Consider the following 102,215-nt stretch of genomic DNA (forward strand, 5'->3'; position numbering starts at 1 on the left):
CACGCCCCCACCGACGCCACCCTCCTCCTCCTCGGCGGCGAACCCTTCCCCGAAAAACTCGTCATGTGGTGGAACTTCATCGGCCGCACCCACGAAGAGATCCTCCAGGCACGAAACGACTGGGAAACCGGCACCCGCTTCGGCGAGGTCCACGGCTACGACGGCCCCCGCCTCCACGCCCCCGAACTCCCCGCACTCCCCCTGAAGGCCCGCGGCCGCGAGCGCTGACCTGGGTCAGTACCTTGCGGGCAGCCGCCATGTCCGCCGCAATCGACAGGGCTGTGGGGGTATCTGGGGGTTCCTGATGAGCGGGTTCCAGGTGTGGTGCCTGTCGCAGGGTTTGCCCGTACATATGCTGACCCATTGCTGACTTTTCTGACTTGACATCTTTGGCTCGGCGATTTCAGAGAGGTGGGTTGCACGTAGCGGTCGGCTCCGTCCGGACGAGCCCAAGGGGACTGCTCCGGGCTCGGGGTCTGATGCGGGCGGTCAGAAGTGCTGGATGAGCCCGATTCCCAGAGCGATGAGTGCCGCTGCGATCAGAACGGCGCCGGCTCGGGTGAGGTCACCGATCCGGCCTCCCCGAGGGCTCCGGGCCGGCCGCGTCGTGGCTGGGTCGTGCGCAGGAGGGGTGTCCGCACTACTGGGATGGGATGACGGGGCCGCCCCGCGCGGCCCGGCGGCGAATCCGGTTGCCGGGGACAGGGCATGGTGGTGGGCGTGCCGTGCGCTGGAGCGGTCGCGCGAAAGGGATCGCTATGACGCGGGTAGGCGGGGCCGGAGAGCCGGTGCGGCGGATGTGGGCGGTGAACCGGCCGCTGGCCGCCACCGCGGCCCTGATGGTTCTGGTACTGGCCGCCGCTCTGGTGGGTCTGGCCGTGGACCGGCAGTCGATCACCGGACAGCCGGCCTGGGCGAAGCCGGCCCGGTTCGCACTGTCGATCTGTCTCTACTCCCTCACCCTGATGTGGCTGCTGACCTTCGTCCACGGCCGGGAGCGCCTCGTGCGCACCGTCTCCCGGGTGACCGCCGTGGCGCTGGGCCTGGAGATGGCCCTGATCGCCGGCGTGGCCGCGGCCGGGACCACCAGTCACTTCAACTTCAGCACCGCGACCTCGACGGGCGTGTGGATCACGATGGCCGTGTTCATCGTGGCCGCCTGGGTGATGAACCTGGCGACCGTCCTCCTGCTGCTGTCCCAGCGGGTGGAACCACCCGTGTTCGCGTGGGGGCTGCGCCTGGGGACGGCGGTGTGCTGTCTGGGCATGGCCGTCGCGTTCCTGATGACCCTGCCCACCCGCCTGCAGCGCGAGGCCGCCGCCGCGGGCCGCGGCATGCCCCTCATCGGTGCGCACACCGTCGGGCTCGCCGACGGCGGGCCGGGACTGCCGGTCACGGACTGGAGCACGGTCGGCGGCGATCTGCGGATTCCGCACTTCGCCGGTCTGCACGCGCTCCAGGTACTGCCGCTGATCGGCCTCCTCCTCGCCCGGCGACCGCGCGGGGCGACTCCCGGCCGACGGACGGCGCTGATGTGGATCGCCGCGCTGTCCTACCTGGGCCTGGTGCTCGTCCTGACCTGGCAGGCGCGCCGTGCCCAGCCGGTCACCGCTCCCGACGTGCTGACCGGATTCGCGCTCCTCGCGCTGGTCGCCGGCGCCGTCACGGCCGCGCTCCTGGTCCTGCGTCACCCCCGTTTCACGGAAGGCTGATCCGGCGGGCCGGACACCCTGCCCGTCACGGCAGCACGCAGCGGCGGTCGGCGTGTCATGCGCTGTGGGTGGCGCGCGCGGGGCGTCGCGGGGCGCGGACGAGGGTGGCGGCGGCTGCGGCGATGTAGAGGATCTGGAGGAGGGTGCGCGGGCCGAGGGGGTCTCCTTGGGCGGTGTGCCTGCGGGCGGCGGAGACGTTGGCGGGGAACACGGCGATCATGAGGGCGATGAGTCCGCCGGCGGCCCAGCGTGCGGTGGCGGGGAGCAGCAGGCCGATCGCGCCGGCGGCTTCGAGCAGGCCGGTGATCGTGACGAGCAGGCCGGCGCGGGGCATCCACGGCGGGACCATGTCGACGAGGTCGGGCCGCAGGGCGGGTGCGAAGTGCGCGATCGAGGTGAGCAGGAACATGGCCACCAGTCCGGCCCGCAGGGCGGGCTGCCAGCCGGCGAGGGCGTCCGCTCCGAGGAGCCCGGCGAGACGGGCCGCGGTGAACCCGACCACCAGCGCGATCAACGGCTCCACCGGCGTGCTCCTTCCCGTGAGTGCTCTTTGGACGCGCGCCCACCCGCCTCGTCCGCCTTTCCAGTGCACCACCGGGTCCGCCTGCCCGCCACCGCGAGGGTGCCCGGCGGGCGGGCGGGGCCGTCGCGGGCCTGCGCTACTGCAGGAGGAAGGCGTGGACGGCTTCGCGTCCGGCGGGGTTCTCGGCCCGGTTCTGCACCGAGTGGGCGGCTCCGGGGACGATCACTCTTCGCGGGTGGTGGGCGAACTCGGTGTACTCGTCCATGAGTTCGTAGGGCGTGGCGAGGTCGCGGTCGCCGCCGAGCAGCAGGACCGGCACGTCAGGGAGCCTGCGGTGGTCCGGTGGCGTCGGGGGGACCGGTTGGCGCGGCCAGTCGAGGCAGACCAGGAGGCTGCCGAGGCCGGTGGCGGTCCTCGGGTCGTAGGGCCAGGTCTGTTCGGGGGTGAGGTGCCGGCGGGTGCGTTCCAGTGCGGCGGCGCGGCCTTCGAGGGGAGTGTCGGTGGTGCCCCAGGGGAAGTGCGAGTCGGCGCAGACGGTGGCGGAGTGCAGGCCCTGGCTGAGTTCCCCGGCCGTGGCCGTGTCGACCTCGCGGTGGACGAGGTCGAAGAGGTCCTGGAGCTTCGCGGGGGTTCCGGCGGCGGCCTCGTGCAGGATCTCCGGGATGCCGCCGTAGTCGGGGTCGATGAACTCGTAGCCGGTGAGCGTGCTGAGGATCTGTGCGCCGTTGCCGTAGCGGCGGACGGTGGCGGCGAGGTCGGCGGCCGGGTCGGTGGTGCAGCCGGTGGCGCGGCAGGCGTCCCGCAGGATCCGGGCGGTGGCGGGCAGTGCGGCCAGGTCGAGGGGGTCCATGCCGCGTCGGGGTGTCACCGAGTCGAGGACCAGGCGGGCCACGCGGGTGGGGTGGGCGAGTGCGTAGCGCTGGGCGGTGAAGGTGCCGTAGGAGACGCCGTCCAGGGTCAGGCGGCGGGCGCCGAGGGCGCGGCGGAGCAGGTCGATGTCGGCGACGGTGTCGGCGGTGCTGTAGTGGCGGGCGTCGGGGCCGAGGGCGGCGGCGCAGTCGGTGACGGACCGCCGACGGGGGACGGCGAGGTCGGAGGAGCCCATGTCCTCCTGGAGGCCGGGGCATTGGAGCGCGCCCAGGCCGGTGCCGCGCTGGTCGAACATCACCAGGCGGTAGTCCTTGAGAACGGGCTCCAGGCTGCCTGCCGTCCGCCTCATCGCCGGGATGCCGGGCTGGCCGGGGCCGCCGGTGAGGAAGAGCAGGTCGCCCCTGGGTGCCGGGGTGGTGCGCGTGACGGCGACCCGCAGGCGGAGGGTGCCGGGGGTGGCGCCACTGTGGTCGAGCGGGACGGCGAGGGTGCCGCAGAGGAACTCGGGTGCCTCGGGGCAGGGCGCCTGCCCGGTGATCCCACCGCCGGCCCCGGCTGCTTCGGCCCCTGCGGTCGGGGCGGCGAGGGTGGTGGCGGCGATCACCGCAGCGGCACCGGCCAGAGCGGCGGCGTGGCCGCGCGTGCGTGTCATGTTCGTCCTCCCGGTCGCGCCGCGCCCCTGCCGGCGCGGCCACGCGAGCAGCGTCACCCCCGGACACGTCGGTGACGCGCGTACACGACGGGACCCGCCCGGGAACCACCCGACGGAATGCGGGCGGTCCCGTGGGGCGGGCCAGGGCCGCCCTGCCCGTGACGTCTGTCGCGGCCCGATGCCCTTGACCGGGTCGAACCCTTGCCCGCGCCGGCGCGTGGAGACACCGTGGTGACGGCGCCCGAGTGTTCGGCCGCCTCCGAGCCCCGGTGGGAGAGCGCCGTTTCAGGGGGCTGACGAGTCGTCGCGGGCCGCCGGTCCGGCCCGGAGTCACCTGCGCGGCCCTGGCGACACATCCGTCACGGACCGTAGCATGATTGTCACGTTCATGGTGCTCGGACCGCATGACGAGGGTGGTACGACAGTGACTGACGCGATCGAAACGCTTCGACCGGTCGCCGAGGCGGCGGCCCCGAGCGCGCTGCTCCTGCTCGCACACGGCAGCCTCGCCCCCGAGGCGCAGGAGTCCACCCGGGCGCTCGCCCGCGCGGTCGGGTCCTCCCTGGGAAGTCGGGTGGAGGTCGCGTTCCTCCGGCACTCCGGCCCCACGGCCCGTCAAGCGCTCGGCACCCTCGCCGGGGCGGGACACGAGCGGGTGGTCGTGGTGCCCCTGCTGCTGACCTCAGCCTTTCACGCTCGGGTGGACCTTCCCAAGGCGCTGTCCGACCCGCCGGCCCGGGCGCCGATCGTGGCACCGGTGGTGGGCGGTCCCACCGGCGTGCCCGACGGGCGGTTGGTCGGGGCGCTGCAGCGCCGCCTCGCCGAGTTGGACGTCGCGTTCGACGCGGTGGTGCTGGCGGCGGCGGGCAGTGTCGATGTCGCCGCGTGTTCGGCGGTGACCGCCATGGCGTCGGCGTTGGGCACGGCCCTCGGCCTGCCGTGCCGGGCCGCCTTCGCGTCGGCCACCGCACCGACCCCCGGGGAGGCGGTGGAAGCACTGCGCCGTGCCGGGGCCCGCCGGATCGCGGTCGCGTCCTACTGCTTCGCCGCCGGACTACTGTTCCGAGTGACCGTCGAGGCGGCGACCGCGGCCGGCGTGGTCGGCGTCTCCCATCCGTTGGGCGACGCGCCCGAACTGGTCGAGCTCGTCCTGGAACGCTTCCAGCAGGCAGGTGACACGAAAGCCTGACCGGCGACGCGTTCCGTCCCGCCGGTCGGACCGGCGGGACGGGTGCGGGTTCACCGGGACGCCGGGCGCGAGGGCGCCGGGGCGTCTGCGCGTTGAGGGCCGAGGGAGTGAACGGCCTCGTCGGGGTGGGGAGGCAGGAGGTCCCCGTGATGCTGTTGGAGGAGGCGTTCGTGCTCGGGGCTGAAGTGCGTGCGCCAGACGCCGACGGGGAGTTCGTCGCTCCCGGCCCCGGGCAGTGCGGCGAGGGCTGCGGCCGGGTCGGGGAGGCCGACGGCGGCGAACAGCCGGTGCAGGGCACGCTCTCGACCTTCGGCGGTGCCGCCGTGGGTGGCGCCGGCGAGTTCCTCGTGGGTGAGCACGAGGACGGCGGGATGGCGCAGCAGCCACTGGCAGCGGCGGGCTTCGCGCATGCCGGGGAAGCCGGGGTCGGTGAGGGCGAGAGTGATCCTGGCGTCCATGGTGGGCAGGGCGCTGACGATGTCGCGGTAGACGAGGTGGTCGGGCAGGGAGCCGACGCGGCCGGCGGGCTGGGAGAGCAGGCGGATCTGCTCGATGATCCGGTCGCGTACGTCGCGGTGGTGGTAGACGATCGGCGGTCGTGCGGCGGCGTGCCAGGCGCGCAGGAAGCCGGCGTCGGCTCGCTCCAGGTCCAGGCTGTTGACGTACCAGCAGCCGCGGCCCGGCAGGAGGCGGGGCAGTTCGCTGTCGGGGATGCGGGACAGGCGGTCTTCGAGGACGGGGTCGACGGGCGAGGCGGCGGTGACCGGTTGGCCCAGGCGGGTCCACCACACCCGCCACAGCGCGGTCACGGCCAGCCGGAAGGCGGACTCCAGCTCGGTCCGGTCCTCGTGCTGCCGCAGCAGTAGTCGTCCCGCCTGCTCCTGGCCGTAGGCGGCCCGGAGCAGGCGGGAGGTCTCGCCGGGGCCGGGCCGGTCACCACCGTCGTGCTGGACGCCGCTCATCGTGCCGTACGGGGTGTAGCCGAGTGCGCTGGTGGTGCGGGCCAGCAGTGGTGTGCCGCTGCCGCGCGGCGACACGACGATCAGCTGGGGCACGGCCATGGGAGGTCTCCCGGAGAAGTGGAGGGGACGAGCGGAGCGTTCGCGGGCGTGAGGAGGAGATCCTCGTAGGTGTGGTGGCGTCGGGTGGTGACGCGCTCGTGCAGCAGGGCGGCGGCGCGCGCGGGTTCGCCGGTGTCGATCAGCGCGCGGGCCAGGGTGTCCTGGACGATCTCGCGTTCCACCCGTACGCCGCCGATCCGTTCCACCTGTTCGCCGAGGCGGGCCAGCAGGTCGACGGCCGCCTGTGGGCGGCCCGCGGTGACGTGGGCGAGGGCCAGGACGACCGGGGCGAGGGCGTCGCTGTAGTCGGGGCGCTCGTCCGCAGCCGCCCGTCGGGCGAGGGCCCCGAGGTCGTCGGTGGCCGACTCGACGGCCAGGGCCAGGGCCAGGTTGAACGTGTGGAAGACCTCTGCCATCCCGCCCGGTCCGGCCAGCAGGCCCCGTACGTGGTCGAGGTCGCAGCGGCCGGCGGGCTCCTGCCCGGCGAGCAACAGGCGCCAGTTCGCCGCCGACCGCATCCCCACGTCCGCGCGGCCCAGCACCTCGTCCGCCCGCCGGCGCGCGTCCGCGAAGTCCCCGCAGGCCAGCGACTGCAGGGCGGCGTGCCAGTTCAGGTGTTTGTACTGCACCGCCTGCGGATCAACCGCCAGCCACCGGTCGAGGAACACCGTGGAAGCCGGGCCGGCTCCCAGGTCGTGCTCGGCGTGGGCGCGGGCGTGCACGGCGAGCCCGGCGCGCGGGTAGCGGGCCAGGGCCTGCCCGGCCAGTTCGAGCGCCTCCTCCGCACGGCCCTGCTCCGCCCGCGCCCACGCCAGCCTGCCCGCCCACGGCCAACTGTCCGGACCGGCGAGGGTGTACTGCCGTTCTGCCAGTGCGTCGCCGTGCGCGCGGTAGTCGGCGTCCCCGCAGGCGTGGAAGGCGTCCAGCATGAGGGAGGCCGCCTCGTCCCCTGGCCACCGCGCGAAATGCGCGACCAAGTGGTCGGCCGTCAGCCGGAACTGCCGGTGGGTGTGGAGGAAGACCCCGTACACCAGACTCGCCGACCGCGCACCGGCCGTCCGAGCGTCCCGGTACGCGACCACCAACTCCTCCCGCAGGGCCTCGTCGCTCAGTCCCTCGGCGGTCGCCAGTACCAGCAACGCCCGCGCCACGCCCAGCCGCGGCCGCTCGGCCACCAGGTCCCGCAGCAATGGCACGCCGCGCCCGCTCAGAGCCGCCAACTCCCTTACGACGGCGTCCTCCAGCGACACGGCCGCCACCCCGGCTCCGGCCACGCCACCACCCGCCTCGCACACCGTCGCGCCCGCCGGATTCAGACGCTGGACATGAACACGGCCGTACAGACGATCCCGCTGCTCCCGCAATGGTTGCGGGGCAGGTGCAGCGGCAGGCCAAGCTGGTTGCCGCTCGCCGTCCCGCTGTCGGCGACGGTGCCCCCGGTGGCCTGTGCGCCGCCGTGGTTCACACAGGAGTTGCCGAACACGGCGTTGCCCACGCCGACGATGTTGGCGTGGGCGGCGCCGGCCGGGACCAACGCGGCCCCGACGGCCGTACCCAGCACCGCCATCCGCCTGCCCACCGTGTGCGCACCGGCGCTCACGGCCTGGCGCCCCTCATCCGTCGGCATGCTCATCGCGCTCCCTTCCTCGCACAGCTCCCGTCGAAAGCCGGTGCCCGCGCGGACCACGCCCCGGGCAGCCGCCCGGGGTCACGGCCTGGTCAACGACGGAACCGCGCTCCGGACACGCACCATCGAGGCGGCAGCGCGCCGGTTCGGGGACCATCGGGCCGCCGAGCAGCCCGGCGTGCTGAGGAGATCACGGTCCCCGCTACGGGTCGGCCGGGACATCCGTGGCGGCGGCGCGAGCGAGGAGTCGGCACGGCACCGCCCTGACGGGAAACCGGCGCGCCGCCGAGGGGAGGAATGCGGGGCCGCTCCCGTCCGGTCCGGTCTCATGGACGGACGCTGTGGCCGACGCGTGCCGCGCGGTGGCCACGGCCCTCCGCCGCCGAGCCGGGAGCCGCGTTGAGTACCGCACAGACCCTTCGTCGCCGTACCAGGCGTTTCGGTGCCGCTGTTCTCTGCGCGGTACTCCCGTTCCTCGCGGCGGCGTGTCCGGTGGACGGGGCCGCGGCGGTGTCCGGCGGGAGGGGACTGTCGGCGGTCATCCGGTACACGGAGTACGGGATCCCGCACATCGTGGCCCGTGACTTCGCCGGGCTGGGCTTCGGCAGCGGTTGGGCGCAGGCCCGGGACAGCGTCTGTGACCTGGCCGACGCGTTCCTGACCGTACGGGGCGAGCGTTCGCGCTGGTTCGGGCCGGAGCCCGCACCCGATCCGCAGGGCTCGTTCGCCACCAGCAACCTGGCCAGCGACCTGTACTTCCGCGGCGTGCGGGACGCGGGCACCGTCGAGCGGCTGCGCGCCACCCCCGCTCCGGCCGGCCCCAGCCGTGCTGTCGCCGAGTCGGTTCGCGGCTGGGCGGCGGGGTACAACGCGTGGATCGCCCGCAACCGGGTCACCGATCCCGCCTGTGCCGGTGCGGACTGGGTGCGGCCGGTGACCGACGTCGACGTCTCGGCACTCGACTACTCCCTGGCGGTCCTCCTCGGCGAGGGCCGCGGGATCGACGGCATCACCGCCGCCGAACCACCCGCCCCCGGTACCACGCCGGCCGCCGACGGGCCCGGACCCGCCCGCGTCCTCCCGCCCGCGCGCCCCGCGAGCGGGGAGCCGGCCCACGAGTCACCGGCCGGCCGGTCGGCGCGCCCGGGCTCCAACGCCGTGGCCTTCCACGGTTCGACCACCGGCAACGGCCACGGGCTGCTGCTCGGCAACCCCCACTTCCCCTGGCACGGCGCGCACCGCTTCTGGCAGTCGCAGCAGACCGTCCCGGGCGAACTGGACGTCATGGGCGCCTCTCTGCTCGGTGCCGTGACCGTGTCGATCGGGCACAACGCCCACGTCGCCTGGAGCCACACCGTCGCCACCGGTGTCCCGATGAACCTCTACGAACTGACGCTGGACCCCGCCGACCCCACCGTCTACCTCGTGGACGGCCGGCCCGAGCGGATGACCCGGCGCGACGTCACCGTCTCCGTCAAGGACGGCGCACCCGTCTCCCGCACGCAGTGGTGGACCCGCTACGGCCCCGTCCTCACCACCCTGGACACCACCGGCCCGCTGCCCTGGACCGGCACCACCGCCTACGCCCTCACCGATCCCAACGCCGCCAACCTCCGCGGCTCCGACACCGCACTCGCGCTCTCCCGGGCCCGCAGCACCGACGAGGTCCTGAGCGGACTGAACCGCACCCAGGGCCTCCCCTGGGCCAACACCGTCGCGGCCGACGCGGCCGGGCACACGCTCTTCACCCAGTCGCAGGTCCTCCCGCGCATCACCGACGACCTCGCGCGGCGCTGCTCCACCCCGCTGGGAGCGGCCACCTACCCCGCCACCGGACTCGCCGTCCTCGACGGCTCACGCTCGCACTGCGCCCTCGGTACCGACCCGGACGCGCTCCAGCCCGGCGTCTTCGGCCCCGGCGCCCTGCCCACGCTCAGGGACACCCCCTACGTCGAGAACTCCAACGACAGCGCCTGGCTCACCAACGCCGACCACCCGCTCACCGGGTACGAGCGCGTCTTCGGCAGTGTCGGCACACCGCTCTCACTGCGCACCCGCGGTGCGCTCCACGACGTCTCCGCCCTGGCCGCCCGGGGCCGTCTCGGTGTCGCGGACCTCCAGCACCACCAGTTCGCCGACCGTTCGTTCGCGGGCGACCTCGCTGCCGACGGGCTGCGGGGGGCGTGCGCCACGCCGGTACGGGGTGCGGACGGCGAGGGCGGGGAGACGGAGGCCGACATCGCCGAGGCATGCCGCGTACTCGCGCGGTGGGACCGGACCACGAATACCGACAGCCGCGGCGCGCCGCTCTTCGACCGCTTCTGGCGCAGGCTGACCACCGCCACCACGCCGGACGACCTCTGGCGGGTGCCCTTCTCGCCCACCGACCCGCTGCACACCCCGCGAGACCTGGCCGCCGCGCCCTCCGCCCTCCGGAGTGCGCTGGGGCACGCCGTCGCCGAACTGCGCGCCGCCGGCCTGTCGGCGGACGCCCGTTGGAGCGAGGCCCAGTTCGTCGTCCGCGACGGCACCCGGATCCCGCTCCCGGGCGGCGCGTCGGAACTCGGACTCTGGAACGTCATCGACGCGCTGTGGAACCCGGAGGCCGGCGGCTACAGCGACGTCGAGTCCGGCACCAGCTACCTCCAGGCCGTCGGCTGGGACGGTACCGGCTGCCCCGTCGCGAAGACCCTGCTCGCCTACTCCCAGTCCTCCGACTCCACGTCCCCGCACCATGCCGACCAGACGTCGCTCTTCTCCGCCGGTCGATGGGTGACCTCGCGCTTCTGCGAGGAGGACATCCTCGCCTCGCCCGCACTGAGGGTGGTGCCGGTCGCCGAACGCGACTGACCTCCCTGAGGAGGTCAGGACGGGAAACCGGACCGGTGTCGGTCCACCGTCCCGGACGTGGCGGCCACCCCGACCGGCGCCACCAAATGATGACGTCGCCTTGAACCGGGTGGCCGGGGAGTCAAGGAGCTGTCGTGCGCCGTGCCGTCAACTGGGCCGTCCGGGGCTTCGGATTTCACTCTTTCGAACGGCCCGGGTGGCGGGTTCACCCACGACGACTGCCCGACAGGCAGGATCGTGCACCGACCACAGCAGTTCCACCTGACAAGGAGCACGCCATGGGATTCCTCGCCATCAACAGCGCGGGCGAAGACGAGAACAGCGACGACGAGGGTTCCGCGGCCACGGGGGAGGAGACGCGGAACCTGGTCCGCGAGGTCGCTCAGCGGGACGACGTTCCCCAGGATCTGAGGCAGCGCGCCCAGGCGCTCACGGGGCAGTAGGGGCCGGTAGGACCCGCGCTCTCTCCACCGTTGTCGTTGCGGTCCTGGCGCTCCACTGCTCCAGGACCGCGTCCTCTCCCGGGCCGTGCCCTCCCGGCGATCGGTGCCGTCCGGTGTGTGGCGCCTCCCTGCGGGGGCCGTGCCCGCACGCGGACGCCCTGGCTGTTCCCCCTTCATCCGTCAGCTCCGTGCGTTCTGTCCTGCGGGACTGCCCGGGTCGCTGTCGGATCCAGCTCTTGTGCGACGGAGTGCGTATGCGTGCGAATGCCCGCAGGGTAGCGGCAGTTCTCCTGTTGATCGTGCCGTTGATCGGCAGCGCCGGTGGCGCGACTGCCACGGCCGGGTCGAGCAGGCCTCCGGTCGCGGTGACGGAGTCCGTGGCGGCGGTGCCGGGTGAGTACGTCGTCAGGGTGAAGCCCGCGTTCTCGCCGGAGGCGGTCCTCCGCGATCTCGGCGTCCGGCCCCTGTTCACCTACGGTACGGCGCTGCGCGGCTTCGCCGCCCCGCTCACCCCGTTCCAGCTGCGCATGGCGCGCAGTCTGCCCGCGGTGGAGGCGATCGAGGAGAACGCCCGGACGGGCGTCGGTGCGCGTCCCCCGCGGCCCCGGGCGGAGCAGGAGACCGGGAGCGGCTCCGAGCGGAAGGGGCAGGTGGGGAGCACCGGGAACGCGGCCGCGTCGAGGGTGACTGTCGAGGCGGCGAGCTGGGGCCTGGACCGGATCGATCAGCGCAAACTTCCGCTCGACGGGCTCTTCGCGGTCAACGGGACCGGCGAGGGTGTCACGGCGTACATCGTCGACACCGGCATCGAGACCGGGAACGAGGAGTTCGAGGGGCGGGCCGTCGTGGGGTTCGACGCCGTGGACGACGGCCACGAAGGCCAGGACTGCCACTCCCACGGCACCCACGTGGCCGGCACCGTCGGCGGCAGGACCTACGGGGTGGCCCGCTCCGTGTCCCTGGTCGCCGTCCGGGTGCTCGACTGTCAGGGAGAGGGCTCCACCGCGACCTCTCTCGCAGGCCTGGACTGGGTCGCCGCGCACGCCCAGGAGCCGGCGGTGCTGAACGCCTCTCTCGGGGGCCCGGCCTCCGAGGCGCTCGACGCGGCCGTGAACACGGTGGCCGACAGGGGCGTACTGCCCGTCATCTCGGCCGGGAACGACGCCCGGAACGCCTGCGAGGTCTCTCCCGCCCGCGCGGACAAGGCCCTCACCGTCGGCGCGGTCAACAAGCAGGACCGGCAGGCCAGTTTCAGCAACTACGGCCCCTGCCTGTCGCTGTACGCGCCCGGCGTCGGCATCGTCTCCGCCGAACTCGGCGGCGGATCCAGCACGCTCAACGGCACGTCCATGGCCGCGCCCCACGTCGCCGGAGCCGCTGCCCTCGTCAAACAGCGGGATCCCCTGGCCACGTCCCAGGACCTCCGTGCCAGGCTCGTCGCCAACTCCACGAAGGACACCCTCACCCGCCTCGGCCCCGGCTCGCCCGACCGCCTCCTCTTCACAGGCGGCCTGTGACCGGACCGGTCCGTCCAGCAGGTCCGTCGCCGACTCGGCGGGCCCGACCTCTTCGACCGCCTCAACCGGGGCGGTCACGGCACTCACCAGGTGCTACCGGGTACCACCGCACAGCCGCCGCGGGATGGCCGCGGCGGCTGTGCGACGGGACGGCGCTCGCACGACCGGAGGCGCCGCGTCCCGCCGCGGCGGATGGCGGCCTGCTACAGTCGGCGTAGTTGCAGTAGTGGTTCCCATGAACTTTGTGTGCGCCTGCTCATCCGTTGCAGGCGCATTTTTTGTTTCCCGGCTCTTTCCCCGGTGGGCGCTCCATGCGGTGACTCGAAGCCCGCGCTGTGCGTGCTTCGGACAGTCCCATGAAGGAGATTTTGATGGCTAATGGCACCGTGAAGTGGTTCAACTCGGAGAAGGGCTTCGGCTTCATCGAGCAGGAGGGTGGCGGCCCGGACGTCTTCGCCCACTTCTCGAACATCAACGCCAACGGCTTCCGTGAGCTGCTTGAGGGCCAGAAGGTCGAGTTCGACGTCACGCAGGGCCAGAAGGGCCCGCAGGCCGAGAACATTCGCCCGCTGTAGTTCTTCTGCCACGGCACCCGCCCCGGCAGCGAGGGGCCCGCACCGCGCACATGCCCGGTGCGGGCCCCTCGGCCATTGCGCCACGGCGTACCCCCCGGCCGTTCAGGCCCCCGCCCCGGTCACCGGCGACCGTCCCCACGCGTGACGCGCAGCACCGCGTCCCGGTTCGGTGCCCGCCGTGACAGCCCGCGGTTCCAGATCCTCCGCTCCCGCCCTCCGCGGTGAGCGCCGACGCAGGCGACGTGTCGCATCGGTTCCGCCGTCCGCACCCCGCCCGTCACCGTTCCGGCCCGTTCCTTTGCGGTCTCCGCCCGGCGTCCCGCGCCGCGGGGCCTTCCTCGTGACGTGCCGACCCGAGGAAGGTCCTCCTTATGGCCCGCTCCAATCGCTCCCCGCACCACGACGCCGACGTCCGTTCCGGCGGCGGCCGGCCCGCCGGAGGCCGCCGGTCCTCCGGCCGGAGCGCTCCTCGGGGGTCCTCCGCGCAGGGGGAGTTCGCGATGCCGGTGAGCACCACCCCGGCACTGCCGGCCGTCGGGTCCTTCGACGAGCTGGACCTGCCGAAGCCGTTGCTGTCGGTGCTGACGCTCCAGGGCGTCACCGCGCCGTTCCCCATCCAGGCCGCGACGCTGCCGAACTCGCTGGCCGGCCGCGACCTCCTCGGCCGGGGCCGGACCGGCTCCGGCAAGACCATCGCGTTCGGCCTCGCCGTGCTGGCGCGCACGGCCGGGCAGCGGGCCGAGCCGCGCCACCCGCTGGCCGTGGTGCTGGTCCCCACCCGCGAGCTCGCGCAGCAGGTCACCGAGGCGCTCACCCCCTACGCCCGCGCCGTGCGCCTGCGGATGGTCTCCGTGATGGGCGGGACGTCGATCAGCCGCCAGGCATGGATGCTGAACCGCGGGGCGGAGGTCGTGGTGGCCACTCCGGGCCGGCTCAGGGACCTGGTCCGGCGCGGCGACTGCCGACTGGACCGGGTCGGCATCACGGTGCTCGACGAGGCCGACCAGATGACCGACATGGGCTTCCTGCCGCAGGTCACCGAACTCCTCGGCCAGGTCGCCGAAGGCGGCCAGACGATGCTGTTCTCCGCCACCCTGGACCGCAACGTCGACCGCCTGGTGCGGCGCTTCCTCAAGGACCCGGTCACGCACTCGGTGGACCCGTCCGCAGGAGCGGTCAGCACCATGGAGCACCACGTGCTGCACGTACAGAACTCCGACAAGAGCGCCACGATCGCCCACATCGCGTCCCGCGACGGCAGGGTGATCATGTTCACCGACACCAAGCACGGTGCGGATCGCCTGGTGGAGGACCTGCTCGCGAACGGAGTGAAGGCCGCGGCCCTGCACGGCGAGAAGTCCCAACAGCAGCGCACCCGCACCCTGGAGCAGTTCCGCACCGGCGAGGTGACCGCGCTGATCGCGACCAACGTCGCCGCCCGCGGCATCCACGTCGACGGGCTCGACCTCGTCGTCAACGTGGACCCGCCGGTTGACCACAAGGACTACCTCCACCGGGGCGGACGCACCGCCCGGGCCGGGGAGTCCGGGACCGTCGTGACGCTGGTGCTGTCCAGTCAGCGCCGCACGACGGCCCGCATGATGACCACGGCCGGCGTCACTCCCGTCAACACGAGGGTCAGCGCGGGCGGCGAGGACCTGGCCCGCATCACCGGGGCCCGCGTGCCCACCGGCGTTCCCACCGTGATCCCCAATCCCGTCGTCGAACGGCCGCGCCGCCACGGGTCCACGAGCCGCCTCGGCCGTTCCGCCCGCACCGCCGCCGACAGCCGGGCCGCCTCCGGCCGCGGCGACCAGGGCTCCTCCGGCCGGCGCCGGCCGCCCGGGCGCGCCGCACCCGCCGCGTAGCGGACGTACGGCCGTGGGGTGGGTGCTGCTTCCGGGTGACCTGGTCGCCCTCCGGCGGACGAGCCACCGCCCGAGTGCGCGATGTGGAAGGGGTGGCGTCGGACTGTGCCGCGGGGTGCTCTCCCTTCCGGCGGTGCGTCGGCCCGGACGCCGGAGCCGGGCGAGGTGGCCGGTGGGCCACCCCGTTCGGGGCACCCGTCCGGCCGGCGTCGCGGACACCTGCCCGGGCGGAGCCGTTCAGGGGCCCTGTCCGACCGCGGCCCGGGGTGGTGGGCCCACGGCCGGGAAGAGGGTGTCGGCCCGGTCGAGGACTTCGGCGGCGGCCCGGTTGCGCCGTAAGGTCCGGAGGACGGACCGCACCCGGGTGAGCTCGCGGTCGGCGTAGGCGGACGCGGTGCTCCCGTAGTGGGTGAGGAAGGCCTTGCAGTGGAGCGCCGCCTGGTCCGGATCGCCCAAGGACACGGCGGAGCGGGCGACGGCGGCGTACGTCATCGCCAGGCCCATGTGGTCGTTGTCGGCCCACCGCCGGAGGGACTCCTCGAAAGCCCTGGTGGCGGGTCGGGCCGCCCGGCAGGCCGACAGCACCACGCCCCGCCAGTAGTCGAACTCGGCGCGGGGGCACTCCAGGAAGGGGTCGTCGCCGTCGGGCGGGATGCCGTAGCAGCGTTCGGCGGCCAGGAGGTCGGCGACGGCTTCGGACCGTTCGGCGGTGGCGGCCCGGCAGAGGGCGCGCTGGCCGAGGAGGAGGGCACGGAGCGGGCTGTCGGGCATCCGTACGGCGGTGGCCTGTTCGGCGAGCTGGAAGGCCCGGGCGGTGTAGCCGAGCGACAGCGCCTGGAAGCTCAGGAGGCGCAGAGCGAGGGCGTAGGTGGCCCGGTCGCCGCACCGCGCGGCGAGGTCGAGGGCGCAGAGGAGGTACTGCTGGGCGAGGTGGTGGTGTCCGGCGTCGACGGTCATCGCGCCCATCCGGTAGGTGAGCCGGGCCTGGTCGGCCTGCTGTTCCCGGACGGCCGAGCCGTTCGTCCGGTCCGCGTGCGCCAGGTAGGCGGCGAGCATCGGGCGGATGTTGGTGCCGCCGTACCTGACGTGCAGTTCCCTGAACAGGGCCACCAGGTCGCCGGCCGCACCGTGGCTGGCGAGGGGCGGCCGGTCGTCCGGGCGCCCGGTGGACCGGGCCGGAAGCCGGGCGGAGTCGTAGATCCGCTCCCGTGCCCGGGGTCCGTCCTCGGGGTGCAGGTCGGTGCGCGCGAGTTCCATGACGCGGGGCGGGTCGCCCGGTCCGGTGGCCGAGGGTTCGCCGTCCTGCGCGGCCTCCGGCTGCCCGAACCCGGTGTCGGCTGTGCTGACGGGTCTTCGGAGGCGCCGGCTGAAGGCCTCGGCGATGAGCTTGGGTGCCGGTTCCCTGGGTCTGGTGCCGGTGAGCCAGTGGGCGGGCGCGGTCCGGTGGTACGACAGTTCGAGGCCCTGCGCGCGGGCGAGTTCGGTGACGGCCCGTAACAGCTCTCCGGTGCTCCACCGGGCTTCGGACAGCAGCGCGGCCAGGGACGGGTTCGGCCGGTGATCCTTCATGGGTCCCTCCTGGCCCGGCGCCGACAGCCGGTGGGCGGGCCGGCGACGGCCGTTCGACGGTTTCGCGGACCGGGACCGTCAGTCGCGGTTCAGCAGGGTCATCGGCAGTCGGTCGGGGCGCGGAACCAGTGCCGCGACGGGGCGGACCCGGTGACCCGGCACGGGCCGCAGCCGCCAGTGCGCGGCGATGTGGGCGACCGTCAGGGCCATCTCGGTCCTCGCGAAGAACTCGCCGATGCAGCGGTGGTAGCCGGCGGCGAAGGGGATGAAGGCTCCCCGGGGGAGCTCTCGGCTGCGCTCCGGCAACCACCGGTCGGGGTCGAAGCGGTCGGGTTCCGCGTACACCCGCGGGTCGCGGTGCAGCGCGTACAGGCTGAATCCCACCTCGGTGTCCGACGGGACCCGCACGCCGTCGATCTCCAGCGCGGTGAGGGCCCTCCGGGTCCCCAGCGGCGGGGAGTACATCCGCTGCACTTCCTGGATGACGCGGCCGGTGTACTCCAGGTCCGGGATGTCGGCGTACGTGGCCGTCCGTCCGCCGAGGACCTCGGCGAGCTCCGCACGGATCCTGCGTTCGACCTCGGGGTGCCGGGCCAGTTCGTGGAACACCCAGGCCATGGTGTGCGAGGTCGTCACGCTTCCGGCACCCAGGATCGTGGTGATCTCGTCGCGGACCCGGACGTCGCTCATGCGCCCGCCGCCCGTGCTGTCGTGCGCGGTCAGCAGCCACGACAGCAGATCGTCGTGGGCGTCGGTGCAGTGGTGTTCGGCGATCAGGCGGTCGGTGGTGCGCCGCATGCGGTCCGCCGCGGAGTCGAACCGCCGGTTCATCGGGATCGGGACGTTGTCGAGCCACCTCGGCATCAGGGCGCGGGTGACGATGGTCCTGTCGAGCACGGGCATGCAGTGCCGTATCTCCGCGGCCGCCTCGGGCCCGAGGTCGCAGGAGACCATCGCGTCGGCGATGATCCCGATGGCCATGTTCATCATCTCCTCCTCGACCCGCACCTCCAGGCCGGGCCTCCAGGAGTCCGTGAGGGCTTGTAGGTGCCGCGTCATGACCGAGGCGTAGAAAGGCATCCGGCTCTGGTGGAAGAGCGGTTGCATCAGCCGCCGCTGGTGGTGGTGGTTCTCCCCGTCGGAGGTTGCGAGGCCGTCCCCGAGGAGACGGCGGGTCCGGGCGAAGAACCGGCCTCGGGTGAACGAGTGGGCGTCCTTCACCAGCACCTGGTGGAAGAGACCGGGGGTGGTGACGAAGTAGACCGGAAGCGGTCCGATGTCCACGCGGACGAGGTCCCCGGCCGCGTGCACGGAGCGCAGGAAGGGCAGGGTCTCCCGCGCCAGGGGCAGCGCGTGTCCGAGGACCGGGAGCCGGTGGGGTGCGATCCGCACGGTGTCCGTCGGTCTGGTGATCACGGTGTCCTCACTCTCCGTCGGAGGGGTTCATGGCCTCCGACGTGAACCCGGGGTCGAGCTCCGTTCCGGCGGAGTTCAGGAGGTAGGCGAACATCCGGTAGTGGCCGGCCAGCATGGTGATCTCGATCATCCCGGCGTGGTCGTACCGGGCGGCGAGGGCCTGCCAGGTGTGCTCGGACAGGCGGGCGCCGTGGTGGAGTTCGTCCGCGGCCCGGAGCAGGTGGCGGTCCTCGTCCGACCACACCGGGTCCCCGGGGCCCCGCGGGATGCGCCGGATCTCCTCGTTCCGCAGGCCGGCGCTCCTGGCGAGCGGGACGTGACGGCTCCATTCGTACCGGGCCCCCGCGAGGAAGACGGTGGACAGGATCAGCAGTTCCCGTTCGCGTTGCGGGAGACGCCCGCGCGTCAGCAGGAAGAGCGAGAACGGCGCGAGGGCCTCCAGCAGGTCGGGGTGGTGCAGGAGCGTGCCGACGACGTTGGGCACGCCGGGGCCGAGGACCCCGGGAACGCGAGCGGCGAGGGCGCGGTCCCGCTCGTCCCAGCGGTCCGCGGGCAGGGGGGCCAACCGTTGTACGGGTGTGTCGTCCTGGGACATCGGTCGTGCGCTCCTTCACAGGGAGTCCAGCCAGGCCTGCACGGCGGCGGCCGACGGCCGGGCGTGCCGGCCGAGGACGGAGAAGTGATCGCCGGGCACGTCGACGGCGTGGTGGGGGAGGGGCCATGCGAGGCCCATGGAGCTGTTCCGGGGGCGGAGGAACAGCGTCGGGGCCACGGCGGAGGCCGGGGACCAGTTCGCGATCAGGTCGCGGTAGGCGATCCCGGCCGTCAGGGCCGAGGCGGTGGGGAAGCCGGCGGTCGCGTGGTCGGCGACGCGGAACGCGGCCTCCTCGATGAGGGGGTGGGACCGGGTGCCCGGCGGGAGCGTGTCGAGGAGGACCAGGGCCGCGGCGGGTGCGTCACGGCCGCGGAGCCGCTCGGCCAGGGCGTGGGCGAACCAGCCGCCGGAGGAGTGACCGAGGAGGACGACGCGGTCGGCGGTCGGCGGGGCGGTCAACTCCTCGGCCCAGAGGTCCAGCAGCAGATCGAGGGAGGCGGGCAGGAGTTCGCCGTCCCGGTAGCCCGGGGCCGCCAGGGCCCGGACCGTGCGCCGTCCGGTGAATCCGCGGGCCAGCCGGGCGAAGGGGGAGGCGTCCGGCGGGGACCCGATGCTGGGCACGCACACCACCGCCGGGAGGTCCGGTCCGCCGGTGAGCAGGAGGGGGGCGCGCTCCGGAGCCTCGGCGGCGGTGCGGAAGACCGGGCGTCGCCCGGCACGCAGCTCCACCGGCCGGACCGCCCGCTCGTACTGGCGGGCCCGGCAGGCCTTGAGGAAGGAGGTGACCAGGTCCCCGTTGTCCCCGTCCGGCAGGGCCCGCCGTCCGTCGGAGGGCGTGGACGGGGATGTGGACACGGACGTGGACGAGGCTGCAGGCGTGGGCCCGGAGGCGGAACCGGCCTCGGTGAGCACCCGGTCCAGGTGGCCGGCCAGCGCGGCGGGGGTGGGGTGGTCGAACACGGCCGTCGCCGTCAGCCGGGCGCCCAGGGCGGTGCCGAGCCGGTTGCGGAGTTCGGTGGACGCCAGGGAGTCGAGTCCGGCGTCGCGGAACGGCGTCCCGGCGTCGATCGCCTCGGGGCCGGGGTGCCCCAGCACGGTCGCCGTGTGCGCACGGACGAGGTCGACGAGTCGTTGGGCACGCTGGCCGGGCTCCAGCCCCAGGAGCCGGGCGGTCTCCTCCGGGGCGCCTTCCGTCGCGGCGCCCCCGTCGGGGGCCGCGGCCCGTGCGGCTGCGCGCTGCGGGGTGTGCGCCGACAGGTCGGCGAAGAGGTCGGGGAGCGGATCCCCCGCGGCGGCGGACGGCGCGGGCACCACGGCCAGCTGCGGTTCGTCCAGTTCCAACGCCAGGTCGAAGCCGGCCAGGGCCCGCGCCGTCGGCAGGGGCGACAGGCCGTAGCGCTCGACCCGGCGCAGATCGGTGTGCGTCAGATGGCCGGTCATGCCGCTGGCCCGCTCCCACAGGCCCCAGTCGACGGAGCTGGCGGTCAGCCCCAGGTCACGCCGGTGGTGGGCCAGCGCGTCGAGGAAGGCGTTGGCGGCCGCGTAGTTGGCCTGGCCCGGGTAGCCCAGCAGGCCGCTCATGGAGGAGTAGAGCACGAAGGCCCGCAGGCGGCCGCCGAGGGTCAGTTCGTGCAGGTTGAGGGCGGCCTCGACCTTGGCGCGCAGTACGGTCCGCAGCCGTTCCGGCGTCAGGTCGGCGACCAGACAGTCGTCGAGGACGCCCGCCGCGTGGACGACGGCGCTCAGCGGGTGCTCCGCCGGGACCGCCGCGAGCACCTCGGCCAGCGCCGAGCGGTCGGCCGCGTCGCAGGCCGGCAGTTCGACGGCGGCTCCGAGCGCGGACAGTTCCTCGGCGAGCCGGCGGGCGTCGGGGGCGGCGGCACCACGGCGGCCGACGAGGACCAGCCGACGCACCCCGTGGGCGGTGACGAGGTGCCGTGCCAGTTCCGCGCCGAGTGTCCCGGTCCCTCCGGTGATCAGGACGGTGCCGTCCGGGCCCAGCCGTCCGGGCCCCTGGGTGAGGACCAGCTTGCCCGTGGAACGGCCCTGGCTGAGGTGGCGCAGGGCCGGGCGCGCGTGGCGGACGTTCCAGGACCGGGTGGGCAGCGGTCGCAGTGCCCCGGCGGCGAACAGGTCGCTCAGCCTCCCGACGATCGCCCCCAGCCGGTCGGGTGGCGTGCTGAGCAGGTCGACGACGTGGTAGGCGATCCCCGGGTACCGCGCTCGGACGGCCCCGGCCTCCCGGACGTCGGTCTTGCCCAGCTCCACGTAGCGGCCACCCGGACGCAGCAGCCGCAGGGAGGCGTCCACGAAGTCGCCCGCGAGGCTGCCGACGACCACGTCGAAGCCCGTGCCGCCGGTGGCCGAGCGCAGCCGCTCCTCGAAGTCCAGGCTCCGCGAGTCGGCGATCCGGTGCGGGGGAACGCCGAGGGACTCCACCACGGACCACTTGGGCCGGCCGGCGGTGGCGTGGATCTCGGCGCCCAGACGGGAGGCCAGCTGGACGGCCGCCATGCCGAATCCGCCGGCCGCGGCGTGGATGAGCACCTTCTCGCCCCGGCGCACCGCGGCCCGCTCGACCAGCGCCTCGTACGCGGTGACGAAGACACCGGTGACCCCGGCGGCCTGCTGGTCGCTCCAGTGGGTGGGCACCGGCAGCACCGAGCGGCGGTCGACCACCGCCAGGGAGGCGTGCAGGCCGTCCCGGCCGCCGATGCCGGCGAAGGCCGCGACCCTGTCGCCGATCCGTACGCCGGACACCCGCGCTCCGACGGCCACCACCTCCCCGGCGACCTCGCAGCCGATGGACGTGCCGTCCACCTTGGCGAGCGCGGTCATCGGATCGCGGAAGTTCAGCCCACTGGCGTGGACCCGGATGCGGAGCTGGTCGGGTTCCAGCGGCGCGAGGACGTCCGGGGCCAGAACGGCCGCCACACCGTCGAGTGTGCCGCTGGGCGAGGGGGCCAGCCGCCAGGGCCTGCCGTCGGCGGGCAGGGAGACCAGGTCGCCGTCGTCGGGGAGGACCAGGCGGGGCACGTAGGCGGTGCCTCCGCGCAGTGCCACGGTCGGGTGACCGCCGGCGATTCCCGCGGCCAGCGCGGGGATCGGCACCGGGCCGTCGTCGAGGTCGATCAGCTGGCACCGGCCCGGGTACTCCCGTTGCGCCGTACGGATCAGCCCCGCGCAGGCGGCGGCCGACAGATCGGTCACGGAGTCCCCGAACCGGACACTGTGGGCACCCCGGACCAGGACCACCAGCCGTGTCCCGTGCAGCCGCCGGTCCGTCAGATGCCGCCGCAGGTCGGCCAGCAGCGCACAGAGGCGGCGGTGGACCTCGTCGGCCCGCACGGTGGCGCCGGGGCCGTCCGGGGCGACGCGTCGGTCGAGCAGGACGGCGTCGGGCGGGTCCGCTCCGGCTGCCAGCGCCTCCACCAGACCGGCGGGATCGGGGAAGTGCGCCGCTCCCGGAAGGTCCCGGCCGGGCCCGACGACGGCCCACCGGGAGCCGTCCTCCGACGAGGCGGGCCCGGCTTGCGGCCGCCAGACGACCCGGAAGACGCAGGGCTCGGCGGCGGCGAGCGCCGCGCGCAGGGCGCCGGCCGTGGTGGGCCGTACCCGGAGGTCGCTGACGACGGCCACGGTCCGTCCCGTGAGGTCGGTGACGCGGACGTCGAAGCCGCCGCCCGCCGTGGCGGTCACGGTGGAACGCAGGGCGCGGGCCCCGCGGGCGTACAGCCGCACCGAGCCGATGGAGTACGGGAGGAGCGTCCGGTACTCGCCGTCCGTTCCCTGTGCCTCCCGCACCTCCTGTGCCTCCTGTGCCTCCCGCGCCTCCGTCTGCCGAAGGGCGAGGAGGACCGGGTGCAGCGCCGCGTCCATGAGTGCCGGGTGGAGTTCGAACGGGGCCGCGTCGGCGCCGTCATGACCGCTCGGCGCGATCTCGCCGTGGAACCCGGTGCCGTCGCGCCACAGGCCGTGGAGGCGGAACTCCGGTCCGTAGACGTAACCACGTGCGCGAAGGTCCTGGTAGAGCCCTTCCACCGGAACCTCTTCCGCCGAAGCGGGCGGCCAGGTCGTCATGCGTCCTCACATCCTCGGTCCGTCAGCCTTGTTCCGTCCCGACGGCCCCCGCGGCCGTGGCCCGGGCGTGGCACGTCCACCGTCCCAGGGCCGTACGGGAGTGCAGGGCCAGGGCGTGTCGGTCGGCCGCCCGCCGGGCGCAGCTCACCCGGACGTCGACCGCGCCGCTGGAGGGCAGTGCGAGGGGTGCCTGGAGGACGACGTCCTCCAGGCGCTCGCAGCCGAGCCGGTCAGCCGCCCGGAGCAGCAGTTCCAGCATGCCTGTGGCCGGCAGCAGGACCGTGCCGTGCACGACGTGGCCGCCGAGCCAGGGGTGTTCGGACAGCGACAGGCTCCCCGTGAACACGGTGCCGCCGTCCGGCAGGTCGATCGCCGCGGCGACCCAGGGGTGGCCGAGGGGGTCCAGACCCGCTTCCCGCAGGCCGGTTCCGGCCGGTTCGGCGGGCAGCCAGTGGCGGCGGTGCCGGAAGGCGTGGACGGGCAGGTCGACGGTGCGCGCCCCGGGGTACAGGGCGCCCCAGTCCAACCGCGCACCGAACGCGTTGGCACGGGCGAGCGCGGTGGCGAAGGCCGTCGCGTCCGCCCGGTCCCGGTGAAGGGTGGGCACCACCGCGCCCTCGACGCCCGCGTCGGCCAGGATGTCGGCGACGGCCGCAGCCAGGACGGGATGCGGGGAGACCTCGACGAACTGCCGGTGCCCGGCGGCCGCCGCCGCCCGCACGGCCGCGTCGAAACGCACCGTCTCCCGTAGGTTGCGGTACCAGTACCCGGCCTCCAGCTCGGTGTGGTCGACGAGGCGCCCCAGGGTCGCGGAGAACACGGGGGTGTGGCCGGGCCCGCAGGCCACCTCCTCCAGCAGTGCGAGAACCTCCTCACGGACGGCGTCCATGTGCGGGCTGTGGGAGGCGTAGTCGACGGGCAGCCGTCGGGCGCGGACCCCCTCGCGGGCGCAGCACTCCAGTACCTGCGCGAGGGCGTCGGTGTCCCCGGCCACCACGGTCGCCGCCGGGCCGTTCTCCACGGCCACCTCCACCCGGCCCGCCCAGGGGGCGATCAGGAGCGCGGTCGTTGCTGCGGGGGCGGCGAGGGAGGCCATCCCTCCCCGGGAGGTGACGTGCCGCAGGGCCCGGCTGCGCAGCGCGACCACGCGGGCCGCCTCCTCCAGGGACAGCACCCCGGCGACGTGCGCGGCGGCGATCTCGCCCTGGCTGTGCCCGATCACCGCCGCGGGCCGGACACCGTGCGCCCGCCACAGCTCGGCGAGCGCCACGTACACGGCGAACAGGGCGGGTTGGACGTACTCGGCACGCTCCAGGGGCGGCGCGCCGGGCGACCCGCACGCGACGTCCTCGACGTCGACGTCGAGCCACGGCCGCAGGGCCTTGCCGCAGGCGTGCAGGGCGGACGCGAAGACGGGAGAGGCCTCCATCAGCGCCGCGGCCATGCCGGGCCACTGGGCGCCCTGCCCGGGGAAGACGAAGACGGGGGCCGTTCCGGGCAGCGCCCTTCCGCTCACCACCGTGGTGGACGCCTCTCCCCGTGCGAGGGCGTCGAGCCCGCCCAGCAGCTCGTCGGCACCGTCGCCGACCACGGTGGCGCGGTACGGGAGCGCGCTGCGTGTCGTGGCCAGGGACCAGGCCACGTCCGCGGGGTCGACCGTCGGCGTCGCGCGGACCTGCCGGGCCAAGCGTGCGGCCTGGGCCCGCAGGCCCTCCTCGCCGGCTCCGGAGAGCGGCCACAGCCGGACCCCGGTGCCGTCCTTCCAGGCCCTGCCGCCTCCGGCTCCGCCCTCCTCGGCCGGGTGTCCGGTGCCGGCGGACCGCAGGTCGGCCGGCGCCTCCTCCAGCACCGCGTGCGCGTTGGTGCCGCTGATGCCGTACGCCAGGACCCCGGCCCAGCGCGGGCGCGGTCCGCGCGGCCAGGGCCGCGGCTCGTGCAGCAGCCGCACCGTACCTTCGCTCCAGTCGACGGCCGGTGTGGGGTTCTCCGCGTGCAGGGTCGCGGGCAGGTGCTCGTGCTGGAGGGCCAGCACCATCTTCACCACACCGGCCAGGCCCGCGACGGCGGTGGTGTGCCCGATGTTCGTCTTCACGGAACCGATCCACAGCGGATCCGCGGGGGTCCGGTGACGGCCGTAGCAGGCCTGGAGCGAAGCCGCCTCCACCGGGTCTCCCGCGCGGGTCCCCGGGCCGTGCGCCTCGACCACCCCGACGTCCGCCGGTTCCAGAGCGGCGTCGTGCAGCGCGGCACGGATGACGGCTTGCTGCGCCGGCCCGCTCGGGGTCGTCAGCCGGTCGCTGGCGCCGTCCTGGTTGATCGCGCTGCCACGCACGAGGGCGAGCACCGGGTACCCGGCGGCCCGGGCCGGCTCCAGTGGCATCAGCACCACCGCGGCGACGCCCTCGGCGGGGGCGAACCCGTCCGCCTCGGCGGCGAAGGCCTTGCACCGCCCGTCCGCGGCGTACACCCTCAGCCGGGAGAACCACTTCAGTTGCTCGGGCGAGGCGATCACGGTGGCGCCGGCGGCGATCGCCAGGTCGCACTCGCCGGCCCTCAGCGCCCGTACGGCGAGGTGCAGGGCCACCAGGGAGGACGAGCACGCGGTGTCCACCGTGAGGGCCGGACCGTTCAGCCCCAGGGCGTAGGCGATCCGGCCCGAGGCCACACTGGCCTGCGTACCCGTGAGGACGTAACTCTCCAGCCCGGAGAGGGCGTTGCCGGTCAGCCGGCTGTAGCCGCTGTCGTTCATCCCCACGTAGACGCCGGTGCGGCTGCCGTCCAGGCTCCGCGGGGCGATGCGTGCCCGCTCCAGCGCGTGCCAGGTGCTCTCCAGCAGCAGTCGCTGCTGAGGATCCATCGCGGACGCCTCGCGCGGGCCGATCCCGAACACCTCGGCGTCGAAGCCCGCCACGTCGTCGAGGAAGCCTGCCGCCCGCACGTACGTGGTGCCCTCGACGGTGTGGTCCGGGTCGTAGAGTCCGTCCGTCTTCCAGCCGCGGTCCCGCGGCAGCCCCGTGGCCGAGTGCTCGCCGGCCGCCAGCATCCGCCAGAGCCCCTCCGGGGACGTCGCCGGCCCGGTGAACCGGCAGTCCATCCCCAGGACGGCTATCGGGGCCCCAGGCCGTTCTCCCGGCGCCGTGGTCGTGGCCGATTCGGTTGACATCAGGACCGCTCCTTTCGCAGAGGCGGCGGTGGCGGGTGCGACGGGACCCCGGCCGTCGAGGTGCTGGAAGGTCCGGCGCCCGCGTCTCGACGACGTGCCCGGACAGTGGCGGGACACCGGATCCACTGCCGGACGACCGGCGATCACCCTTGCCCGTCCGGGCCGGGACCGCTTCGGAAGTGAAGCCACCGATACGGGAAACGATGCACGATTCCGCCGGGGCGGCCTAGACTCCCGCGCTGGTCGATGTGTGAAAGCGTTGAAACCCCGGCGGGCTCCGGACGGGCGTCGGCCCGGACGGGTTTCCGGTGGCCCGGCCCCTCCGGGGCGGGCCCGTCGAGGACGGCCCGCGGCCCCGGTCCGGCGCCGGGCAGACGGCCGCCCGGCACGGTCCTGCCCGTCCGGCGGGCCCGGACGGGCAGGACCGCGGGGCGGTTGCCGGTCAGTCAGGTGATCTGTCGGACGAGGGTTGCGAGGTTCCAGTAGGCGACCTCGGTGCGGAAGCGTCCGTCGGGCGAGAAGGTGAAGACGCTCAGCCCGTGCTTCGTGAAGCGGCGGCCCATGACGGCGTTCTCGGTCAGGCCGGGGAAGTGTCCGGCCACGGTGGCGGAGAGCGTCCAGCGGGTGCCGATCTCACCGTGCTCCCCCACGAGGTAGCCGTCGAGGGTGAGACGGTGGTCGTGGAACGCGGTGAACCAGACTTCTCCGGCCCCGCGGAGCCCGGGCTTGTCCTCCACCACCATCTCCACGGCGAGGTCCTCCACGCGCAGGTCGTCGGCGTAGCACGACAGGTACGCTTCGAGGTCGTCGGTGGAGATGGCGTGCGCCCAGGTGCGGAAGTGTTCGTCCCGCTCTGCCGGGATGTTCATCGTTCCTCCGTTGTCTGGCAGCGGCGGCAGAAGCGCTCATTCGGCGATCGTCGTGTGATAGGCCCATCGATAGGTCGGTTCGGACTCGGTGTCGGTGCTGCGCTCCTCGCGTTCGTAGTGCTCGTAACCGTTGCGCCAGCGGTACGTCAGCCGGTCGGCGTCCTCGCGGACGGGCGGCGGTGGTGTCCGCAGGAGATCCTGCGGACCCCCGACGAGGTGGGGCTCGGTGAATCTGTCCATCGTTCGTTCACTCCCTCGGGTGGGGGCTCGGGCAGGGGGAGGCCGGAATCGCGTTGGGATCGTCTGCCCGGTGCCCACACGGCTGACTGCCTGTCGCACACCCGGTCGGGGGCGGGCGGCAGTGCATCGGGGGAGCCGGTGCGGAGCGGAGTCCGCAGCGGCTCCGGAAGGATCGGCATCCCCCGGGCGCCGCATCCGGCCCCGTCGGAGCAACCGGCTCCCACCACGGCGCTTCGCACACCGGAGGATCGGTGCCCATGGGACCCCACTTGTACGGCATCCATGATCGGCGCAACGCCGTGCCACCGGCGCGAGGCCCGAAGCCCGAGAGCCGAAACCCGGACCCAGGGCTTTGCGCGGGGAGAGTGCTGACGCTGCGACGTCACATCCTGCGGACGATAAGTCGACATGTACGGAAATAACCATTCCGTTCAGATTTGGCCGTGTCAAGGGGATGACGGATGGTGGCACCGGCGAGAGCCGGCCGGCCCCGCCCCGTCCGACGCCGTCCCGCGGTCGGGTGAGCGCCGCACCGACACCCGCCCGCCTCTCCCGAACAGCGGGCACCCCGGCCCTCGCCGGCTCCGGCCCGTTCGTCGGCGACCGGGCGCCGCTGTTCGGGGCCCGGCATCCGGTGGTTGGCTTCGGGTGGAACCGGTCGGGCGGGTGGTGGGCGGGGGCGCGGCCGGGGCGGCCTTCGGCGTCCGCGGCTTCCGGGCCTGGGACGAACCGGCCTGACCTGGTGCGCCGCGGCCGATCGTCCGCGCACGGGTGACCGCCCGCGGGGCCGACCGGGGCGAGGACCCGGCGGCCCGCGTCGGTGAGTTCCTGCGCCGGCGCCTCGACGTCCTTCTCGTCGGTGCCGGCGCCGGCACCGGCCGGGACTGCCTCGGCCGGGCACCCGCGCACCACCCGGCACTAGTGTCTCCGTACCTTGGTTCACGGCCCTTTGACGGAACCTCAGGAGCCCGGTCATTCACACGGAGGACACCATGACGGCAAGCGCACCCACCTGGAGTTCGGACGCCGTGCTGCGGCGGCTGCGGGGCAGGGGCGAGAGGATGATCGGCTCGGCCGGTCCCGACGCGGCCGCCGACCGCGCGATGGGACGGGCCCTGATCGGCTTCCTGGACCGGATCGCCGGGCGTGGCTCGGGGCCGGCCGTGGACGGCATCGTCGGGCTGCCGTTCCTGGTGCACGGGACGCGTTCCGCCGACCCGGCGCCGGCCGAGCCCGCGGCCGTTGCGCACGTGCTGTGGTGGGTTGCGGCACGTCACCTGGACGACCTGTCCGACGCCGGGCCGCGGCCGTCCGCCGTGGCCGACACGGGCAGTGCGGACCAGGATCTGCTCGCCGTGATCGGGATCGCCTGTCACCTCGCCGCCGAGGTGCTCGACGAGGGGTGCCGCGACGACCCGGAGCTGGCGCTGCGGTTGCGCCAGGAGCTGTCGCGCGGCTGGCACCGGGCGATAGCCGGGCAGCTCGTGGACCTCACGGCGTCCGCGGTGACGGCGACCGCCGACGAGGTCATGGCCGGTTATCTGGGAAAGACCGGCGCCCCTTACGCCATGGCCGCCGCGATGGGCGCGGCGCTGGCCGGGTGCGACGAGGCGAGCGTGGACGCGTGGCGCGACTTCGGCGCGCGTCTCGGCGTGCTGCGGCAGTTGGTCAACGACCAGCGGGACATCGTCTCGGGACGCTACGAGGACCTTCGCAACGGGACCGCCACCCTCATGGTGGTGCAGTACCTGAATTCGCTGTCCGAGCCGGAGCGCGCGGTGGCGGAGAAGCTGCTCGTGGGCTGCGCGGACTCCGCCGCCGCCCGGGAGGAGTTCGCGGCGCGGCTGACCGAGCCGAGCCGGCTGCGCGCATTCGCCGCGGGTGCCGGGCCGTTGATCGACGGGCTGCACGCGAGCATCGACGAGGCCGGCGGGGTGGGCGACTACGTCGCGGGGCTGCACGAGCTGGTCGATCGGACGGTGAACCTGTACCCGGAGTTCCTGCTGGGCGCCCGGGGCTGAGAGCCGGGTCCGGGGCGGACCCGTCGGCCCCGAGTACCCCGGAGGGAACCTCCGGCCCTCGAAGCCGCTCCACGCCCGGTCGCGGGCGTGGAGCGGCGGACTCAGTGCGGGTGGGGCCGGTCGGGCGGCCGCTCGCCCGGATCCGCGGCGCTCAACCGGGCGACCAGCTCCCGTTTGAGCACCTTGCCGCTGGGACCGAGGGGGAAGGCCTCCACGAACTCCACCCGGCGCGGGTACTTGTACGGTGCCATCCGCTCCCTGCTCCAGGCGATGATCGCGGCACCGAGGGCCGGGCCCGGTGCGGTGCCGGGGCGGGCCCTGACCACCGCGCACACCTCCTCGCCGTGGACGGGATGGGGGAGTCCGACGACGGCCGCCTGGGCGATCGCGGGGTGGTGGGCCAGGACGTCCTCCACCTCGCGCGGATAGACGTTGTACCCGCCGCGCAGCACCACGTCCTTCTTGCGGTCGACGACGGACAGGTAGCCCTCGTCGTCCTTGACGCCGAGGTCCCCCGAGCGGAACCAGCCGTCGACGACGGCCTCGGCGGTCGCCTCCGGCCGGTTCAGGTAGCCGGCCATCACGTTGTGCCCCCGCACGACGATCTCCCCGGTCTCGCCGGCGGGCAGCAGCTCGATCCTGTCCTCCAGCTCCGGCCTGGCGATCTCCACCTCGACGCCCCAGATCGGCCGCCCCACCGTGCCCGGTCGGAGCGGCCACGCCTTCTGGTTGTAGGCCACCACCGGAGACGTCTCGGTCAGCCCGTACCCTTCGAGGACGGGGCAGCCGAACGTCTCCCGGAACGCGTCCAGGACCGCCACCGGCAGCGCGGCGCCGCCGGAGAACGCGCGGTCGAGCGCGGGTCCGCGCGGGGCGGCGCGGGCCGCGTCGAGGAGTGCCGTGTACATCGTCGGGACCCCCATGAACACGGTGCAGCCCTCCCGCACCATGAGGTCCAGTGCGCCCGGTCCGTCGAACCGCGGCATCAGCACCAGGGTCGCCCCCGCCCGGAAGCAGGTGTTCATGCCGCAGATCTGACCGAAGGTGTGGAACAGGGGCAGGCAGCCGAGCAGGACGTCGTCCGGGGTGAAGTCGAACGGCGACAGCATGGTCGTGTCGACGTTCATCACCACGTTGAGGTGGGTGAGCAGGGCGCCCTTGGGCCGGCCGGTGGTGCCGGAGGTGTAGAGGACCAGCGCGATGTCGCCTGGCTCGCGCGGTACCTGACGTTCGATCGGGGTGCTCCGGGCCGCGATCGCGTCCAGCCGCGGCGCGCGGGCTCCGTCCTCCGTCCCCTCCTCCTCCATGACGGTGAGCACGGGCGTGCCGGTCGTCTCCGCGGCCCTGCCGCCCTCGGCCAGGAGCGGGGCGGCGCAGATCAGCGCCACCGCCCCGGAGTCCTTCAGGACGTACGCGATCTCGTCGGCCCGGAGCAGGGTGTGGACCGGGACCACGACCGCGCCGAGCGCGAGCGCACCGAAGTAGGCCAGCGGGAAGTGCGGCGTGTTCGGCAGCAGCAGCGCCACCTTGTCGTCGGGCCCGACGCCCTGCGCGCGCAGCGCCGCCGCGTACCTGCGCGCCCCGTCCCACAGTTCGCGGTAGGTGGTCCGCCGCCCGTCGGACACGATCGCCGGGTGCTCCGGTCGCCGCAGCGCGGACTCGGCGAGTACGGCCGCCACGGAGAGCGTCATCGGGGCCTCACCCGCTCGCTTCCGCGGCCAGCCGGGCCTTGTCCGGCTTGCCGACGCCCGTGAGGGGCAGATCGGAGCGGACGCGGATCCGCGCGGGGACGTGCTTGGGCGAGATGCGGGCCCGGACGTGTTCCGCCAGCTCGTCGGGACCGGCCGTGCCGGCCTCGCGCAGCGTCACGGCGGCGTGCAGGTGTTCGATCCGATCCTGGTCCCGTACGCAGAAGACGGCGGCCTGCGCCACGTCGGGATGGGCCAGGAGGGCGTTCTCCACCGTCACCGGATGGATCTTGATGCCGTTGGTCTTGATCACCTCGCCGATCCGGCCGCGGAGGTGGAGGTAGCCGTCGCCGTCGACGAAGCCGAGGTCACCGGTGTGCACCCAGCCGTCCCGTACGGTCCGGGCGGTGAGTTCGGGCTCGGCCACGTACTCGCTCATGGTGAAGGGCGACCGCACGCAGACCTCGCCGATCTCGCCGGGCCGCAGGTCGTGACGGTCGTCCGGGTCGGTGATCCGGACCCAGTCGGGGATCGGGCGGCCGACCGTGCCGCGCAGCCGGGCGTCGAGGTGCTCGGCGGGCGAGAGCATGCTGACGAAGCCCGCCTCGCTGGTCGCGTACACCTGGATCAGCACGTCGCCGAAGACCTTGACCGCCTCGGCGAGCCGCTCGGGAGACGCGGGGGAGCCCACGTACGTGACCATCCGGAGACTCGACAGGTCGGTCCGGCCCAGCTCCGGACGGTCCATCAGCTGGTAGAGCTGGGGAGGGGAGAGCAGCATCCGGGTGATCCGGTGCCGTTCGACGGCGCGCAGCGCTTCGCCCGGGTCGAAGGCGTCCAGCAGGACCACCGAGCCGCCGGACGCGAGGGAGTCGTCGGCCGTGGCGCCGCTGGAGTGGCTGAGCGGGAGGCAGCCGAGGTAGACGGACCGCCAGCCCATCCGGAGTCCGGCGGAGATGAAGCCGTTGCGGGCCCGGAAGTCGAACGCGATGCCCTTCGGCTCGCCGGTCGTGCCGCTCGTGTAGGTCACCACCGCGGGCCGGTCGGGTCCGATCTCGATGCCGGCCGGATCCAGCGCGTCCGGGTCCCCGGCCGTCAGGTCCAGGACGTCGGGGCCCAGATCGCCGAGGGCGGCCAGGGTGAGCGGAGCGCCCAGCCGCTCACGGAGCTCACGGGCGGTGGCGAGGTTCTCCGCGTCGACGGCCAGGTACGTCGCACCGGTGTCCCGGAGGATCTTGACCTTGGCGTCCGCGGCCAGGCGGTCCGCCGGGTCGACCGCGTTGGTGGTGTGCAGATGGACCACCGTGGCCCCCACCAGGTTCGCGGCGTACCGCAGGACCAGGGTCGGGGCGGTGTTGGTGACGGTCAGGACGGCGACCACGGCCCCGCCGCCGCTCCCGCCGGCGTGCTGGTGCAGGGCCTGCGCGGCCGATCGGACCAGGGCGGTCAGCTCCGCCGCGGTCAGTGTCCTGTCCCGCCAGGACAGGACCACCTTCTCCGGTTCCGCGGAGATTACCTCAAGGATCTGGCTGACATACGTTTCGTCCGACGGCATAGGAAACTCCAGTGGTGCCGTTTCGAGGAATTTCCGCACAGCCTACAACGCGCGCCGCCGGTCTACCAGGGGTTCGATTTCGAGAATTGCGCCAACGGGAGGTCCCGAATTGTCGCACGCCGCGCCATTGAAGTGATATTCCGCTCTGAGACAATTGCCTCTACCGGTCCGGGCCCCGCGCCGGCGCAATTCCTCGGAGAAAAGGGTGGTCATGAACCATTACCTGGAGCTCTTCTCGCAACATATGAGGGAAGGCGGATCCCCGGAGGCGAAACGGGAGTTTCTTGAGATCGGCCGGCGCGCCGGGAAGTTTCCGGCGGCCCGGAGCCTGCGGGGCGGGATCACCTCCGAGATCAGCGTGTGGTGCAGCAACGACTACCTGGGAATGGGCCAGCACCCGCTGGTCCTGGCAGCGACCCGGGAAGCCCTCGGCGAGTACGGCGCGGGCGCGGGCGGCTCCCGGAACATCGGCGGGACCAACCACTACCACGTGCTGCTGGAGAACGAACTCGCGGATCTGCACGGGAAGGAGGACGCCCTTCTCTTCACCTCCGGGTACACCGCCAACGACGGAGCCCTCACCGTCCTCGCCGGCCGGCTGGGGAACTGCGCCGTATTCTCCGACGAGATGAACCACGCCTCGATCATCGACGGACTCCGGCACAGCGGCGCCGAGAAGCACATCTTCCGCCACAACGACACGGCGCACCTGGAAGAGCTGATATCCGCGACCGATCCCGACCGGCCGAAGATGATCGTCGTGGAGTCGGTCTACTCGATGGCGGGGGACGTCGCCCCGCTCGCCGAGATCGCCCGCATCGCGCGCGAGCACGGCGCGATGACCTTCCTCGACGAGGTCCACGCGGTCGGGATGTACGGGCCGGAGGGAGCCGGCATCGCGGCGGGCCTGGGTCTCGCGGACGAGTTCACCGTCATCATGGGAACGCTCGCCAAGGGGTTCGGCACCACCGGCGGATACATCGCCGGCCCGGCCGGTCTGGTCGACGCGGTGCGCGGCCTGTCCCGCTCCTTCATCTTCACCACCGCCCTGCCCCCGGCGGTCGTGGCGGGCGCGCTCGCCGCGGTCCGGCACCTGCGCACCTCGGACGAGGAGCGCGACCGGCTCCGCGCGAACGCGCGACTGACGCACCGGCTGCTCACGGAACACGCGATCCCCTTCGTCTCCGACGAGTCCCACATCGTCTCGATCTTCGTCGGGGACGACGCACTCGCCCGGCGGATCTCGGCCCTGCTCCTGGAACGCCACGGCATCTACGTACAGGCGATCAACGCGCCGAGCGTGCGCGCGGGCCAGGAGATCCTCAGGAGCGCGCCCGGCGCCGTCCACGAGCCCGCGGCGGTGGAGGAGTTCGTCGCGGCACTGGACGGGATCTGGCGGGAGCTGGGGGTGACCCGGGCCCCGGGCCCGCAGCGGTCCGCCGCGACCTGACCCGCTCCACGGGGCGCGCGGATCCGCCGCGGCCCCGTGACCCGCCCGTTCCCCCCCCGTCCGCACCGTGTCGCGGCCTGCGCTATCGGGCCGCTATGCGACTTGGGCAAGATCGACGTCGCACGTCCGGTGGCGGCACCCGCCGGGCATGACGCAAGCGTTCCGATCGGCGCGCGACCCGCGGAAGCGGGCGCCCCGCCACGGTCCGGCGACTGATGGTCCTGCTCGCCGTGAAGGAGCCCGAACAGACGATGGCGCACCCCGACGGTACGGAAGCACCGCTGCTGTGGACACTGGCCGGCAGCGGCAAGGAGTCGCTGGCGGCCGGCGCGCGAGGCCTGCACGGGTACCTGGCCGGCCGTGACGACTGGAGCCCCCAGGACATCGCGTCAACCCTCGCGCGCACCGCTGCCGGGGGGAACCGGCGGGCGGCGCTGGTGGCGGAGGGCCGCGAAGGACTCCTGCAGCGGCTGGACGCGCTCGCCGACGGCAGGAGCATGCCCGGCCTGGTGGAGGGCACCGCGGGAGCGGACCGCCGGGTCGCCTTCGTGTTCCCCGGCCAGGGCGCGCAGTGGCCCCGGATGGCGGTCGACCTGCTGGACACCTCCGCGGTGTTCCGCGACCGGATGGACGCCTGTGCGCAGGCCCTCGAACCGTTCGTCGACTGGTCGCCGATCGACGTGCTCCGCGACCCGGACGCCCCGGGCGCCCCCGCCGCGGACCGGGCGGACGTGGTGCAGCCCCTGCTGTTCGCCGTGACGGTGTCCCTCGCCGGACTGTGGCGGTCCCACGGGGTGGAACCGGCCGCCGTGCTCGGGCACAGCGTCGGCGAGGTCACCGCCGCCGCGGTGTCCGGCGCGCTGTCCCTGGACGACTCCGCGCGGGTGGTGGCCCTGTGGAGCCAGGCCCAGGCGACCCTGGCCGGGCAGGGCGACATGGTCTCCGTCATGGCCTCGGCCGGAGAGGTCGAGCCGAGGCTGCGCCGTTGGGAGGGCCGGCTCGTCGTCGCCGCGCACAACGGCCCGCGGTCGGTGATCGTCTCCGGCGACCGCGACGCCGCGGCCGAACTCCTCGCCGACCTGGCCTCGGACGGGGTCCACGCCCGGCGGATCGCGGTGGGCCTGGCCGCCCACTCCCCGCACATCGACGCGATCGTCCCCCGCATGCGTGCCGACCTCGCACCGATCCGGCCCCGAACGCCGAATCTGCCCTACTACTCCGGACTGACGGGGGGGCGGCTGGACGCCCCGGTGCTGGACGCCGACTACTGGTGCCGCAACCTCCGCACCACGGTGAGGTTCCACCAGGCGGCCGGGGCCCTGCTGCGGGACGGCCACGGCGTCCTGCTGGAGGTCAGCCCGCACACCGTGCTGACCTCCGCCCTCACGGACTGCGCGGAGGAACACGGTGCGCGGGCCGCCGTCCTCGGGACGCTGCGCCGGGACCAGGGCGGTCGGGCCCGGTTCCTGACCTCGCTCGGCGACCTGTACGTGCGCGGTGCCACCCCGGCACGGGACGTGCTGTTCGCCGGGCACGACGGCGCGGTGCGGGACCTTCCGGCGGCCGTCCTGGCGGCGTTCGCGGAGACCGGCCGGGAGGGCCCGAGCGGGCCGGGCGGCGAGGGCGGCGCGGACGGTGACCGGGACGGCGGCGCGTTCCGCGGCCTGGACGCACCGGAGCGGCGTGCCGCGCTGGCACGGCTGGTGGGCGAGGAGATCGCCGCGCTGACCGGGCGGTCCGATCCGGTCCCCGCCGACCTGGCCTTCCTCGACCTGGGATTCGACTCCGTCACCGCGGTGGAACTGCGCAACCGGCTGAGCGCGGCGACGGGGCTGCGCATCCCGGCGACGGTCGTCTTCGACTGCCCGACACCGGCGGCCCTGACCGCGTACCTCGACGCCGCGATCGGCGGCGACCGGCCCGACGGTGACACCGGCGCGGACGAGCCGGTGCGGCGGGCCGCGGACGACGACCCCGTGGTGATCGTCGGCATGGGCTGCCGCTACCCCGGTGGCGTCGGCAGCCCCGAGGAACTCTGGGAGCTGGTGGCGGCGGGTGCCGACGCCGTCTCCGCGCTGCCCGACGACCGCGGCTGGGACACCGCAGGACGGTACGACCCCGCACCGGGGACGCCGGGCCACTACTACCAGCGCGAGGCGGGTTCGCTCGCCGGTGCGGCCGAGTTCGACGCGGAGTTCTTCGGCATCTCGCCGCGCGAGGCCCTGGCGATGGACCCGCAGCAGCGGCTGCTGCTGGAGACCACCTGGGAGGTGCTGGAGCGGGCCGGGATCGACCCGGCCACCCTGCGGCGGACCCCGACGGGCGTCTACGTCGGGGCGATGACGATGGACTACGGGCCCCCGCTCGAACAGGGCGCCGACGAGGGCGGCCACCTGCTGACGGGCAGCACCGGGAGCGTCGCGTCGGGCCGCCTCGCCTACACCCTCGGTCTGGAGGGGGCGGCGGTCACCGTGGACACGGCGTGCTCGTCCTCGCTGGTGGCCCTGCACCTGGCGGTGCGGGCGCTGCGGTCGGGCGAGTGCTCGCTGGCGCTGGCCGGCGGCGTGACCGTGATGTCCACGGTCGGCATGCTCGTGGAGTTCAGCCGGCAGGGCGGTCTGGCCCCGGACGGCCGCTGCAAGGCCTTCGCGGCGGCGGCCGACGGCTTCGGCCTGGCCGAGGGTGCGGGCATGGTGCTGCTGGAGCGGTTGTCGGACGCGCGGCGCAACGGGCATCCGGTGCTGGCGGTGGTGCGTGGTTCGGCGGTGAACCAGGACGGTGCGAGCAACGGCCTGACGGCGCCGAACGGTCCGTCGCAGCAGCGGGTGATCCGGGCGGCGCTGGCGGACGCGGGGCTGTCGGCGTCCGAGGTGGACGTGGTGGAGGCGCACGGTACGGGGACGCGGCTGGGTGATCCGATCGAGGCGCAGGCGCTGCTGGCGACGTACGGGCAGGACCGGCCGGCGGACCGTCCGGTGTGGATCGGCTCGCTGAAGTCCAACATCGGGCACAGCCAGGCCGCGGCGGGTGTGGGCGGGGTCATCAAGGCGGTGCTGGCGATGCGGCACGGGGTGATGCCCAGGACGCTGCACGTGGACGGCCCGACGCCCGAGGTGGACTGGTCGGCGGGGGCCGGGCGGCTGCTGACGGAGGCGCGCGCCTGGGACGACACGGGACGCCCGCGCCGGGCCGGGGTGTCCTCGTTCGGAATCAGCGGGACCAATGCGCACGTGATCCTGGAGTCCGCCCCGGCCGGGGCGGCGGAGGGCGCCCGGCATCCCGGGCCGGTGATGTGGCCGGTGTCGGCGCGCAGCGCGGAGGCGCTGCGGGCGCAGGCGGGGGCGCTGTACGAGCGGGTGGCGGCGGATCCCGGGCTCGATGCGGTGGACGTGGGCCATTCGCTGGCGGTGGGGCGCGCGTCCTTCGAGCACCGCGCGGCGGTGGTGGGCGGGGACCGGGACGAGCTGCTCGCCGGTGTGAAGGCGCTGGCGGAGGGACGCCTGGTACCGGGGGCGGCGGTCGGCGGAGCCGGCGTGTCGTCGGGTCGTGTGGTGTTGGTGTTCCCGGGTCAGGGTTCGCAGTGGGTGGGTATGGCTGCGGGCCTGTTGGCCGGGTCGGGGGTGTTCGCGGGGCGGATGGCGGAGTGCGGGCGGGCTCTGGCGCCCTTCACCGATTGGTCGTTGACGGAGGCGCTGGGTTCGGAGGCGCTGTTGGCGCGGGTGGATGTGGTGCAGCCGGTGCTGTGGGCGGTGATGGTGTCGCTGGCGGAGGTGTGGCGTTCGTTCGGTGTGGTGCCGGACGCGGTGGTGGGTCACTCCCAGGGTGAGATCGCGGCGGCGTGTGTGGCGGGTGGTCTGAGTCTGGAGGACGGGGCGCGGGTGGTGGCGCTGCGTTCGCGGGCGATCAGGGTGCTGGCGGGTCGTGGCGGGATGGCGTCGCTGCCGTTGCCGGTGGGGGTGGCCCGGGAGCGGATCGCCCCGTGGTCCGGCCGGCTGTCGGTGGCGGCGGTGAACGGTCCGTCGTCGACGGTGGTGTCGGGTGATGCGGACGCGGTGGCGGAGCTGGTCGGTGTCCTGGTCGCGGAGGGGGTGCGGGCGCGGGTGATCGATGTGGACTACGCGTCGCACTCCGCGCACGTGGAGGAGATCCGCGAGCAGCTGGTCTCCGACCTGGGAGGCATCGCACCGCTCGCCGGTTCCGTGCCGTTCTATTCGAGCGTGACCGGCGGCCTGCTGGACACCGAGGCCCTGGACGCGGAGTACTGGTTCCGCAACCTGCGGGAGACCGTGGAGTTCGAGCGGGCGACCCGCGCGCTCCTCGCGGCCGGGCACCGCGTCCTCGTCGAGTCCAGCCCGCACCCGGTGCTGGCGGTGGCGGTGGGGGAGTCGGTGGAGGCCGCGGGTGCGGATGCCGCGGTGCTGGGGACGTTGCGCCGGGGTGAGGGCGGCCCGGAGCAGGTGCTGCGCGCGGTGGGCCGTGCGTGGGAGTGCGGACTGGGGGTCGACTGGTCGGGGGCGTTCCCGGGGGCGCGTCGCGTCGAGCTGCCGACGTACGCCTTCCAGCGCAGCCGCTACTGGCTGACGGCCCCCGCAGCCGTCCCGGCCGCCCCCGCCGAGGACCGCTGGGAGGATCTGGAACGCGAGGATCCCGCCGAGCTCGCCGAAGCCCTCGGGGTCGGCCGTGCAGCCCTGGACGAGGTCCTGCCCGCCCTGGCGACCTGGCGCTCCGCCAGGAAGCGTGAACGGAGGGCGGAATCCTGGCGCTACCGCGTCGCCTGGGCACCCCTGTCGGTCCCGCCGGCGGACGGCCTCCCCGGTCGCTGGCTCGCACTGCGTCCCGAGGGCGAGGACGCGGCGGCCGTCCTGGACACCCTCGGCGCGGCCGGAGCCGACCTCCTTCCGTGCGTCGTCGCCGATCCGGGCGCGACCCGCGATGACCTGGCCCGGCTGCTCACGGGCGCCGCGGGGGAGCAGCCGATCGCCGGTGTGCTGTCCCTGCTGTCCTGGGAGGAGCGCCACCACCCCGAACACCTCGATCTGCCCGGTGGTCCTGCACTGACCCTCGCCCTGGCCCAGGCACTGGAGGACACGGGCATCCGGGCCCGGCTCTGGATCCTGACGAAGGGCACGGCGGTCCTGGGAGGTGCGGAGCGGCCCGGGGACGTCGGTCAGGCCGCGTCCGCAGCCCTGGGCCGGACGCTGGCACTGGAGCACCCGCACCGCCGCGGCGGTCTGATCGACCTGCCCCAGGTGCTGGACCTGCGGGCCGCCCGCCGCCTGTGCGCGGTGCTCGCCGGAGCCGCGGCCGACGAGGAACAGGTGGCGGTGCGCTCCACCGGGGTCCACGGACGCCGCCTCCGGCCCGCGCCGTCCGTACCGGCGAAGGCGCGCGAGGGCGGCGCGGCCGTCCGGGGGCGGAGGCGACCGCGATGGCAGGGCACGGTCCTCGTCACCGGCGGCACCGGTGGCGTCGGCTCGCACACCGCGCGCTGGCTCGCGGGCCAGGGCGCGGAGCGGCTGCTGCTGGTCAGCCGTCGCGGTGCCGACGCACCCGGTACGGACGCGTTGCGGGCGGAACTGACGGCGCTGGGCGCCGACGTGACCTTCGCGGCCTGCGACGTCGCCGACCCGGCCGCACTGGCGGCGCTGGTAGCCGGCATCCCGGAGCGGTACCCGCTCTCCGCCGTCGTCCATGCGGCCGGAGTCCTCGACGACGGTGTGCTCGACGCGCTGGACCCGGCGCGGCTCGCGGTGGTGCTGCGCGCCAAGCTGACCGCCGCACGGAACCTGCACGAGGTCACCGCGGGCCTCGACCTGTCCGCCTTCGTGGTGTTCTCGTCGGTGATGGGGGTCGTGGGCAACGCCGGGCAGGGCAACTACGCGGCCGCCAACGCGGCCGTCGACGCACTCGTCGCCGCCCGCCGGGCCGCCGGGCTGCCCGGGACGTCCGTGGCCTGGGGTGCCTGGGACGGGCCGGGCATGCTGGCGGACGGCGTCGCCGCGCGGCTCCGGGACTTCGGCATGCCGGTGATGGAGCCCGGAACGGCCGTCACCGCGATCGGCCGTGCACTCGCGGAGGACGACGCGCTGGTCGTGGTCGCCGATGTCGACTGGAGGCGCTTCACCACGGCCACGGGCCTGCGCACCGCCGCTCTGCTCGACGGGATGCCGGACCCGGCCGCCGCGAGGCCCGCCCCGGAGACCACCGCACCGGCGGCGGCCCGGGAGGGCGGCGCGGCCGGCGACCTGCGGCAGCGGATCGCCGTACTGCCGCGCCACGAGGACCGGGTCGGCACCCTCACCGAACTGGTCCGCACCCACGCGGCGACCGTCCTGCGCCACCCCGGCGTCGACACCGTCCAGCCCGGAAAGGCCTTCTCCGCGCTGGGCTTCGACTCGCTGACGGCCGTGGAGATGCGCAACCGGCTCGCCGCCGACACCGGGCTGGCCCTGCCCGCCACCGTCCTGTTCGACCATCCCACACCGTCGGCACTGGCCGGCCGGCTGCTCGCGGACCTGGACCTGGACCTGCCGGACGCGCAGAGCGGCGCCGAGGACTCCGCCGCTCCCCTCAGTCCCGGGGCGAGCCGGGTGGCGGAACCCGGTGGCGACGAGCCGATCGCGATCGTCGGCATGGGCTGCCGCTTCCCCGGCGGGGTCACCCGGCCCGAGGAGTTCTGGCACCTGATCTCGAAGGGCACCGACGCCGTCGGCGACTGGCCGTCCGACCGGGGCTGGGACACCGAGGGGCTGTACGACCCGGACCCCGACCGGGCCGGCACCACGTACTGCAGGCAGGGCGGCTTCCTGCACGAAGCGGCCGAGTTCGACGCGGAGTTCTTCGGGATCTCGCCGCGCGAGGCCCTGGCCATGGACCCCCAGCAGCGGCTGCTCCTGGAGACCGCCTGGGAGGCGGTCGAGAGCGCCGGGCAGGATCCGACCGTGCTGAAGGGCCGGCAGGTCGGTGTCTACATCGGTACCAACGGCCAGGACTACTCCGCGCTGCTGGAGGGCGCGGAGGGCGTGTCCGAGGGCCATCTGCTGACCGGGAACACGGCCAGCGTGCTCTCGGGGCGGCTGTCCTACGTGCTCGGCCTCCAAGGACCCTCGCTCACCGTCGACACCGCGTGCTCCTCGTCGCTGGTGGCGCTGCACCTGGCCGTGCAGGCACTGCGGCGCGGCGACTGCGAGCAGGCCCTCGCGGGCGGGGTGACGGTGATGAGCACTCCGCGGCTGTTCGTGGAGTTCAGCCGTCAGCGGGGGCTCGCCGCCGACGGACGGTGCAAGGCGTTCTCGGCGGAGGCGGACGGCACGGGCTGGGGCGAGGGCGCCGGAGTGCTCCTGCTGGAGCGCCACAGCGACGCCCTGCGTCACGGGCACCCCGTCCTCGCGGTGGTCAGCGGCACCGCCGTGAACCAGGACGGTGCCAGCAACGGGCTCACCGCCCCCAACGGCCCGTCCCAGCAGCAGGTCATCCGCGCCGCCCTCGCCGACGCCGCGCTGCGTGCCGACCAGATCGACGCGATCGAGGCCCACGGCACCGGCACGAGGCTCGGCGACCCGATCGAAGCGCAGGCGCTCCAGGCCGTCCACGGACCTGAGCGCCCGGCGGACCGTCCGCTGTGGCTCGGCTCGGTGAAGTCCAACATCGGGCACACCCAGGCGGCGGCCGGGGTGGCCGGGGTGATGAAGATGGTGCTGGCCATCCGCCACGGCGAACTGCCCGGCACCCTGCACGCCGGGACGCCGAACCCGCACGTCGACTGGTCCGGCGGTGGCGTCCGCCTGCTCACCGCGCGCACCCCGTGGCCGGAGACCGGGGGCCCGCGACGGGCGGGTGTGTCGTCGTTCGGCATCAGCGGCACCAACGCGCACGCGATCATCGAGCAGGCACCCGCCGCCGCGGCCGTGCCCGCGCCGGGCGGCACCGGCGCCCCGGCCGTGCCGGCCGCGGACACCGCCGCCGCGCCGGCCGGTACGGCGGCCGTCCCCCGCCGTACCGGCCCGCCCGTGCCGCTGCTGCTCTCGGCCAGGACGCCGGAGGCCCTGCGGGCGCAGGCCGGCCGGCTGGTGAGCCGGCTCGACGCCGACCCGGACGCCGAACTGGCGGACATCGCCTACTCGCTGGCCACGGGACGGGCCCGGCTCGAACACCGGGCCGCCGTCCTGGGGCGGGACCGGGCGTCCGTCCGGCGCTCGCTCGCCGCACTCGCGCGCGGCACGGCGACGGGCCGGCTGCTCACGGGCGGTGCCGTACGCACCGGCCGGACCGCCTTCCTCTTCCCGGGACAGGGCAGCCAGCGGCCCGGCGCCGGCGCGGAGCTCTACCGCGACGACCCGGTGTTCGCCGACGCCCTCGACGAGGTGCTGACCTGCCTGGACCCGCACCTCGACCTGGACCTGCGCGACGTCCTGTTCGCCGCGCCCGGAACCCCGGGGGCGGATCTGCTCGACCGGACCCGGTACACCCAGCCCGCGCTGTTCGCCCTGGAGACCGCGCTGTTCCGGCTCGTACGGCACTGGGGCGTGCGGCCCGACCTGCTGATGGGGCACTCCGTCGGCGAACTCGCCGCCGCCCACGCGGCGGGCGTGCTGGACCTGCCCGACGCCTGCGCGCTCGTCGCGGCCCGGGGCCGGCTGATGGACGAACTGCCCGGGGGCGGGGCGATGGTGGCGGTGGAGGCCGGTGAGGAGGAGGTGCGCCGGGCCCTCCTGGACGACCTCTCCGGGCACCCCGTCCCGGAGAGGGGGACGGACCGGGCCGCGGTGGACATCGCCGCCGTCAACGGGCCCGCCTCCGTGGTCCTGTCCGGTGACGCGGACGCGGTGCTCCGTCTGGCCGGGGCGTTCCGCTCCCAGGGGCGGCGCACCCGGCGCCTGAGGGTGAGCCACGCGTTCCATTCGGCCCGAATGGACGGGATGCTCGACGCGTTCCGCGAGGTGGCCGAGTCGCTGACCTACCACGCGCCCGGCACCGAGATCGTCTCCAACCTGACCGGGCGTACGGCCACGGCCGAGGAACTCCGCTCCCCCGAGCACTGGGTACGCCACGTCCGGGGCACCGTGCGCTTCCTGGACGGGGCGCGTCGGCTGCGGGCCGGGGGTGCGGCGACCTACCTGGAACTCGGACCCGGCGGCGTGCTGTCCGGCATGCTCCACGCGTGCCTCCCCGACTCCGCCGCCGACGACCCGACCGCCGACGCCGACCCGACCGCCGACGCCGACCCGACCGCCGCCGCCGACCCGGCCGCTCCCGCCGACCCCGGCGCTCCGGCCGGCCCCGGGACGGTGCCGCTGCTGCGCGACGGCCGCGGCGAGGCGGACGCCGTCCGCACCGCGCTCGCCTCGCTCCACCTGCGCGGTGTGGCGGTGGACTGGTCGGCGGGCTGGACCGGCACCGACGTGCGGCGGGTCGACCTGCCCACCTACGCGTTCCGGCGCAGGCGCTTCTGGCCGGAGGCCGCGCCGGACCGGGCCCCCGCCACCCGGCGCTCCCGCCCGGGGACCGCGGCCCCCGGCGGCCCCCGGCACTACCGCATCGCGTGGGAGCCGCTCACCGTACCGGCGGAGCCCCGCCTCTCCGGTCGCTGGCTGCTCGTCACCCCGGACGGACCGGGTACCGCGGACACCGCACTGGCCTGCGAGCAGGCCCTCGCCGACCACGGGGCCGACGTGGTCGTGATCCGGGTCGGGGCCGCGGAGCCGGCCCCGTGGATCCCGGAGTCCGGCGCACTGGAGGGCGTCCTGTCCCTGCTGGCCCTGGCCGAGGGACCCCACGCCGGCCTGCCGACGCTCGACGCCTGCCTGAGCGGCACCCTGCTGCTGCTCCAGGCACTGGGCGAAGGCGGCATCGACGCACCCCTGTGGTGCGCCACCCGTGGCGCGGTGGCGGCGCACGGCACCGAGGAGGTCCGCCCCGAACAGGCCCAGGTGTGGGGCCTGGGCCGGGTGGCGGCACTGGAGCACCCGCTGCGCTGGGGCGGCCTGGTCGACCTGCCGGAGCAGCTGGACGGGCCGGCGCTGGACGGGCTGTGCGCGGTGCTGGCCGGACTGGACGGCGAGGACCAGGTCGCCGTCCGCACACCGGCTCCGCTGGGGCGCCGGCTCGTCCCCGCACCGGAGCCCACGACACCCGCGCCCGCGCCGTGGACGGTGCGCGGCACGGTCCTCGTCACCGGCGGGACCGGAGGCCTCGGCGCCCAGGTGGCGCGCTGGCTCGCGGAGCGCGGCGCAGAACACCTCGTCCTCCTCGGCCGGCGCGGCCCCGAGGCCCCCGGAGCCGGGGCGCTGGTCGACGACCTGGCGGCGCTCGGCGCCCGGAGCACCCTGCTGGCCTGCGACGTCACCGACCGCACCGCGCTGGAACGGGTCCTGGAGCGGCTGAGCGACGAGGGCGACACCGTCCGCGCCGTGGTGCACGCCGCGGGACTCACCTCGGACACCGCGCTGACGGACTGCACGCCGGAGGAACTGGCCCGGCGGACGGCGGCCAAGACGCGTGGCGCGGCCCATCTCGACACCCTGTTCGAGGGCCGTCCGCTGGACGCCTTCGTGCTGTTCTCCTCGATCTCGGGCACCTGGGGCAGCGGTGGCCAGGGCGCGTACGCGGCAGCCAACGCCTACCTGGACGGCCTCGCCGCGGCGAGGCGCGGCCGGGGTCTGGCGGCGACCTCGGTGGCCTGGGGCCCCTGGGCCGGCGCGGGCATGGCCGACGGCGGGGTCGGCGACGGCCTGCGCCGCCACGGGCTGGTGCCGATGGCCCCCGCGGAGGCGCTCTCCGCGCTCGGCCGGGTGCTGGCCCTGGACGAGGGCGAACCGGTCGTCGCCGAGCTGGACTGGAGCCGTTTCGCGCCCACGTTCGGTTCGGTGCGGGAGAGCGCGCTGCTGCGCGGCCTGCCGGCCGCCGCGGAGTACCGGGCGGTGGACGGCGGGCCGACGGACGCGGACGCCTCCGCCGGATCCGGGCCGGGTACCGGCGGCGGCCCGTCGTGGCTGCACCGGCTGCGTCTGCTGCCCGAGCAGGAGGGCCGCAAGCTGCTGACGGAGCTGGTCCGCGGCGAGGCCGCCGCCGTGCTGGGCCACGACTCGGCCGCAGGGTTCGCGGCCGACCGCCCGTTCCGCGAGGTGGGCTTCGACTCGCTCACCGCCGTGGAACTCCGCAACCGGCTGGTCGGGGCCACCGCGCTGCCGCTCGCGCTCACCTCCGTCTTCGACCACCCGACGGCCACCGCCCTCGCCGCACACCTCTTCGCCGGGCTGAACGGCACGGAACCGGACGCCGGCGGTACGACCGGCACGGCCGTGCCGGACCCCGCACGCGCGGTGGGCGGCGCGGCCGGGCCCGCGGCGGCCGACGAACCCCTGGCGATCGTCTCGATGGCCTGCCGGTTCCCAGGTGGCGTCCGCTCGCCCGAGGACCTGTGGCAACTGGTGGCCGACGGGGTCGACGCGGTCGCGGCGCTGCCGACCGACCGCGGCTGGCCGCTGGACACCCTCTACGACCCGGATCCCCTGCACCCGGGCACCTTCTACACCACCGGCGGCGGATTCCTGGACGGTGCGGCCGAGTTCGACGCGGAGTTCTTCGGGATCTCGCCGCGCGAGGCCCTGGCCATGGACCCGCAGCAGCGACTGCTGCTCGAAACCAGCTGGGAGGCACTGGAGCGGGCCGGACTCGATCCCGCGTCGGTGCGCGGCAGCGAGGGCGGTGTCTACGTCGGCGTCGCCGCCCAGGGCTACGGCACCGGCCCGCAGGACCCGGCCGACGAGGTCGAGGGGCACCTCCTCAGCGGCACGGTCACCAGCGTCGCCTCCGGCCGCGTCGCCTACACCCTCGGCCTCGGCGGCCCCGCCGTGACCGTGGAGACGGCGTGCTCCTCCTCGCTGGTGGCACTGCACCTGGCGGGCCAGGCGCTGCGTGCCGGCGACTGCTCGTTCGCCCTGGTCGGCGGCGCCGCCGTGATGGCGAGCCCGGACGTCTTCGTCGAGTTCAGCCGTCAGCAGGGCCTGTCACCCGACGGCCGCTGCCGCTCCTTCGCCGAAGGGGCGAACGGTACGGGCTGGGGCGAAGGGGTGGGCGTCCTGCTCGTGGAACGCCTCTCCGACGCGCGCCGCCTCGGGCATCCGGTGCTCGCCCTCGTACGGGGCACCGCGGTGAACCAGGACGGTGCCAGCAACGGCCTCACCGCCCCGAGCGGCCCGGCGCAGCAGCGGGTGATCAGGAGCGCGCTGGCCACGGCGGGACTGTCCGGCGCCGAGGTCGACCTGGTCGAGGCGCACGGCACCGGCACCGTGCTCGGCGACCCCATCGAGGCGCAGGCCCTCCTGGCCACCTACGGTCAGGACCGGCCCGCCGACCGCCCGCTGTGGCTGGGCTCGCTGAAGTCGAACATCGGCCACACCCAGGCCGCCGCCGGGGTCGCCGGGGTCATCAAGACGGTCCTCGCACTGCGGCACGGCGTGCTCCCCGGCACTCTGCACGCCCAGGAGGCGTCCAGCCGGGTGGACTGGTTGGCCGGCGCGGTCCGGCTGCTCACGACCGCGCGCCCCTGGGACGCCCCGGACGGGGACCGGCCGCGCCGGGCCGGCGTCTCCGCGTTCGGCATGAGCGGCACCAACGCCCACGCCGTCCTGGAGGAGGCACCCGCCGCCGACGCCCCGCCGCCCGGGGACGGCGAAGGCGAACCGGCCGGGGACAGCGGGACCGCGGTGCCGTGGCTGCTCTCCGCCATGACCCCCGCGGCCCTGCGCCGGCAGGCGCGCCGACTGGGCGAGCACCTGCGGGCCGACCCCGACGGGGACGCCGCCGGAGCGGCCCGCGCGCTCGCCACCACCCGCCCCGCCCTGCCCTTCAGGGCGGCCGCCACCGGCCGCGACCGCGCCGCGCTCCTCGGCTGGCTGGATGCCCTCGCGGCGGGAGAACCCGCGCCCGGCGCGGTGCAGGACCGGGCGCGCGGCGGCCGTACGGCCTTCGTCTTCCCCGGCCAGGGCTCGCAGTGGAGCGGCATGGCCGTGGCGGCGCTCGACACCTCCGGGGCCTTCGCCGACGCCGTCGCCGCCTGCGAACGGGCGCTCGCCCCGCACACCGACTGGTCCCTGACCGAGGTGCTGCGCGGTGCGCCCGGCGCACCGTCGCTCGACCGCGTCGACGTCGTCCAGCCGGTGCTCTTCGCCGTCATGGTCGCGCTGGCCGCGCACTGGCGCAGCACCGGGGTCACCCCGGACGCCGTCGTCGGGCACAGCCAGGGCGAGATCGCCGCGGCCTGCGTCGCCGGAGCGCTGTCGCTCGACGACGCGGCCCTCGTGGTGGCGCTGCGCAGCCGGGCGCTGCTGAGGCTGGCGGGACGCGGCGGCATGGTGTCGGTCGCCGCCTCCGCCGAGCGGACCGCGGGCCTGCTGCCCGTCGGCGGACACGCGTGTGTGGCCGCGGTGAACGGCCCCGAGGCCGTGGTCGTCGCCGGGGAGCCCCAGGAGCTGACCGCCCTGCTCGCGGCCTGCGAGCGGGAAGGCGTGCGGGCCAGGACGATCCCGGTGGACTACGCGGCCCACTCCGCCCAGGTCGCCGAGGTCGAGGACGAACTGCGCGAAGCCCTCGGCGGGATACGCCCCCGCGCCTCGGCCGTCCCGCTCTACTCGACGGTCACCGGCGGGCCCGTCGCCGGTGAGTCGCTCGACGCCGACTACTGGTACCGCAACCTGCGCGAGCCGGTCGACTTCGTCGGAGCGGTCCACGCCCTGCTGGAGGCGGGGCACACCCTGGTCGTCGAGGTCGGCCCGCATCCGGTGCTGCTCGCCGGGATCGAGGCGGTGGCCGCGGAGGCCGGGCGGGAGGTGTCGGCGGTCGGCACGCTGCGGCGCGGCGACGGCGGCCGGGACCGGCTGCTGGCCTCGCTGACCGAGGCGTGGGCGGCCGGCGGCGGTCCGGTGGACTGGTCGCCCTGGACCGGCGCCCCCGGGCCGGGCGGCCCGGCACCCGTCGCGCTGCCGACGTACCCCTTCCAGCGCGACCGGTACTGGCTGCCCGCACCGGGCCGGACGGCCACCGCGGCGGTGGCCGCGGTGCCGGCCGGGGACCCTGTGGAGGCCGCGGGAGACGACGACGGCACGCCCGCCGTACGACTGGCCGCCCGGCTGGCCCCGCTGGACCGGAAGGCACGGCGTCAAGCGGTGCTCGACCTGGTCGTCCGGCACGCGGCCGCGGTCCTCGGTCATCCCGGCGCCGGTCCGGTGCGCCCGGAGCGCTCCTTCTCCGAGGTCGGCTTCGACTCGTTGCTCGCGGTGCGGTTCAGGAACGCGCTGTGCGAGGCCACCGGGCTGACCGTCCCGCCGACGCTGGTCTTCGACCACCCGACGCCCGAGGCCCTCGCCGCCCATCTGGACGCGGAACTGTCCGCCGCGCCCGAACCCCCCTCGCCGCTGCTGGCCGAGCTGGACCGGCTGGCCGTGCTCCTCGCGGCCGTCCCGCCCGGCACGGCCGGCACCGACGGGGTCGGCGAACGACTGGACGAACTGCTGCGCGGCTGGGGCCGGGGCGGCGGGGCCCCGGGGGGCGGGGCGGCACCGCCCGGACCGGTGGGCGACACCGCGACGGTCACGGAAACGGCGACGGCGGACGAGCTGTTCGCCCTGCTCGACAACGACTTCGGCAACGCCTGAGAGAGAGCTGGCCCTGATGTCCGACGACAAGAAGCTGCTCGACTACCTCAGGCGCGCCACCGCCGACCTCGGTGACGCCCGGAGGCAGCTGCGCGAGGCCGAGCAGGCCCGCCACGAACCGATCGCCATCGTCTCGATGGCCTGCCGCTATCCCGGCGGCGCCGACACGCCCGAGCTGCTGTGGGACCTGGTCTCCCGGGGCACCGACGCGATCTCCGCCTGGCCGGTCAACCGCGGCTGGGACCTGGAGGGCCTCTACGACCCGGACCCCGAGCGGCCCGGCACCTCCTACACCCGGCACGGCGGCTTCCTGCACGACGCGGCCGAGTTCGACGCGGAGTTCTTCGGCATCTCGCCGCGCGAGGCCCTGGCGACGGACCCCCAGCAGCGGCTGGTGCTGGAGACCGCCTGGGAGGCGGTCGAGCGGGCCGCGATCGACCCCCGCACGCTGCGGCGCACCGGCACGGGTGTCTTCCTCGGCGCGATCGGCAACGGCTACGGCGCCGGCTCGCGCCACCTCCCCGATGTCCAGGGCCTGCTGGACACGGGGACGGCGAGCAGCGTGGTCTCCGGCCGGATCGCCTACACCCTGGGCCTGGAGGGCCCGGCGGTGACCGTGGACACGGCCTGCTCCTCCTCGCTGGTGGCCCTGCACCTGGCGATCCGGGCCCTGCGGGCGGGCGACTGCACGCTGGCCCTGGCCGGAGGGGTGTCGGTGATGGCGACCCCCGACGCCTTCGTGGCGTTCAGCCGCCAGCGCGCGCTGTCGGCCGACGGCCGCTGCAAGGCGTTCGGGGCCGACGCCGACGGAACCGGCTGGTCCGAGGGCGTCGGCGTCCTGCTGCTGGAGCGGCTGTCGGACGCCCGGCGCAACGGGCACCCGGTGCTGGCCGTCGTCCGCGGTTCGGCGACGAACCAGGACGGCGCGAGCAACGGCCTGACGGCGCCCAGCGGACCCGCCCAGCAGCGGGTGATCCGGGCGGCGCTGGCGGACGCGGGGCTGTCGGCGTCCGAGGTGGACGTGGTGGAGGCGCACGGCACCGGCACCACGCTGGGCGACCCGATCGAGGCGCAGGCGCTGCTGGCGACGTACGGTCAGGACCGGCCCGCCGACCGCCCGCTCTGGCTGGGATCGCTGAAGTCGAACATCGGCCACACCTCGGCGGCGGCCGGTGTGGGCGGCGTCATCAAGATGGTGCTGGCGATGCGGCACGGCGAACTGCCCAGGACCCTGCACGCGGACCGGCCGTCGCCCATGGTGGACTGGTCGTCGGGAGCCGTGGAGGTCCTCTCCGAGGCCCGCGCCTGGAACGACACGGACCGCCCGCGCCGGGCCGGGGTTTCCGCCTTCGGCGTCAGCGGCACCAACGCCCATCTGATCCTGGAGCAGGCCCCGGCGGAGGAGGAAGCCGAACCGCCGGCCGAAGCCCCGGCCGACGGCGCCGCGCACCCGCTGCCCTGGGTGCTGTCGGGGCGTACCGACGAGGCCCTGCGCGACCAGGCGGCCCGGCTGCTGGCACACCTGGGCGCCGCTCCCGGAACCCTGCGGGCCGACGGCACCGGCCGCGCCCTCGCCCTCACGCGTACCGCCTTCGAGCGGCGGGCCGTGGTCGTGGGCGCCGATCCGGACCGGCTGGTCGCCGGTGTGAAGGCCCTGGCCGAGGGCCGGTCGGTGCCGGGGCTGGTGCGGGGCGACGGGGTGTCCTCGGGGCATGTGGTGTTGGTGTTCCCGGGTCAGGGTTCGCAGTGGGTGGGTATGGCTGCGGAGTTGTTGGCCGGGTCGGGGGTGTTCGCGGGGCGGATGGCGGAGTGCGGGCGGGCTCTGGCGCCCTTCACCGATTGGTCGTTGACGGAGGCGCTGGGTTCGGAGGCGCTGCTGTCGCGGGTGGATGTGGTGCAGCCGGTGCTGTGGGCGGTGATGGTGTCGCTGGCGGAGGTGTGGCGGTCCTTCGGTGTGGTGCCGGACGCGGTGGTGGGTCACTCCCAGGGCGAGATCGCGGCGGCGTGCGTGGCGGGTGGTCTGAGTCTGGAGGACGGGGCGCGGGTGGTGGCGCTGCGTTCGCGGGCGATCAGGGTGCTGGCGGGTCGTGGCGGGATGGCGTCGGTGCCGTTGCCGGTGGAGGTGGCCCGGGAGCGGATCGCCCCGTGGTCCGGCCGGCTGTCGGTGGCGGCGGTGAACGGTCCGTCGTCGACGGTGGTGTCGGGTGATGCGGACGCGGTGGCGGAGCTGGTCGGTGTCCTGGTCGCGGAGGGGGTGCGGGCGCGGGTGATCGAGGTCGACTACGCGTCGCACTCCGCGCACGTGGAGGAGATCCGCGAGCAGCTGGTCTCCGACCTGGGAGGCATCGCACCGCTCGCCGGTTCCGTGCCGTTCTTCTCGACGGTGACGGGTGGTCGGCTCGACACCGAGGCCCTGGACGCGGAGTACTGGTACCGCAACCTGCGGGAGACCGTCGAGTTCGAGCGGGCCACGGAGGCGCTGCTGGGGGAGGGCTTCCGGTTCTTCGTCGAGGCCAGTCCGCACCCCGTGCTCACCTTCGGCGTCCAGCAGACCGCGGACGAGGCCGACACCGCCGGCTCCGCGCAGGGCCCCGCCGTGGCGGTGGGCACGCTGCGGCGCGGCGAGGGCGGCCTCGACCGCTTCCTGACGTCCCTGGGAGAGGCCTACGCGGGCGGTCTGCCGCCCGACTGGGAGCGGGTGTTCGCCGGCCGCGGCCGGCAGGACGTCCCGCTGCCCACCTACCCCTTCCAGCGCCGCCCGTACTGGCTGGAGGACACCGGCCCGGCGGCGGGCGGCCCGTCCGGAACGTCCCCGGAGGGCGACGACTTCTGGGAGGCCCTGGGCGGCGGTGACCTGGACCGCTTCACCACGGCCCTCGGGGTCGCGCCCGAGGACCCGCTGAACGTGGTGCTCCCCGCGCTCGCCAGCTGGCGCACCGAGCGCACCGAGCGTTCGGTGGTCGACTCCTGGCGCTACCGCGTGACCTGGCGGGCCCTGCCCGAGGGGGCCCCGGCCGCACTGGACGGCAACTGGCTCGTCGTGTCGTCGGACGGTCAGTCGGAGGACGGGGTGAGCCGGTCGGAGGCGACCGTCCGCGTCCTGGAGCGGGCCGGGGCCTCGGTGGCCCACGTACGGATCACCGAGGCCCAGGCAGACCGCGCCGTGCTGGCCGGCCTGGTCCGCGCCTCCCTCGGCGCGCTGCCCGGCCCGGTGACGGGGGTGCTGTCGCTGCTGGGCCTCGACGAGCGCCCGCACTCCGCGCACCCCTCCCTCCCGCTGGGCACCGCGCTCAACCTGGCCCTGGTGCAGGCCCTCGGCGATGCCGGGGTCGACGAGCCGCTCTGGTGGGCGACCCGGGGTGCGGTGGCGGTCGGGGACACGGACGCCGGAAGTCCGGTCAGCGCCGCGCAGAGCCTGCTCTGGGGTCTGGGCCGGGTCGCCGCGCTGGAGTTCCCGCGGCGCTGGGGCGGTCTGATCGACCTCCCGGAGGTCCTGGACACGGACAGCGCCGCGCGGCTGTGCCGGGTGCTGGCCGGCGGGGCCGGGGACGAGGACCAGGTGGCGGTACGGGCCACCGGCAGCCACGGCCGGCGGCTGGTCCGCTCCGCCCTGGGCGACGCCGCGCCGCGGCGGAGGTGGCGCCCCGGGGGCACCGTGCTGATCACCGGCGGTACCGGCGGGATCGGCGCGCAGATCGCCCGCTGGCTGGCCCGGCAGGGCACCGGGCACCTGGTGCTGGTCAGCCGGCGCGGGGCGGACGCGCCGGGTGCGCCGGAACTCTCCGGCGAACTGTCCGCCCTCGGCGCCCGGGTCACCCTCGCCTCGTGCGACGTCGCCGACCTGGAGGCCCTGCGCGCGCTGAAGGACGGCCTCGAACAGGACGGCCACCGGATCAGCACCGTCTTCCACGCCGCGGGGGCCGGGCTGCTGGTGCCACTGCCCGACACCGACGCGGACGAGTTCGCCGACACCCTCCACGCCAAGGCCGGCGGGGCCAGGAACCTCGACCTGCTCTTCGACCGGGACACGCTCGACGCGTTCGTGCTGTTCTCCTCCATCTCCGGGGTGTGGGGCAGTGCCGTCCACGGCGCCTACGCCGCCGCCAACGCCTATCTCGACGGCCTCGCCGAGGACCGCAGGAGCCGCGGCCTCGCCGCGACCTCCGTGGTGTGGGGGATCTGGAACCCCGAGGGCGGGGCGGGGATGGCGGCCGAACTGGCGGAGGAGACCCTGCGCGGCCACGGCGTGCTCTTCATGCCGCCCGCGGCCGCGATCACCGGGCTCCAGCAGGTCCTGGACCACGACGAGACGGTGGTCGTGGTCGCCGACATCGACTGGGACCGCTTCGCGACGGTCTTCACCTCGGCCCGCCCCAGCCCGCTGATCGGGGAACTCCCCGAGGTGCGCACCGCGCTGGCCGCCGAACCGGGGACCGGCGGGACCGGGGCCGGGGGGACGCCCTCGGCGCTGCGCGACCGGCTGGAGCCGCTTCCGGCGGCCGAACGGACCCGGGTGCTGGTCGACCTGGTCCGGACCCACGCGGCCGCCGTCCTCGGGCACGGCTCGCCGGACGCGGTCGCCCCCGGCCGCGCCTTCCGCGACCTGGGCTTCGACTCGCTGACCGCCGTGGACATGCGGAACCGGCTCAACACCGCCACCGGTCTGCGGCTCCCGGTCACCGTCGTCTTCGACTACGCGTCGGCGACCGCGCTCGCCCGGCGGCTGGAGACCGGACTGCTGGGCGCCGCCGCCGAGGAGCCCGCCGCCGTCCGGCAGCCCCCGCCGACGGCACCCGCCGCGGACGACGACCCCGTCGTGATCATCGGCATGAGCTGCCGCTACCCCGGCGGCGTCCGCACCCCCGAGGACCTGTGGCGCCTCGTCGCCGAAGGCCGCGACGCCGTCTCCGGGCTGCCGTCCGACCGGGGCTGGGACCTCGACGCACTGTACGACGCGGACCCCGACCGGCCCGGAAGGAGCTACGCCGCCGCGGGCGGATTCGTCAGGGACGCGGACCGCTTCGACCCCGGGTTCTTCGGGATCTCGCCGCGCGAGGCCCTGGCCATGGACCCGCAGCAGCGGCTGCTGCTCGAAACCTCCTGGGAGGCGATCGAGCGCGCCGGCATCGACCCGGCGTCCCTGCACGGCACCCCGACCGGCGTCTTCGCCGGCGCCTCCTACCAGGGCTACGGCGGCACCCTGCGGGACGTCCCCGAGGAACTGGAGGGCCTGTTCATCGCGGGCATCTCCACCAGCGTCCTGTCCGGCCGGGTGGCCTACCAACTCGGCCTCCAGGGACCCGCCGTGACCGTGGACACGGCCTGCTCCTCGTCCCTGGTCGCGGTCCACCTCGCCGCGCAGTCGCTGCGCTCGGGCGAGTGCCGGCTGGCACTGGCGGGCGGCGCCACCGTGATGGGCACCCCGCTGTCGTTCACCGGCTTCAGCCGGCAGCGCGGGCTCGCCGAGGACGGGCGCTGCAAGTCCTTCGCCGCCTCGGCCGACGGCTTCGGCATGGCCGAGGGCGTGGGCCTGCTGCTCCTGGAACGCCTCTCGGACGCCCGCCGCAACGGCCACCCGGTGCTCGCGGTGCTGCGCGGCTCGGCGATCAACCAGGACGGCGCCAGCAACGGGCTGACCGCGCCCAGCGGCCTGGCCCAGCAGCGGGTGATCCGCGACGCGCTGGCGAACGCCCGGCTGACGGCCGCAGACGTGGACGCCGTCGAGGCGCACGGCACCGGGACCAGGCTGGGCGACCCGATCGAGGCGGACGCCCTGCTGGCCACCTACGGCCAGGACCGGCCGGCCGACAGGCCGGTGCGGCTGGGGTCGCTGAAGTCCAACATCGGGCACACCCAGGCCGCCGCCGGGGTCGGCGGGATCATCAAGATGGTGCTGGCGATGGAGCACGGTGAGCTGCCGCGGACCCTGCACATCGACCGGCCGACCCCGAACGTCGACTGGACGGCGGGCGCCGTCGCACTGCTGACCGAGGCCACCCCCTGGCCGGAGACCGGCCGGCCGCGCCGGGCCGGAGTGTCCTCGTTCGGCCTGAGCGGCACCAACGCCCATGTCGTCGTCGAGCAGCCGCCGGCCGGGTCGGCACTCCCGCTGCCGGGCCCGCCGTCCGGCGGGCCGTCCGCCGGGCCCGGTGCGACGGATCCGGGCGCCGCGCCGGCCGTCGTCCCGTGGGTGCTGTCCGGACGGACCGCCGAGGCGGTGAAGGCCCAGGCGGAACGGCTGCACGCGTACCTGACGGAGCGTCCGGAGCTGTCGCCCGCCGACGTCGGCTACTCCCTGGCCACCACCAGGACCGCCTTCGAGCACCGCGCGGCCGTCGTCGGCGACGACCGTGCGACCCTGCTGGGCGGTCTGGCCGCGCTGGCCGCGGGAGACCGCGCGCCCGGCCTGGTCGAGGGCACCGTCGCCCGGTCGGCCAGGACCGTCCTCGTCTTCCCCGGCCAGGGATCCCAGTGGGCCGGCATGGCCCGGGAACTGCTCGACCGCGCCCCGGCCTTCGCCGACCGGATCGCGGCCTGTGAACGCGCCCTCGCCCCGCACCTGGACTGGTCGCTGCTCGCGGTCCTGCGGGAGGAGCCCGACGCGCCCCCGCTGGACCGGGTGGACGTGGTGCAGCCGGTGCTGTTCGCCGTGATGGTGTCGCTGGCCGAGCTGTGGCGGGCGCACGGGATCGTCCCCGACGCCGTGGTCGGCCACTCCCAGGGGGAGATCGCCGCCGCCTGCGTGGCCGGCGCGCTCTCGCTGGAGGACGCGGCCCGGATCGTCGCCCTGCGCAGCCGGGCCCTGCTGGCCCTGACCGGACGCGGCGGCATGCTGTTCGTGCCGCAGCCGGCCGAAGCCGTGCGCGACACGCTGTCCGCCCACTACGGGGAACTCGACGTCGCCGCGGTCAACGGGCCGACGTCGGTGACGGTCTCCGGCGACCCGGCGGCGCTGGAACGACTGCGCGACCAGTACTCCGAGGCGGGCGTCCTGACCTGGCCGGTCCCCGGCGTGGACTTCGCCGGGCACTCGCCGCAGGTGGAGGAGCTCCGGGAGGAACTGCTCACCCTCCTCGCCGGCACCGCGCCGCGGACGTCCGCCGTCCCGTTCTACTCCACGGTCACCGGCGGCCCCCTGGACACCCGGGGCCTGGACGCCTCGTACTGGTACGAGAACCTGCGCCGGCCGGTGGAGTTCGGACGGGCGGTCGACGCACTCCTCGCCGACGGACACCACACCTTCGTCGAGTGCAGCACCCACCCCGCGCTGACCGTCTGGCTCCAGCAGGCCGTCGAAGCGGCCGGGGCCGGCGACGGAGCCGTCGTGGGCACCCTGCGCCGCTCCGAGGGCGGCCCCGGCCGGTTCCTCGCCGCGCTCACCGAGCTCCAGGTCCGCGGACTGCCGGTGGACTGGGGCACGGTGTTCGCCGGAACCGGCGCGCGCCGGCGGCCCCTGCCCACCTACGCCTTCCAGCAGCAGCGCTACTGGATGGAGCCCGCCGCCGAGCGGCCCGCCGGCGCCGTGACCGGCGCCGGCGCCACGACCGGCACCGGCCCGGCCGACTCCGGGTTCTGGGAGGCGGTCGACCACGGGGACCTGGACGCCCTCGCCACCACCCTGCGGGTCGAGGACGGGGAACTGAGGGCCTCCCTCGCCTCGCTGGTGCCCACCCTCGCCGACTGGGCACGCGGCCGGGCCGCCGACCGGGCCGCCGACGGCTGGCGCTACCGGGTCGCCTGGAAGGCCCTGCCGGCACCCGAGCAGCCCCGGCTCACCGGCAGCTGGCTCGTCCTCGCCCCGGCCGGCGCCACCGACGACCCGGCCGTCGCCTTCGCCGTGGAGGCCCTGCGCGGACACGGCGCCGCACCCGTCCTGGTCGAGGCGGGCCCCGACGCGACCGACCGGACCCGGTTCGCCGCACTGCTCCGCGACGCCCACGACCGCGCCGACGGGCCGCCCGCCGGAATGCTGTCGCTGCTCGCCCTGGCCGAGGAACCGCACGGCGACGGATCGGCGCTTCCCCGCGGCCTCGTCCTGACGGTCGCGCTCCTCCAGGCGCTGGGCGACCTCGGCACCGACGCCCCGCTCTGGTGCGCGACCCGGGGCGCGGTGTCGGTCGGCCGCTCCGACCGGATCGACAGCACGCTCCAGGCCCTGGTCTGGGGCCTCGGCGGGGTCGCCGGCGTCGAGTACCCGCAGCGCTGGGCCGGCCTGGTCGACCTGCCGCGACTGCTCGACGACCGGGTCGCGACCCGGCTCGCCGAAGCACTGACGAGCCCCGACGGCGAGGACCAGCTGGCCGTGCGAGCCACCGGCCGCTACGGCCGCAGGGTCGTCCGCGCCGGACTCGGTGACACCGCCCCCGTGCGCGACTGGACACCCGGGGGAACGGTCCTGGTCACCGGCGGCCTCGGCGGTCTCGGCGCCCAGATCGCCCGGTGGCTCGCCCGCACCGGCACCGCACACCTGCTGCTGGCCGGCCGGCGCGGCGCGCAGGCCCCGGGGGCCGACGCCCTGCTGACCGAACTGCGCGGCCTCGGCGCCGCCGTCACCGCGGTGGCCTGCGACGTCGCGGACCGCGACGCACTGGCGGAACTGCTCGCCGGCATTCCGGCCGAGCGCCCGCTGAGCGCCGTCCTGCACACCGCGGGCGTCCTCGACGACGGGGTGATCGACTCGATCACCCCCGAACGCGCGGCGGGCGTGCTGCGCCCCAAGCTCGACGGCGCACGCAACCTCGACGAGCTCACCCGCGGACTCGACCTCACCGCCTTCGTGCTGTTCTCCTCGCTCGCCGGCACGCTCGGCGGCACCGGTCAGGGCAGCTACGCCGCCGCCAACGCCTACCTCGACGCCCTGGCCCGCCGGCGCCGCGACCTCGGACTCGCCGGCACCTCGGTGGCCTGGGGCCTGTGGGGCGGCGACAGCCTCGCCTCCGGGGCGGTCGCCGAACGGCTGATCCGCGACGGCCTGCCCGCCATGGATCCCGCCGCGGCCACCGTCGCGCTGAGCCGGGCCCTCGACCACGACGACACGGCCGTTCTCGTCGCCGACTTCGCCTGGGACCGCTTCGCCCGGGCCTACACCGCGCTCCGGCCCAGTGCCGCCCTCGGGGACCTGCCCGAGGTACGGGAGGCGCTCGCCGCCGCCGACGCGTCCCGGAGCACGGCCGGCGGCGCCGAGCCACCGGCCCTGGCGCTGGCCGCACTGCCCCCGGTGGAACGCGACCGGGCCCTGCTGGACCTGGTCCGCGGTGAGGTCGCCGCCGTGCTCGGCCATCCCGGGCCCGAGGCGGTCGGGGCCGACCAGGCCTTCAAGGAGATCGGCTTCGACTCGCTGACCGCCGTCGAGCTGCGCAACCGGCTCTCCGCCGCCACCGGCCTGCGCCTGTCGGTGACCCTGGCCTTCGACTACCCGACGGCCACGGCCCTGGCCGGACACCTGCGCGCCGAACTGCCGGGGGTGCCCGCCGCACCGACGCCCGACGCCCCCGCCCGGGTGCCCGCGGCCGCCGCCGTGCCCGAGGACGAGGCGATCGCCGTGGTCGCCATGAGCTGCCGCTACCCCGGCGGCGTCAGCACCCCCGAGGAGCTGTGGGAGCTCGTCGAGGGAGGCCGGGACGCGATCACCGGCTTCCCCACCGGTCGGGGCTGGGACCTGGAGGGCCTCTACGACCCGGACCCGGACCGGACCGGCAGCACCTACGCGCGGGAGGGAGGCTTCCTGCACGACGCCGACCGCTTCGACCCGGCCTTCTTCGGGATCTCCCCGCGCGAGGCGCTGACCATCGACCCCCAGCAGCGGCTGCTGCTGGAACTCTCCTGGGAGGCGTTCGAGCGGGCCGGCATCGACCCGCTGTCGCTCAAGGGCAGTGCGAGCGGCGTCTTCGTCGGATGCAGCCACCACGACTACGGGTCGCGCGTCACCGAACCCTCCGAGGAGTTCGAGGGCTACCTCGGCATCGGCAGCGCGGGCAGCGTGGCGTCCGGACGGATCTCCTACAGCCTCGGCCTCGAAGGGCCCGCGGTGACCGTCGACACGGCGTGCTCCTCGTCGCTGGTGGCGGTCCACCTCGCGGCCCGGTCGCTGCGGGCCGGCGAATGCTCGCTGGCGCTCGCGGGCGGGGTGACCGTGATGTCGACCCCGGGCGCGTTCGTGGAGTTCAGCCGGCAGCGGGTGCTCGCGGAGGACGGCCGCTGCAAGCCGTTCGCCGCCGCCGCCGACGGCACCTCCTGGGCCGAGGGCGCCGGACTGCTCGTCCTGGAACGCCTCTCGGACGCCCGGCGCAACGGCCACCCGGTGCTCGCGCTCGTCCGCGGCTCCGCCGTCAACCAGGACGGCGCCAGCAACGGCCTGACCGCCCCCAACGGGCCTTCCCAGCAGAGGGTCATCCGGGCGGCCCTCGCCGACGCCGGACTGACCGCCGCCGAGGTCGACGCGGTGGAGGCGCACGGCACCGGGACCAGGCTGGGCGACCCGATCGAGGCCCAGGCGCTCCTGGCCACGTACGGCCGGGAACGCGATGCGCGGCAGCCGCTGTGGCTGGGGTCGCTGAAGTCGAACATCGGCCACAGCCAGGCCGCCGCCGGGGTCGCCGGGATCATCAAGATGGTGCAGGCCATGCAGCACGGGGCGCTGCCGCGCACCCTCCACGTCGACGAGCCGACACCCCACGTCGACTGGTCGGCCGGCGCGGTCCGGCTGCTCACCGACCACACCCCGTGGCCGGAGACCGGCCGCCCCCGGAGGGCCGCGGTGTCGTCGTTCGGGGTCAGTGGCACCAACGCCCACACCATCATCGAACAGCCCGTCGAACCGGCCCCGGCCGCCGCCCCCGTGCCGGCCGCCGCCCCGGCCGCCGCCCCCGCCCTGCCCTGGCTGCTCTCCGCGCGTGGCGCGGACGCGCTGCGCGAGCAGGCCGCTCGGCTGCTCCGGCACGTGGAGCACGCCCCGGGCCTCGCCGTCGCGGACCTCGGCCGCTCCCTGGCGCTGAACCGCAGCGCCTTCGAGCACCGGGCCGCCCTCACCGGAACCGACCGGCGGAGCCTGCTCCAGGGGCTCACCGCCCTCGCCGCCGGCGAGCCGTCGGCGGACGTGGTGAGCGGGGTCACCGGCCCGGTGGTGAGGACCGCCTTCCTGTTCCCCGGCCAGGGCAGCCAGCGCACCGGCATGGGCGCCGGACTGTACACGCGGTTCCCGGTCTTCGCCGACGCCTTCGACGCGGTCTGCGCGGAACTCGACCCGCTGCTCGACCATCCGCTGAGGGAGGTGATCGACGCGGCCCCCGGCGACCCCTGCCACGGTCTGCTGGACCGCACCGAGTACACCCAGCCCGCCCTGTTCGCCCTCGGTGTCGCCCTGTTCCGCCTCGTCGAGCACTGGGGCCTGCGTCCCGACCGGCTGCTCGGCCACTCCGTCGGCGAACTGGCCGCCGCCCACGTCGCCGGGGTGTTCACCCTGCCCGACGCCGCGGCGCTGGTGGTCGCGCGGGGACGGCTGATGCAGGCCCTTCCCGAGGGCGGCGCGATGGCCGCCCTCGGCGCGGGGGAGGAGGAGGTGCTGCCGCTGCTCGCGGGCCGCGAGAGCGACGTCGGCCTCGCCGCGGTCAACGGCCCGGCCTCGACGGTGGTCTCCGGCGACTCGGCCGCGGTGGACGAGATCGCCGCCGTGCTCGCCGCGCGCGGCCGCAAGACCCGACGGCTGCGGGTCTCGCACGCCTTCCACTCGCCGCTCATGGAGCCGATGCTCGCCGCGTTCCGCGAGGTCGCGGCACGGATCGTCCCGGGCGAGGCCACCGTCCCCGTCGTCTCCGACCTGACGGGTGAGCCGGCCACCGCCGAGCAGCTCGGCTCACCCGACTACTGGGTGGAGCACGTGCGCGGCACCGTCCGCTTCCAGGACGGCGTGCGCCACCTGGAACGCGAGGGGGTGACCGCGTTCCTGGAACTCGGACCCGACGGCGCGCTCTCCGCCCTGGGCCAGGACTGCCTGACCGGCGACACCGGCGACACCGGCGGCGCCGTCCTGGTGCCGCTGCTGCGCAAGGACCGGCCCGAGGCGTCCGCGGCGACGGCCGCCCTGGCGCGGCTGCACGTCGCGGGCGTCCCCGTGGACTGGAGCGCCGTCCACGCCGACCGCGCCGACCGCGCCGACCGGCCGTCCCGGCCCGCGGTCGACCTGCCGACCTACGCGTTCCAGCGCGGCAGCTACTGGCTGGAGGCCGGCCCGGCGACGGCGGACCTGCCCGCGGCCGGGCTGCTGACGGTCGACCACCCGCTGCTCGGCGCCGGAACCGAACTCGCGGACTCCGACGGCTTCCTCTTCACCGGCAGGTTCTCGGTCCGCAGCCACCCCTGGCTGGCCGACCACGGCGTCTACGAGGGCGTGCTGTTCCCCGCCACCGCGTTCCTGGAACTCGCGGTCCGCGCGGGCGACCAGGTCGGCTGCGACCAGGTCGAGGAACTGACCCTGGAGGCACCGCTGGTGCTCCCGCCGGGCGGGGCCGTCGCGCTCCAGCTCACCGTCGGGAGCCCGGACGCCTCCGGCACCCGCCCGCTGAGCGTCCACGCCCGGGCCGCCGACGACGGCCCCGACACCCCCTGGACCCGGCACGCGAGCGGTCTGCTCACCTCCGCCGGAGAGCCCGACCCGGTGGACCCGGCCGACGACCCGGCGGCCTGGCCGCCGCCCGGAGCCGTCCCGCTCGACACCGACGGCCTGTACGACCGCTTCGCGGGCGGCGGATTCGCCTACGGTCCGGCGTTCCAGGGCCTGCGCGCGGCCTGGCGGCTCGGCGACGAGGTCTACGCCGTAGCGACCCTGCCGGAGGAGCAGCGGCCGGCCGCCGCCGCGTTCGGTCTGCACCCGGCCCTGCTGGACGCGGCCCTGCACGCGCTGGTGTTCGACGTCCTGGAGGGACCCGCGCAGGGCTGGCTGCCGTTCTCCTGGAACGGGGTGCGCCTGCACGCCTCCGGCGCCACCGAACTCCGGCTGCGGCTGACCCCCACCGGCCGCGACGCGGTCACCGTACGGGCGACCGACGCCACCGGCCGGCCGGTGGTCTCGGCCCGTTCCCTCGTCCTGCGGCCCGTCTCGGCCGACCGCTTCAAGGCCACCCGCGCGGGACACCACGAGGACCTGTACCGCCCCGAGTGGCAGGCCCTGCCCGGGAGCGCCGCGACGGAGGCGGGCCGCGTCCCCGACCCGGAGTCCTGGACCGTGCTCGGGACCGCGACACCCCTGCCCACCGGCGCCGCGCCGCTCCCCGGCCGCACGGTCACCGACCTCGCCGCGCTGTCCGCCCTGCTCGACGCCGGCGCCCCACCGCCCCGGCTGGTCCTGGCCGCCCTCCCGCCCGGCCCGGCCCCGCACACACCGCCCGGCAACCTCCGCGACGCGGTCCACGACGGCCTCGGCACGGTCCTGGCCCTGCTGCGCGGCTGGCTGGCCGAGGAGCGCCTGACCGGCTCCAGGCTGGTCCTGGTGACCGCCGGTGCCGTCCCGGTGACCGGCGACGACGTCCCGGACCCGGCCCTGGCCGCGCTCTGGGGCCTGGTCCGCTCGGCGCAGACCGAGAACCCCGACCGCTTCGTCCTGCTGGACCTGGACGCCCACCCGACCTCTCCCGCCGTCCTGGCCGAAGCCCTCGCCTCCGGGGAACCCCAGCTCGCGATCCGGGCCGGCGCGGTCCACGTCGCCCGGCTGGCCCGGGTGCCGCTGGCCGCGACCGGGCGCACACCCGGCTGGGGCGGCGACGGAACCGTCCTGATCACCGGCGGCACCGGCGCCATCGGTGCGCACGTCGCCCGCCACCTGGCCGCCGAACACGGCGTCCGGCACCTGCTGCTGACCAGCCGCAGCGGACCCGCCGCCGACGGCGCGGCGGAACTCCTCGCCGAACTCGCCGCCCTGGGCGCGCACGCCGAGATCGCCGCCTGCGACGCCGCCGACCGCGACGCCCTCGCGGCCCTGCTGGCCGCCGTTCCCCCCGCACACCCGCTGACCGGGGTGGTGCACGCCGCGGGCGTCCTGGCCGACGGCGTCGTCGCCACCATGACGCCGGAACAACTGGAGTCCGTCCTGCGCCCCAAGGTGGACGCGGCGATCAACCTGCACGAACTCACCGCCGGCGAGGACCTGTCCGAGTTCGTCCTGTTCTCGTCCATCGCCGGGGTCTTCGGCGGCATGGGCCAGGGCAACTACGCCGCCGCCAACGCCTTCCTGGACGCACTGGCCCACCGGCGCCGCGCCGACGGGCTGTCCGGCCGCTCCCTCGCCTGGGGCCTGTGGGCCAACAGCACCGGGATGACCGGCGGGCTCACCGGGGCCGACCTGCGGCGGATCGCCCGCGGCGGGATCGTCGCCTTCGACCCGGCCCGGGGCCTGGCACTCCTCGACACGGCCGGCGCCCTCGACGAGCCCGTCGTCCTCCCGCTGCGGCTCGACACCGGGGCCGTCCGCGCCCAGGCCGCCGCCGGCGGCGTCCCCGCCCTGCTGCGCGCCCTGGTACGCCCCGGGGCCCGGCGCGGCACCGCGGGCCCCGCCGCCGGTACCGGCCCCGACGGGCCCGAGGCCCTGAAGCAGCGCCTCGGCTCCCTCAACGAGACCCAGCGGGGCCGGGTCCTCCTCGACCTGGTCCGCTCGCACGCCGCCCTGGTGCTCGGCCACAGCGGCCCGGCCGCGGTGGAGCCCGGCCGCGGCCTGCTGGAGGTCGGCTTCGACTCGCTGACCGCGGTGGAACTGCGCAACCGGCTGCGCGCCGCAACCGGCCGCCCCCTGCCGGCCACCCTGCTCTTCGACCACCCCACTCCGGCCGCGATCGCCGGACACCTGGCCACGGAACTGGTCCCCGACAGCGGGCCCGGTCCGGTCCCCGGCCTCGCCGAGCTGGACCGCCTGGAGGACGCCCTCGACGGCGCCCTCGACGACCCGGCGGACCGCGGCCGGCTCGCCGACCGGCTCCGGGACCTCCTGGACCGCGTCGCTCCGGCGGCCGGCGGGGCCGACGGCACGGCGGCCGACTCCATCGAGGACCGGATGGACGGCGCCAGCGACGACGAACTCTTCGACCTCATCGACAACGAACTCGGCCTGTCATGACACCGACCCGACACCCGAACCAGGACGGCGGCTCCCGATGGTGAACGACGACAAGCTGAGGGACTACCTCAAGCGCGTGACGGCGGATCTGCACCACACCCGCCGGCGCCTGACCGAGGCCGAGGAAGCGGGCCGCGAGCCGATCGCGGTCGTCGCGATGAGCTGCCGCTACCCCGGCGGCGTACGGTCCCCCGAGGACCTCTGGCGCCTGGTCACCGACGGCACCGACGCCATCACCGGCTTCCCCCGCGACCGGGGCTGGGACCTGGAGCACCTGGACGACCCGGACCAGCTGCGCGAGGGCACCAGCCACACCGTCCTGGGCGGCTTCCTCGACGACGTCGGGCACTTCGACCCCGGATTCTTCGGGATCTCCCCGCGCGAAGCGCTCGCGATGGACCCGCAGCAGCGGCTCCTCCTGGAGACCACCTGGGAGGCGTTCGAACGGGCCGGCATCGACCCCGCGACCCTGCGGGGCAGCAGGACCGGCGTCTTCGCCGGAGTGATGTACCAGGACTACGCGGTACGGCTGCGCCAGGTCCCCGACGACGTGGCCGGGTACGTCGGCAGCGGCAGCTCCGACAGCGTCGCCTCGGGCCGGGTCGCCTACACCTTCGGGCTGGAGGGCCCGGCGGTCAGCATCGACACCGCCTGCTCCTCCTCGCTGGTCGCCATCCACCTCGCGGCCCAGGCCCTGCGGTCCGGTGACTGCACCCTGGCCCTGGCCGGGGGCGCGATGGTCATGTCGACACCCGTCCCGTTCGTGGAGATGAGCCGCCAGGGCGGCCTGGCCCGGGACGGCCGCTGCAAGTCCTTCGCCGCCGCGGCCGACGGCACCGGCTGGGGCGAGGGCGTCGGCATGCTCCTGCTGGAGCGACTCTCCGACGCCCGGCGCAACGGCCACCCGGTCCTCGCCCTGATCCGCGGCACCGCCGTCAACCAGGACGGCGCCAGCAGCAGGCTCACCGCACCGAACGGCCCCGCCCAGCAGCGCGTCATCCGCCACGCCCTGGCCAACGCCGGACTCACCCCCGCCGATGTGGACGTGGTCGAGGCGCACGGCACCGGTACCCCGCTGGGCGACCCGATCGAGGCCCAGGCCCTGCTGGCCACCTACGGGCAGGAGCGCCCGGGCGGGCAGCCGCTGCTGCTCGGCTCGCTGAAGTCCAACATCGGGCACACCCAGGCGGCGGCCGGCGTCGGCGGCGTCATCAAGACCGTCCTCGCCATGCGGCACGGCACCGTCCCGCCCACCCTGCACGCGCAGGACCCGTCCCCGCAGATCGACTGGACCGCGGGCGCGGTACGCCTGGTCACCGAGAACACCCCCTGGCCCGGGACCGGCCGGCCGCGCCGGGCCGCGGTGTCCTCCTTCGGCGTCAGCGGCACCAACGGACACGTCGTCCTGGAACAGGCGGACGAGTCCACCGAGCCCGCGGACCCCACCGACCCCACCGGGCCCGCGGGCGGGGCCGGTCCGGCCGGGGGCGCCGTCCGGCAGACCACCGGCCCGGGCGGCACACCGCCCGTCCTGCCCTGGGTGCTCTCCGGACGCACCGCCGAAGCGCTCCGCGCCCAGGCCGCACGGCTGCGCGACCACCTCGACGCCCACCCCGGGCCCGGCCCGGCCGAGATCGGCCACGCCCTCGCGACGACCCGCGCCGCGCACGAGCACCGGGCGGTCCTGATCGGCACCCACCCCGGCGACTTCCGGGCCGGCCTCGACGCCCTGGCGGCCGGCCGCACCGCCCCCGGCCTGGTCCTCGGCACCGCCGGAACCGGCGGCGAGGTCGCCCTGGTGTTCCCCGGACAGGGATCCCAGTGGGCCGGCATGGCCGTCGGACTCCTCGACTCGGCCCCCGCCTTCGCCGCCCGCATCGCGGACTGCGGGCGCGCCCTGGCCCCCTTCGTCGACTGGTCCCTGGAGGCCGTCCTGCGCGGTGCCCCCGGCACCCCGCCGGCCGACCGCGTCGACGTGGTGCAGCCGGTGCTGTGGGCCGTCATGGTCTCCCTGGCCGAACTGTGGCGCGCCCACGGCATCACCCCCGGCGCCGTCGTCGGCCACTCCCAGGGCGAGATCGCGGCGGCGTGCGTCGCCGGCGCCCTGTCCCTGGACGACGCCGCACGGGTCGTCGCCCTGCGCAGCCGGGCGATCCGCGCCCTGTCCGGCCGCGGCGGCATGGCTTCGGTGGCCCTGCCCGCCGACCAGGTCGCCGAACACCTCGCACCCTGGGAGGGCCGGCTCTCCGTCGCCGCCGTCAACGGCCCCGCCTCCACCGTGGTCTCCGGCGACACCGACGCGCTCGACGCGTTCCTCGACCGGACGACGGCCCTGGACATCCGCAGCCGGCGCATCCCCGTCGACTACGCCTCGCACAGCGCCCACGTGGAGGACATCCGAGCCGAACTGCTGTCCCGGCTCGACGGACTGACCCCCCGTCGGTCCACCGTCCCCTTCTACTCCACCCTCACCGGCGGCCTGCTGGAGGACACCACCGTCCTGGACGCCGACTACTGGTACCGCAACCTCCGCGGGACCGTCCGCTTCGAACAGGCCACCCGCGCGCTGCTCGCCGACGGCTACCAGGTCCTCCTGGAGAGCAGCCCGCACCCCGTCCTCACCGTCGGCGTCCTGGAGACCGCCGAGGACGCGGGCGCCGACGCCACCGCAGTGGGCACCCTGCGCCGCGACGACGGCGGCCCGCGCCGGTTCACCGAGTCCCTGGCCGAACTCCACCTGCGCGGAGTCTCCCCGGACTGGGACACCGTCTTCGCCGGCCGCCGCCCCGGACGGGTGGAACTGCCCACCTACGCCTTCCAGCGCGACCCGTACTGGCTGGAGGACGGCGCCGCGCCCGTCGCCGACGTCACCTCCGCCGGACTGACCCCCGCGGACCATCCGTTGCTGGGCGCCGTCGTGGTCCTCTCCGACAGCGACGGCCTGCTCCTCACCGGCCGCCTGTCGGCCCGCACCCACCCGTGGCTCGCCGACCACGCCGTCGGCGGCCGGGCACTGCTCCCGGGCACCGCGTTCCTGGAACTCGCGCTCCAGGCCGGGGCCCGGGTCGGCTGGCCCCGGGTCGAGGAGTTCACCCTGGAGGCCCCCCTGGTGCTGCCCGAACACGGCGGCACCGTGCTCCGCCTCACCGTGGGCGCCCCCGACTCCCGGGGCCACCGCCCGCTCAGCCTGCACTCCCGGCCGGACGCACCCGCCGACGGCGGACCCGACGACGACGAGTGGACCAGGCACGCCGAGGGCGTCCTGGCCCGGGACGGCGCGGAGGGTGCCGGGGCCGACGGGCCGATGCCCTGGCCGCCGCCCGGCGCCGAACCCCTCGCCCTCGACGGACTGTACGACCGCTTCGCGGCGGGCGGCTTCGTCTACGGTCCCGCCTTCCAGGGGCTGCGAGCGGTCTGGCGGCGCGGCGACGAGCTGTTCGCCGAGGCCGTCGTGCCCGCCGGGCCGGCACCCGACGCCGCCGCGTTCGGTCTGCACCCGGCCCTGCTGGACGCGGCCCTGCACGCCACCGGCGTGCCCGGCGCCCCGGGCGCGGACGCCCACCCCGAGGGACGGCTGCCGTTCTCCTGGAACGGTGTGACCCTGCACGCCACCGGCGCCGACACGATCCGCGTCCGGCTCGCCCCCGCCGGACCGGACGCGGTGACGCTCGCCGTCGCCGACGCGACCGGCGCCCCCGTGGCGACCGTGGACGCGCTGGTCCTGCGGCCCGCCGGCGCCGGCGGCCCCGGTTCCGGCGGCGCCCGCCGGGGCCGCCACCAGGACCTCTACACGACGGAGTGGGTCACCGTTCCCCCGCACGGCGGCGGTGCGCCCGTCCACCGGACCGCGGACCTCGCCGCGCTGCCGGCGGCCGTCGACGCCGGAGCCCCGGTGCCCGAAACGGTCCTGCTCCTCTGCGCCGAACCCCCGGACGCGGCCGGACCGGCCGCGGCGGTCCGCGCGGCCGTCCACCGGGCCCTCACCGACGTCCGGACCTGGCTCGCCGACGACCGCTTCGCCGGCTCGCGCCTGGTGTTCGCCACCCGGGGCGCGGTCGGCGCCGGGGAGGGGGAGGACGTCCGCAACCCCGCGCACAGCGCGCTCTGGGGCCTGGTCCGCTCGGCCCGGTCCGAACACCCCGGGCGCTTCGCCCTGCTGGACCTCGACCCCGACGACGAGCACGGCGCCTCCGCGGGCGTCGCCGCGGCCCTCGCCTCGGGGGAACCGGAGTCCGCGGTCCGTGGCGACGACGTCCGCGTACCCCGGCTGGTCCGGGCCCCCGGGAACGCCCCGGACCTCCCGGACCTCCCGGACGGCGCGGCAGGGCCGGTCCGGGCCTTCGACCCGGACGGCACGGTGCTCGTCACCGGCGGCACCGGGCTGCTCGGCTCCCACATCGCCCGCCGCCTGGTCACCCGGCACGGCGTCCGGCACCTGCTGCTGCTCTCCCGCAGCGGCCCGGCCGCCGCCGGGGCCGGGGAACTGCGGGCCGAACTCGCCGCGCTGGGGGCCGAGACCGCCGTGGTCGCCTGCGACGCCGCCGACCGGGCGGCCCTGGCCGCCGTGCTCGCGGACCTGCCGCCCGCGCACCCGCTGACCGCCGTGGTCCACACCGCGGGCACCCTCGACGACGGCGTCGTCACCGCACTCACCCCCGAGCGGGTGGACGCCGTGCTGCGCCCCAAGGTCGACGCCGCCCTCCACCTGCACGAACTGACCCGCGGTCTCGACCTCACGCACTTCGTGCTCTTCTCCTCCGCCGCGGGCACCTTCGGCGGCCCCGGGCAGGCGAACTACGCCGCCGCCAACGCCTTCCTCGACGCCCTGGCCGCCCGGCGCCGGGCGGCGGGGCTGGCCGGTCAGTCCCTGGCCTGGACCCTGTGGGAGCAGCGCAGCGCCCTCACCGGCCACCTCGACGAGGACGACGTACGACGCCTCGCCCGGTCCGGGATGCCACCGCTCCCCACCGAGCGGGGACTCGCGCTCTTCGACACCGCGCTCACCGTGGACCGGGCCGGCCTGGTCCCGATGCGCCTCGACGCCGCGGCCCTGCGGTCCGCGGCGGCGGACGGCACCCTGCCGCCGCTGCTGCGCGGCCTGGTGCGCTCCGTGCCGCGCCGGGCGGCCACCGCCGCGGAGGCGACGGCCGGCGACAACGCCCTGCGGCTGCGGCTCGCGGCCCTCGACGGCACCGGAAGGACCAGGCTGCTCGTCGAACTCGTCCGCACCCACGCGGCAGCCGTCCTCGGCCACGCCTCCCCGGACGCCCTCGACCCCGGACGGGCCTTCCGCGAACTGGGATTCGACTCGCTGGCCTCGGTGGAACTGCGCAACCGTCTGAACGCGGCCACCGGCCTGCGGCTTCCCGCCAGCCTGGTGTTCGACCACCCGAACCCGGCGGCGCTCGCGGCGTTCCTGGGCGCCGGCCTCACGGACACGGAAGCGGGCGCGGCCCTCCCGCCCGCCGTAGCAGCGGGGAAGGCCGGCCGGAACCGGGACGCGGACGACGACCGGATCGCGATCGTCTCCGCGGCCTGCCGCCTCCCCGGCGGGGTCCGCTCGCCCGAGGACCTGTGGCGGATGCTGGCCGAGGGCCGCGACGGCATGTCCGGGTTCCCCACCGACCGGGGCTGGAGCCCGGACACGCTCTACGACCCCGATCCCGACAGCACCGGCACCTCGGTCACCCGCGTGGGCGGTTTCCTCCACGACGCGGCCGAGTTCGACGCGGAGTTCTTCGGGATCTCGCCGCGCGAGGCCCTGGCCATGGACCCCCAGCAGCGGCTGCTCCTGGAGACCACCTGGGAACTCTTCGAGCGCGCGGCCATCGACCCGTCCGCGCTGCGCGGCGCGCCGGTCGGCACGTACATCGGCCTGATGCAGCAGGACTACGCCGCCCGGCTGCTGCCCCACATCCCGGAGGACGTCGAGGGATTCCTCGGCACCGGCAACTCGGGAAGCGTCGTCTCCGGACGCCTGGCCTATTTCTTCGGTCTGGAGGGCCCCGCGGTCACCGTGGACACGGCGTGCTCGTCCTCGCTGGTGGCCCTGCACCTGGCGGTGCGGGCGCTGCGGGCGGGCGAGTGCTCGCTGGCGCTGGCCGGCGGCGTCAACGTGATGTGCAGCCCCGAACTGTTCGTGGAGTTCAGCCGGCAGGGCGGTCTGGCCCCGGACGGCCGCTGCAAGTCCTTCGCCGCGGCGGCCGACGGGACCGCCTTCGGCGAGGGCGCCGGCATGGTGCTGCTGGAGCGGTTGTCGGACGCGCGGCGCAACGGGCATCCGGTGCTGGCGGTGGTGCGTGGTTCGGCGGTGAACCAGGACGGTGCGAGCAACGGCCTGACGGCGCCGAACGGTCCGTCGCAGCAGCGGGTGATCCGGGCGGCGCTGGCGGACGCGGGGCTGTCGGCGTCCGAGGTGGACGTGGTGGAGGCGCACGGCACCGGCACCACGCTGGGCGACCCGATCGAGGCGCAGGCGCTGCTGGCGACGTACGGTCAGGACCGTTCCGCCGAACGACCGGTGTGGATCGGCTCGCTGAAGTCCAACATCGGCCACACCTCGGCTGCCGCCGGTGTGGCGGGGGTCATCAAGGCGGTGCTGGCGATGCGGCACGGGGTGATGCCCAGGACGCTGCACGTGGACGGTCCGACGCCCGAGGTGGACTGGTCGGCGGGGGCCGGGCGGCTGCTGACGGAGGCGCGCGCCTGGGACGACACGGGACGCCCGCGCCGGGCCGGGGTCTCCGCCTTCGGTGTCAGCGGGACCAACGCCCACGTCGTCCTCGAACAGGCGCCGGCCGACCCGACAGCCTCCGGAGACACGCTCGTCGACGGGTCCGGGGCGCCGGGGACCGGACCCGCCGCCGTGCCCCTGCTCATCTCGGCGCGCACTCCGGAGGCGTTGGGCGCCCAGGCCGCAGCGCTGGCGGCCCGGTTCGGGGACGGGTCGGGCGTCCGGGCCGCGGACGTGGCCTTCTCACTGGCCACGGGCCGCAGCGCGCTGGGACACCGCGCGGTGCTGGTGGGCACGGAGGAGGACCTTGCCGAGCACCTGACCGCGCTGTCGCAGGGTGCTGCGGTGTCCGGCGGTGGGCTGGTCTCCGGTCGTTCGGTGTTGGTGTTCCCGGGTCAGGGTTCGCAGTGGGTGGGGATGGCTGCGGAGTTGTTGGCCGGGTCGGGGGTGTTCGCGGCGCGGATGGCGGAGTGCGAGCGGGCTCTGGCGCCCTTCACCGATTGGTCGTTGGTGGAGGCGCTGGGTTCGGAGGCGCTGCTGTCGCGGGTGGATGTGGTGCAGCCGGTGCTGTGGGCGGTGATGGTGTCGCTGGCGGAGGTGTGGCGGTCCTTCGGTGTGGTGCCGGACGCGGTGGTGGGTCACTCCCAGGGTGAGATCGCTGCGGCGTGTGTGGCGGGTGGTCTGAGTCTGGAGGACGGGGCGCGGGTGGTGGCGCTGCGTTCGCGTGCGGTGGGGGCCTTGGCGGGCCGGGGCGGGATGGCGTCGGTGCCGTTGCCGGTGGGGGTGGCCCGGGAGCGGATCGCCCCGTGGGCGGGTGGGTTGTCGGTGGCGGCGGTGAACGGTCCGTCGTCGACGGTGGTGTCGGGTGATGCGGACGCGGTGGCGGAGCTGGTCGGTGTGTTGGTGGGGGAGGGGGTGCGGGCGCGGGTGATCGATGTGGACTACGCGTCGCACTCCGCGCATGTCGAGGAGATCCGCGAGCGCCTGCTGTCCGACCTGGAGGGCGTCAACCCCCTGTCCGCTTCGGTGCCGTTCTTCTCGACGGTGACGGGTGGCTGGCTGGACACCGGGGCCCTGGACGCCGGGTACTGGTTCCGAAACCTGCGGGAGACGGTCGAGTTCGGGCGGGCCACGGAGGCGTTGCTGGGGGAGGGTTTCCGGTTCTTCGTGGAGTCCAGCCCGCATGCGGTGCTGGGCGTGGCGGTGGGGGAGTCGGTGGAGGTCGCCGGCGTGGAGGCTGCGGTGCTGGGGACGTTGCGTCGGGGTGAGGGTGGCCCGGAGCAGGTGCTGCGTGCGGTGGGCCGTGCGTGGGAGCGGGGCTTGGCGGTGGACTGGTCGGGGGCGTTCCCGGAGGCGCGGCGCGTCGAGCTGCCGACGTACGCCTTCCAGCGCAGCCGCTACTGGCTCGACGTTCCGACCACGAGCCGGGACGTCGCCTCGGCGGGCCTCGCCACGACCGGGCACCCGCTGCTCGGAGCGGCGGTGCACGTGGCGGGCTCCGACGAACTGCTGCTCAGCGGCCGGATCTCGCTGCACACCCACCCCTGGCTCGCCGACCACGCCGTGGCGGGAGCCGTCCTCCTCCCCGGCACGGCCCTTCTCGAACTCGCGCTCCGTGCCGGGGCCGAGGCGGGCTGCCCGGCGGTCGAGGAACTCACCCTCGGATCGCCGCTCGTGCTCCCGGACGAAGGAGCTGTCCACCTCCAGCTGCGGGTGGCCGCACCCGACGGCGACGGTCGGCGCGGGCTCGGCGTGTTCGCCCGTACGGCACAGGACGCCGACGCCCCCTGGACCGAGCACGCCACCGGTGCCCTGGCACCCCGGCCCGCCGCGGACCAGGCCGGAGCCGCGGCCGGTCTGCTGAGCTGGCCGCCGTCCGGTGCCGAACCCCTGGACACCGACGACCTCTACGAGCGCTTCGCCGAGGCCGGCTACCACTACGGCCCGGCCTTCCGCGGCATCCGGGCCGCGTGGCTCCGCGGCGGCGAGGTGTTCGCCGAGGTGGTGCTGCCCGAGCAGCAGCACGCCGACGCCGCCGGATGCGTGCTGCACCCCGCGCTGCTGGACGCGGCGCTCCAGACCGCCGTACTGCTGCCCGAGCAGGACGGCCGGGCCCGGCTGCCCTTCAGCTGGAGCGGGGTGACCGGTGGGATCACCGGAGCCACCACGCTGCGCGTGCGGCTCGCCGCCGACACGCCGGACGTCGTGACCCTGCACGCCCACGACCTGTCCGGACGGCAGGTGCTCGGCGTGGGGGCCCTGTCGCTGCGGCCGATGGCCGCCGGCGGCCCGCTCTCCGCGACCGCCCACGCCGACCTGCTGTACCGCCTCGACTGGATCCCGGCCACCGATCCGGGTGACGGCCCCGTGCCCACCTGGGGCGCCCTCGGCGGCGCCGTCCCCGGCGTGGTGTCCTGGCCGGACCTCGACGCCCTGGGGGCCGCGCTCGGAGCGGGCACCGTCCTCCCCGAGGTGGTCGTGGCGACCGTGGCCACCGCCGGCCTGCCCGACCCCGCCGACCGGGTCCGCGCCACCGCGCACCAGGGACTCGCCCTCGTGCAGCAGTGGCTGGCCGACGAGCGGTTCGCCGACGCCAGGCTGGCCCTGCTCACCAGGGACGCGGTCCGGACAGGCCCGGTCGACCGCCCCGTCGATCCCGCCCAGGCCGCCCTCTGGGGCCTGGTGCGCAGCGCGCGGTCCGAGCATCCCGGGCGCTTCGTCCTCGTCGACGTGGCCGGGACCGGTGAGCCGGCGGACGCCCTGCCCGCTGCGCTCGCCGCCGGGGAGCCCGAGCTGGCGCTGCGGACCGGCCCGCCGCTGGTGCCGCGGCTGGTCCGCGGCGGCCGGCCGGACGGCACGCTGTCGCTGCCGGACGGTGGCGCCTGGCGGCTCACCACCGACGGCCGGGGCACCCTGGAGGACATCGTGGCGGGGCCCGCTCCGGCGGCCCTCGCCCCGCTGGGCAAGGGCGAGGTACGGATCGCGGTGCGTGCCGCCGGGCTGAACTTCCACGATGTCATCGCCGCGCTCGGCCTCGACCCCGACCCCGAACAGCAGGGACTGGGCAGCGAGGGCGCCGGAACCGTCGTCGAGGTGGGCCCGGGTGTGGACGACCTGGTGCCCGGGGACCGGGTGATGGGGATCTTCGGCGGAGCGTTCGGCCCGACCGCCGTCGCCGACCGCCGCACCGTCGCCCGGATACCGGAGGGCTGGTCCTTCGCCCGCGCCGCATCCGTGCCGGTGGTCTTTCTCACCGCCTACTACGGTCTGTTCGATCTCGGCGGACTGCGGCGAGGGGAGTCGGTGCTGGTCCACGCCGCGGCCGGCGGCGTCGGCATGGCCGCGGTGCAGCTCGCCCGGCACGCCGGTGCGCAGGTGTTCGCGACCGCCTCGCCGGCCAAGTGGGACGTCCTGCGGGCCGGTGGACTGGACGCCGAGCACATCGCCTCGACCCGTACCACCGACTTCGCCGAGAAGTTCCTCACGGCCACCGGCGGGAGCGGCGTCGACGTCGTACTCGACAGCCTGGCCCGGGAGTTCGTCGACGCCGGTCTACGGCTGTTGCCGAACGGCGGCCGGTTCGTGGAGATGGGCAAGACGGACGTCCGCGACCCCGGGACGGTCGCCCGGGAGCACCCCGGGGTGCGCTACCGGGCGTTCGACCTGATGGAGGCCGGTCCGGAACGCATCGGCGAGATGCTCGCCGAGGTCCTGGGCCTCTTCGAGCAGGGGGTGCTGAGTCCCCTGCCCGTCACCGGCTGGGACGTCCGGCAGGCCCCGGCCGCCCTGCGCTCGCTCAGCCAGGCCCGGGGCGTGGGCAAGAACGTCCTGCTGCTGCCCGCTCCTCCGGACCCCGGGGGGACGGTCCTGGTCACCGGGGCCACCGGCACCCTGGGACGGCTCCTGGCCCGGCACCTGGTCGTCGCGCACGGCTCCCGGCACCTGCTGCTGGCGGGCCGCCGGGGCGGATCGGCCGACGGCATGCCGGAGCTGGTGCGGGAACTGAGCGGGCTCGGGGCGTCGGTGACCGTCGCGGCCTGCGACGTCGCCGACCGCGACGCGCTCGCCGCCCTGCTCGGCTCGGTGCCCGCCGCGCACCCGCTGACCGTCGTCGTCCACGCGGCCGGGGTCCTGGACGACGCCACGGTCACCGGGCTGACTCCGGACCGGCTCGACCGCGTCCTGCGGCCCAAGGCGGACGCGGCGCTGGCCCTGGACGAGCTCACCCGGGACCTCGACCTCGCGGCGCTGGTCCTGTTCTCCTCGGGCACCGCCCAGTTCGGCGCGGCCGGGCAGGCGAACTACGCCGCGGCCAACGCGGTCCTGGACGCCCTCGCCGCCGAGCGCCGGGCCGAGGGGCTGCCCGGCCTCTCCATCGGCTGGGGCCTGTGGGAGGAGCGCAGCACGATGACCGCCGCGGTCACCGCGGGCCGGGGCGTCGGAGCGGGCGCGCTGACCTCGGCGGAGGGCCTGGCCCTGTTCGACGCGGCACTCGACTCCCCGTACGCCTACCGGCTCGCGGCCAGGATCGCCCCGTCCGTGCTGCGGGCGGACGACCGGCTGCCCGCCGTGCTCCGCGGCCTCGTCCGCCCCGCCCGCACCGGCGCGGCCTCCGCCGCGGCACCGGCCCGCTCGATCGCGCAGCAGCTCGCCGAGCTGCCCGAGGACGAGCTGTACCGGACCCTGCTCGACCTGGTGCGCGGCAACGCCGCCGCGGTGCTCGGGCACAGTTCGCCCAACCTGATCCGCCCGGCCCGCCCGTTCAAGGACGTCGGCTTCGACTCCCTCACCGGGGTCGAACTGCGGAACCGGCTGATGTCCTCGACCGGGCTGCGGCTGCCGGCCGCGCTCGTCTTCGACCACCCCACCCCGGATGCACTGGCACGCCACCTCGCCGAGCGGGCCGGCGCCGCCCGACCGACCGGCGACGCGGCGGTCCGGGCCGGCCTCGACACCCTGGAGACCCTGCTCGACGCCCTGCCGCCGGACGGCGTCAGCGAGGAACTCGCCGCCCGGATCAGGGAAGTGCTGTCCCGCCCGCTGCCCGGCGGAGCGCCGGCCGGCGCCGTCCGCCCCACGGGCGACGCGGACGACCTCGCCCCCGACCTGATCGAGGCGGCCAGCGACGACGAGGTCTTCGACTACATCGACCGGCAGTTGGGATCGGCATGACCAGGGCGACGGTCCGCGCACCCCGCGCACCCCGAGACGAGACCCGAGCAGCCCGAGACGAAAGCAGCGGTGTCCAGTGAGCGACCAGAGGATGCGCGACTACCTCAACCGGGTGACCATCGACCTGCGGGACACCCGGCAGCGGCTCCGGGAGGCCGAGGCCCGCACCAGCGAGCCGATCGCGATCGTGGCCATGAGCTGCCGCTTCCCCGGCGGTGTCCGCACCCCGGAGGACCTGTGGGAACTGCTCGCCGAAGGCCGCGACACCGTCGGGCCCGTCCCCGGGGACCGCGGCTGGGAGTCCGTCTGGCCGTCCGGCGGCACGGTCCCCGGGCAGGGGGCGTTCCTCGACGCCGCAGCCGACTTCGACCCGGAGTTCTTCGGCATCTCGCCCCGTGAGGCGGTCGCGATGGACCCGCAGCAGCGACTGCTGCTGATGGCGTCCTGGGAGGCCGTCGAGCAGGCCGGCATCGACCCGCTCACCCTGCGGGGCAGCCGTACCGGGGTGTACGCCGCGGCCATCGACCAGGGGTACGCGACGCTGGGGCCCGGCGCCGCCGAAGCCGTCCAGGGGTTCCTGATGACGGGGAACTCGATGAGCGTGATGTCCGGGCGGGTGTCCTACGCGCTCGGCCTCGAAGGCCCCGCCGTCACCGTGGACACCGCCTGCTCGGCCTCGCTGGTGGCGCTGCACCTCGCGGCGCGGGCGCTGCGGGCCGGTGAGTGCACGCTCGCCCTCGCCGGCGGGGTCAGCGTGATGGCGCTCCCGGCGGTGTTCGTCGAGTTCAGCCGCCAGGGCGCGATGTCACCGGACGGCCGCTGCAAGCCGTTCGCGGCGGCCGCCGACGGCACCGGCTGGGGCGAGGGCGTGGGGATGCTGCTGCTGGAACGGCTGTCGGACGCGCGCCGCAACGGTCGTGCGGTGCTGGCGGTGCTGCGGGGCTCGGCGATCAACCAGGACGGCGCCAGCAACGGTCTCACCGCCCCCAACGGCCCCTCCCAGCAGCGGGTGATCCGGGCGGCGCTGGCGGACGCGGGGCTGTCGGCCTCCGAGGTGGACGCGGTGGAGGCGCACGGCACCGGCACCACCCTCGGCGACCCGATCGAGGCGGACGCGCTGCTCGCCACGTACGGTCAGGACCGGCCCGCCGACCGCCCGCTGTGGCTGGGGTCGCTGAAGTCGAACCTCGGGCACACCCAGGCCGCCGCCGGGGTCGCCGGGGTCATCAAGACGGTCCTCGCGCTCCGGCACGGCGTCCTGCCGCGCACCCTGCACGTGGACGCGCCCACCCCGCACGCCGACTGGTCCTCGGGCGCCGTCGAACTCCTCACCGAGGCCCGCGTCTGGCCGGCCGTCGACCGGCCGCGCCGGGCGGGGGTGTCCTCGTTCGGCATGAGCGGCACCAACGCGCACGTCGTCCTCGAACAGGCACCGGAGCCGGAACCGGCCGGCGCACCGGCCCCGGTGGCCGACGGGCCGGACACCGGGGCCGGGCCGGGGGCGCCCGGGGCCGTGCTGCCCTGGGTGCTGTCCGGCCGCACCGCCGCCGCGCTCGGGGACCAGGCGGCCCGGCTGCGCGCCCGGCTCGCCGCGGACGCGCCCGCACGGCCGGCCGACACCGGCTTCTCGCTGGCGACCACCCGGTCCGCCTTCGAGCACCGGGCCGTGGTGATCGGCGACGCGCACCCCGCGCTGCTGGACGGGCTGACCGCCCTCTCCGGAATGGGCCGGGACCTCCCCGCCGGTCCGGCCCCGGCTTCCGGCCCGGCCGCGCCCGCCGACGTCGTCGTGGGCACCGGCAGGGCCGTCGAGGGCCGGACGGCCCTGGTGTTCCCGGGCCAGGGCTCCCAGTGGGCCGGCATGGCACGGGACCTGATCGCCGCCTGCCCCGTCTTCCGGGACCGCCTCGCCGCCTGCGGCGACGCCCTCTCCGCCCACGTCGACTGGCGGCTCCCCGCCGTCCTGGCGGGCGCGCCCGGGGCACCTTCCCTGGAACGGGTGGACGTGGTGCAGCCGGTGCTGTGGGCGGTGATGGTGTCGCTGGCCGCGCACTGGGAGTCCTGGGGCATCCGGCCCGATGCCGTGGTCGGACACAGCCAGGGGGAGATCGCCGCCGCCGTGGTGGCGGGAGCGCTGAGCCTGGAGGACGGTGCGAAGGTCGTCGCCCTGCGCAGCCGGGCCATCCGGGCGCTGGCCGGACTCGGCGGAATGGTCGCGGTGTCCCTGCCCGAGGACCGGGTCCGCGCCGAGATCGCCCCCTGGGCCGAGAAGCTGTCGGTGGCCGCCGTCAACGGGCCCGCCGCCGTGGTGGTCTCGGGGGAGACCCGGGCCCTGGCCGAACTGCTCGCGCACTGCACCGCACAGGGTGTCCGGGCCCGGTCCGTACCCGTGGACTACGCCTCGCACTCGGCCCAGGTCGAACGGATCAGGTCCGAGGTGCTGACCGCGCTGGCCGGAGTGCTTCCGCTCCGGGCCCGGATCCCGCTGTTCTCCACCGTCACCGGTGACCGGCTCGACACCACGGCCATGGACGCCGACTACTGGTACCGCAACCTGCGCGGGACCGTCCGCTTCGAGGCCGCGGTCCGCTCCCTGGCCGAGCAGGGGCACGAGGTCTTCGTCGAGGTGTCCCCGCACCCGGTGCTGACCATGGCCCTCCAGGACACCGTCGAGGCCACCGGTGCCGCGGAGCCGCCCGTGGTCGTCGGCACCCTGCGCCGCGACGACGGCGGGCTGCGCCGGGCCCTGCGCTCGGCCGCCGAACTGTGGGTGGCGGGCGTGGCCGTCGACTGGTCCGCGGTGTACGCCGGCACCGGTGCCCGCCCGACCGCCCTGCCCGGATACCCCTTCCAGCTCCGGCGCTACTGGCTGGAGCCGGAGGCGGCGGCCGACACCGGACCGGCCGCCGACCCGCACGACACGGCCTTCTGGCGCATGGTCGACCACGACGCCCCGGCCGAGATCGCCGCCCACCTCGCCGTCGACGAGGAAGCCCTCCTCCCCGTGCTGCCGGCCCTGCGCGGCTGGCGCCGGCAGCGGCGCGACGAGGGCGTCATCGACTCCTGGCGCTACCGCATCGGCTGGCAGCCCCTGCCCGACCCGCCGGCCCCGGCCCCCGCGGCCGCCGGTACCTGGCTCGTCGTCCTGCCCGCCGGACACGACGACGACGCACGGGTACGCGGCCCCCTGCTGGCCCTCGCCGAAGCGGGCGCCACCGTCGTCACGGCCGGACTCGCGGCCGGCGCCGTCCGCCGCACGGACCTCGCGGACACGCTCGCCACCGCGCTCGGCGACCGCGTCCCGACGGGCGTGCTGTCCCTGCTGGCCGTCGCCGACCCGGCCCACCCCGACCACCCGGCCCTGCCCACCGGGGCGGCGCTCACCGTCGCCCTGGTACAGGCCCTGGGCGATCTCGGCCTCACGGCCCCCCTCTGGTGCGCCACCGCCGGGGCGGTGTCCACGGGCCCGGACGACCCGGTCACCCACCCCCGCCAGGCACTGGTCTGGGGCACCGGACTGGTGGCCGCGCTGGAACTCTCCGCCCGCTGGGGCGGACTCGTCGACCTGCCCCCGGACCTCGACGTCCGCGCCAGGGCCCGGCTCGCCGCCGTGCTGACGGCCTCCGCTGCCGTCCCCGGCGCGGACGGCGGCGGCCGCGAGGACCAGCTCGCCCTGCGCCCCGCCGGCCTCCTGGCCCGCCGCCTGCGGCGCGCCCCCCGGAGCGACGGCCCCGCGAAGCACTGGAAGCCCCGCGGCACCGTCCTGCTGACGGGCGGCACTGGAGCCGTCGGCCCGCACCTCGCCCGCTGGCTCGCCCGCGGCGGCGCCACCCACCTCGTCCTGCCCGGACGCCGTGGCCCCCAGGCACCCGGCGCGGCCGAACTCGCGGAGGAACTGGCCGCCCTCGGCGTACGCCTGACCCTGCCCGTCTGCGACCTGGCCGACCGTCAGGCCGTCGCCGCGCTGCTCACCGGCCTGGAGTCGGAGGGGGACCCGGTGACCGCGGTCGTCCACGCGGCCGCCTTCGTCGCGCTCGCCCCCCTCGACGGCACACCGGTGTCCGCGTTCGAACAGATCGTCGCGGCCAAGGCCGCCGGCGCCGAGCACCTCGACGCCCTGCTCGACCGAGAACTCGACGCCTTCGTCCTGTTCTCCTCGATCGCCGGAGTCTGGGGCAGCGGCGACCACGGCGCGTACGCCGCGGCCAACGCGTACCTCGACGCCCTGGCGCAGCACCGCCGGGCCCGCGGCCTCACCGCCACCACGGTCGACTGGGGCATCTGGCAGGCCGAGAACCCCTGGCAGGACCGCATCGCCGGCGAGGACGCCGACCTCTTCAAGCTGGAGCAGCACGGCCTGCCCCGGATCGCGCCCGACCTCGCCGTCCACGCCCTTCAACAGGCACTGGACGACGACGAGACCGTCCTCGCCGTCGCCGACGTCGACTGGGAGCGGTTCGCCGCCGTCTTCACCTCCACCCGCCCCAGCCCGCTGCTCACCGGAGTCCCCGAAGCCCGCCGCGCCCTGGAGGCCCCGACCGGCGGAACGGCGGCACCCGCCGCCACGCTGCTGCGCCAACGGCTCGCCGCCCTCGCCGAATCCGAACAGCACCGCCTGCTGCTCGATCTGGTCCGCACCCACGCGGCGGCCGTCCTCGGCCATCCCACGGTGGACGCGATCCGGCCCGGCACGGCCTTCCAGGCCATGGGCTTCGCCTCCCTCACCGCGGTCGAACTCCGCAACCGGCTCAACACCGCCACCGGGCTGCGGCTGCCGTCCACCCTGATCTTCGACCACCCGTCCGCCACCGCGCTCGCCCGGGAGATCCGCGCCGAGCTGCTCGGCCGGCAGGCCACCGGGCAACTCCCCGCCGACCCGGCCGCCGCGCACCCGTCCGCGCCCGACGAGCCGATCGCGATCGTGTCCATGGCCTGCCGCCTCCCCGGCGGCATCGCCACCCCCGAGGACCTGTGGCGCCTGCTGGCCGACGGCGGCGACGCCGTCTCGGAGCTCCCCACCGACCGGGGCTGGGACGTCGAAGCCCTCTACGACCCCGACCCCGACCACCCCGGCACCTCGACCACCCGGCGGGGCGGCTTCCTGCACGACGCGGCCGAGTTCGACGCGGAGTTCTTCGGCATCTCCCCGCGCGAGGCCCTGGCGATGGACCCCCAGCAGCGGCTGCTCCTGGAGACCACCTGGGAGGCGATCGAACGCGCCGCCATCGACCCGGCCGCCCTGCGTGGCAGTCGCACCGGAGTGTTCACCGGCGTCAACTACGCCGACTACGCGGCCGTCGTCGCCCGGTCGGAGGAAGGCGACGGCCACCTGCTCACCGGCAGCGCACCCAGTGTCGTCTCCGGTAGGGTCGCCTACACCCTGGGCCTGGAAGGCCCCGCGGTGACCATCGACACGGCCTGCTCGTCCTCGCTGATGGCCCTGCACCTCGCGGGCCGGGCACTGCGCGGCGGCGACTGCTCCCTCGCCCTGGTCGGCGGCGTCGCCGTGATGGCGACGCCCGGCGCCCTGATCAGCTTCTCCCGTCAACGCGGCCTCGCCGAGGACGGCCGCTGCAAGGCCTTCTCGGACGACGCGGACGGCATGGGCATGGGCGAGGGCGTCGGCGTCCTGCTGCTGGAGCGGCTGTCGGACGCCCGGCGCAACGGGCACCCGGTGCTGGCCGTCGTCCGCGGCTCGGCCGTCAACCAGGACGGCGCCAGTAACGGGCTCTCCGCCCCCAACGGTCCGTCGCAGCAGCGGGTGATCCGGGCGGCGCTGGCGGACGCGGGGCTGTCGGCGTCCGAGGTGGACGTGGTGGAGGCGCACGGCACCGGCACCACGCTGGGCGACCCGATCGAGGCGCAGGCGCTGCTGGCCACCTACGGCCAGGACCGGCCCGCCGAACGGCCCCTGCTGGTCGGCTCCCTGAAGTCCAACCTCGGCCACGCCCAGGCGGCGTCGGGCGTGGCGGGGGTCATCAAGACGGTGCTGTCCATGCACCATGGGCAGGTGCCCCGAACCCTGCACGTGGGCAGGCCCTCCGGCCACGTCGACTGGACGCGCGGAGCGCTGGCCCTCGCGACCGAGCAGCAGCCCTGGCCGTCCCACGGTCGCCCCTTCCGGGCCGGTGTGTCCTCCTTCGGCCTGAGCGGCACCAACGTCCACGCCATCCTCGAACACACCCCCTCGGAGGACGACGGCCCGCCGGCCGGGCGCACCCCGCTGCCGGCGGTGCCCTGGCTGCTGTCGGCGAAGAGCCCGCGGGCGCTGCGCCTCCAGGCCGAGCGGCTGTGCCGCCACCTCGACGCGAGCCCCGTACCCGACCCGCGCGACATCGGGTCCGCCCTGCACGCGCGCACTGCCTTCGAGTACCGGAAGGCACTGATCGGAAACGGTGACCAACTCCCCGACCTGCTGGGCCGGATGGCCGACGACGAATCGGGAGGGTGGTCCGGGGACCGCACCGTCGACGGCCGTTCGGTGTTGGTGTTCCCGGGTCAGGGTTCGCAGTGGGTGGGGATGGCTGCGGGCCTGCTGGTCGGGTCGGGGGTGTTCGCGGGGCGGATGGCGGAGTGCGGGCGGGCTCTGGCGCCTTATGTGGACTGGTCGTTGGTGGAGGCGCTGGGTTCGGAGGCGCTGTTGGCGCGGGTGGATGTGGTGCAGCCGGTGCTGTGGGCGGTGATGGTGTCGCTGGCGGAGGTGTGGCGTTCGTTCGGTGTGGTGCCGGACGCGGTGGTGGGTCACTCCCAGGGTGAGATCGCGGCGGCGTGCGTGGCCGGTGGTCTGAGTCTGGAGGACGGGGCGCGGGTGGTGGCGCTGCGGTCCCGCGCGATCAGGGTGCTGGCAGGCCGGGGCGGGATGGCGTCGCTGCCGCTGCCGGTGGAGGTGGCCCGGGAGCGGATCGCCCCGTGGTCCGGCCGGCTGTCGGTGGCGGCGGTGAACGGTCCCTCGTCGACGGTGGTGTCGGGCGATGCGGACGCGGTGGCGGAGCTGGTCGGTGTCCTGGTCGCGGAGGGGGTGCGGGCGCGGCTGATCGAGGTCGACTACGCGTCGCACTCCGCGCACGTGGAGGAGATCCGCGAGCGCCTGCTGTCCGACCTGGAGGGCGTCAACCCCCTGTCCGCTTCGGTGCCGTTCTTCTCGACGGTGACGGGCGACTGGCTGGACACCGGGGCCCTGGACGCCGGGTACTGGTACCGCAACCTGCGGGAGACGGTCGAGTTCGGGCGGGCCACGGAGGCGTTGCTGGGGGAGGGTTTCCGGTTCTTCGTGGAGTCCGGCCCGCATGCGGTGCTGGGCGTGGCGGTGGGGGAGTCGGTGGAGGCCGCCGGCGTGGAGGCTGCGGTGCTGGGGACGTTGCGCCGGGGTGAGGGTGGCCCGGGGCAGGTGCTGCGTGCGGTGGGCCGTGCGTGGGAGCGGGGCTTGGCGGTGGACTGGTCGGGGGCGTTCCCGGAGGCGCGGCGCGTCGAGCTGCCGACGTACGCCTTCCAGCGCAGCCGCTACTGGCCCGAGCCGGCGCCGGTCACGGCGGCCGATGTGGGCTCCGCCGGGCTCGACCCGGCCGATCACCCCGTCCTCGGAGCGGCTGTCGAGCTCGCCGACACGGGTGAACTGCTGCTCAGCGGCCGGATCTCGCTGCACACCCACCCCTGGCTCGCCGACCACGCCGTGGCCGGTACGGTTCTGCTGCCCGGCGCGGCCTTCGCGGAGCTCGCCGTCCGCGCCGCGGACGAGGCCGGATGCCCCGTGGTGGAGGAACTGACGCTCCAGGCGCCGCTGTTGATACCGGCCGACACGGCCGTCCGGCTTCAGGTGCGGGTCGGCGCCGCGGATGCGCACGGCAGTCGCTCGCTGGGCCTGTTCTCCTGCCGGGTGGACGCGGCGACCCCGCAGTGGACCGCCCACGCGACCGGCGTGCTCACGTCCGACACCGCGACCCGCAAGCCGCCGCCCGCACCGGACGCCGCCGGCTCCTGGCCCCCGCCCGGCGCCGTCCCGATCCCCGTCGACGACCTGTACGAGCGGTTCCACGCCGCCGGTTACGGCTACGGGCCCGCCTTCCGCGGGCTCACCACCGCCTGGCGCCGGGACGACGAGATCTTCACCGAGGTACGCCTGCCCGAGGACCAGCACCGGTCCGCCTCCGCGTTCGGCGTGCACCCCGCCCTCCTGGACGCCGCCCTCCAGGGGCTGTTCCTGCGCGCTGGGCAGGGAACCGAACCGGGGCCGGACCGTCCCTCCGCCGGACTGCCGTTCTCCTGGAGCGGGGTCAGGCTGCACGCCTCCGGAGCCACCGCGCTCAGGGCGAGGCTGGGCTTCCGGCCGGACGGATCGGTGTCGATCGACGCGACCGACCCGAACGGCCTCCCGGTCGCGTCGGTCGAGGCGCTCGCCGTGCGCCGGATCGACCTCGACGCCCTCCGCCCGGTCGGCGGCCCGGAGTCCCTCTACCGGTTGCAGTGGTCGGAGGCGCCCGCCACCGCGCCCGCCGACCCGCTCGGGCCCTGGGCCGTCCTCGGCGGCCGGGAACTCTTCCCGGACGCTCACCCGGACCTCGCCGCGCTCGGCGCCGCGCTGGACGGGGGTGCGCCGTCGCCCGCCGCGGTGCTGGCCTGGTGCGACCGCACCACGGACCTCCCGTCCCCGCCCGGCGCCGCATCCGTGCACACCGCGCTGGACGACGCCCTGCGCCTCGTCCAGGACTGGCTGGCCGACTCGCGGTGGGAGGACGGCACCCGGCTCGTGCTCGTCACCCGGGGCGCGGTCTCCACGGCGGCGGGTGAGGAGGTCACCGACCTCACCGGCGCGGCGGTCCGCGGTCTCGTCCGCTCCGCCCAGTCCGAGCACCCGGACCGCTTCCTGCTGATCGACACCGACGACCCGGCCGCCGTGACCGGCCTGCTGCCTCGGGCGCTCGCCGGAACGGAGCCCCAGCTGGCGATCCGCGCCGGACGACTCCTCGCGGCCCGCCTCGTCAGGGCCACCGTCGCCACGGACCCGAACCCGGCCCCGGACACCCGCCCGGACCCGGGGGCACCGTCCGGCATCGCCGCGGCCGGGGGAACCGTCCTCGTCACCGGGGCCGGTGGCGCGCTCGGCGGCCTGGTGGCGCAGCATCTCGTGACCGCGCACGGCGTACGCGACCTGCTGCTCGTCGGCAGGCGCGGTGCGGACGCCCCGGGCCTGGCCGACCTCGCCGCCGAACTGCGCGGACTCGGCGCCCGGGTGGACGTTGAGGCCTGCGACGTCGCCGACCGGGACGCGCTCGCCGCCCTGCTCGCCGGCATCCCCGCAGAACGTCCGCTGAGCGCGGTCGTCCACGCGGCCGGCGTCCTGGACGACGGAACGGTCGAGTCGCTGACCCCTGCGCGGATGCGTCACGTACTGCGGCCCAAGGTCGACGCGGCCCTCAACCTGCACGCCCTCACCCGTGATCTGCCGTTGTCGGCCTTCGTCCTGTTCTCCTCCGCGTCCGCCACGGTGGGCAATGCCGGACAGGGCAACTACGCGGCCGCCAACGCCTTCCTCGACGCGCTCGCCCAGCACCGCCGGGCGCTGGACCTGCCCGGCCAGTCGCTCGCCTGGGGCCTGTGGGCGCGCCGCAGCACCATGACCGGCACGCTCACCGCCACCGACCTGCGGCGGATGTCCCGGGGAGGCGCCGCGGCCCTCGGCAGCGAGGAAGGTCTGGCGCTGTTCGACGCGGCGCTCGCCCTGGACGAACCGTTGCTCGTCCCGGTCAGGATCGACCTCGGCCGGCTCCGGACGGCGGCCCGCACCGCACCCGTCCCGCCCCTGCTCTCCGCCCTGGTCCCCGGCACCGCGCGCCGCCCCGCCTCCGGGGCGGACGCCGCCGAGGCGGACTCGCTGCGCCGCCGGCTGGCCGGCCTCACCCCGGAGGAACGCGTCGCCGCCCTGCTCGACCTGGTGCTGAGCCGGGGCGCCGACGTCCTCGGCCACGCCGGGGCGGGGGCCATCGACCCGGACCAGGCGTTCAAGGACCTCGGCTTCGACTCGCTCACCTCCGTCGAACTCCGCAACCGGCTCAGCGCCGCCACCGGCCGCCGGCTGCCCGCGACCCTGGTCTTCGACCACCCCACCCCGGCCGCCGTCGCCGGCTACCTCGCCGGGCGCCTGGTGCCCGACGGGCCGGGCGGCCCCGCCGCCGGGAAGGCCGCCGGGCGGCCGGGCCGGGCGGACCGCGAGGACCACGAGATCAGCTCCCTGCTCGCCGCGATCCCGCCCGCCGCACTGCGCCGGGCCGGTCTCCTCGACGCGCTCCTGGAGCTGGCCGACCGACCGGAGACACCGGCTCCCGCCGCCGACATCAGCGGCATGGGCGTGGACGAACTCGTCCGGATGGCTCTCGGCGGCGACCGTGACTGACCGACAGCCGCAGAAGGAGAAGTCCAACCCCATGCCCACCGACACGGACCAGGTGGTCGCCGCCCTGCGTGCCTCGCTGCTGGACAACCAGCGCCTGCGGCAGGAGAACCGGCGGCTCCGCGACGACTCCGCCGAGCCCATCGCCATCGTGGCGATGAGCTGCCGCTACCCCGGTGGCGTGCACACCCCGGAACAGCTGTGGGACCTGCTGGTCAAGGAGCGCGACGCGGTCTCGCCGTTCCCCACCGACCGCGGCTGGGACGTCGAGGGCGGCTTCGACACCGATCCCGACGCCCCCGGCACCTTCTACGTCCGCGAAGGCGGCTTCCTCCACGACGCGACCGGCTTCGATCCCGGCTTCTTCGGCATCTCGCCGCGCGAGGCCCTGGCCATGGACCCGCAGCAGCGGCTGTTGCTGGAGGCGTCCTGGGAGGTGGTGGAACGCGCGGGCATCGACCCGACGACCCTGCGCGGCAGCCGCACCGGCGTCTACACCGGAGTGATCTACAGCGAGTACGGGTCCCGGCTCGGCCGGGTGCCCGACGAGGTCGAGGGTTTCCTCGGCACCGGCACCATCCCCAGCGTCGCCTCCGGCCGGATCGCCTACACGCTGGGCCTGGAAGGCCCGGCGGTCACCCTGGACACCGCCTGCTCGTCCTCCCTGGTCGCCCTGCACCTCGCCTGCCAGGGGCTGCGCTCCGGCGACACCACCCTCGCCCTGGCCGGCGGGGTGACCGTGATGTCCACCCCCGGCCTGTACGTCGGATTCAGCCGCCAGCGCGGTCTGGCACCCGACGGCCGCAGCAAGTCCTTCTCCTCCGCGGCGGACGGAGCCGGATTCGGGGAGGGCCTGGGCCTGCTCCTGCTGGAGCGGCTCTCGGACGCCCGGCGCAACGGGCACCCGGTGCTGGCCGTCGTCCGGGGCTCGGCCGTCAACCAGGACGGCGCCAGCAACGGGCTGACCGCCCCGAACGGGCCCGCGCAGCAGCGCGTCATCAACGACGCGCTCGCCCGGGCCGGCGTGGACCCGTCCGAGGTGGACATGGTGGAGGCGCACGGCACCGGCACCACCCTCGGCGACCCGATCGAGGCCCAGGCGCTGCTGGCCACCTACGGCCAGGACCGGCCCGCCGGGCGGCCGTTGCGGCTGGGCTCGCTGAAGTCCAACCTCTCCCACACCCAGGCCGCCGCGGGCGTCGGCGGGGTGATCAAGTCGGTGCTCGCCATGCGGCACGGCGTGATGCCGCGCACGCTGCACGTCGACCGGCCCTCGCCCCGCATCGACTGGACCGAGGGCGCCGTCTCCCTGCTCACCGAGGCCGCGCCCTGGCCGGAGAGCGGACGGCCGCGCCGGGTGGGGGTGTCCTCCTTCGGGGCCAGCGGGACCAACGCCCACGTCATCCTCGAACAGCACCTCGCCGCCCCGGCCGACACGGCGGCCGGCACCGACCTGGCGGCCACCGACGCGCCGGTCGACCGGCCCGCGACGCCGGAGCCGGTGCCCGCCGCCGTCCCCTGGATCCTGTCGGCGCGCACTCCGGAGGCGCTGCGCGCCCAGGCGGCGGCGCTGTACGAGCGGGTGGCGGCGGAGCCGGGCCTGAGCGTGGTGGACGTGGGTCATTCGTTGGCGGTGGGGCGTTCGCGCTTCGCGGAGCGGGCGGTGGTGGTGGGGTCGGACCGGGACGAGTTGCTCGCCGGTGTCGCCGCCCTGTCGCGGGGCGTGGGCTCGGCGGACGTGGCGGTCGGCAGCGGGGCGCTCCCCGGCCGTTCGGTGCTGGTGTTCCCGGGTCAGGGTTCGCAGTGGGTGGGGATGGCTGCCGAGCTGCTGGTCGGGTCGGGGGTGTTCGCGGGGCGGATGGCGGAGTGCGGGCGGGCTCTGGCGCCCTTCACCGATTGGTCGTTGACGGAGGCGCTGGGTTCGGAGGCGCTGCTGTCGCGGGTGGATGTGGTGCAGCCGGTGCTGTGGGCGGTGATGGTGTCGCTGGCGGAGGTGTGGCGGTTCTTCGGTGTGGTGCCGGACGCGGTGGTGGGTCACTCCCAGGGTGAGATCGCGGCGGCGTGTGTGGCGGGTGGTCTGAGTCTGGAGGACGGGGCGCGGGTGGTGGCGCTGCGTTCGCGTGCGGTGGGGGCTTTGGCGGGCCGGGGCGGGATGGCGTCGGTGCCCCTGCCGGTGGGGGTGGCCCGGGAGCGGATCGCCCCGTGGTCCGGCCGGCTGTCGGTGGCGGCGGTCAACGGTCCCTCGTCGACGGTGGTGTCGGGCGACGCCGACGCGGTCACCGCCCTGGTGGAGGAACTCCTGGAGGAGGGGGTGTGGGCGACCCGCATCGATGTCGACTACGCCTCGCACTCCGCGCACGTGGAGGAGATCCGCGAGCGCCTGCTGTCCGACCTGGCGGGCATCACCCCCCTCCCCGGTGCGGTGCCGTACTACTCCGGCGTGACCGGCGGCCTGCTGGACACCGAGGCCCTGGACGCCGGGTACTGGTACCGCAACCTGCGGGAGACCGTGGAGTTCGAGCGGGCGACCCGCGCGCTCCTCGCGGCCGGGCACCGCGTCTTCATCGAGTCCAGCCCCCAGCCCGCCCTCATGTACTCGATCGAGGACACGGCCGCCGACGCGGGCGCCCCGGAGACGCTGCTGCTCGACACCCTGCGGCGCGGGGCCGGAGGGCTTCGCCGGCTCCAGCTCGCCCTCGGAGGGGCACATGTCCGGGGCCTGCGCGTCGACTGGGACCGGCTGTTCGCGGGAACCGGCGCCCAGCGGGTGGACCTGCCCACCTACGCCTTCCAGCGGCGCCGCTACTGGCTCGACGCCCCGCCGCCGGCCCGGGACCAGGCGGCCGCCGGCCAGTCCGCCGTGGACCACCCGCTGCTCGGCGCCGCGGTCGAACTGCCCGACGACGCGGGCGTCCTCTTCACCGGGCGGCTCTCCGCGGCCACGCACCCCTGGCTCGTCGACCATGCCGTGGCCGGAGCCGTGATCGTGCCCGGCGCGGCCCTCGTGGAGCTGGCCGTGCACGTGGGCAGCCGCCTCGGCTGCGCCCTCGTGGAGGAACTGACCCTCGCCGCTCCGCTGCTGCTGCCCGGCGACGCCGCCGACGACCACGCCGTGCACCTGCGCGTACGGGTGGGCGCCGACGACGGCACGGGACGGCGCCCGGTGGAGTTCCACTCCCGGCCCGAGGCCACCGCCGACGCCGGCGACCGGCCCTGGACCCGCCACGCGACCGGCACGGTCGCCCCCCGGGACCTCCCGGCCGACCGGGCCGAACCGGCCGGCACCTGGCCCCCGCCCGACGCCGTCCCGCTGGACGTGGACGAACTGTACGGGCAGCTGGAAGCCCGGGGCGTCGCCTACGGCCCGGCATTCCGGGGCCTGCGGGCCGCCTGGCGCACCGCGGACGCGATCCACGCCGAGGTGGCCCTGCCCGAAGGCCTCCTCGGCGCGGGAGCGGAAGGCTTCGGGCTGCACCCGGCCCTCCTGGACGCGGCCCTCCAGACGGTCGGTCTGCGCGAAGGCACCGCGACCGCGGAGTCCGCCGACGGCGTCCCCCTGCCGTTCTCCTGGCAGCGCGTGGCGATCGAATCCTCCGACGCGACGGTCCTGCGCGTCCGGCTGCGCCCCGACGGACCCGACGCCGCCACCGCGTGGATCACCGATCCCTCGGGGCGGACCGTGGCGACGGTCGGCTCGCTCACCCTGCGCACGGCCTCCACCGCCGCACTGCGGGCGTCCACCGGTTCCGTCTTCCACGTCGGCTGGACGCCGGTCACCGCCGTGCCCGGCCCGCGCCCGGTCACCCGCTGGGGCCTCCTCGGCCCCCGGGACGAGCGGCTGCTGCCTGCCTCCTTCCCCGTCGAACCCCTCTCCGCGGCACCCGACGCGATGCTGCTGACCTGCCCCCCGTCCGCAGGCACCCCGTCCGCAGGCACCGCGGCCGCAGGTACCGTGACCGCGGACACCCCCGCCCCGGACGCGGACGCGGACCCCGCGGCGGTGCACGCGGTCGTGGCCGGGGTCCTCGACCGCCTCCGGGCCCACCTGGCCGACGACACCACCGCCCGCACGCCCCTGGTGGTGCTCACCCGGGGCGCGACCGGCCCGTTCGGGGCGCGGCCGAAGCCGGCGGATCTCGGCGCGGCGGCCGTCTGGGGCATGCTGAGGGCCGCTCAGCTCGAACACCCCGAGCGGTTCGTGCTGCTGGACACCGAAGGGCCGGCCCCGGACGGTCTCGGCGACGCGCTCGCCGACCTCCTGGCCACCGGTGAGCCGCAGGCGGCCCTGCGCGGCGGCGTCCTGTACGCGCCCCGGCTGACACGGCCGTCGGGCACCAGCACCTCCGGGACCGCCCCCGGGGACCGGTCGGCCGGCGCGTTCGGGCCGCCCACGGGGACGGTACTGCTGAGCGGCGGTGGCGCTCTCGCGGCCGTTCTGGCACGCCATCTGGTCGCCGTCCACGGGGTGCGCCACCTCCTCGTGCTGAGCCGCCGGGGTGCGGACGCTCCCGGCATGCCGGAGCTGACGGCGGAGCTGGCCGGGGCCGGCGCCGAACTGACCGCCCTCGGCTGCGACGTGTCCGACCGCCGGGCCCTGGCGGCCGCCCTGGCGTCCGTCCCGGAGAGCCGTCCGCTGTGTGCCGTGGTCCACACCGCCGGAGTGCTCGACGACGGCCTGCTGGACGGGCTGACGGGGGAACGGACGACCGCCGTCCTACGGCCCAAGTTCGACGCCGCCCACCACCTCGACCGGCTGACGCGCGGAGCGGACCTCTCCGCGTTCGTCCTCTTCTCCTCCGCCGCAGGTGTGCTGGGCAGCCCCGGTCAGGCGTCCTACTCGGCCGCCAACGCCGCGCTCGACGCCCTGGCCGCGGAACGCCGAAGGCTCGGGCTCCCCGGTCTGTCCCTGGCGTGGGGGCCCTGGGAGCGGGTGAGCGGGATGACGGCGGAGCTCGGCGGCCCCGAACGGCGGCGCATCGACCGGCGCGGAGCCCGTGGTCTCTCCGACGAGGAGGCCATGGCCCTGCTGGACGCCGTGTGCGCCGCGGACGCCCCGCCCGGGGACGGGAGCCCCGTCGTCCTCGCCCGTCTCGACCTGACCGTGCGCGGCGACGGCGCGGTGCACCCGATGCTGGGCTCCCTGGTCCGGCGCAGCCCCGCCGCGCCGACCGGAGCGGCCGGGACGCCGACCGCCGCCGCGGCCCTGCGGCACCGGCTCGACTCCGCCCCCGGTGCGGAGGAACGCGAGCTGGTCCTGCGCGAACTCGTCCTCGCCCAGGCCGCCGAGGTCCTCGGCCACACCGACGCCGGGGCGCTGTCCGCGACGGTCCCCTTCCTCTCCGTCGGATTCGACTCGCTGACGGCGGTCGAGCTCCGCAACCGGCTGGCCGCCGTCACCGGACTGCGGTTGCGGCCCTCCGCCGTCTTCGACAGCGGAACCCCCGCCGCGCTCGCGGCGCGCCTCGCCGCCGAGGCCCGGACGGAGGACACCCCCCGGCCCGGAACGGCACCCCTGGCCGGAACCGGAGCCGGAGCCGGAGCCGGCGCGTCCGACGACGCGGACACCGACCCGGTGAGCGTGCTGTTCCGCCAGGCCTGCGCACTCGGCCGGATCGACGAGGGCATCGCCCTGCTCAAGAACGCCTCCGCCCTGCGTCCGGCCTTCCCCGGCGGCGACGACCTCGCGGCCGCCGGCACCGGCCCGCGGCTGCTGCGTCTGAACGAGCGCGCCGACGCCCCCGTGCTCGTCTGCTTCGGCTCCGTCGTCGCCCTCGGCGGCGCCCACCAGTACGCCCGCTTCGCCTCCTGCTTCCGGGACCGCTACGCAGTCGCCGCCCTGGACGCCCCCGGATTCGCCCCCGAGGAGGAACTGCCCGCCGACATGTCGGCCGTGCTGGACTTCCAGGCGGCGACCCTGCTCCGGGAACTGCCGGGACGGACACTCGTCCTGGCCGGGTCCTCCTCCGGCGGCACGCTCGCCCACGGCGTGGCCGCCGCGCTGGAGCGGCGCGGCGAGGGCCCGGCGGCCGTGGTGCTGCTGGACACCTACCTCTCCGACAACCAGGGCATCACCCAGTTCAACGACGTCCTGCTGGGCGGCATGTTCGCCCGCGAGGACCGGGCGGCCCCGATGGACGGAACCCGGCTGACCGCGATGGGCGGCTACTTCCGTCTGCTCGACGACTGGAAACCCCCGGCGGTCCGCGCCCCGCTGCTGCTGGTCCGCGCCTCCACTCCGCTCGGCCGCCCGTCCGCCGAAGCCGGTGACTGGCGCTCGTCCTGGGCCGGTGCCGACACCGTCGTCGACGTTCCCGGCGACCACTTCTCGATCATGGAACAGCATGTCGCGACCACCGGCGACGCCGTCGCCGACTGGCTCGGCACCGTCCTGCGCACCCCCGACGACCTGTGAAGACGAAGGAGAACCCGTTGACCACGGCCCCGTACGACGATCCCTCCCCGCGGCACGCCCTCACCGTGCTGGGGGCCGGGGTGATGGGCGTCGGAATCACCGCCCTCGCCCTGGGACACGGCCTGCCGGTCCACCTGGTCGACGTCGACCGGGAACGACTCGACCGCGCCGTGGACCTGATCGACGGCGAACTCCGGCTGGCCGAGCTGATGGGCGCCCTGCCCGCCGGGACGGAAACCGGCACCCTGGTCACCGACACCTCGCTCAAGGCCGCCGCCGGCGCCACCGCCGTGGTCGAGGCGGTCACCGAGAACGCCGCGATCAAGGCCGCCGTCCTGTCCGAGGTCTCCGGACTGGTCCGGCCCGGAACCCTGCTGATCACCAACACCTCCTCCATCCCGGTCGACGAACTGGCCGGGGCCCTGGAGCGGCCGGAGGAACTGGTCGGCACCCACTTCATGAACCCGCCCTACCTGATCGGAACCGCCGAGGTGGTCCGCGGCGCCCGGACCGGGGCCCCCGCGATGGCCGCCGTGGCGGCCCTGCTCACGGCGCTGCGGCGCCGGGCAGTGGTCGTCCGGGACGCACCCGGCTTCGTGACGAGCCGGATCCTGCACCCGATGATCAACGACGCGGCCCGGGTCGTGGAGGAGGGCACGGCGACCGCCGAAGACGTCGACGCCCTGATGCAGGGCTGCCTGGGGCACCCCACCGGGCCGCTGCGCACCGCGGACCTGATCGGCATCGACAACCTGGTCGACTCCCTCACCGTGCTCCACGAACGCACCGGCGACGACGGCTGCCGGCCCGCCGAACTGCTGCTCCGGCTGGTCCGCGAGGGCCGGCTGGGCCGCAAGTCCGGGCGCGGCTTCTACGACTACACCTGATCACCCCGACGAGGAGACGGACATGACCACAGCGAACACGCCCAACACCCAGGACCTGGAGAAGGAGCTGCTGGGGTTCCTGGAAGGACGCACCGGAACCGCCTGGGACGCCGACACCGACCTGTTCGGCGCCGGCGGCCTGTCCTCCCTGTTCGCCATGCAGGTGGTGGTGCACCTGGAGAAGACCTACGCCATCGCGGTCCGCGGCGCGGACCTGCGGCTGGACAACTTCCGCACCGTACGGCGGATGGCGGAGCTGGTGGACCGGCTCCGGGTGCCCGCCGCCGGGGGCCTCGATGGGTGAGGACCTGAGCGGCGCCATGACGTCCGTCGCCCTGCGGGTCGGCGACCTGGCGCAGGAGTGGGACCGGACCGGTCTCATCCCGCTGGACCTGCTCCGCGAACTGGGCGCCGAGGGCCGGCTGTGCGCCGAGGTCCCGGAACAGTACGGCGGCTGGGGGCTCAGCAGCGCGCACAGCGGCGCGTACACCGCGCACGTGGGTGGCCTGTGCAGCTCGCTGCGCAGTGTGATGACCTCCCAGGGCATGGCCGCATGGACCATCCAGCGCCTGGGCACCGCCGAGCAGTCGGCCGCCCACCTCCCCCGCCTGACCGGCGGCGCACTGGCGGCGGTCGGCTTCAGCGAACCCGGCGCCGGCAGTGACCTCGCGGCGATGGCGACGACCGTCCGCCGCGAAGGCGACGCGGTCGTCGTCGACGGGCACAAGAAGTGGGTGACCGCCGCCCACTACGCCGACCTGCTGGTCGTCGTCGGCCGCCAGGAGGACGGCGCGGTGGCCGTCGTGGTGCCCGCCGACACGCCCGGCGTCCGCATCGAGCGGATCGCCGACCCGCTCGGCTGCCGCGCGGCCGGGCACGCGGACGTGCACCTCGACGGGGTGCGGCTGCCGGCCGACAGCGTGCTGGGCGGTCACGGCCTGCCGCCCGCCCTGCTGGTGACGACCGCGCTGGCCTACGGGCGGATGTCCGTCGCCTGGGGGTGCGTGGGCATCCTGCGGGCCTGCCTGGCGGCGGCCACCGCACACGCCGCCGCCCGGGAGCAGTTCGGCAGACCGCTCGCGGAGCACCAGCTCGTCGCCGGGCACCTCGCCGATCTCTACGTGGCCGAGCAGGTGGCCGCGCGGGCCTGCGAGCACGCCAGCCGCTGCTGGGACGAAGGGTCGCCGGACCAGGTGGTGGCGACCGTACTGGCCAAGCACGTCAGTGCGACCCAGGCCGCCCGGGGCGCGGCGACGGCCGTCCAGGTCCTGGCCTCGGCCGGGGCCCGGGACGGGCACGCGGTGGCCCGGGCGTACCGGGACGCCAAGCTGATGGAGATCATCGAGGGCAGCAACGAACTGTGCCGGCTGATGCTGGCACAGCACGCCCTCTCCGCCCCGGGGGCACCGTGAGCGGGCCCGCGGCCGACGAGACGAGGAAGGACGACATGGCCGAGACCGTCAAGTGCCTGGTCTGGGACCTGGACGACACCCTCTGGCAGGGCACCCTGCTGGAGGACGGCGAGGTGCACCTGCCGGACGAGGTGCGCAAGGTGGTGATCGAGCTCGACTCCCGCGGCATCCTCCAGTCGGTCGCCAGCCGCAACGACCACGAGCACGCCTGGGCCCGGCTGGAGGCGTTCGGCGTGGCCGAGTACTTCGTCCTGCCGGAGATCGGGTGGGGCGCCAAGTCCGAGTCGGTGCGGCGGATCGCCGACCGGCTGAACTTCGCGCTCACGACCATCGCCTTCGTCGACGACCGACCCACCGAACGTGCCGAAGTGGCCTTCCACCTGCCCGACGTGCGGTGCTACCCGGCCGAGCAGGTCCTCGCCCTCCCCGAACTCGCCGAGTTCTCCCCCGCGACCAGCACCGTCGACTCCCGGCGGCGCCGCCAGATGTACCAGGCGGGTTTCCGCCGCGAGGCCGAGCGGGCGGCGGCCCCCGGCTCCGACGAGGAGTTCCTGCGTTCCCTGGACCTGCGGATGCGCATCGGCCGGGCCACCGGTGAGGAGCTGTCCCGGGTCGAGGAACTCACGCTGCGCACCAGCCAGATGAACGCGACCGGGGTGCACTACCCGGACGAGGTGCTGCGGGGCCTGATCACCGACCCCCGGCACGAGGTCCTGGTGGTCACCCTCACCGACCGGTTCGGCCCGCACGGCGCGGTCGGAGTCCTGCTGCTGGAACGGCACCCGGGCCTGTGGCACCTCAAGCTGCTCGCCACCTCCTGCCGGGTGGTCGCCTTCGGCGCCGGTGCGACCCTGCTGAACTGGCTGGCCGACGCCGCGGCCCGGTCCGGGGTACACCTGGTCGCCGACTTCCGGGCGACCGAACGCAACCGGATGATGGAGATCGCCTACCGGTTCGCGGGCTTCGAGGGCCTGGACGAGGCACCGTGCCCGTGCGCCGCCGTCCTCGCACCGGCGCCGGAGGACACCGGGTTCCAGCGCCTGCACCTGGCCCCCGCGCCGCGCGTGGTGTCCACCGTCATCGACGTGGACGCACCCGATCTGAACGCGCCGGAAGGGGGCCCGGGGACGTCGTGACCGCCGCGGCGGCCGGCGCTCCCGGGCCCCGGCCCGCCGCCCTCAGCGCTTGCGGACGAGGGTGATCCCGTCGGCCATCACCAGCAGCGAAAGCTCCACCCGGGGGTCCTCGTGCAGCAGCCGGTTCAGGGCCCGGACCCCGGCGGTGTCCGGGTCCACGGCGTCCGGATCGGCGACCCGGCCGAAGAAGAGGGTGTTGTCGACCACGATCAGACCACCGGTGCGCAGCAGGGTCAGCGAGCTCTCGTAGTAGCGGACGTAGTTGGCCTTGTCCGCGTCGATGAACACCAGGTCGAAGCTCTCCGGCCCGCGCTCCGCGAGCAGTGCGTCCAGGGTCGCGGCGGCGTCGCCGATCCGCAGGTCGATCCGGGAGTCGACCCCGTCCCGCTTCCAGAAGTCGGCGCCGACGGCCGGCCACCGGTCGTCGATGTCGCAGGACACCAGCACCCCGTCGGCCGGGAGCGCGCGGGCCATGCACAGGGTGCTGTAGCCGGTGAAGGTGCCGATCTCCAGCACCGTTCGTGCCCCCGTCAATCCGACGAGCAGGGAGAGCAGTTGGCCCTCCTCCGCCATCACCTGCATGGCGGTCCCGCCGGGAAGGTCCGCGGTGGTCTCCCGAAGTTCCCTGAGCAGGTCGTCGTCGCGGAGGGAGACCTCCCGGACGTAGGCGAGCAGGTCGGGAGTGGCTGCTGTCTGGTCGGCCATGGCGAGGGGGTCCTCTCGAAGGAGATCGGGTCGAAGGGGGGCGGGTCGAAGGAGGTCGGGTCACGGGGGATCAGGGCGCGGGGGATCGGGCCGAGCGGACCGGGGCCGCTCCGGGGGCCCGTCGCGGGGCCGCCGGGACGGTCACCCGGCGCGCATGTACGGGTGGTCGTGCTGCCGAACGGCGACCTCCTGCGCCCGCTCACGGGCGTACGCCCGCAGCAGCTCGTCCAGCCGGTAGCGGCCCCCCACCGGCGCGTCCAGCAGGTTCGCCTCGACCAGGGATTCCAGGGCCTCCTCGGCCTGTGCCTCGGAGCAGCCGAGCATCACCGCGACCCGGCTGCTGGAGACCGAACAGGCTCCGGCGGCCCCCAGCGCGGTGAACACCTCGGCCGGGTCGACCCCGGTCGGGGCCGTCCGCCGGAGCCCGGCGTGGTCGGCGTCGAGGCAGGGCCGGACACCGAGGTCGCCGGCACACAGTTCGTCCAGCAGCCGCGGGGCCTCCGTGAGCCGCCGGGCGAAGTGCCCGATGCTCCAGTGCGGACGCTCCAGCAGGCGGGTTCCCGAGATCCGGATCGCCAGCGGCAGGCCCGCGCAGACCGTCAGCACCGAACGGGCCGCCCGCGGCTCGGCGCCGACCCTGGCCGGGCCGACGATGCTGCCCAGCAGTTCCAGCGACCCGGCCTCGTCCAGGGGGCCGAGCAGAAGGGTGCGCGCCCCGTCCAGATCGGCGAGCCGCCGCCGGCTCGTCACCAGGAGCCTGCTGCCCCCGCTGCCCGGTATCAGCGGCCGCACCTGCGCGGTGCTGGAGGCGTTGTCGAGCACCACCAGCAGACGGCGGCCCGCGGTGAGCGAGCGGTAGAGGCTCTCCCGTTCCGGCTCCTCCTCGGGTATCTCGTCCCGGGGGACACCGAGGTCCGCCAGGAACCGCGGCAGCACCGCCCGGGCGGTCAGCGGCCGCGCGGCCCCGCCGAGATCCGCGTAGAGCTGACCGTGCACCGAGGAAGCGCGTACGGCGTGCGCCGCGTGCAGGGCCAGCGCGCTCTTGCCGACACCGCCCCGGCCGGTCACCACCGCCGTCGCCACCATGCCCGCGGGCATCGTGCCGTCGGCGAGGAAGTGCTGCAGCCGCGCCAGCGCGGCGGAGCGGGCCGACAGCGGCAGCGGCACCGAGGGAAGCTGTGCCGGACTCGGCCAGCAGGACCTCTCCCGGACGGTGACCGGCATCGTCGTGACGGCCGCCTCCGGGGCCGCGGGGGGCTGCTCCGGCGGTCCGGGGGCGCGGGGCCGGTCGTGGGCCGAGAGGATGTTGCGGTGGACCTCGCGCAGTTCGGCGCCCGGTTCGGCGCCGAGCTGCTCGACGAGCAGTACCCGGGTGCGCCGGTAGAGGTCCAGGGCCTCCGACTGCCGTCCCGAGCGGAACAGCGCCAGCATCAGCTTGCCCACCAGGGCCTCCCGCAACGGGTGCTTCCGCACCAGCCGCACCAGCTCCGGCACGACCTCGGAGTGCCTCAGCAGCGCCAGCTCCGCGTCGAAGCGCAGTTCCATGGTCTGCAGGCGGAGCTCCTGGAGGTAGCGGCCCTCGACGTCGCGCAGCGTCCGCGACGGGATGTCCACCAGCGGCTCCTCGCGCCAGAGGGCCAGGGCCTCGGTCAGCTCGGCGGAGGAGCCCTCCAGGTCACCGCGCTCGGCCAGCTCCGCCGCGCGCCGGCGGTGGGCCGTGAACTGTCCGAGATCGCTCTCCTGCTCGTCGAGTTCGAGGAGGTAGCCGGGCGCCCGGGTGAGGATCCTGCCGGAGGCGTGCTTGCCCAGCGACTGCCGCAGGCGCATCACGTAGGTGCGGACGGTCGCGGCGGCGCTCGGCGGCGGGGCGTCGTCCCAGACGTACCCGGCGATCCGGTCGACCGAGATCACCCGGTTGGCGTTGAGGAGGAGTGCCGCCATGACCACGCGCTGCCTCGGCGCCGACACGTGCACCTCACGCGCGTTCAACCGGACGGAGAGCGGGCCCAGCAGCAGGAAGTTCAACGGGAGTCCTCTTCATCGCGCGACCGGTGGGCAAGACAGCCTCCAGCGTCTTGGGTGGCCATGTGCGGGTCAACGCGGTCCTGTCGTATCTAGGTGTATTCCTAGAGCACAGGTCTTGCGCTCGTGCCGGGTTTACGCTGCGCGGCACCGTCGCGGCAGCCGGGCCCGGGCCGCGCGGCGCCCCTCCTTCCCGGCCGGACCCGCCGCGCGCGGCGGGGGTCCGGGCCGTCGCCCCCGGGCCGCGGCCGGGCGGGGTCCCCGGATTGCGCCGCACCGCGGCGTTCTCACCATTCGCCGAAGAAACGGCCGGAATTGAATCCGGACATGAGTGGCCGGATGTGCTCCGGTGCATACTTGCTGACATTCCGAGGTGCATGGCAGGCTGTCATATGCCGTGCCCGTGACCCGCCGATCGCCGTCGATCGGAGCCCCCCGTATCGGCAAGTGCCGGTCGGCCCGCCGGCACCGAGGATGTGCCGCGCGGTTACCGTGCCCTGCCCGCCGGAACCGTGCGGATTCCGAGAAAGGAATGAAAGGCCGACATGACCTCCCTCTCCTTGGACAGCGACCTGTGGTGCCGTCGCTTCCACCCCTCACCGGCGGCCACCCGCCGACTGGTCTGCTTTCCGCACGCCGGCGGCTCGGCGAGTTTCTACTTCCCGGTGTCCGCCGCGCTGTGCGGCCCGGTCGACCTCCTGGCGGTGCAGTACCCCGGCAGGCAGGACCGCCGGGAGGAACCCGGTGTCCAGGACCTGCACCGCATGGCCGACGAGGTGGCCGGAGCGCTGCGCCGCTGGGACGACCTCCCCCTGACCCTCTTCGGGCACAGCCTGGGCGCGCTCGTCGCCTTCGAGGTGGCCCGGCGGATCGAGCGCGCGGGCGGCCGGGTCGACCACCTCTTCGTCTCCGGCCGAAAGGGGCCGTCCGCCGACGGGCCCGAGCTCTCCCACCCGCGCGACGACGAGGGCATCCTGGCCGAGGTCAGGGCCATGAGCGGCACCGACGCCCGGCTCCTGGAGGACGAGGAGGTGCTGGGGATGGTGCTGCCCGCGCTACGCGGCGACTACCGGGCCCTGGGGGCCTACCGGGCCGATCGGGACGCCGCGGTCACCTGCCCGGTCACCGCCCTGGTCGGGGACCAGGACGCCTGGACACCGGTCCCGGAGGCAGGACGCTGGCGTGACCGCACGACGGGGGAGTTCGACCTCAGGGTCTTTCCCGGTGGGCACTTCTACCTGAACAGCCGGGCGGACGAGGTGACCGGCCTGCTCCGCGACCACCTGGCCGGCCCGCTGCGGACCTGAGACGACGACACGGAAGGGGGGCCGAGAAGTGACACCGTCGGCGATCTCCGAGGAGATCGAGCCCGCGCGGCGGCCGCCGCGGTCCGAGGCCGCTGACAAGGCACGTCCGGCGGGTGGGGGCCCGTCCGGCGGCACGGACGTCCGGCGGCTGACCGCCGTGGACGCACGCATCCTGGAGGGGGTGGCGGTCGGCATCTCGACCGCGAGGCTGGCCGCGTCGCTGTACCTGAGCCGACAGGGCATCGAGTACCGCATCGGGCTGATGATGCGCCGTTTCCAGGCCGCGAACCGACCCGCTCTGATCTCGCGGGCACACTCCCTCGGTGTGCTGAGCGTCGGCTCGTGGCCGCCCCGCGTCCTCCCGGAATTCCTTGAGTCCCGGACGGGGGCGGGACGCACCGGTCCGTGATTTCCCCCCGTACGCTCCCTCCGGGAGGGCGGGACGGACGGAAATCCCCTTTCCGAGGGCGGGAAGACATTCCTTCGGTGCGCTTCCGGATATTCTGCCAGACCCGGATATCGTATCGATATCGCGCCGCGAGACCGGTTCCCGGACCGTCCGGTCGAATGCGATTCCGCGGCATTGTGCGGCCGGGCCACTTCTGCTGCACTGTGCGTGGGCCGCACCACCGCCCCCTCCTTTCACACCGATTCAGAGGAGCTGTCATGAGTCTGGGGTACCTGTTCGGCGGCGGCGTCGGGACCGAGCCGCACGGCCTGGAGCTCTACCGCACCTACGAGGTCGTGCGGGGCTGGTACGAACAAGTCTCCGAGTGGACCGGGCTGACGGTCGGGCAGATCCTGGAGGAGGACCTCCCGACCGCCCAGGAGGAGCGCCAGAGCGTCGGCACGGTCCGGGAGGCCGCTCTCGCGATCGGCGTGCACGACGTCCTCGCCTCCTTCAACCTGCGGCCGGCGGCCATCGGCGGCCTGAGCCTCGGCGCGATGACCGCCAGTTGCCTCGCCGGATCGCTGGGGCGACGGGAACTGTTCGAGATGCTGGCCGGCTCCCGCGACACCCCGGAACCGTCCGCCGAGGACCCGCAGCAGGGGATAGCCATCGCCTTCGGCCCCCTCGGCGAGGGCGCCCCCTCCCACCCCGGCGAGAACGTCCCCGGCGTCTACCTCGCGGGCGACTTCGGCCCCACGGCCGACGGCACCCGGCGCATCATGATGCTCGCCGGCCACGCCGAAGCGCTCGCCGCGCTCGCCGCCGAGGTCCCGCCGGGAACGGTCGTACCGCTCCCGGGACGCACCATCGCCGTCCACACCCCGCTGCGCCGGCCCTACCGCGACTTCATGGCCCCGCGCATCGACGCGATCCCCTTCACCGACCCCGGGATCCCCCTGCTGTCCTGCCTGGAGCCCAAGGTCCTGCGCACCGCGGCCGACGTCAGGGACCTCTTCCAGCGCAACTCCACGGACCCGATCAGCCTGGTCGACGTCTACGCCGGGATGAAGGAGCAGGGCGTACGGCTCGGGCTGGTGATGGGCCCCTCGATCCCCGAGGGTATCCTCGCCTTCCCCTTCCCGGTGGTCCACATCGAGCAGCCCGAGCACATCGAGCAGGCCCTGACCACCGCCTACGACCTCGGCATCGACCTCACCGGCGCCCCGGCCCTGTCGTGACCGCCGCCACGGCCGCCACCGGCGCCGACCCGGACGCCCAGATCGCGCGATGGCTGGACACCGACCTCGACGAGTGGACCCGCACCGTGGTCCGACGGCACTTCGACCCGGTGCACGGAAGCCCCTACTGGCTCGGGCAGGCCCCCCGGCTGGACTTCGACCCCCGCGACATCACCCGCTACGACCAGCTCGGAGCCTTCGGCCCGTTCCCGCTCGACCGGCTGCGCGCGGAGGACCCCGCGGACCTCGTCCCGCTGTCGGTGCCCCGGCCGCTCGCCGGGCGGGTCTGGGACAGCGGAGGCACCACCGGAACCCCCTGCCGGGCGTTCTACACCCCCGACATGCTGCTGCACCGGGCGCTCTGGCGCCGCTGGTCCTTCGTGCGGGAGGGCTTCGAGCCGGGCCGCACCTGGCTGCAGGCCACCCCCACCGGGCCGCACCTGATCGGGAACGGCGTCCGGGAGGTCTCCGAGCTCCACGCCGGCCAGGTGTACGCCGTGGACATGGACCCCCGCTGGGTGAAGCGCCTCATCCGGGCGGGACGCCTGTCCGAGGTCGGCGACTACACCACCCACCTGCTGGAGCAGATCACCGACGTCCTCAAGCAGGGCCGGGTCCACTACCTCAACACCACCCCGGCCCTCTTCCAGGCGCTCCGCCAGCAACGGCCCGAACTGGTCGCCGGTCTCGACGGCGTGCGCCTGAGCGGCACCCAGATCAGCGCCGACATGTACCGGGCCTTCACCGCCGCCCTGGAGGGCGGGATCTGCGGGCTGACCTACGGCAACACCTTCGGCAACGCCGCCTGCCTGGACATCGAGCGGGACGGCGAGCTGATCAGCTACGTGCCGAACTACCCGCAGGTCACCATGGCGGTGGTCGACAAGGGGGACCACTCGACCCCGGTCGCCCCCGGCCAGGTCGGCCGGGTGCGGCTCACGGTCCTCCACGAGGACCTCTTCCTCCCCAACATCCTGGAACGGGACCAGGCCCTCCGTCACCCGACGGACCACTGGCCGACCGACGGCGTCGCCAACGTCCGCCCCCTCCAGACCACCAGCTCGTCCCCCGAGGGCCTCTACTGAACCGTCGCCCCGGCGCGACGGCGGGCGGCAGGGGCGTCCGCCCC

39 protein-coding genes are annotated in these 102,215 nt (G+C 75.2%); 23 read left to right on the forward strand and 16 right to left on the reverse strand.

Annotation, left to right across the window (positions count from 1 at the left end; translation table 11 throughout):
• Together ACFCX4_RS00460 and ACFCX4_RS00465 are read left to right on the forward strand one after the other, a co-directional pair.
• Window positions 1–228, forward strand: a 228-nt coding sequence (locus ACFCX4_RS00460) for a pirin-like C-terminal cupin domain-containing protein (protein ID WP_376137608.1), incomplete at its 5' end; no start/stop codon positions are given.
• Between the two features lie 578 nt (window positions 229–806).
• Entirely contained in the window at window positions 807–1,712 is a 906-nt protein-coding gene (locus ACFCX4_RS00465) for a hypothetical protein (RefSeq protein WP_376137610.1), read from the forward strand.
• A 55-nt stretch (window positions 1,713–1,767) separates the two neighbouring features.
• Here ACFCX4_RS00465 and ACFCX4_RS00470 read toward each other — a convergent pair whose 3' ends face one another.
• Together ACFCX4_RS00470 and ACFCX4_RS00475 are read right to left on the reverse strand one after the other, a co-directional pair.
• The gene (locus ACFCX4_RS00470) at window positions 1,768–2,235 is read right to left on the reverse strand and encodes a hypothetical protein (protein WP_376137612.1); all 468 of its coding nucleotides are present in this window, start codon (window positions 2,233–2,235) and stop codon (window positions 1,768–1,770) included.
• Between the two features lie 136 nt (window positions 2,236–2,371).
• Window positions 2,372–3,757, reverse strand: a complete 1,386-nt coding sequence (locus ACFCX4_RS00475) for an alpha/beta hydrolase (RefSeq protein ID WP_376137614.1) — start codon at window positions 3,755–3,757, stop codon at window positions 2,372–2,374.
• A gap of 373 nt (window positions 3,758–4,130) precedes the next feature.
• Here ACFCX4_RS00475 and ACFCX4_RS00480 point away from each other — a divergent pair, with 373 nt between their 5' ends.
• A complete protein-coding gene (locus ACFCX4_RS00480; protein ID WP_376137616.1) occupies window positions 4,131–4,946 on the forward strand; it encodes a sirohydrochlorin chelatase in 816 nt (271 codons plus the stop codon).
• A 50-nt stretch (window positions 4,947–4,996) separates the two neighbouring features.
• Here ACFCX4_RS00480 and ACFCX4_RS00485 read toward each other — a convergent pair whose 3' ends face one another.
• The 3 genes from ACFCX4_RS00485 to ACFCX4_RS00495 are packed head-to-tail and all read right to left on the reverse strand — an operon-like array spanning window position 4,997 to window position 7,640.
• Window positions 4,997–6,007 carry a hypothetical protein gene (locus tag ACFCX4_RS00485; RefSeq protein ID WP_376137618.1) on the reverse strand — a complete coding sequence of 337 codons (1,011 nt, stop codon included), beginning with the start codon at window positions 6,005–6,007 and terminating at the stop codon, window positions 4,997–4,999.
• Window positions 5,989–7,281, reverse strand: a complete 1,293-nt coding sequence (locus tag ACFCX4_RS00490; RefSeq protein ID WP_376137620.1) for a hypothetical protein — start codon at window positions 7,279–7,281, stop codon at window positions 5,989–5,991. Before ACFCX4_RS00490 ends, ACFCX4_RS00485 begins: the two co-directional genes overlap by 19 nt.
• Window positions 7,282–7,319: 38 nt before the next feature.
• Entirely contained in the window at window positions 7,320–7,640 is a 321-nt protein-coding gene (locus ACFCX4_RS00495) for a chaplin family protein (RefSeq protein ID WP_376137622.1), read from the reverse strand.
• 393 nt (window positions 7,641–8,033) lie between these two features.
• Between ACFCX4_RS00495 and ACFCX4_RS00500 the strand changes: the two genes are divergently transcribed.
• The 5 genes from ACFCX4_RS00500 (at window position 8,034) to ACFCX4_RS00520 (ending at window position 14,887) form a co-directional block, all read left to right on the forward strand.
• The gene (locus ACFCX4_RS00500) at window positions 8,034–10,484 is read left to right on the forward strand and encodes a penicillin acylase family protein (protein ID WP_376137624.1); all 2,451 of its coding nucleotides are present in this window, start codon (window positions 8,034–8,036) and stop codon (window positions 10,482–10,484) included.
• Between the two features lie 278 nt (window positions 10,485–10,762).
• Entirely contained in the window at window positions 10,763–10,927 is a 165-nt protein-coding gene (locus ACFCX4_RS00505; RefSeq protein WP_376137626.1) for a hypothetical protein, read from the forward strand.
• A gap of 254 nt (window positions 10,928–11,181) precedes the next feature.
• Window positions 11,182–12,444: a S8 family peptidase gene (locus ACFCX4_RS00510; protein WP_376137628.1), complete on the forward strand. Its 1,263-nt coding sequence runs from the start codon at window positions 11,182–11,184 to the stop codon at window positions 12,442–12,444.
• A 371-nt stretch (window positions 12,445–12,815) separates the two neighbouring features.
• The gene (locus ACFCX4_RS00515) at window positions 12,816–13,019 is read left to right on the forward strand and encodes a cold-shock protein (protein ID WP_344640564.1); all 204 of its coding nucleotides are present in this window, start codon (window positions 12,816–12,818) and stop codon (window positions 13,017–13,019) included.
• Between the two features lie 371 nt (window positions 13,020–13,390).
• Window positions 13,391–14,887 (forward strand): DEAD/DEAH box helicase, encoded by a 1,497-nt coding sequence (locus ACFCX4_RS00520; RefSeq protein WP_376137630.1) that lies wholly within the window; start codon window positions 13,391–13,393, stop codon window positions 14,885–14,887.
• A gap of 237 nt (window positions 14,888–15,124) precedes the next feature.
• Here the strand turns inward: ACFCX4_RS00520 and ACFCX4_RS00525 are convergent, their stop codons facing one another.
• From ACFCX4_RS00525 to ACFCX4_RS00555, 7 genes are all read right to left on the reverse strand, one after another.
• A complete protein-coding gene (locus tag ACFCX4_RS00525) occupies window positions 15,125–16,456 on the reverse strand; it encodes a hypothetical protein (RefSeq protein WP_376137632.1) in 1,332 nt (443 codons plus the stop codon).
• 78 nt (window positions 16,457–16,534) lie between these two features.
• On the reverse strand, window positions 16,535–17,872 hold the full coding sequence (locus ACFCX4_RS00530; RefSeq protein ID WP_376137634.1) for a cytochrome P450: 1,338 nt from the start codon (window positions 17,870–17,872) through the stop codon (window positions 16,535–16,537).
• A 7-nt stretch (window positions 17,873–17,879) separates the two neighbouring features.
• Window positions 17,880–18,467, reverse strand: a complete 588-nt coding sequence (locus ACFCX4_RS00535) for a carboxymuconolactone decarboxylase family protein (protein ID WP_376137636.1) — start codon at window positions 18,465–18,467, stop codon at window positions 17,880–17,882.
• 15 nt (window positions 18,468–18,482) lie between these two features.
• Complete coding sequence (locus ACFCX4_RS00540; protein ID WP_376137638.1) at window positions 18,483–22,547, reverse strand: SDR family NAD(P)-dependent oxidoreductase; 4,065 nt, start codon at window positions 22,545–22,547, stop codon at window positions 18,483–18,485.
• A 22-nt stretch (window positions 22,548–22,569) separates the two neighbouring features.
• On the reverse strand, window positions 22,570–25,710 hold the full coding sequence (locus tag ACFCX4_RS00545; RefSeq protein ID WP_376137640.1) for a type I polyketide synthase: 3,141 nt from the start codon (window positions 25,708–25,710) through the stop codon (window positions 22,570–22,572).
• 446 nt (window positions 25,711–26,156) lie between these two features.
• The gene (locus ACFCX4_RS00550; protein WP_376137642.1) at window positions 26,157–26,579 is read right to left on the reverse strand and encodes an ester cyclase; all 423 of its coding nucleotides are present in this window, start codon (window positions 26,577–26,579) and stop codon (window positions 26,157–26,159) included.
• 36 nt (window positions 26,580–26,615) lie between these two features.
• Window positions 26,616–26,819 carry a DUF5988 family protein gene (locus ACFCX4_RS00555; RefSeq protein WP_376137644.1) on the reverse strand — a complete coding sequence of 68 codons (204 nt, stop codon included), beginning with the start codon at window positions 26,817–26,819 and terminating at the stop codon, window positions 26,616–26,618.
• A 992-nt stretch (window positions 26,820–27,811) separates the two neighbouring features.
• Between ACFCX4_RS00555 and ACFCX4_RS00560 the strand changes: the two genes are divergently transcribed.
• Complete coding sequence (locus tag ACFCX4_RS00560) at window positions 27,812–28,840, forward strand: polyprenyl synthetase family protein (RefSeq protein WP_376137646.1); 1,029 nt, start codon at window positions 27,812–27,814, stop codon at window positions 28,838–28,840.
• A gap of 101 nt (window positions 28,841–28,941) precedes the next feature.
• On the opposite strand, the gene ACFCX4_RS00565 is transcribed toward ACFCX4_RS00560, so the two are convergent.
• Complete coding sequence (locus ACFCX4_RS00565; RefSeq protein ID WP_376137648.1) at window positions 28,942–30,531, reverse strand: long-chain fatty acid--CoA ligase; 1,590 nt, start codon at window positions 30,529–30,531, stop codon at window positions 28,942–28,944.
• A 7-nt stretch (window positions 30,532–30,538) separates the two neighbouring features.
• On the reverse strand, window positions 30,539–32,083 hold the full coding sequence (locus tag ACFCX4_RS00570) for a class I adenylate-forming enzyme family protein (RefSeq protein ID WP_376137650.1): 1,545 nt from the start codon (window positions 32,081–32,083) through the stop codon (window positions 30,539–30,541).
• A 211-nt stretch (window positions 32,084–32,294) separates the two neighbouring features.
• On the opposite strand from ACFCX4_RS00570, the gene hemA reads away from it, so the two are divergent.
• The 10 genes from hemA (at window position 32,295) to ACFCX4_RS00620 (ending at window position 95,423) form a co-directional block, all read left to right on the forward strand.
• Entirely contained in the window at window positions 32,295–33,533 is a 1,239-nt protein-coding gene (gene hemA, locus ACFCX4_RS00575) for a 5-aminolevulinate synthase (protein WP_376137652.1), read from the forward strand.
• Between the two features lie 215 nt (window positions 33,534–33,748).
• On the forward strand, window positions 33,749–48,187 hold the full coding sequence (locus ACFCX4_RS00580) for a type I polyketide synthase (protein ID WP_376137654.1): 14,439 nt from the start codon (window positions 33,749–33,751) through the stop codon (window positions 48,185–48,187).
• A gap of 16 nt (window positions 48,188–48,203) precedes the next feature.
• Window positions 48,204–63,287 (forward strand): type I polyketide synthase, encoded by a 15,084-nt coding sequence (locus ACFCX4_RS00585; protein ID WP_376137656.1) that lies wholly within the window; start codon window positions 48,204–48,206, stop codon window positions 63,285–63,287.
• Between the two features lie 40 nt (window positions 63,288–63,327).
• On the forward strand, window positions 63,328–75,192 hold the full coding sequence (locus ACFCX4_RS00590; protein ID WP_376137676.1) for an SDR family NAD(P)-dependent oxidoreductase: 11,865 nt from the start codon (window positions 63,328–63,330) through the stop codon (window positions 75,190–75,192).
• A gap of 76 nt (window positions 75,193–75,268) precedes the next feature.
• Complete coding sequence (locus ACFCX4_RS00595) at window positions 75,269–85,579, forward strand: type I polyketide synthase (protein ID WP_376137658.1); 10,311 nt, start codon at window positions 75,269–75,271, stop codon at window positions 85,577–85,579.
• Window positions 85,580–85,610: 31 nt separating this feature from the next.
• Window positions 85,611–91,988 (forward strand): type I polyketide synthase, encoded by a 6,378-nt coding sequence (locus ACFCX4_RS00600; protein WP_376137660.1) that lies wholly within the window; start codon window positions 85,611–85,613, stop codon window positions 91,986–91,988.
• Between the two features lie 17 nt (window positions 91,989–92,005).
• The gene (locus ACFCX4_RS00605) at window positions 92,006–92,875 is read left to right on the forward strand and encodes a 3-hydroxyacyl-CoA dehydrogenase family protein (protein WP_376137662.1); all 870 of its coding nucleotides are present in this window, start codon (window positions 92,006–92,008) and stop codon (window positions 92,873–92,875) included.
• A 22-nt stretch (window positions 92,876–92,897) separates the two neighbouring features.
• Window positions 92,898–93,179 carry an acyl carrier protein gene (locus ACFCX4_RS00610; RefSeq protein ID WP_376137664.1) on the forward strand — a complete coding sequence of 94 codons (282 nt, stop codon included), beginning with the start codon at window positions 92,898–92,900 and terminating at the stop codon, window positions 93,177–93,179.
• Complete coding sequence (locus ACFCX4_RS00615; protein WP_376137666.1) at window positions 93,172–94,287, forward strand: acyl-CoA dehydrogenase family protein; 1,116 nt, start codon at window positions 93,172–93,174, stop codon at window positions 94,285–94,287. The genes ACFCX4_RS00610 and ACFCX4_RS00615 overlap by 8 nt, the downstream gene beginning before the upstream one ends.
• Before the next feature lie 35 nt (window positions 94,288–94,322).
• Window positions 94,323–95,423 (forward strand): HAD-IIIC family phosphatase, encoded by a 1,101-nt coding sequence (locus ACFCX4_RS00620; RefSeq protein ID WP_376137668.1) that lies wholly within the window; start codon window positions 94,323–94,325, stop codon window positions 95,421–95,423.
• Between the two features lie 42 nt (window positions 95,424–95,465).
• On the opposite strand, the gene ACFCX4_RS00625 is transcribed toward ACFCX4_RS00620, so the two are convergent.
• Complete coding sequence (locus ACFCX4_RS00625; RefSeq protein ID WP_376137669.1) at window positions 95,466–96,128, reverse strand: class I SAM-dependent methyltransferase; 663 nt, start codon at window positions 96,126–96,128, stop codon at window positions 95,466–95,468.
• A gap of 141 nt (window positions 96,129–96,269) precedes the next feature.
• The gene (locus ACFCX4_RS00630; protein WP_376137670.1) at window positions 96,270–98,153 is read right to left on the reverse strand and encodes a BTAD domain-containing putative transcriptional regulator; all 1,884 of its coding nucleotides are present in this window, start codon (window positions 98,151–98,153) and stop codon (window positions 96,270–96,272) included.
• Window positions 98,154–98,695: 542 nt separating this feature from the next.
• On the opposite strand from ACFCX4_RS00630, the gene ACFCX4_RS00635 reads away from it, so the two are divergent.
• From ACFCX4_RS00635 to ACFCX4_RS00650, 4 genes are all read left to right on the forward strand, one after another.
• A complete protein-coding gene (locus ACFCX4_RS00635) occupies window positions 98,696–99,457 on the forward strand; it encodes a thioesterase II family protein (RefSeq protein WP_376137671.1) in 762 nt (253 codons plus the stop codon).
• A gap of 157 nt (window positions 99,458–99,614) precedes the next feature.
• On the forward strand, window positions 99,615–99,866 hold the full coding sequence (locus ACFCX4_RS00640) for a hypothetical protein (RefSeq protein ID WP_376137673.1): 252 nt from the start codon (window positions 99,615–99,617) through the stop codon (window positions 99,864–99,866).
• A 257-nt stretch (window positions 99,867–100,123) separates the two neighbouring features.
• On the forward strand, window positions 100,124–101,086 hold the full coding sequence (locus tag ACFCX4_RS00645) for an ACP S-malonyltransferase (RefSeq protein WP_376137674.1): 963 nt from the start codon (window positions 100,124–100,126) through the stop codon (window positions 101,084–101,086).
• Entirely contained in the window at window positions 101,083–102,171 is a 1,089-nt protein-coding gene (locus ACFCX4_RS00650; protein WP_376137675.1) for an arylcarboxylate reductase, read from the forward strand. Before ACFCX4_RS00645 ends, ACFCX4_RS00650 begins: the two co-directional genes overlap by 4 nt.
• The last annotated feature ends 44 nt before the right edge of the window (window positions 102,172–102,215 follow it).

The organism is Kitasatospora sp. NPDC056327 (assembly GCF_042261735.1).
Taxonomy (GTDB): Bacteria; Actinomycetota; Actinomycetes; order Streptomycetales; family Streptomycetaceae; genus Kitasatospora.

Excerpts from the sequence above, each read along its gene's own strand:
- ACFCX4_RS00580 (WP_376137654.1), top strand. The coding sequence starts at position 33,749 with ATGGTCCTGCTCGCCGTGAAGGAGCCCGAACAGACGATGGCGCACCCC.
- ACFCX4_RS00550 (WP_376137642.1), bottom strand. The coding sequence starts at position 26,579 with ATGAACATCCCGGCAGAGCGGGACGAACACTTCCGCACCTGGGCGCAC.
- ACFCX4_RS00570 (WP_376137650.1), bottom strand. The coding sequence starts at position 32,083 with ATGCCGTCGGACGAAACGTATGTCAGCCAGATCCTTGAGGTAATCTCC.
- ACFCX4_RS00505 (WP_376137626.1), top strand. The coding sequence starts at position 10,763 with ATGGGATTCCTCGCCATCAACAGCGCGGGCGAAGACGAGAACAGCGAC.
- ACFCX4_RS00625 (WP_376137669.1), bottom strand. The coding sequence starts at position 96,128 with ATGGCCGACCAGACAGCAGCCACTCCCGACCTGCTCGCCTACGTCCGG.
- ACFCX4_RS00485 (WP_376137618.1), bottom strand. The coding sequence starts at position 6,007 with ATGGCCGTGCCCCAGCTGATCGTCGTGTCGCCGCGCGGCAGCGGCACA.
- ACFCX4_RS00565 (WP_376137648.1), bottom strand. The coding sequence starts at position 30,531 with ATGACGCTCTCCGTGGCGGCCGTACTCGCCGAGTCCGCGCTGCGGCGA.
- ACFCX4_RS00620 (WP_376137668.1), top strand. The coding sequence starts at position 94,323 with ATGGCCGAGACCGTCAAGTGCCTGGTCTGGGACCTGGACGACACCCTC.
- ACFCX4_RS00545 (WP_376137640.1), bottom strand. The coding sequence starts at position 25,710 with ATGTCAACCGAATCGGCCACGACCACGGCGCCGGGAGAACGGCCTGGG.
- ACFCX4_RS00495 (WP_376137622.1), bottom strand. The coding sequence starts at position 7,640 with ATGAGCATGCCGACGGATGAGGGGCGCCAGGCCGTGAGCGCCGGTGCG.
- ACFCX4_RS00510 (WP_376137628.1), top strand. The coding sequence starts at position 11,182 with ATGCGTGCGAATGCCCGCAGGGTAGCGGCAGTTCTCCTGTTGATCGTG.
- ACFCX4_RS00540 (WP_376137638.1), bottom strand. The coding sequence starts at position 22,547 with ATGACGACCTGGCCGCCCGCTTCGGCGGAAGAGGTTCCGGTGGAAGGG.
- ACFCX4_RS00560 (WP_376137646.1), top strand. The coding sequence starts at position 27,812 with ATGACGGCAAGCGCACCCACCTGGAGTTCGGACGCCGTGCTGCGGCGG.
- ACFCX4_RS00525 (WP_376137632.1), bottom strand. The coding sequence starts at position 16,456 with ATGAAGGATCACCGGCCGAACCCGTCCCTGGCCGCGCTGCTGTCCGAA.
- ACFCX4_RS00615 (WP_376137666.1), top strand. The coding sequence starts at position 93,172 with ATGGGTGAGGACCTGAGCGGCGCCATGACGTCCGTCGCCCTGCGGGTC.
- ACFCX4_RS00600 (WP_376137660.1), top strand. The coding sequence starts at position 85,611 with ATGCCCACCGACACGGACCAGGTGGTCGCCGCCCTGCGTGCCTCGCTG.
- ACFCX4_RS00645 (WP_376137674.1), top strand. The coding sequence starts at position 100,124 with ATGAGTCTGGGGTACCTGTTCGGCGGCGGCGTCGGGACCGAGCCGCAC.
- hemA (WP_376137652.1), top strand. The coding sequence starts at position 32,295 with ATGAACCATTACCTGGAGCTCTTCTCGCAACATATGAGGGAAGGCGGA.
- ACFCX4_RS00515 (WP_344640564.1), top strand. The coding sequence starts at position 12,816 with ATGGCTAATGGCACCGTGAAGTGGTTCAACTCGGAGAAGGGCTTCGGC.
- ACFCX4_RS00480 (WP_376137616.1), top strand. The coding sequence starts at position 4,131 with ATGATTGTCACGTTCATGGTGCTCGGACCGCATGACGAGGGTGGTACG.
- ACFCX4_RS00555 (WP_376137644.1), bottom strand. The coding sequence starts at position 26,819 with ATGGACAGATTCACCGAGCCCCACCTCGTCGGGGGTCCGCAGGATCTC.
- ACFCX4_RS00475 (WP_376137614.1), bottom strand. The coding sequence starts at position 3,757 with ATGACACGCACGCGCGGCCACGCCGCCGCTCTGGCCGGTGCCGCTGCG.
- ACFCX4_RS00535 (WP_376137636.1), bottom strand. The coding sequence starts at position 18,467 with ATGTCCCAGGACGACACACCCGTACAACGGTTGGCCCCCCTGCCCGCG.
- ACFCX4_RS00520 (WP_376137630.1), top strand. The coding sequence starts at position 13,391 with ATGGCCCGCTCCAATCGCTCCCCGCACCACGACGCCGACGTCCGTTCC.
- ACFCX4_RS00635 (WP_376137671.1), top strand. The coding sequence starts at position 98,696 with ATGACCTCCCTCTCCTTGGACAGCGACCTGTGGTGCCGTCGCTTCCAC.
- ACFCX4_RS00585 (WP_376137656.1), top strand. The coding sequence starts at position 48,204 with ATGTCCGACGACAAGAAGCTGCTCGACTACCTCAGGCGCGCCACCGCC.
- ACFCX4_RS00610 (WP_376137664.1), top strand. The coding sequence starts at position 92,898 with ATGACCACAGCGAACACGCCCAACACCCAGGACCTGGAGAAGGAGCTG.